At 55.5% G+C, this 107667-nt stretch carries 92 protein-coding genes and 1 pseudogene; 56 read left to right on the forward strand and 37 right to left on the reverse strand.

Translation table 11 applies throughout. The features are described 5' to 3' along the window. Positions 1-161: 161 nt before the first annotated feature. Positions 162-1454: an NAD(P)/FAD-dependent oxidoreductase gene (locus KUC_RS07870; RefSeq protein ID WP_007112636.1), complete on the forward strand. Its 1293-nt coding sequence runs from the start codon at positions 162-164 to the stop codon at positions 1452-1454. 85 nt (positions 1455-1539) lie between these two features. On the opposite strand, the gene KUC_RS07875 is transcribed toward KUC_RS07870, so the two are convergent. Continuing rightward, positions 1540-2922, reverse strand: a complete 1383-nt coding sequence (locus tag KUC_RS07875) for a glutamine synthetase family protein (protein WP_007112637.1) — start codon at positions 2920-2922, stop codon at positions 1540-1542. 278 nt (positions 2923-3200) lie between these two features. On the opposite strand from KUC_RS07875, the gene KUC_RS07880 reads away from it, so the two are divergent. The 5 genes from KUC_RS07880 to KUC_RS07900 all read left to right on the forward strand — a co-directional run bounded on the left by KUC_RS07880 (position 3201) and on the right by KUC_RS07900 (position 9277). Next, positions 3201-4007: a gamma-glutamyl-gamma-aminobutyrate hydrolase family protein gene (locus KUC_RS07880; RefSeq protein ID WP_040479893.1), complete on the forward strand. Its 807-nt coding sequence runs from the start codon at positions 3201-3203 to the stop codon at positions 4005-4007. A gap of 35 nt (positions 4008-4042) precedes the next feature. Next, on the forward strand, positions 4043-5419 hold the full coding sequence (locus tag KUC_RS07885; protein ID WP_007112639.1) for an aspartate aminotransferase family protein: 1377 nt from the start codon (positions 4043-4045) through the stop codon (positions 5417-5419). Then, positions 5419-6918: an aldehyde dehydrogenase gene (locus KUC_RS07890; protein WP_040480399.1), complete on the forward strand. Its 1500-nt coding sequence runs from the start codon at positions 5419-5421 to the stop codon at positions 6916-6918. The genes KUC_RS07885 and KUC_RS07890 overlap by 1 nt, the downstream gene beginning before the upstream one ends. A 214-nt stretch (positions 6919-7132) precedes the next feature. Continuing rightward, on the forward strand, positions 7133-8584 hold the full coding sequence (gene nhaC / locus KUC_RS07895; protein WP_040479896.1) for a Na+/H+ antiporter NhaC: 1452 nt from the start codon (positions 7133-7135) through the stop codon (positions 8582-8584). A 141-nt stretch (positions 8585-8725) separates the two neighbouring features. After that, positions 8726-9277: a cupin domain-containing protein gene (locus KUC_RS07900; RefSeq protein ID WP_007112642.1), complete on the forward strand. Its 552-nt coding sequence runs from the start codon at positions 8726-8728 to the stop codon at positions 9275-9277. Positions 9278-9365: 88 nt separating this feature from the next. On the opposite strand, the gene KUC_RS07905 is transcribed toward KUC_RS07900, so the two are convergent. From KUC_RS07905 to KUC_RS07915, 3 genes are all read right to left on the reverse strand, one after another. Continuing rightward, entirely contained in the window at positions 9366-10106 is a 741-nt protein-coding gene (locus tag KUC_RS07905; RefSeq protein WP_007112643.1) for a sulfite exporter TauE/SafE family protein, read from the reverse strand. 11 nt (positions 10107-10117) lie between these two features. Continuing rightward, complete coding sequence (locus tag KUC_RS07910) at positions 10118-10846, reverse strand: transglycosylase SLT domain-containing protein (RefSeq protein WP_007112644.1); 729 nt, start codon at positions 10844-10846, stop codon at positions 10118-10120. Positions 10847-10983: 137 nt separating this feature from the next. Next, positions 10984-12402 carry an aminotransferase-like domain-containing protein gene (locus KUC_RS07915; protein WP_007112645.1) on the reverse strand — a complete coding sequence of 473 codons (1419 nt, stop codon included), beginning with the start codon at positions 12400-12402 and terminating at the stop codon, positions 10984-10986. 279 nt (positions 12403-12681) lie between these two features. Here KUC_RS07915 and KUC_RS07920 point away from each other — a divergent pair, with 279 nt between their 5' ends. The 7 genes from KUC_RS07920 to KUC_RS07950 all read left to right on the forward strand — a co-directional run bounded on the left by KUC_RS07920 (position 12682) and on the right by KUC_RS07950 (position 19143). After that, positions 12682-14097, forward strand: coding sequence for an APC family permease (locus KUC_RS07920; RefSeq protein WP_007112646.1), 1416 nt, complete (start codon positions 12682-12684; stop codon positions 14095-14097). Positions 14098-14126: 29 nt separating this feature from the next. Next, positions 14127-15578, forward strand: a complete 1452-nt coding sequence (locus tag KUC_RS07925) for an NAD-dependent succinate-semialdehyde dehydrogenase (protein WP_007112647.1) — start codon at positions 14127-14129, stop codon at positions 15576-15578. A gap of 11 nt (positions 15579-15589) precedes the next feature. Next, positions 15590-16861, forward strand: coding sequence for a 4-aminobutyrate--2-oxoglutarate transaminase (gene gabT, locus KUC_RS07930; RefSeq protein ID WP_040479900.1), 1272 nt, complete (start codon positions 15590-15592; stop codon positions 16859-16861). 365 nt (positions 16862-17226) lie between these two features. Then, entirely contained in the window at positions 17227-17622 is a 396-nt protein-coding gene (locus KUC_RS07935) for a hypothetical protein (protein ID WP_040479903.1), read from the forward strand. A gap of 165 nt (positions 17623-17787) precedes the next feature. Continuing rightward, entirely contained in the window at positions 17788-18060 is a 273-nt protein-coding gene (locus KUC_RS07940; protein WP_007112649.1) for a CopG family ribbon-helix-helix protein, read from the forward strand. Next, entirely contained in the window at positions 18057-18338 is a 282-nt protein-coding gene (locus tag KUC_RS07945; RefSeq protein WP_040479906.1) for a type II toxin-antitoxin system RelE/ParE family toxin, read from the forward strand. Before KUC_RS07940 ends, KUC_RS07945 begins: the two co-directional genes overlap by 4 nt. 391 nt (positions 18339-18729) lie before the next feature. Continuing rightward, positions 18730-19143, forward strand: a complete 414-nt coding sequence (locus KUC_RS07950) for a DUF4399 domain-containing protein (protein WP_083825757.1) — start codon at positions 18730-18732, stop codon at positions 19141-19143. 67 nt (positions 19144-19210) lie between these two features. Here the strand turns inward: KUC_RS07950 and KUC_RS07955 are convergent, their stop codons facing one another. Then, entirely contained in the window at positions 19211-20791 is a 1581-nt protein-coding gene (locus KUC_RS07955; RefSeq protein ID WP_007112653.1) for a cryptochrome/deoxyribodipyrimidine photo-lyase family protein, read from the reverse strand. 112 nt (positions 20792-20903) lie between these two features. On the opposite strand from KUC_RS07955, the gene hmuQ reads away from it, so the two are divergent. After that, positions 20904-21206: a heme-degrading protein HmuQ gene (gene hmuQ, locus KUC_RS07960; RefSeq protein ID WP_007112654.1), complete on the forward strand. Its 303-nt coding sequence runs from the start codon at positions 20904-20906 to the stop codon at positions 21204-21206. Positions 21207-21267: 61 nt separating this feature from the next. On the opposite strand, the gene KUC_RS07965 is transcribed toward hmuQ, so the two are convergent. Further along, a complete protein-coding gene (locus KUC_RS07965) occupies positions 21268-22194 on the reverse strand; it encodes a 1,4-dihydroxy-2-naphthoate polyprenyltransferase (RefSeq protein WP_007112655.1) in 927 nt (308 codons plus the stop codon). Positions 22195-22420: 226 nt separating this feature from the next. Here KUC_RS07965 and KUC_RS07970 point away from each other — a divergent pair, with 226 nt between their 5' ends. Genes KUC_RS07970 through menH form a run of 3 tightly spaced genes read left to right on the forward strand, consistent with a single transcriptional unit; the run spans position 22421 to position 26236 of the window. Then, a complete protein-coding gene (locus KUC_RS07970) occupies positions 22421-23746 on the forward strand; it encodes an isochorismate synthase (RefSeq protein WP_007112656.1) in 1326 nt (441 codons plus the stop codon). A gap of 5 nt (positions 23747-23751) precedes the next feature. Further along, complete coding sequence (gene menD / locus KUC_RS07975; protein WP_007112657.1) at positions 23752-25488, forward strand: 2-succinyl-5-enolpyruvyl-6-hydroxy-3-cyclohexene-1-carboxylic-acid synthase; 1737 nt, start codon at positions 23752-23754, stop codon at positions 25486-25488. Next, positions 25478-26236: a 2-succinyl-6-hydroxy-2,4-cyclohexadiene-1-carboxylate synthase gene (gene menH, locus KUC_RS07980; RefSeq protein ID WP_007112658.1), complete on the forward strand. Its 759-nt coding sequence runs from the start codon at positions 25478-25480 to the stop codon at positions 26234-26236. The genes menD and menH overlap by 11 nt, the downstream gene beginning before the upstream one ends. Before the next feature lie 8 nt (positions 26237-26244). On the opposite strand, the gene KUC_RS07985 is transcribed toward menH, so the two are convergent. After that, positions 26245-27714 (reverse strand): anion permease, encoded by a 1470-nt coding sequence (locus KUC_RS07985; RefSeq protein ID WP_007112659.1) that lies wholly within the window; start codon positions 27712-27714, stop codon positions 26245-26247. 265 nt (positions 27715-27979) lie between these two features. Between KUC_RS07985 and frdA the strand changes: the two genes are divergently transcribed. From frdA to menE, 7 genes are read left to right on the forward strand one after another with little or no spacing between them, the layout of a single operon-like run. Further along, positions 27980-29767 carry a fumarate reductase (quinol) flavoprotein subunit gene (frdA, locus tag KUC_RS07990; RefSeq protein ID WP_040479908.1) on the forward strand — a complete coding sequence of 596 codons (1788 nt, stop codon included), beginning with the start codon at positions 27980-27982 and terminating at the stop codon, positions 29765-29767. Then, complete coding sequence (locus tag KUC_RS07995; RefSeq protein WP_007112661.1) at positions 29764-30531, forward strand: succinate dehydrogenase/fumarate reductase iron-sulfur subunit; 768 nt, start codon at positions 29764-29766, stop codon at positions 30529-30531. The genes frdA and KUC_RS07995 overlap by 4 nt, the downstream gene beginning before the upstream one ends. A gap of 13 nt (positions 30532-30544) precedes the next feature. Then, positions 30545-30940: a succinate dehydrogenase/fumarate reductase transmembrane subunit gene (locus tag KUC_RS08000; RefSeq protein ID WP_007112662.1), complete on the forward strand. Its 396-nt coding sequence runs from the start codon at positions 30545-30547 to the stop codon at positions 30938-30940. A gap of 2 nt (positions 30941-30942) precedes the next feature. Beyond that, a complete protein-coding gene (frdD, locus tag KUC_RS08005; RefSeq protein WP_007112663.1) occupies positions 30943-31329 on the forward strand; it encodes a fumarate reductase subunit FrdD in 387 nt (128 codons plus the stop codon). Between the two features lie 50 nt (positions 31330-31379). Beyond that, on the forward strand, positions 31380-32240 hold the full coding sequence (gene menB, locus KUC_RS08010) for a 1,4-dihydroxy-2-naphthoyl-CoA synthase (protein ID WP_007112664.1): 861 nt from the start codon (positions 31380-31382) through the stop codon (positions 32238-32240). Continuing rightward, positions 32240-33190, forward strand: coding sequence for an o-succinylbenzoate synthase (menC, locus tag KUC_RS08015; RefSeq protein WP_007112665.1), 951 nt, complete (start codon positions 32240-32242; stop codon positions 33188-33190). The genes menB and menC overlap by 1 nt, the downstream gene beginning before the upstream one ends. Beyond that, positions 33187-34584 (forward strand): o-succinylbenzoate--CoA ligase, encoded by a 1398-nt coding sequence (menE, locus tag KUC_RS08020; RefSeq protein ID WP_007112666.1) that lies wholly within the window; start codon positions 33187-33189, stop codon positions 34582-34584. The genes menC and menE overlap by 4 nt, the downstream gene beginning before the upstream one ends. A gap of 30 nt (positions 34585-34614) precedes the next feature. Here menE and KUC_RS08025 read toward each other — a convergent pair whose 3' ends face one another. After that, positions 34615-35883, reverse strand: coding sequence for a Zn-dependent hydrolase (locus KUC_RS08025; RefSeq protein ID WP_007112667.1), 1269 nt, complete (start codon positions 35881-35883; stop codon positions 34615-34617). A 193-nt stretch (positions 35884-36076) separates the two neighbouring features. Here KUC_RS08025 and aptA point away from each other — a divergent pair, with 193 nt between their 5' ends. The 4 genes from aptA (at position 36077) to KUC_RS08045 (ending at position 40242) form a co-directional block, all read left to right on the forward strand. Beyond that, a complete protein-coding gene (gene aptA / locus KUC_RS08030; RefSeq protein ID WP_040479910.1) occupies positions 36077-37450 on the forward strand; it encodes an omega-aminotransferase AptA in 1374 nt (457 codons plus the stop codon). A gap of 61 nt (positions 37451-37511) precedes the next feature. Further along, complete coding sequence (locus tag KUC_RS08035; RefSeq protein ID WP_040479912.1) at positions 37512-39008, forward strand: CoA-acylating methylmalonate-semialdehyde dehydrogenase; 1497 nt, start codon at positions 37512-37514, stop codon at positions 39006-39008. A 114-nt stretch (positions 39009-39122) separates the two neighbouring features. Continuing rightward, entirely contained in the window at positions 39123-39743 is a 621-nt protein-coding gene (locus KUC_RS08040) for a TetR/AcrR family transcriptional regulator (RefSeq protein ID WP_040479915.1), read from the forward strand. 43 nt (positions 39744-39786) lie between these two features. Then, entirely contained in the window at positions 39787-40242 is a 456-nt protein-coding gene (locus KUC_RS08045; RefSeq protein WP_050804819.1) for a nucleotide triphosphate diphosphatase NUDT15, read from the forward strand. A gap of 6 nt (positions 40243-40248) precedes the next feature. Here KUC_RS08045 and KUC_RS08050 read toward each other — a convergent pair whose 3' ends face one another. Further along, positions 40249-40719, reverse strand: a complete 471-nt coding sequence (locus KUC_RS08050) for an Lrp/AsnC family transcriptional regulator (protein WP_007112672.1) — start codon at positions 40717-40719, stop codon at positions 40249-40251. Positions 40720-40851: 132 nt separating this feature from the next. Here KUC_RS08050 and KUC_RS08055 point away from each other — a divergent pair, with 132 nt between their 5' ends. The 4 genes from KUC_RS08055 (at position 40852) to KUC_RS08070 (ending at position 49797) form a co-directional block, all read left to right on the forward strand. After that, positions 40852-41808: a nucleoside recognition domain-containing protein gene (locus KUC_RS08055; protein ID WP_007112673.1), complete on the forward strand. Its 957-nt coding sequence runs from the start codon at positions 40852-40854 to the stop codon at positions 41806-41808. A 335-nt stretch (positions 41809-42143) separates the two neighbouring features. Next, positions 42144-42767: a hypothetical protein gene (locus KUC_RS08060; protein ID WP_007112674.1), complete on the forward strand. Its 624-nt coding sequence runs from the start codon at positions 42144-42146 to the stop codon at positions 42765-42767. A gap of 23 nt (positions 42768-42790) precedes the next feature. Next, positions 42791-44722, forward strand: coding sequence for a hypothetical protein (locus KUC_RS08065; RefSeq protein WP_040479917.1), 1932 nt, complete (start codon positions 42791-42793; stop codon positions 44720-44722). A 155-nt stretch (positions 44723-44877) separates the two neighbouring features. Continuing rightward, positions 44878-49797, forward strand: coding sequence for a DNA repair ATPase (locus KUC_RS08070; protein ID WP_040479919.1), 4920 nt, complete (start codon positions 44878-44880; stop codon positions 49795-49797). Positions 49798-49924: 127 nt separating this feature from the next. On the opposite strand, the gene KUC_RS08075 is transcribed toward KUC_RS08070, so the two are convergent. The 5 genes from KUC_RS08075 to KUC_RS08095 form a co-directional block, all read right to left on the reverse strand. Continuing rightward, positions 49925-50479, reverse strand: coding sequence for a zf-TFIIB domain-containing protein (locus KUC_RS08075; protein ID WP_040479921.1), 555 nt, complete (start codon positions 50477-50479; stop codon positions 49925-49927). Positions 50480-50558: 79 nt separating this feature from the next. Beyond that, positions 50559-52691 (reverse strand): TonB-dependent siderophore receptor, encoded by a 2133-nt coding sequence (locus KUC_RS08080; RefSeq protein WP_007112678.1) that lies wholly within the window; start codon positions 52689-52691, stop codon positions 50559-50561. A 47-nt stretch (positions 52692-52738) separates the two neighbouring features. After that, positions 52739-53869 (reverse strand): ABC transporter substrate-binding protein, encoded by a 1131-nt coding sequence (locus KUC_RS08085; protein ID WP_007112679.1) that lies wholly within the window; start codon positions 53867-53869, stop codon positions 52739-52741. 9 nt (positions 53870-53878) lie between these two features. Next, positions 53879-54676, reverse strand: a complete 798-nt coding sequence (locus KUC_RS08090; protein WP_007112680.1) for an ABC transporter ATP-binding protein — start codon at positions 54674-54676, stop codon at positions 53879-53881. Next, positions 54673-55731: a FecCD family ABC transporter permease gene (locus KUC_RS08095; RefSeq protein ID WP_007112681.1), complete on the reverse strand. Its 1059-nt coding sequence runs from the start codon at positions 55729-55731 to the stop codon at positions 54673-54675. Before KUC_RS08095 ends, KUC_RS08090 begins: the two co-directional genes overlap by 4 nt. Before the next feature lie 258 nt (positions 55732-55989). On the opposite strand from KUC_RS08095, the gene KUC_RS08100 reads away from it, so the two are divergent. Then, positions 55990-57042, forward strand: a complete 1053-nt coding sequence (locus KUC_RS08100; RefSeq protein ID WP_007112682.1) for a class I fructose-bisphosphate aldolase — start codon at positions 55990-55992, stop codon at positions 57040-57042. A 59-nt stretch (positions 57043-57101) separates the two neighbouring features. Here KUC_RS08100 and KUC_RS08105 read toward each other — a convergent pair whose 3' ends face one another. After that, the gene (locus tag KUC_RS08105; protein ID WP_007112683.1) at positions 57102-57974 is read right to left on the reverse strand and encodes a PhzF family phenazine biosynthesis protein; all 873 of its coding nucleotides are present in this window, start codon (positions 57972-57974) and stop codon (positions 57102-57104) included. Beyond that, positions 57961-58173 carry a DUF1127 domain-containing protein gene (locus KUC_RS08110; protein ID WP_007112684.1) on the reverse strand — a complete coding sequence of 71 codons (213 nt, stop codon included), beginning with the start codon at positions 58171-58173 and terminating at the stop codon, positions 57961-57963. The genes KUC_RS08105 and KUC_RS08110 overlap by 14 nt, the downstream gene beginning before the upstream one ends. A gap of 165 nt (positions 58174-58338) precedes the next feature. Between KUC_RS08110 and KUC_RS08115 the strand changes: the two genes are divergently transcribed. Further along, positions 58339-59778 (forward strand): aminotransferase-like domain-containing protein, encoded by a 1440-nt coding sequence (locus tag KUC_RS08115; protein WP_040479923.1) that lies wholly within the window; start codon positions 58339-58341, stop codon positions 59776-59778. Here KUC_RS08115 and KUC_RS19075 read toward each other — a convergent pair. Both KUC_RS19075 and KUC_RS08125 read right to left on the reverse strand, forming a co-directional pair. Continuing rightward, on the reverse strand, positions 59773-60483 hold the full coding sequence (locus tag KUC_RS19075; protein ID WP_007112686.1) for an anti-sigma factor: 711 nt from the start codon (positions 60481-60483) through the stop codon (positions 59773-59775). The two genes, KUC_RS08115 and KUC_RS19075, sit on opposite strands and share 6 nt — an antisense overlap. Further along, positions 60462-61025: a sigma-70 family RNA polymerase sigma factor gene (locus tag KUC_RS08125; RefSeq protein ID WP_007112687.1), complete on the reverse strand. Its 564-nt coding sequence runs from the start codon at positions 61023-61025 to the stop codon at positions 60462-60464. Before KUC_RS08125 ends, KUC_RS19075 begins: the two co-directional genes overlap by 22 nt. A 185-nt stretch (positions 61026-61210) precedes the next feature. Between KUC_RS08125 and KUC_RS08130 the strand changes: the two genes are divergently transcribed. Next, positions 61211-61762: a fasciclin domain-containing protein gene (locus KUC_RS08130; protein ID WP_007112689.1), complete on the forward strand. Its 552-nt coding sequence runs from the start codon at positions 61211-61213 to the stop codon at positions 61760-61762. A gap of 82 nt (positions 61763-61844) precedes the next feature. On the opposite strand, the gene KUC_RS08135 is transcribed toward KUC_RS08130, so the two are convergent. From KUC_RS08135 to pdxR, 3 genes are all read right to left on the reverse strand, one after another. After that, positions 61845-62453: a DNA-3-methyladenine glycosylase I gene (locus KUC_RS08135; protein WP_007112690.1), complete on the reverse strand. Its 609-nt coding sequence runs from the start codon at positions 62451-62453 to the stop codon at positions 61845-61847. A 25-nt stretch (positions 62454-62478) separates the two neighbouring features. Next, positions 62479-63204 carry a phosphatidylcholine synthase gene (gene pcsA / locus KUC_RS08140; protein ID WP_371827727.1) on the reverse strand — a complete coding sequence of 242 codons (726 nt, stop codon included), beginning with the start codon at positions 63202-63204 and terminating at the stop codon, positions 62479-62481. Positions 63205-63354: 150 nt separating this feature from the next. After that, positions 63355-64836 (reverse strand): MocR-like pyridoxine biosynthesis transcription factor PdxR, encoded by a 1482-nt coding sequence (pdxR, locus tag KUC_RS08145; RefSeq protein WP_007112692.1) that lies wholly within the window; start codon positions 64834-64836, stop codon positions 63355-63357. A gap of 92 nt (positions 64837-64928) precedes the next feature. Here pdxR and KUC_RS08150 point away from each other — a divergent pair, with 92 nt between their 5' ends. Next, complete coding sequence (locus tag KUC_RS08150; RefSeq protein ID WP_040479928.1) at positions 64929-65378, forward strand: GNAT family N-acetyltransferase; 450 nt, start codon at positions 64929-64931, stop codon at positions 65376-65378. 22 nt (positions 65379-65400) lie between these two features. On the opposite strand, the gene KUC_RS08155 is transcribed toward KUC_RS08150, so the two are convergent. From KUC_RS08155 to codB, 3 genes are all read right to left on the reverse strand, one after another. After that, on the reverse strand, positions 65401-65883 hold the full coding sequence (locus KUC_RS08155) for a YbaK/EbsC family protein (RefSeq protein ID WP_007112694.1): 483 nt from the start codon (positions 65881-65883) through the stop codon (positions 65401-65403). Between the two features lie 77 nt (positions 65884-65960). After that, on the reverse strand, positions 65961-67214 hold the full coding sequence (codA, locus tag KUC_RS08160) for a cytosine deaminase (RefSeq protein WP_007112695.1): 1254 nt from the start codon (positions 67212-67214) through the stop codon (positions 65961-65963). 16 nt (positions 67215-67230) lie between these two features. After that, positions 67231-68496 carry a cytosine permease gene (gene codB / locus KUC_RS08165; protein WP_007112696.1) on the reverse strand — a complete coding sequence of 422 codons (1266 nt, stop codon included), beginning with the start codon at positions 68494-68496 and terminating at the stop codon, positions 67231-67233. A gap of 323 nt (positions 68497-68819) precedes the next feature. Between codB and KUC_RS08170 the strand changes: the two genes are divergently transcribed. The 4 genes from KUC_RS08170 (at position 68820) to KUC_RS08185 (ending at position 74152) form a co-directional block, all read left to right on the forward strand. Further along, complete coding sequence (locus KUC_RS08170; protein WP_040479931.1) at positions 68820-70286, forward strand: diguanylate cyclase domain-containing protein; 1467 nt, start codon at positions 68820-68822, stop codon at positions 70284-70286. Continuing rightward, positions 70274-71197 (forward strand): amino acid ABC transporter substrate-binding protein, encoded by a 924-nt coding sequence (locus KUC_RS08175; protein ID WP_007112698.1) that lies wholly within the window; start codon positions 70274-70276, stop codon positions 71195-71197. The genes KUC_RS08170 and KUC_RS08175 overlap by 13 nt, the downstream gene beginning before the upstream one ends. A gap of 12 nt (positions 71198-71209) precedes the next feature. Then, complete coding sequence (locus tag KUC_RS08180; protein WP_141243409.1) at positions 71210-72094, forward strand: amino acid ABC transporter substrate-binding protein; 885 nt, start codon at positions 71210-71212, stop codon at positions 72092-72094. A 342-nt stretch (positions 72095-72436) separates the two neighbouring features. Then, positions 72437-74152, forward strand: a complete 1716-nt coding sequence (locus tag KUC_RS08185) for a methyl-accepting chemotaxis protein (protein WP_007112700.1) — start codon at positions 72437-72439, stop codon at positions 74150-74152. On the opposite strand, the gene KUC_RS08190 is transcribed toward KUC_RS08185, so the two are convergent. Further along, positions 74149-74772, reverse strand: a complete 624-nt coding sequence (locus tag KUC_RS08190) for a TetR family transcriptional regulator (RefSeq protein ID WP_007112701.1) — start codon at positions 74770-74772, stop codon at positions 74149-74151. The two genes, KUC_RS08185 and KUC_RS08190, sit on opposite strands and share 4 nt — an antisense overlap. Positions 74773-74995: 223 nt before the next feature. Between KUC_RS08190 and KUC_RS08195 the strand changes: the two genes are divergently transcribed. Together KUC_RS08195 and KUC_RS08200 are read left to right on the forward strand one after the other, a co-directional pair. Beyond that, positions 74996-76090 carry an efflux RND transporter periplasmic adaptor subunit gene (locus KUC_RS08195; RefSeq protein WP_141243408.1) on the forward strand — a complete coding sequence of 365 codons (1095 nt, stop codon included), beginning with the start codon at positions 74996-74998 and terminating at the stop codon, positions 76088-76090. Between the two features lies 1 nt (position 76091). Continuing rightward, entirely contained in the window at positions 76092-79136 is a 3045-nt protein-coding gene (locus KUC_RS08200) for an efflux RND transporter permease subunit (protein WP_007112703.1), read from the forward strand. Positions 79137-79441: 305 nt separating this feature from the next. Here KUC_RS08200 and KUC_RS08205 read toward each other — a convergent pair whose 3' ends face one another. Further along, on the reverse strand, positions 79442-79957 hold the full coding sequence (locus KUC_RS08205) for a hypothetical protein (RefSeq protein ID WP_040479934.1): 516 nt from the start codon (positions 79955-79957) through the stop codon (positions 79442-79444). Positions 79958-80440: 483 nt separating this feature from the next. On the opposite strand from KUC_RS08205, the gene KUC_RS08215 reads away from it, so the two are divergent. Then, a complete protein-coding gene (locus KUC_RS08215) occupies positions 80441-80680 on the forward strand; it encodes a hypothetical protein (protein ID WP_244264779.1) in 240 nt (79 codons plus the stop codon). Between the two features lie 55 nt (positions 80681-80735). On the opposite strand, the gene KUC_RS08220 is transcribed toward KUC_RS08215, so the two are convergent. The 5 genes from KUC_RS08220 to KUC_RS08240 form a co-directional block, all read right to left on the reverse strand. Then, on the reverse strand, positions 80736-81620 hold the full coding sequence (locus tag KUC_RS08220) for an ABC transporter substrate-binding protein (RefSeq protein ID WP_007112706.1): 885 nt from the start codon (positions 81618-81620) through the stop codon (positions 80736-80738). Positions 81621-81788: 168 nt separating this feature from the next. Next, a complete protein-coding gene (preA, locus tag KUC_RS08225) occupies positions 81789-83132 on the reverse strand; it encodes an NAD-dependent dihydropyrimidine dehydrogenase subunit PreA (protein ID WP_007112707.1) in 1344 nt (447 codons plus the stop codon). After that, the gene (locus tag KUC_RS08230; RefSeq protein WP_007112708.1) at positions 83129-84508 is read right to left on the reverse strand and encodes an NAD(P)-dependent oxidoreductase; all 1380 of its coding nucleotides are present in this window, start codon (positions 84506-84508) and stop codon (positions 83129-83131) included. The genes preA and KUC_RS08230 overlap by 4 nt, the downstream gene beginning before the upstream one ends. Before the next feature lie 34 nt (positions 84509-84542). After that, on the reverse strand, positions 84543-85982 hold the full coding sequence (gene hydA, locus KUC_RS08235; RefSeq protein WP_007112709.1) for a dihydropyrimidinase: 1440 nt from the start codon (positions 85980-85982) through the stop codon (positions 84543-84545). Positions 85983-86030: 48 nt separating this feature from the next. After that, positions 86031-86897: a nitrilase-related carbon-nitrogen hydrolase gene (locus KUC_RS08240; RefSeq protein ID WP_007112710.1), complete on the reverse strand. Its 867-nt coding sequence runs from the start codon at positions 86895-86897 to the stop codon at positions 86031-86033. A 584-nt stretch (positions 86898-87481) separates the two neighbouring features. Here KUC_RS08240 and KUC_RS08245 point away from each other — a divergent pair. Then, positions 87482-88999 (forward strand): NCS1 family nucleobase:cation symporter-1, encoded by a 1518-nt coding sequence (locus tag KUC_RS08245; protein WP_007112712.1) that lies wholly within the window; start codon positions 87482-87484, stop codon positions 88997-88999. Between the two features lie 36 nt (positions 89000-89035). Here the strand turns inward: KUC_RS08245 and KUC_RS08250 are convergent, their stop codons facing one another. Beyond that, on the reverse strand, positions 89036-89938 hold the full coding sequence (locus tag KUC_RS08250) for a LysR family transcriptional regulator (RefSeq protein ID WP_007112713.1): 903 nt from the start codon (positions 89936-89938) through the stop codon (positions 89036-89038). Positions 89939-90147: 209 nt separating this feature from the next. Here KUC_RS08250 and KUC_RS08255 point away from each other — a divergent pair, with 209 nt between their 5' ends. Beyond that, positions 90148-92856: a bifunctional diguanylate cyclase/phosphodiesterase gene (locus tag KUC_RS08255; protein WP_007112714.1), complete on the forward strand. Its 2709-nt coding sequence runs from the start codon at positions 90148-90150 to the stop codon at positions 92854-92856. On the opposite strand, the gene KUC_RS08260 is transcribed toward KUC_RS08255, so the two are convergent. Genes KUC_RS08260 through KUC_RS08280 form a run of 5 tightly spaced genes read right to left on the reverse strand, consistent with a single transcriptional unit; the run spans position 92853 to position 97697 of the window. Continuing rightward, positions 92853-93875 (reverse strand): CobW family GTP-binding protein, encoded by a 1023-nt coding sequence (locus KUC_RS08260; RefSeq protein ID WP_007112715.1) that lies wholly within the window; start codon positions 93873-93875, stop codon positions 92853-92855. The genes KUC_RS08255 and KUC_RS08260 overlap by 4 nt on opposite strands. 9 nt (positions 93876-93884) lie before the next feature. Next, positions 93885-94922, reverse strand: coding sequence for a GTP 3',8-cyclase MoaA (gene moaA, locus KUC_RS08265; protein WP_007112716.1), 1038 nt, complete (start codon positions 94920-94922; stop codon positions 93885-93887). Further along, positions 94919-96193, reverse strand: a complete 1275-nt coding sequence (moeA, locus tag KUC_RS08270) for a molybdopterin molybdotransferase MoeA (protein WP_007112717.1) — start codon at positions 96191-96193, stop codon at positions 94919-94921. Before moeA ends, moaA begins: the two co-directional genes overlap by 4 nt. Then, positions 96190-96813 carry a molybdenum cofactor guanylyltransferase MobA gene (gene mobA / locus KUC_RS08275; protein ID WP_007112718.1) on the reverse strand — a complete coding sequence of 208 codons (624 nt, stop codon included), beginning with the start codon at positions 96811-96813 and terminating at the stop codon, positions 96190-96192. Before mobA ends, moeA begins: the two co-directional genes overlap by 4 nt. Next, positions 96810-97697 (reverse strand): formate dehydrogenase accessory sulfurtransferase FdhD, encoded by an 888-nt coding sequence (locus KUC_RS08280; protein ID WP_007112719.1) that lies wholly within the window; start codon positions 97695-97697, stop codon positions 96810-96812. Before KUC_RS08280 ends, mobA begins: the two co-directional genes overlap by 4 nt. Positions 97698-97909: 212 nt before the next feature. On the opposite strand from KUC_RS08280, the gene KUC_RS08285 reads away from it, so the two are divergent. From KUC_RS08285 to KUC_RS20015, 11 genes and pseudogenes are all read left to right on the forward strand, one after another. After that, on the forward strand, positions 97910-98350 hold the full coding sequence (locus tag KUC_RS08285) for a DUF3305 domain-containing protein (RefSeq protein WP_040479944.1): 441 nt from the start codon (positions 97910-97912) through the stop codon (positions 98348-98350). Beyond that, positions 98347-98970: a DUF3306 domain-containing protein gene (locus tag KUC_RS08290; protein ID WP_007112721.1), complete on the forward strand. Its 624-nt coding sequence runs from the start codon at positions 98347-98349 to the stop codon at positions 98968-98970. The genes KUC_RS08285 and KUC_RS08290 overlap by 4 nt, the downstream gene beginning before the upstream one ends. A 199-nt stretch (positions 98971-99169) precedes the next feature. Then, positions 99170-100888 carry a 4Fe-4S dicluster domain-containing protein gene (locus KUC_RS08295; protein ID WP_007112722.1) on the forward strand — a complete coding sequence of 573 codons (1719 nt, stop codon included), beginning with the start codon at positions 99170-99172 and terminating at the stop codon, positions 100886-100888. 4 nt (positions 100889-100892) lie between these two features. Continuing rightward, positions 100893-101507, forward strand: coding sequence for a TorD/DmsD family molecular chaperone (locus KUC_RS08300; RefSeq protein ID WP_007112723.1), 615 nt, complete (start codon positions 100893-100895; stop codon positions 101505-101507). 106 nt (positions 101508-101613) lie between these two features. Further along, on the forward strand, positions 101614-101814 hold the full coding sequence (locus KUC_RS08305; protein ID WP_050804820.1) for a twin-arginine translocation signal domain-containing protein: 201 nt from the start codon (positions 101614-101616) through the stop codon (positions 101812-101814). A gap of 24 nt (positions 101815-101838) precedes the next feature. Beyond that, positions 101839-104691 carry a molybdopterin-dependent oxidoreductase gene (locus tag KUC_RS08310; RefSeq protein WP_007112725.1) on the forward strand — a complete coding sequence of 951 codons (2853 nt, stop codon included), beginning with the start codon at positions 101839-101841 and terminating at the stop codon, positions 104689-104691. A gap of 79 nt (positions 104692-104770) precedes the next feature. Continuing rightward, complete coding sequence (gene fdh3B, locus KUC_RS08315; protein ID WP_007112726.1) at positions 104771-105385, forward strand: formate dehydrogenase FDH3 subunit beta; 615 nt, start codon at positions 104771-104773, stop codon at positions 105383-105385. Positions 105386-105396: 11 nt separating this feature from the next. Then, positions 105397-106497, forward strand: coding sequence for a formate dehydrogenase subunit gamma (locus tag KUC_RS08320; RefSeq protein WP_007112727.1), 1101 nt, complete (start codon positions 105397-105399; stop codon positions 106495-106497). 106 nt (positions 106498-106603) lie between these two features. Further along, positions 106604-106936 (forward strand): DUF1244 domain-containing protein, encoded by a 333-nt coding sequence (locus KUC_RS08325; RefSeq protein ID WP_007112728.1) that lies wholly within the window; start codon positions 106604-106606, stop codon positions 106934-106936. Positions 106937-106941: 5 nt separating this feature from the next. Next, on the forward strand, positions 106942-107463 hold the full coding sequence (gene moaB, locus KUC_RS08330; protein WP_040479950.1) for a molybdenum cofactor biosynthesis protein B: 522 nt from the start codon (positions 106942-106944) through the stop codon (positions 107461-107463). Continuing rightward, positions 107456-107667 (forward strand): annotated as a pseudogene (locus KUC_RS20015) (molybdopterin molybdotransferase MoeA); the annotation flags it as partial. The gene moaB and the pseudogene KUC_RS20015, both read left to right, overlap by 8 nt.

The raw sequence follows: 107667 nt of genomic DNA on the forward strand, positions 1-107667 counted from the left end.
GGTTAAGTGTTGCTTTTTATCAACATGCGTTTTTGTCTGGCGTTCATAGTGAAACAGCCATTTGGTCATTGAAATTACGATAAAATATCGCCAACTTGCGAAGTTGTGGGGTGGTATATATGATCGGATGTTTAAAATAATTAACAACCGGAGGGTGGCGAATGCAACCTCAAGCGGCTTCTGGTCATGTGGCCTCTTACTACGCGGCGTCAGCCAATGCTGGGCCGCTAAGACCACCACTTAGCGGCGATATCGACTGTGATATTTGTGTGGTGGGGGCCGGGTTTACGGGTATCTCGGCGGCACTGCATTTGGCAGAGCGCGGCCATCGCGTGGTAGTGCTGGAGAGTGTGGCGATTGGCTTCGGGGCGTCTGGGCGCAACGGTGGGCAGATCGTCAATAGCTATAGCCGTGATATGGATGTCATTGAGCAGCAGAACGGTGCGGAAACCGCCCGTGCGCTGGGTGCCATGGCGTTTGAGGGTAACCAGATTATTCGCCAGCGTATTGCTCAATACGATATTCACTGCGATCTGAAAGAGGGCAACCTGTTTGCTGCCTGCAATAAGAAACAGTGGGAAGGCTTAAAGGAACACAAAGCACTGTGGGAGCGCTACGGCCATCGGGCGTTGGAGCTGCTGGAAGGCGACGAGGTGAAGCGAGAGATTGGCAGCGAACGCTACGTGGGTGCCCTGGTGGATCACTCGGGTGGTCATCTGCACCCCCTCAATCTGGTGCTGGGGCAGGCGGCAGCGTTGGAGTCGCTGGGCGGCAAGATTTATGAACACTCGCCCGTTACCCAGTTGGAACACGGAGAGCCGGTGACGTTACATACGCCCCAGGGGCGCGTGACGGCCCAGCGGGTGGTGATGGCAGGCAATGCCTACTTGCAAGGGTTGTTACCTAAGCTGGAAAACAAAGCCATGCCCTGCGGTACCCAGATCATCACCACAGAGCCATTGTCAGCAGCATTGGCGACGCAATTACTGCCTAACGATAGGGCCGTGGAGGACTGCAATTATCTGTTGGATTACTACCGCCTAACTGCTGATAACCGGTTGCTTTATGGCGGCGGGGTCAATTATGGCGGGCAGGCGTCTGCCAGTATTGAAGCAGCCATTCGGCCGAAAATGCTGATGACGTTTCCTGAGCTAAAAGATGTCCGAGTTGATTACGCCTGGAGCGGTAACTTCCTGCTGACACTTAATCGTTTGCCGCAGTTTGGGCGTATTAACAGCAATGTCTATTACGCTCAGGGGTACTCTGGTCACGGAGTAACCTGTTCGCACCTGGCAGGCAAATTAGTGGCAGAAACCATTAGCGGTGAAGAGGCGCGTTTTGAAGCTTTTGCGCAGATATCCCACTTGCCAATGCCTGGTGGGCGACTGTTTCGCGTGCCGCTTTCTGCGATGGGAGCGTGGTTCTACGCCATGCGTGATCGGCTGGCCATTTAGTTGGATAACTGCTTGGAAACGGGTTGGCGAATACATTCGCCAACCCGTTTTGCTGTCTTATCTAACTTTCCCCTTGCTTATCAACTCAGACATGCCGCAAATACCAATCGTACTCCATGGTGCTGACTTCACGCATTGCTTCAGCGCGCTCGGAATGGCGGTTGGCGACAAACACATGAATGAAATCTGCCCCCAGTAGTTCGCCGAATACGCGATTATTGCTGAGCAGATGCAGCGCCTCGGTCCAGCTATTGGTTAGCTCTGGTGGGACTTGCTCATAGGCGTTGCCAATGATCGGTTCGACGGGCTGACGCTGTTGAGTTAGTCCGTAGTAGATTGATGCCAGCACGGTGGCCAGTAGCAAGTATGGGTTGACGTCGGCGCCGGCCACTCGATGTTCAATGCGTCGAGCATCTTTCGAACCAGCCGGAATGCGTACCGCCACGGAACGGTTGTCGTACCCCCAAGTCGGCGCCATGGGCACGTAGAACCCTTCCTGAAAACGGCGGAACGAATTGAGATTAGGGGCCAGTAGCGCCATGGAGTACGGCATTAATTCCAGCAGCCCGCCCACGGCGTGTTGCAGTGCTTTGCTTTCCAGTGGGTCATCACTGTTTTCGGCAAAGATATTATTACCATTGTCATCCAGCAGGCTGATGTGAACATGGGTGCCGCTACCGGCTTCCTGGCCGTAAGGCTTGGCCATAAAGGTGGCTTCAAAACCGTGTTGCAATGCCACGCCCTTGATTAGCCGCTTAAGCAGTACGGCATAGTCGCAGGCCCGAAGGGCGTCATCAGTATGAATCAAATTAGCTTCAAACTGACCCGGTGCGCACTCCTTCAACACGGTATCCAGTGGCAGTCCCTGTGCCTGGGCGGCGCTTTGTAAATCATCAATAAAATCGGCGTACTCGTCTAACTCAAGCACTGAATAGAGCTGACTTTGAGTTGCCCGTTCGCCACTCGCGGGCGATTGCGGTGACTGGATCAAGTTGTCTTCACAGCGCTGCCGATCGACAAGATAAAACTCCAGTTCAAGCGCGACCACTGGGGTTAAGCCAAGATCAGAAAGCTGCCCAAGGATACGCCGCAAAATCTGGCGTGGATCGGCGAAAAAAGGCGTGCCGTCCATTTCTTCCATGGTCATCAATAGCTGGCCATTGTGGTTGTTACTCATCCAGGTGACTGGGTTGAGCGTACCGGGAATGGCTCGGCACACGCGGTCGCCGTCGCCGCTGGAGAGCCCTAGCCCGGTTTCTTCAACCGTGTTGCCATTGATATCTAATGCGAACAATGAGGCCGGTAAGTAGATGCCTTTTTCAAATACTTTTTCGAGATTGTCGATAGGAATGCGCTTGCCGCGGATAACGCCATTCAGGTCGCTGATCAATAGATCTATGCTGGTGATGTCCGGGTAACTATTTAAAAAAGCTGAAGTTTCACTGTCGATATTATGGGCGGAAGACATACGCTGACCCTTGTTTTTGTGCAATGTTGGAGGTAACTCAGTGGTAGTGTTTCACTAACATTATCCTTGCTCCGGTTGAGTAGAGTGTCAAATATTTAATAACAAAAAATCTGTTTTTTTATTATTTTGATTCAAGAAAAAATTTTATTTATATACTTATCAATACCTTGTTGATTATTTTTCCAAAAATAACGTTTTGGCATTGGAAAATAAAACAAGCCGCGCTATGTTGAAGTGACTGTTGAATAAAACATAACAACTGGCAAAGTGTATTGACTATGCAAGCAACTTATTCTCCCCGCCCATTAGTGGGTGTTATCGCTTGTTGCCGAGAGGTGGAAGGTCATTCCGCCCAGATGGTGACCGACAAATACCTACAGGCGCTCTACCGCTACGGCGTCACGCCGGTGATTCTTCCTGTGTTGGCCGTCGATATGCTGACACCTGAGCAGCGTGCCGCAGAGACCACCGCGTTACTAAGCCGTTTGGATGGTCTGATGTTAACCGGCAGCTATACCAACGTCTCCCCAGACCGCTATAGCGCTGAGCGCGCCCCGGAAAATACCCGTGACGACCTGTTGCGCGATGAAGAGGCGCTTTGCTGGGTGCATGAAGCGGTTCGCCATGCGTTGCCACTGTTTGGTATCTGCCGCGGTTTTCAGGAAATGAATGTGGCCTTTGGTGGCACGCTACATCAGGCCGTCCAAACGCTACCGGGGATGCTCGATCACCGTGAGCCGTCGGCTGACAATATGGCGGGCCACTATGCGCCTTCTCACAAGGTGAAAATTCGCCCTGGTGGCGCCTTGGCGGCGCTCTATAGCGGCGAACATAGCGAGGTGAACTCGCTTCACCAGCAGGGCATTGACCAGCTGGGGCCCGGTTTGGATGCAGAAGCCTGGGCGCCGGATGGTTTGATTGAAGCCATTTCCGTACGCGATGCGGCTGCCTTCGCGCTGGCTGTTCAATGGCACCCAGAGTGGCGTTCCAAAGACCATCCTTTTTATGACGCACTATTTGAGGGATTTGCAACGGCTTGCCGCCAACATCGTACTCAACGTGCCGCCCAGCTGGATGCCTGCTGAAAGCTTGTTGCAATGAATTGATTAGGAGCCGAACTATGCAGACCCAAGATTACCAAGCGCTGGATCGTCAACATCACCTTCACCCGTTCACCGATTTCAAATCATTAGGAGAAGAGGGCACTCGCGTTATTACCCACGCCGATGGGGTTTATATTTATGACAGTCAGGGTAACCAGATTCTTGATGGTATGGCAGGTCTGTGGTGTGTGAACCTTGGTTATGGGCGCCAGGAATTAGTAGATGCGGCCACCGAGCAGATGCAACAGCTGCCGTACTACAACAACTTCTTCAAGACCACCCATCCCCCCGCCGTGAAGTTGGCCGCTAAGTTAAGTGAGCTGGCACCTGAGCATATTAATCACGTGTTCTTTACCGGTTCCGGTTCTGAGTCTAACGATACCGTATTACGTATGGTGCGCCGCTACTGGGCACTCAAGGGCAAACCCGGCAAGCAATGGATTATCTCGCGGGAAAATGGCTATCACGGTTCTACCGTGGCAGGCATGAGCCTTGGTGGTATGGCGCCGATGCACGATCAGGGTGGCCCCTGTGTGCCGGGGATTGCGCATACTTGCCAGCCGTACTGGTTTGGCGAAGGTCGTGATATGAGTCAGGAGGCGTTTGGCAAGCAATGTGCCCAAGCCCTTGAAGACCAGATTCTGGCGCTAGGCGAAGACAACGTGGCGGCCTTTATTGCTGAGCCAGTGCAGGGCGCCGGTGGGGCGATTATTCCGCCAGATAGCTATTGGCCCGCGGTGCAAGAAGTGCTGGCCAAGTACGATATTTTGCTAATTGCCGATGAAGTGATTTGCGGTTTTGGCCGCCTGGGTGAGTGGTTTGGCAGTAATCATTATGGGCTCAAGCCTGATTTGATGCCGATCGCCAAGGGATTATCGTCGGGCTATCTGCCTATCGGTGCCGTGCTGGTGGGAGATCGCGTGGCCGATACGCTGATCGAAGACGGCGGCGAGTTCTTCCACGGTTTTACCTATTCCGGCCACCCAGTCTGTGCCGCTGTGGCGCTTAAAAACCTTGAGCTGCTGGAAAGTGAACGGGTGGTTGAAAAAGTCCGCGATGACCTGGGCCCCTATCTGGCTAAACGTTGGCAAGCGCTGGCTGAACACCCGCTGGTGGGCGAGGCTCGCTCGTTGGGATTGATCGGCGCTTTAGAGCTGGTAGCCAACAAGCGCACCGGCGAGCGTTTCGATAAAGCGCTTTCTGCCGGCAATGTGTGCCGAGATTTCTGCTTTGAAAATGGACTCGTGATGCGCTCCGTCGGCGACACGATGGTGATCTCGCCCCCGCTAATTATTACCCACAGTGAAATCGACGAGCTGGTGAGCAAAGCGCGTTTAGCACTAGATAAAACCGCTGAAGCTCTGGCGGTAACACACCCAATGGAGAGTGCATGATGGTAGCTGATACCCCCACAACCCTGGCTGAATGGCAGGCGCTAGCCGCAACGCTGGACTTTGAAACACGCGCTTTTGTAAACGGTGAATTTGTGCCCGCCATGGATGGCAGTACGTTAACCAGCATTAACCCTGCCACAGGTGAAACGTTGGCACAGGTAGCCAGCTGTGACGCGCCAGATGCCGAGAAAGCAATACAGGCGGCTCGCGCTGCCTTTGAAGAGGGGAGCTGGTCTCGCAGTGACCCGGGCAAGCGCAAACAGGTACTGCTGCGTCTGGCCGACTTGGTGGATGCCAACCGTCATGAGCTGGCACTGCTTGATACGTTAGATATGGGCAAGCCGATTTCCAGTGCGTTGGGCGATTTGTCAGGCACCATTGCCTGTTTGCGCTATCAGGCGGAGTGCATCGACAAGCTTTACGGCGAAGTTGCGCCAACGGGTGATGGTGCCTTGGGGCTGGTGCTGCACGAGCCGATAGGCGTCGTGGCCGCCATTGTGCCGTGGAATTTTCCGATGATGATGACGTCCTGGAAAATTGCTCCCGCGTTGGCGGCGGGTAACAGCGTTATTCTCAAACCCTCGGAAAAATCACCGCTTTCGGCATTGCGTCTCGCGCAGCTGGCGCAGGAAGCCGGTATCCCTAAAGGCGTTTTCCAGGTATTACCGGGCTACGGCCATACGGTGGGCAAAGCGCTGGCGCTTTCCATGCAGGTAGATTGCGTGGCCTTTACCGGTTCCACCGCCGTGGGTAAACAACTGATGCAGTACGCCGGGCAATCTAATCTAAAACGGGTGTTTATGGAGTGTGGTGGCAAAAGCCCCAACATCGTTTTCGCCGATTGCCAACACCTTGATGCAGTGGCCCGCAGTGCGGCGGAAGCGATTTTCCATAATCAGGGTGAAGTGTGCACGGCCGGTTCTCGCTTGTTGGTAGAGAACAGTATCCGTGAGGACTTTGTCGCCAGGGTAATAAAAGCTGCTGAACAAATGCAGCCTGGAAACCCCCTCGACCCCGACAGCTTTATGGGCGCCATGGTCGATGAAGCGCAGTTTAAGCGTGTGCTCGACTATATCCGCCAGGGTGTTAGCGAAGGCGCGACACTGAAACTGGGCGGCGAAGCCAGCAATTCCAAAGGCTATTTCCTGCCGCCCACTATATTTGATGACGTCACCCCAGAGATGACCATCGGTCGTGAAGAGATTTTCGGGCCGGTGCTGAGCGTGTTTGGTTTCGATACGGAAGAACAAGCTATTGGGCTTGCCAACGACAGCAATTACGGCCTGGCCGCTGGGGTCTGGAGCCAGGATATCGACCGCATCATGCGGGTCTCCCGGCGGCTACAGTCCGGTCAGGTGTATGTGAACAACTGGTCCGGCATCGATCAGACGGTGCCTTTTGGCGGCGTCAAGCAGTCGGGAAATGGGCGTGATAAATCGCTTCACGCGCAGGAAAAATACTGCGAAGTGAAGACGGTATGGGTGTCGTTGAATATTTGAAACCGCTAAGTGCTGAGCTTCGTCTGGGGGAATCGCCCTTTACTGATTAGATTCAGCAACGTAGGTGTCACGGCAAAAGCCGTGGCCCCTCGCAAAGCAGGCCTTGTGCCTGAAAAACCAATAAAAAAGCATAACAAGATCGGAGTCGCCATCACTGCAATGATTTCCTAACGGAAATAATACTACCAATAATCAAACATTAAGTGAGGACACTATGTCGACTGACCACTTTGATAAGGAAGACCACGAAACTCCGCGCCCTAGTCTGAAAGCGACGATGATACCGATTGTGTTTATGGCGGCGTCATTGGGATTTTTTATCGGATATTTCGAAACTGACCCGCATTTACCGCTATTTTTGAGCGCCATTGTGGCGACCGGTGTGGCCTTTGCGACGGGGAGCCGCTGGAAGCACCTCGAAGCAGGCATCATGCGCTCCATAGGCCTGACCACTCAGGCGATTGTGATTCTGCTCATCATTGGCACGATTATCGGCTACTGGATTGCCGGCGGTATTGTTCCCACCATGATCTATTACGGGCTGAGTATGTTGGCCCCTGACTATTTCCTGGTGGCCGCGTGTTTGATCTGTTGTGTGGTATCACTGGCGGGTGGTAATGCGTGGACCGCTGCGGGCACTATCGGTATTGCCCTGATGGGTGTCGGTGAAGGGCTCGGCCTGAACCCTGCGATTGTGGCTGGTGCGGTTATCTCTGGCGTTTATTTTGGCGATAAGATCTCGCCACTCTCTGAAACCACCAATATGGCGGCGGGTGTCGTCGGTGTGAATCTATTTGAGCATATTCGTTACATGCTCTATACCACGGTGCCTGCACTAGTGGTTGCCTTGGTGCTGTACACCATTATCGGCCTGAACATGACCACTTCAGGTGATGGTACGGCACAAGTGGACGCGTTGCAGTCTAGCTTGGACGAGCTATTTACCATCAGCCCCTGGCTGCTTTTGGTGCCTGCGGCGGTGATCGTCATGATGGTCAAAAAGGTGCCCGCGATTCCTGCCTTGGCTGTTGGCTCGCTGATGGGGTTTATCTGCACCATTGTGATTCAGGGCGTGCCGCTGGATGAAAGCTTCACCATTTTTGTGGAAGGCTATGCAGTAGATACGGGGAATGTCACGGTGGATGACCTGCTGACCAATGGCGGCGTCAATGCCATGATGTGGACCGTTTCGCTGATCATCATTGCTATGAGCTTTGGCGGTATTCTGGAGGCGGCCGGGTTCTTTCGCACTATTGTAGAAAGCCTGCTCAAGCTGGCTAAGACCACTGGCAGCCTTATTGCCACGACGGTGGCGACATCAATGACCGCCAATGTGGTGGGGTGCGACCAGTATCTAAGTATTATTCTGCCTGCGCGCATGTATGCCAATGAGTTCCAGCGCCGCTCGCTTAAACTGAGAAACCTATCTCGCACGGTAGAAGATGCTGGCACCATGACGTCGCCGCTGGTGCCTTGGAATACCTGTGGTGCCTTCATGTTTGCCACCCTTGGCGTCAGTGCCTTCAGCTATGCGCCCTACGCATTTCTGGCATTGCTAAGCCCATTGTTTGCCATCCTTTATGGTTTTACCGGTTTCCGGATTGCTTACGAAGATGAGCCTGTGCGTGATGAGTCGGCTGACAAGCTGGCCGCTTCAAGCGCTTGATTAACTAACTCTATTTGAAGTCGTCTTATTGAGCAGTTGCCCCACCACGGTGGGGCTTTTTTTGCGCTATGATATGCGCTGATTGACGACTAAGTCTCAATAAATGATATTTCCGGCAACCCAATGGGGAGTTAACCAGGCATGACAGATGACGTAGGTGAGCGGCTGCGCTCCTTGCGCAAGCTGCGAGGGGTTTCGCAGCGTGAGCTGGCAAAGCAGTGTGGGGTGACCCACTCCAGTTTGTCGCTGATTGAACAGGGAAAAGTGAGCCCGTCTGTCAGCTCTCTAAAGAAGATTCTCAACGCTTTTGCGATTAGCGTTGGGGATTTTTTTACGATGGATCTTGATAATCAGGAGCAAATTTTCTATTCACCTGACGAGCTGGTGGATATCGGTACAGGGGGCGTTACGTTAAAGCTGGTGGGGGCCAATCGGCCTAACCGAGGGCTGACGTTTATGATCGAACATTATCCGCCAGGAACCGATACCGGCAGTGAAATGATTGTCCATTTCGGTGAGGAAGCTGGCATCGTACTGGAAGGTGAAATAGAAGTGACGGTAGGCTCCTCGGTTCGGCGGCTAGGACCGGGAGAGTCATATTATTTCAAAACTAATGTACCGCACCGTTTTCATAATATTAGCGATCGCGACTGCAAGATCATTAGCTGCGCATCGCCCAGCAGGGCGTTTTAACATAATGGGTTTGGCTGTCACTGCCTACGTAAGTATTGGCTGCACTCGTTTTATCCGTTAACCAATAGCCGCTGGTGCTTATGCAGCCCTAGCGGGTGAGCAGGAAGATTCCTTGCAGAAAGTAGAAAATGCCAATGCCTGTGACGATCCAGCGCGTCCAGGCGCGGAAGTTAGCATCGGTGAGGCGCTGCAAAATGCGGTTGCCGGTGTGGGTGCCAAAGATCGCAAACGGCGCCGCTAGCAGCACAATGCCCCATTCGCCGGCGCTTAGCGCCATGGCTGCGCCGAGATAGAAGATGATTTTAATGCTGTGTGCCACTACCTGAATCATTGCCTTGGTCGCCACGACTTGGCGGCGATCCATGCGTGAGCGCACAAAGAAGATATCGATTAGCGGCCCGGAAACCCCTGCGGCAATCGTTAAACCTCCAGAGGCGATGCCACAGCACAGCGCGTGGCTGGCGCGGTTGGCATCCAGGTGAAACCAGCGCTTGGGCATCCATACCAGAATGGGCATTAGGCCAATTAAAATCGATACGCTGGCGGCATTGGGGCTGTAGTTGAACAGCAGAAGCAGGCCAGCGGCACTGAGCACGCCAAGCGTCATAAAAGCGACGATGGGCCAGACAATATAGCGCCGCGAGAGCCATGCTCGAGATCCATTCGCGGTGAGTTGTATAACGCCATGCACCGCCATCGCCGTGCCCGCCGGAAAGATCAACAGCAGAAACCACAGCAGTACCAAGCCGCCCGCCATACCAAATACGCCAGACAGCATGGAGGTAAAAAACACCACGCTAACCAGAGCTGCTCCCATCCATAGTGACATCGTCAGCGCCCTTAGCTACGACAGAATGGCCAGACCTGATAAAACTTGCGGCACTGAAACTCCGCTTCGCAAGCGTTGAGCTGGGCTTGGTAACGGTTAGCCCGGGCCGATACTTGTCTCCCCGCTCTCAATACCTGAGGTTTGCCGCGGTAAGTGCCCCGTTGGTAGCCGCCCGCGCCTTCATGATAAGCGTAATAGAGGTGCTCAGGATTGCTTAGCGATATGCCCGCCTGCTGCTGGGAGCGGCGGGTGGACCAGCCAATAAAATCGGTGGCGTGTTTCATATGGGTACGTCGGGAAAACAGGCTGCCCGCCTGGTCTTGGTACTCGCCCCAAACTGGATCTTGGGCCTGGGCGTAACCCTTAGCGGAGGAGGGGCGGGGGCCAGGGATAAAGCCTAAGTAACGCTTGCGATCAGGGCGGACATGGCTACGAAAGGAAGACTCCTGCTGAATAAACGACATCTGGGTGGCAATCGGTGTGCCCCACTTCTCCTCTGACTCCTGGGCGTAGTCGTACCAGCTTGGCTGCTCGCGAAAAATCTCGCAAATATTGCTTTGATCTTGCGGTGGGTTGGGGGCAAAGGTGGCGCAACCAGAGAGCAGTAGCACGAACGCCAGCGACGCCCATAGGCGCAGTTTAGTAACAGCCGCCGAGGGTTGAGACGAGCGAAAAGCAGTAAAACAATTCATAAAGCCATCCATATAACCATCCATAAAACCATCAACAGGGTGACGCATATAAAGTCCTTGTGGATAAGTCCTTGTGGATAAGTCCTTGTGTATAAACGCTTGTGAATAAGCTATTGAAAGCTTGTGGGTAAGGTGTTGAGAAGAACTCCCTTATCAAGAAATTGGTTGTGATTCACAAATACCACCTAGCGTAACAGTGCCTCTAAGCAGCGCCGCAGCCGCTGGGCTTCGCGCACTAACGTTTCACCCGAGAGCATGCCGACCCCCATCACAAGCCCCGAACGCGAGTCGCCCTTTGCGCATACCGGGCTTAATGCGCGAACAATTAAGTGTTCTTTTAATAGCGTTTGAGCAATCTGCACGTCATTGATGTGAGCTTCAAATTCGACACATAGGCTGATGGCGCTGCTTGGCGGCGAAACGCTGCGGACCTTCGGCAGCGAGCGTAGCTGATCGTGAAGCACCTGCTGGCGCCCTAAGTAGTCGCGCTGAATGCGTCGACACCAGGCATCTAAATCGCCATCAAAAATAAACTGTGCCAGCACGGCCTGATCAAGCATGCGCCCTTCGCGGAATAGTTCGCTACGTAGGCGGTTCATTGGCCCCGCTAAATGATGCGGAACGACTAAATAGCCTAAGCGCAGTCCTGGAAACATCATCTTGGAAAACGAGCCCACCAGCAAGTGGCGCTCCGAGTGTGGGTCGAAGAGCAGATTGGGATGGTCGTCGCGGTTAAATTCGTAATCATCTTCGACAATATAAGCAGGCGCTAAGGCATCGCATAAGCGCTGTTTATCCACCGCACTGGTAGGCACGCTGAGCGGGTAGTGGTGCGAGCCGGTCAGGTAGGCCAACTTTACAGGGCCAGGAGTGGGCGGAAGAATGTGCCCTTGACCTGGCAACCACGCTACCGGTTCGATTTCCAAACCTGCGGCGGTAAATACATTGCGCGCTCCCCAGTAGCACGGCGATTCCATGGCAACGGTGTCGCCCACATCGGCCAACGCCACAGCGCATAGCTCAATGCCGTTATGGGTACCGTCAGTGATGATGATCTGCTCCGTGTCGCAACTAATATTGCGCCAGCGCGACAAAAAATCACGTATCGCGCGCTTTAATGGCCCATAGCCACCAGTTGAGTAGGAGAGCAGCAGGGCGTTTTGCGGCACCGTCACGCTGGCGTAGAGCTGCCGCCATTTACGCATCGGGAACTGGGCGATATCAGGAATACCAGGCACGAAGGCACCGCTTTGTATTGCGCTAGCGCCAGGGCCATCCAGTACCCGCTGGGCGCGTGAAGAGAGCTGTGCATTGCCACGCTGGGTAAGGCTTGGCGTAACGGGCCGGCAAGTCCAGGTGCCTTGGCCATGGGCGGTTTTAAGCAGTGCCTCTTCGAGTAGCGTATGAATCGCCAGTGCCAGAGTTTGGCGGGCAACGCCGAGGGCATCCGCCAGCTGGCGATGCGAGGGCAGCCGCAGTCCAGAAGGCCACTGCTGGGTAATGGCCTGACGCATTGCTTGTTCAATACGCACCTGCTTACTCAACCGCTCCGGCTGGAGTGCATAAAGTTGTACAAGTTGGTGCACGACCTCTTTGCGATCCATCTAGATGCCTCCTTACCCTCGCTTAACCCACTAACGGCGGACCCTTAGACGAAAGCAGTATGAAAATATTGCACCCTTTCGGTGCGTTTAAAAAGTGGTCTAGTTGAACGCAAAAGTGGTGCATTCGCGTTTTCTCTCCTGCCTGCTAGCGTGTTGCTATCCTGTTTATCAAGCCCGTTTAAAACGCGTCTGCTTAAAGCGAGGCTGGTAAAACAGGATCAGAATACTGCGCCCCTGAGCGCCGATGACAACATCCAATAACTCGCAGGACAATTTCAAATGACAACACCCTCATCAGAACAGGAAGGGCTCGTTCGGGTACTCGCCCGTGGCGATGTATTAGCGCTGGCGTTCGGCGCGATGATCGGCTGGGGCTGGATTGTCCTCACCGGTACCGCGATTCAATCTGCCGGCAGTTTAGGCGCCATTATAGCGTTTATCGTCGGCGGCTTAGCGATTGTCTTGGTCGGACTCACTTATGCAGAGCTGGCCGCTGCGATGCCCAAAGTAGGCGGCGAGCACGTTTACAGCTATCGTGCGTTGGGCCATTGGCCTTCTTTTTTCTGCACCTGGGCGATTATTTTGGGCTATTTAAGCGTGGTGGCATTTGAAGCCGTCGCCCTGCCCACGGTTATCGAGCACCTGGCGCCGAACTACGCCGTTGGTAACCTTTGGACCATTGCCGGGTGGGAAGTTAAAGCCACCTGGGTAGCGGTAGGCGTAGGCGGCTCGCTGGCCATGATGATCATCAACTATTTCGGCGTGACCACTGCTGCGCTGCTGCAAAAGGTTGTCACCGGGTTGATTCTGCTGGTGGGGGTGATGTTTGTCACCGGTGCGCTGTTTGAAGGTGAAACCATCAATATGATGCCGCTGTTCACCCAGGCCGATACCGGCGTATTCGCAGGCATTGTGGCCGTGCTGGTCATGGTGCCGTTCCTGTTTGTGGGTTTTGACGTCATCCCTCAAGCCGCTGAAGAGATCAACCTGCCTTATAAAGCCATCGGCAAAGTGCTGATGATGTCCGTCATTCTGGCGGTAGTGTGGTACGCGTTGATTATTCTGGCCACCAGCCTTGCGCTGAATAGCGATGAGTTGTCGGCAAGTTCGCTTAGCGTGCCGGATGCCATGGGCAGCCTGTTTAACGCCGCTTGGGCCAGCAACTTAATGGTCATGGCGGGCATTGCGGGCATCATTACTAGCTGGAATGCCTTCTATATTGGCGGCTCCCGGGCGATTTACGCGCTCGCTAAAGCAGGCATGCTGCCAGCACCCTTTGCCAAACTGCACCCACGCTACAGAACTCCGACCAATGCCATCTTTATGATGGGCTTTCTCTCCTGCCTGGCGCCCTTCTTTGGCCGCCCAGCGCTGGTGTGGATCGTTAACGCCGGTGGCCTAGGCATCGTCTTGGCCTATCTGTTCGTGGCGATCTCCTTTGTGGTGCTGCGGGTGCGCGAGCCCGACATGCCGCGTCCGTTCAAGGTGAGCAACGGCAAGTTGTGCGGCACTCTGGCGATCATTCTCTCTTTCGGGATGGCGTGCCTCTACTTACCCGGTAGCCCGGCGGCGTTGAGCGGTGCTGAATGGACCATCTTTGCCGGTTGGGCCGTATTAGGCCTCGCGTTATATGTTCATGCACTGCGTACTTATGGCCGTGATTACAGCGACCGTCATATGAAAGTTGACCTCTAAGCTGTCCACCGAGATTTAAGGAGTCTTCTATGAGCTTTATCGAACAGTGGTTGCACGACGGCGTTCCCGCCCTGATTGGCGATGAATGGCGCACAGGAAAGCAGAGCTTTGCGGTCGATAACCCCGCCTCCGGCGACGTTATTGCCCGTGTGGCCGATCTAGGCGCCGACGATGCCCGTGACGCGGTGGCTGCCGCCTATAACGCCGGAGCCGCTTGGCGCGCCACGCCGGTAAAAAAGCGTTCGGCCCTGCTGCGCCGCTGGTTTGAACTGGTCATTGAGCACGCCGATGATCTGGCCCGCCTGATGACGTTGGAGCAAGGCAAACCGTTGGCAGAAGCCAAAGGCGAAGTGATCTACGGCGCCTCGTTTATCGAGTTCTTCGCCGAAGAAGCCAAACGCATGGCCGGTGAAACCCTACCTAGCCACGGTGCCGACAAGCGCCTGCTGGTACTGCGCGAGCCGGTCGGCGTTGTGGCGGCGATTACCCCCTGGAACTTCCCGCTGGCGATGATTACCCGCAAGTGTGCCCCGGCCCTGGCCGCGGGCTGCACCGTGGTGATCAAACCTGCCGAAGCGACGCCGTTAACGGCCCTGGCCGCTGCCTATCTGGCGCTTGAGGCTGGACTGCCCGCCGGTACGATTAACGTGATTACCGCCTCAAAACCGGCGGCGGTGGGTGAAGTGCTCACCACCGATTCACGGGTGCGCAAAGTCTCGTTCACCGGCTCAACCCCAGTGGGCAAACACTTGCTCGCCCAGTGCGCCAGCACGGTGAAGAAAACCGCCATGGAACTGGGCGGTAACGCACCGTTTATCGTCTTTGACGACGCCGATGTAGATGCCGCCGTCGACGGTGCCATTGCCTCCAAATTCCGCAACGCCGGGCAGACCTGCGTATGTACCAACCGTTTTCTGGTGCAGGACGGTATTTACGACACCTTCGTCGCCAAGCTGACCGAGCGTGTGAATGCGTTAAAAGTCGGTGATGGCCTGACGGACGGCAGCATCATCGGCCCGCTGATCAATCAGGCGGCAGTAGATAAAGTGCAACGCCACGTAGACGACGCGATGAACCAAGGCGCGCGGCTGCTCTGCGGCGGCAAGCCACACGCCGCAGGCGAGCGCTTCTTTACCCCCACGGTACTGGCCGATGTGACCACCAGTATGGCGGTTGCCGACGAAGAGACATTTGGCCCGGTAGCGCCGGTGTTCCGCTTCCATCGCGATGAAGAGGCCATCCAGATGGCCAACGATACGCCGTTTGGTCTGGCGGCTTACTTCTACGCCACGGATTATCGTCGCATTTGGCACACCATGGAGCAGTTGGAGTACGGCATGGTCGGCGTTAACGAAGGGCTGATCTCCACCGAACTGGCGCCGTTTGGCGGCGTAAAAGAGTCCGGGCTGGGCCGTGAAGGCTCCCACCACGGTCTCGATGAGTTTACCGAACTGAAATACGTCTGCGTTGGCGGCTTATAAAGAGAACGATGATGACTAACCAAGAACTGAACGAACTGAAAAACCGCTTTGTGGCCAACGGGGCCGCCACGCCGACGACCCAGTTTGCCGAACGCGCCGAAAACGCCGAGCTGTGGGACGCCGACGGAAACCGCTGGATCGACTTCGCGGGCGGTATCGGCGTGCTGAACCTGGGCCACCGCCACCCGAAAATTGTCGCCGCGGTAGAAGCGCAGCTCAAGAAAGTCATGCACACCAGCGCGGCGGTAATCTCCTACGCGCCCTACGTGCAGCTATGCCAAAAGCTTTGCGAACTCACCCCGGTGCGTGGCCCCGAGCGCAAGGCGATGCTGGTGAATACCGGTGCCGAAGCGCTGGAAAACGCCGTGAAAATTGCCCGTGCAGCGACTGGCCGCACCGGCATCATAACCTTCGACGGTGCCTTCCACGGCCGCACCATGATGACCTTGGCGATGACCGGCAAGGTGTTGCCCTACAAGAACGACTTCGGCCCGATGCCGGGCGATGTGTTCCGCGCACCGTTCCCCAACCCGCTGCACGGCATCAGCGAAGAAGCCTCGCTTGAAGCCATTCGCACGCTGTTCAAAACCGATATCGCCCCGCACCGTACGGCGGCCATCGTGATTGAGCCGGTACAGGGCGAAGGCGGTTTCTACATTGCCTCACCGGACTACCTGAAAGCGCTACGCGCACTGTGTGACGAGCACGGCATTTTGCTAATCGCTGACGAAGTGCAGTCCGGCTTCGCCCGCACCGGCAAGCTGTATGCCCTCGAACACAGCGGCATTGAGGCGGATATTCTCACCACGGCCAAGAGCCTGGCCAACGGCATGCCGCTCTCGGCCGTGGTAGGTTCTGCCAAAGTGATGGACGCCTCTGGCCCCAACTCGCTAGGCGGCACCTACAGCGGCAACCCGCTCTCTTGCGCCGCAGCGCTGGCGGTGATTGAGGTAATCGAAGAGGAAAATATCCTGGCCCGCAGCGAGCAGATGGGCAAAATGCTGGCCGAGCGTTTCGCGGTTTGGGAAGAACGCTTCCCAGCGGTAGCCCATGGCCGCCAGCTAGGCGCCATGGCGGCGTTTGAACTGCTCGATAGCGACGGCAAGCCAGATACGCAGATGACCGGTGCGCTATGCGCCAAAGCCCGCGAGAAAGGCCTGATCCTGCTCTCCTGCGGTTTCTACGGCAACAGCATCCGGATTTTGGTACCGCTAACGGTTTCTTCAGCGGTGCTGGAAGAGGGCTTGAGCATTATCGAACAGTCCCTGGAAGCGCTTAGCTAATCCCTTTCTAAGCATCATCTAACCCGCCATCGTCAAACAGCGAAAGCTGTGGGCGATTGGCGGGTTTTTTTATGGGTGTTGAAAGCCCAGACCAGAGATAATCAGCCGACCTAAGTGCCCTGTGCTAAGCTGGATTTGGAAGGGTGGATGAGAAAAATAGCAAGACAGGTCATCTCTCAGGGCGGAGGTATCGGGAAATGCAGCAGTAGCGCGAATTTTGGATATGCAGCCTAATAAAAATTAATAAAGATAAGAGTCAAAGGCTTGGGAGAGTGTGGCGGGCTGCATTTTTTGGACAATCATGTCGGCGCGTTTATCCAATCATAGGATGGGCTGTCTAATACCTGTTAGAAACGAGTTGAGCTATGAGTAAGCCCGATTATCTGTACCATGGTACTCGCAAAAAACTTGATCTGCTGAAGCCGACGCAGGGTGTTGGATATGGCATGGCGGATAACGAGCATGGTGTTTATGCTGTTTCAGAGCGAGATCTGGCAATCCCCTTCGCCATCTCATTTCGTCCCTTAGACGACGGGGCAATTTTCTCTGTTGAAACCTCGAAGCGCCCACCTCGTATCGTGTTAAAGAATACTGATGTCGATTGGGGTCGAGTGGGGTATGTGTACAAGGTTTGCTCTGAAACTTTTGAGCAAATTGATCCAGAGCAGTGGTTGTCCAAGGTTCCCGTTGAACCAGTGGAAACTGAAGAAATCAAGCCAGAGTCCTATCGGGACTGGATCGTATACAAGTCGGAGGGCTAGGGATCGCGCAAATAGTTTCTAACCATGCCAGTCACGGCGACGGTTACTACATTGCGGCTCCGCCTCCATTCCGTAACCGCGCGTGCTGCGGGCGTTAAATTTTTTGCCGCGCCCTCGTCGACTATGCTGTAATACATTGTAGTCTTCCAGTTTGAGGGTATTCCTATGAGTGTCACGACAGTTCGCCTTCAGGCGGAAGTTGAGCAGCATCTGGAAGCAATCGCCAGCAGGCTCCACCGGAGTAAAGGCTGGGTAATCAATCAGGCCTTGTTGGAATACGTAGAAAAGCAGCAGCTTGAGCAAGAGCGGTGGAAGCAAACGTTGGAAGCAATGGAGTCCGCTGCCCAAGGCAAAGTGGTTGATGCCAGAGAGGTTCATAGTTGGCTTAATAGTTGGGGAACCGAAAATGAGCAGGATGCGCCGAGGTCAGGTAAGTGAAACTGGTTTACACGGACGCAGCCATTGAAGATTTGAAGCGCCTTAGGGAGTTCATTGCCGTTCACAACCCGCCGGCGGCAACCAGGATCGCCACAGAACTAGTTGGCAAAATTGAATTGCTTCCAGACTTTCCCAAAATGGGCACACCGGTTGAAATGGCGCCGGTGCCTGATTCAGTTCGAGATTTGGTTTTCGGAAAGTACGTTATTCGATATTCGGTTCATGCCAGCGCCATCATTATTCTCCGGGTATGGCATGGCCTTGAAGGCGAACGATAGCAATTTAACCAGGCGCGGCACTCAGATGCCTTTGTCTACGCTTCTCTGCCTCAAAGTCACCGGTGCGCTCAGCATTACAACGTCACTTCTTACGCTTAATATCGCGGTAGACGTTTTCGTATGAGCCTAGGGCCATCAGTTCATATAGCCGAGTAGCGTCAGTTGCTTGTTCATCTTGAGCTTATGGACTCGCAGGAAGGCCTGGTTCCCTAAATTCATTTTTGCCCTGGCGCCACTTCGCGGGTGAGGTACCTTTCGGTCTTTCATTAGCATTTCACAATTAAGTGGCTAAACTTAATGGTGGCAGCCACATAGCCCAGGCGTAACAGCCGTCATGCAGGTATGAATGAGGTATGAACGGCTGATCGTGAATCCCCGAGGAGATGCCGAAATGAATATAGTGAAGCAAGTAGCGAACCGCTGGTTAGTGGTTCTGTTCCTAGTAATGCTGGCGACACCCGCCATTGCCAAAGAAGGGGTAAGTTTTGTGGCGCCAGAGGATGGCGCTGAGGTGTCGAACCCTATACAGGTAGAAATGGGGGTTTCGGGTATGCAAGTCGAGCCTGCTGGTACCATGGAGGAGGGCACAGGCCACCATCATCTGATCGTTGATGGCGGGTCGATTACCGAAGGCGAGGTTATTCCCACCGACGATACCCATATCCATTTCGGTGGCGGCCAGACCGGCTATGAGCTCACCCTTCCCCCAGGCGAGCATACGCTGACCCTGCAGTTCGCCGATGGCGCACACCGCTCCTATGGTGCTGACTGGTCGAGCACCATCACTGTTAACGTGGTTGAGTAACCGGTATTTAAAGCAAAACGCTCAGTCCCATCCTCGCACGATTCGTAGATGGGACTGTCGGCATTGACTATTCTGGATTCTGCCCGCCATCGTCAAACAGCGAAAGCTGCTGGCGATTGGCGGGTTTTGCTTTCTTAGCGCGCTGCTTAGAAGGTCGGCGCTGGCTTGCGAGTTTATCCACAATCGCTTGGCTGGCTTCTCTGGCGTCTGGGGTGCGGCGCAGCTCATAGAGCGTCTTTTTCCAGTGGCGCGCTTCGGCTTCAAAGTCGTGGGGCAGCGGGTAGTGTTCGCCGGGCTGGAAACCGAACCGCTTTTGCAGGCTTTCCGGCAGCGTCCAGGGTTTGGCGCGCCACTCTAACGGCAGTGGCGCTAGTTCTGGCACCCAGCGGGCGACAAATTCACCGTTCGGGTCGTTATCTTCCGCTTGCTTGATGGGGTTGTATACCCGCAGGGCGTTGGTGCCTGTGGCGCCTGCTTGCATCTGCACCTGGGGGTAGTGAATGCCCGGTTCATAATCGGTAAATAGCCGCGCTAGGTGCAGGGCGGGTTCACGCCAGTGCAGCCCAAGGTTGAACGTGGCGTAAGAAATCAGCATGGCGCGCATACGAAAGTTGATCCAGCCGGTGGCGATCAGGCTGCGCATACAGGCATCTACCAGCGGTACGCCGGTTTGCCCTTGCTTCCAGGCGATCAGGTTGGGGTTTTCCGGGTCGCGCTCCCGTAGGTCGCGCAGCGCTGGGTGCAGCGTTTGCGACTCTATGCTCGGCTCACTTTCGAGCTTTTGAATAAAGTGGCAGTGCCAGTAAAGCCGCGAGGTGAAGGCGCGCAGCGAGCGCGCCCAGGCAGTATCTTCATCATGCTTTCTGCGCTGGCGGCGCAGTGACTGCACGATTTCGCGCATGGCGAGCGTGCCCCAGGCCAAGTGGGGCGAAAGCCGCGAGCCAAACTCCCAGGCCAGCAACGGCTTGGAAAGCGAACCGCGATAACGCCGCCCGCGCTGGGCGACAAAGCTGCGCCACAGTGCGCGGCCTTCGCTGCGGCCGCCTAATTGGCGCTCGGGGCAGGGCGTGGTATCAAACCCTAGCGACAAGTCATGAAGGTGTTCGACGTCAACGTGGTTAAAGGCTTGCCAACCCTCAGCCGCCTGGGCGTTTTGTGGGGCAGTGGCGGTGGGAGCCGTCATTAACGTTTCCCACTGCTTTTCCCATGCGTTGCGGTCAGCCACTCTGGATTTTAAGCCACGCACTACGCCGTGCTGGCGAGCTTCATGCCATGGCGTGTCGTGCTGATGGCACCATGCCTTGACGTCGAGGTCCCGGGCAAAGCTCCAGGCGTTACCGGTCTCCTCGTGGGAGTGAAGGACAAGCTCGCCATAGTGGGCTTTCAGGGCGGTTAATAAGTCGACAATATGGCCTTGCCAAAGGCACAGCGGCAGGCCCAGTGTTTCGAGTGCGTTGGAAAGGTCGATCAGTGAGTCAGCGGCAAACTGCCAGTGGCGCAGAGCACTATCTGGCGCATGCCACTGGCCGGGCTCAATGGCAAAAATAGGCAGCACGGGGCCAGCCATGGCAGCGTTGGCGAGCGGCGCATGATCATGGATACGTAAATCGCGTTTGAACCAAACAACCTGAATGGGTGCCTTAGCCATTAACCGTGAAGCCTATTCGTCACCAAGCTATTCGTCATGAACCGATGACGTTACCATCAAGGTAGCGTTTGCGTAATCAACCCAGCAGGATCAGTTCAACAGGAGAGTAACAGTGTATATCGCCATGAACCGTTTTCGGATTGCCCCAGGCCGCGAAGAGGACTTTTTAGAGGTGTGGCGCAACCGCGATTCTCACCTGGATGAAGTGCCGGGCTTTAAGCAATTTAAGATGCTGCAGGGTGAAAGCCAGGAAGACCACAGTGTGTTTATCTCCCACAGCGTGTGGGAATCGGAAGAAGCCTTCCGCGACTGGACCAAGTCAGATGCGTTCCGCAAAGCCCACGCCAATGCCAAAGCGCCTGAAGGTATCTATCTTGGCCCGCCCAAGTTTGAAGGCTATGAGGTGGTGCTGTAAGGCTCGCGTTGCTATCGTTAGTCGACTGTCAGCGGGGTAGTGGCCCCGCTGTTTGCGTTAACTAAAACAGCGCCAAGCCAACAGATAGCAGCACGCTATAAAAAAGCGTCGAAATAGCGGTTTTCTTCAGCATACCGGTCAGAATCTCGCCATCACGGCTAAGGTTTAATGTTCTGGTTGCATCAGAAAGCGGCTTGGCCACCAGCAGGCAGCTCCACCCCAACAGCGGTACTGGTAGTGCAACCAAGTAGATCATTGTGAGTAACAGCGCCATACCCAGTAGCGCCCAGTGGTAGTGAATCGCGTTCTTGCGGCCCAACCTCACCGCCAGGGTGATCTTGCCGTTGCGCGCATCGCTTTCGATATCGCGCACGTTATTCACATTGAGTACGGCGGTTGCCAGCAGCCCACACGCCGCAGCGGGCAGAAATGGTAACCAGCTTAGTTGCTGCGTAAAAAGGTAGTAGGTGCCTAGAACGCCGAGCAGCCCGAAAAACACAAAGACTGAAATATCGCCCAATCCACGATACCCATAGGGCGTGCTCCCTAGCCCAACGGTATAGGTCACCGCTGCTAATAAAGAGGCAGCGCCTAGTAGTACAAAAGTGACAATATGCCTCCACTGGTTCCCAAAGGCGGTAACCAGTAATAACAGCCCTAATAGCGCTGCAACAGTGGCCGTTATCACCATCCCTCTGCGCATAGCCTGGGGGCTTAGTAACCCTGAAGATACTGCCCGCACCGGCCCAATGCGCGCCTGATCGTCGGCCCCAGAAGCGGCATCACCATAATCGTTGGCCAAGTTAGAGAGTACCTGGAGGGCAATCGCTGTCAGCAGGGCAAGCAAAAGTACTGCAGCATTAAAAGCATCCGCATTCGCCGCTAACCCACTACCCAGTAGAATAGAAGCGCATGCCAGTGGAAGTGTTCGGGGGCGAGCGGCTAGCAACCAGGCTTTGTAGTGGCGGCGCTTAGCGAGTCGTTCCATTATGTCGATATTCCTCGATTTTCGTTTAAATAGCTGCTCGCGTGGCAATTACCAAACATTCAGCAATGTATGATTAACTGGTAAAAAGTAGACCTAAGTCAAAACAAACAACGGAGCCTTATCCCACACTGCGTGCCCTCTATACCAGGAGTTTACGCGATGATTGGTGACTTATTTAGACAATGCAAATATGCGACGATAGTATTGCTTCCAAAATAGGCGAAATATGCAATCCACACACCCTATCGAAGCACTCAAGCATCAGCTTGATACACTTTGCGAAACCGCTAGCAAAGGGTTTATACGCCTAAGCACTCCCTGCCAAGTTGAAAGCTTAATGGGGTGGCTAAACGTGCAGAGCGTTTATCCCCGCCTCTATTGGAGGGCGCGTGATGCGGGTGCCATTGAGTATGCGGCACTGGGGGTTGTTAAGGCGTTCGATTCGCTAGGGGGGCTGCAGGCTGACCTTGCCGCGCTGGCTGATATTGGCGGCGAGCAGCCAGACTACTTCGGCGGTATGGCCTTCGACCCCGTTACGCCAGGGTGGCAGCACTTTCCTGGCTGCCATTTTTTGCTGCCGCGTATAGAGCTTAGGCGTCATCAAACTGGGGCGACGCTATCACTCAATCTGCGCTTCGATGACCGCTGCCCAGAAGCCGAGATAGCCCAGGCTCGTGCCTGTCTGGCTGCGCTGGAAGAGGAGCAACCGCTGCCTTGCCTATTGCCGCATGTTTATCAGCGTGAAGACCGCCCTTCGCAGAAAGAGTGGGCGGCATCGGTGGCGCAGGTCACTAATCCTGATCATCTGGGTCACACGCCCAAGGTAGTGCTCTCCCGAGAGACGTGCCTAACGACAAGGGAAACACCCAACCCTTGGGCGCTGCTGGCACGCTGGCAGGTAGGCGCCACCGACTGTTTTCACTTTGGCATCCAATTGACACCGCATGAAGCGTTTATCGGCTGCCCGCCGGAGCGGCTCTATAAGCGTGAAGGCAGGCATTTAATGACCGAAGCACTGGCTGGTACGACGCACCGTGTTCGAGATGCCCAGCAAGATCAAGCGCTTGCCGATGAGCTGCTTGCCGATAAGAAAAACAGTCTGGAAAACCAGTGCGTATATCAGCAGCTTTTGACCCAGCTTGAGCCGCATTCTTCTCAAGTCAACATGGGTGAGGCGCATATTGTTAAGCTGCGCTCTGTGCAGCATATCCGTCGTCTGATTCACGCCGAACTTCACAGTGACGTCACCGACCAGCAACTGCTTTCAGTGCTGCCGCCTACCCCGGCGGTAGGCGGTGTTCCCCGCGAGTCGGCGTTGGCATTTATTCGCCAGCATGAGCGCCATCGCCGCGGCTGGTATGCGGGCGTCTTTGGTAGTATCAGTCACGCCAATAGTGATCTGTCGGTGGCGATTCGTTGCGCCCATGTCGGCCCAGAAGCGATTCGTCTTTATGCCGGTGCAGGCATTGTGGCAGGCTCCCAGCCGGACGAGGAGTGGCGAGAGTTGGATACCAAAATCGCCGATATTATGTCGCTGTTAGGGATGGGATAACGTACATGGCAACACCTGTGTCGAGCGGTTTTGCGCGAGAGCATGCCACCTTTAATCATGTGTGGGCGGCGCTAATGCTGGAGGAGCTCTACCGCTTAGGCGTGCGCGACGTGGTGCTGGCGCCGGGTTCGCGTTCGTCGCCGTTGACCATGGTGGCCAGCGAGCATGCCGGTTTACGCTGCCACTGCCATTTTGACGAGCGTGGGCTGGGGTTTATGGCCCTTGGGATTGCCAGGGGCAGCCAGCGGCCGGTGGTGATTATCACTACCTCTGGCACCGCCGTGGCAAACCTCTATCCGGCGGTGGTAGAAGCCAGACTGCTTGGCGTGCCGCTGATTGTGCTCTCTGCCGATCGCCCCATTGAGCTGCTGGATAACGGTAGCAACCAGGCCATTGACCAGCGGGATATATTCTCCCGCCACACCATTGTTCACCACGATCTGCCGCCGCCCGATGCTGACATAAAAGCAGCGTTTCTACTTAGCACGATTGATCAAGCGGTTGATCAGCAGCAACGCACCCCTGGGCCCATGCATATTAACTGCCGTTACCGTGAGCCTCTTTACCCCGGCGCCAGCTTAGTGGACGCCAGCGACTATCTCGCCCCTCTAGGGCGCTGGCTGACGGCTTCAAAACCGTGGAGTGATTGGTCATCTAGCCCAGTAACTCCAGCGCTCCACAACGAGTGGGAAACGTTTGCCCAGCAGCGCGGCCTGATTGTGGTAGGCAGCATCGATGATCCGCAGCAGGCGCAGCAAGTGGTTGCGCTCGCCAAGCAGCTGGGCTGGCCACTGTTGGCGGATGTGCAGAGCCAGCTTCGTTTTGATCCCCACAACCTGATTCATTTTGATTTAGCGCTACATGACGCAGGTTTCAGCGCGGAACTGGCCAAAGCCGAGGTGCTGCTGCAGTTTGGCGGTCGACTAATTTCCAAGCGACTCACCCAGTTTATTGCCCAGCAGCCGTGGCAGGATGTCTGGTTGGTTGACCCGCTGCCCCAGCGGCTGGATCCCGACTACTGCGTTAAGCGCCGTTTGATAGGCTCACCTGCTGACTTTATCGCAGCGTTACCAACGCACTCTGAACAATCGCCTTGGCATCAGTTGGATAGCCTTCAGTGCCGCACTAGCCAACTTGTGGAAGAACGATGCACGACTTTCTCAGAGCTGGGTGTTTGTCACCAACTCGCGCGGTTGGCAGAAGGGCAGCTGTTTATCGGCAATAGCCTGCCCGCACGGCTAATGAATATGCTGGGTACGCATCGCCAAACGCCGCTGCAGGTATTCGCCAATCGCGGTGCCTCCGGTATTGATGGCCTGATCGCCACGGCCTATGGCCTTAGCTGCATATGCTCGCAACCCACGACGATTGTGCTGGGCGATACCAGCGCACTGCATGATCTCAACAGCTTGGCGCTGTTAAAGCAGGCCACCCAGCCGCTGGTGGTGGTGATCCTCAATAATGACGGCGGCAGTATTTTTCATATGCTGCCGGTGCCAAAAGAGGGTGAGCTGCTAGAGCGATACTACCGTCAGCCTCACGGCTTGAGTTTCGAACATGCGGCGAAGATGTTTGGGCTTGGCTATTCAGCGCCCGATTCACTTAATGCCTTCGCGGCGGCTTATACCCAGGCGTTAACGGCGGGCGTTACACTGATCGAGATTAACGTACCCCATCAGCAGGTCGCCGATGATCTCAAAGCGCTTGGCGCAGCGATTCGAGGGGAGCCGCGTGAGTCGTAAACCTCTGCAGCAGGCGCCAACCCTGGTACTGCTTCACGGCCTGCTGGGCGATCACCAGGACTGGGCGGAGGTCATCGCTGGCTTGGAGGGCATTAACTGCCTTGCGCTGGATTTACCCGGCCACGGTCAGAATCATCAGGTACAAGTAGGCTCTTTTGAAGCGTTTCATCACTGGCTTAGCGATACGCTGATAACCCACGATATTGACCGCTACTGCCTGCTGGGCTACTCCCTGGGCGGGCGTTTGGCGCTGTACCATGCCAGCCGTCAGCCACCGGGCCTGGAGGCGCTCTGGCTGGAGAGCGCTCATCCAGGGCTGCCAACCAGTGAGCGCTCCGCACGCATTGCCCATGATGAAAAGTGGGCCAGACGCTTTGAGCAGGAGCCGCTGGAAGAGGTGCTTACCGACTGGTACCAGCAGCCGGTATTTGCTGATCTCACCGAAGCGCAACGTCATCGGCAAATTCACCGTCGACTGGCTAATCACGGGCCAGCCGTCGCTGCGATGCTGCGGGCAACGTCGCTCGGTCATCAGCCCTCGCTATGGAGTTGGCTGGAAAACACCCGACTACCGGTCAGCTATTTTTCAGGCCAGCGAGATGCCAAGTTCCACACCTTAGCGGCCCACCTAACAACAATGGCCCCGAACCTGCGCCATATCACGCTGGAAGGGGGCCATAATCTTCATATTGAGCAACCAGAGGCGTTCTCACAGCAGCTTAACGCTTGGTTTAATACCGAAAGCTGACGGTTCAATCAGCTGATCAGCATCAACCAAGGCAAGCCGATCACCAGCCAAACCACCAAGAACAGCAGCCCGAAGATCGCTCCTAGCCGCCAAAACAGCGCGCTGGGCAGGTAACCGCTGCCGTAGTAGACCGGGCTTGGCCCAGTGCCGTAGGGAGTGAGGATACCCATAAAGCCGAGAGTGGGGAGCAGGAGCAGAATAAACATTTGCATATCCAGCCCGGCAATACCCGATGCCGCCGCCAGAATCACCGGCAGCAGGGCGGTCACGTGGGCCGTTACGCTGGCAAAGAAGTAGTGCAGCAGGTAGAAGATCACCACCAGCGCCACCATGGCCATCAACGGGTCGAAGTGGCTTATCTGCCCACCGACAACGTTGCCAAACCAGTTAACGAACCCTACCTGACTTAGCCCACCAGCCAGCGCCACCAGGGTGGCAAACCACACAAAGGTATTCCAGGCGGCCCGGTTATCGAGAATATCGCTCCAGGTCACAATGCCGGTTAACAGCATGCCGCAAATCACGACAAGGCCTACCAGCGATCCAGAGATGATGCTGCCAGCAAAAATCCATAGCAGCAGGGCGGTGACCACCATAATGACCAGCATTATTTCATGGCGTGTCAGCGCGCCCAGCTTGGTTAATTCCTGTCCTGCCCAGTCGGAAATTTCATCGCCCGCTTTCACTTCCGGCGCGCAGAGCCAATAGCTTAGCAGTGGTACCAGCAGAAGCAGCAGAATGCCCGCTGGCACGACCGCCATAAACCACTGCCCCCAATTGATATGAATGCCGGTGGTGCTTTCGGTTAGCGCGATCGCCAGTAGGTTAGGGGCCAGCGCGGTCAAAAACAGCGAGCTAGTCACGCAGGTTGAGGCCAGCGCTGTCCACATTAGAAAGCTGCCCATGCGCTTCATGCTGGGGTCGTTGGGGTGCGAATCGTAAAGCGGCGGAAGATTACGAATCACGGGGTAGATTGTGCCCGCACTGCGCGCCGTATTGGAGGGCGTAAACGGCGCCAGAATGCCATCGGCAATCATCACCGCGTAACCCAGGGTTAACGTGCGTTTCCCCATTGCCTTAACCAGCCAGAGGGAAATTCGCCGACCTAAGCCGGTTTTTTCATACCCCAGGGCAAACATAAAGGCGCCGAAAATCAGCCAGACGGTAGAGTTGGTAAAGCCCGACACCGCCCAAGAAAAGGCTTGGCTGGCGGGATTAAAGCCGTCAGCGGCTAGCTGTTCTGGGGAGAACAGCACCCACCTTGAAAGCAATGCCACCAAGGTAACGCCGATTAGGCCCACCACTGCGCCCGGTAGCGGTTCAAGGATCAAACCGACCACGCAGCCGAGAAAAATGGCTAAAAAATACCATGCGTGGGGTGCTAGCCCCAGGGGTGTGGGTATCAGCGCGACGATAATAGCGACTGCTAGCGGCGCTAACAGTTTCCATCGCGGTGAGGGTTGAGCATTAGTCATCATGCGGCACCTCTCTTGAGCCTGTTTTGGCTATTTTTATTTGCTTAGCAGATAAGTATCTGCCCGGCAGCGAGTGGCTTGAAGAGTAGGTGCTGCGGGGCGAGGGGAACAGCAATACCCACTCGATTCACTGCTTCCTTGATGCACGTCAATAGTCCTTTCGACTAATAAGCAAAGCCTGCCAAAGGCGTGGTAAGTTCGAGTAATGAAAGGGCACCGAAGAGTGCCGCCAGTACCACCTTTGACTTGGCTAATGGAAGGGGTTGTCATGCAGCAGCGAGATTTCGATATTGTCATTGTGGGTGGGGGTGGCGCAGGCTTACGCGCTGCTATTGGTGCTGCAGAGCACGCCAAAGAGCACAACACTCCGCAACGCATTGCGCTGCTGTCCAAGGTGTACCCCATGCGCTCGCATACCGTGGCGGCAGAAGGTGGGGCGGCTGCCGTGACCAGTGCCGAGGATACTCATCAGGCGCACTTTGACGACACGGTGTCAGGCGGTGATTGGTTGGTTGAACAGGGAGTAGTCGACTACTTTGTCCATCACGCTTATCAAGAGCTGGTGCAGATGGAGCGTTGGGGCTGCCCATGGAGCCGTAAAGACGATGGCCAAGTACAGGTGCGCCGCTTTGGTGGCATGAAAACCGCCCGCACGTGGTTCGCGGCCGACAAAACCGGCTTCCATATGCTCCACACGCTGTTTCAGACCTCACTAAAATACCCTGAAATCGAGCGCTTTGATGAGTTCTTTGTGCTCGATCTGGCGGTACACGAAGGTGCCGTGATTGGCGTGATTGCCCTGCAGATCGCCACCGGTGAACTGACCCTGCTGCGCGCTAAAGCAGTGATCCTCGCCACCGGCGGCGCAGGGCGCTTGTTCCGTTTTAATACCAATGCCGGCATTGTCACCGGTGACGGCATGGCGATGGCCTATCGTCACGGTGTAGCGCTGCGGGATATGGAGTTTGTCCAATACCACCCCACCGGCTTACCTGGCTCCGGAATTTTGATTACCGAAGCGTGCCGGGGCGAAGGTGGCATTTTGCTCAATAAAGATGGTTACCGATATTTGCAGGATTACGGCCTCGGTCCGGAAACTCCGCTTGGCAAGCCGGAAAACAAATATATGGAACTGGGGCCACGGGACAAACTCTCCCAAGCCTTTTGGCAGGAGCAGCAAGCGGGCCGCACTGGCAAGTTTGGTGACAGTGATGTGGTTTATCTCGACCTGCGCCACCTGGGAGAAAAGTATATTCTGGAGCGCCTGCCGTTTATCTGCGAGCTGGCCAAAGCCTATATCAATGTTGACCCGGTGAAAGAGCCCATTCCCATTCGCCCGGCGGTTCACTACACGATGGGTGGGATTGAAACCGACCCTCAGTGCGAAACCTCTATCACTGGGCTCTACGCCGCCGGGGAGTGCGCCTCGGTGGGGTTGCACGGCGCTAACCGCCTAGGCTCCAATTCGCTAACCGAGCTACTGGTCTTTGGCCGCTTAGCTGGTGAGCAAGCCAGTAAGCGCGCGGCGCAAACCGAGTGGGCCGATATGCACCTGCTAGAAGCCCAGGGCGACCGCCAGCAAGCCAAGCTGCTGCGACTATGCGATGGCAGCGGCAGTGAGGAAAGCTGGGTAGCGCTAAAGCACGCCATGGTGCAGGCCATGGAGAGCGGCTGCGGGATTTATCGCACCGAAGAGGGCATGCGCCATTCGCTTGAGACCATGCGTCAGCTGCGTGCGCGCTTTAACAAGGTTCGCGTTAACGATACCAGCAAGATTTTTAACACCGAGCTACTTGAGTGTCTGGAACTGGAGTGTGGCCTGGATATTGCCGAAGCCTCTTGTTTGGGGGCGCTTGAGCGCCGCGAATCCCGCGGTGCTCACCAGCGCCTGGATGAGGGCATGCAGAAACGCGACGATGTTAACTACCTCAAGCACAGTCAGGTGTTCTACCAAGGCGATGGCCATGCCGAGCTGCACTGGCAGGATGTCGATGTGCAATTCTCCGCCCCGGCGGAGCGGGCCTATGGCGATGCGGGCAAGGGGAGTAAGGCATGAGCACCGATCAGATCACTACCAAGCAGATCACTACCAAGCACATCAGCGTCAAACGCTACCTGCCGGACAGCTCGGCTGAACCCTACTGGCAGGCGTACGACCTGCCTGTGGATGACAGCACCTCACTGCTGGATGCCCTCAACCATATTAAGGAAGAGCTCGATAGTACCCTGAGCTACCGCTGGTCATGCCGGATGGCGATTTGCGGCTCCTGCGGGGTCATGGTCAATGGCATTCCCAAGCTCGGCTGCAAAACCTTCCTGCGCGATTATGAAGGTGAAATCCGTATCGAGCCGTTATCCCACTTCCCCGTGCAGCGGGATCTTGTGGTGGATATGGAGATATTCCTTGAGCATTTGGCCGCGGTTAAGCCCTACTTAATTGACGACAACCCGGTGAAACCGTACGACCCGCAGGCGCCGGAAACCTATCAACAGTCACCCGAACAGCTCGCCCGCTATAAGCAGTTCGCTAACTGCATTAATTGTGGCCTCTGCTACTCGGCCTGCCCGCAGTTTGGGCTGAACCCTGAATTCCTTGGCCCAGCGGCGCTAACGCTGGCCCACCGTTACAACCTGGATAGCCGCGATCACGGCAAAAAACAGCGTATGGCCGAACTTAACCGCCACGACGGCGTATGGAGCTGCACCTTTGTGGGTTTCTGCTCGAAGGTGTGCCCTAAACACGTTGACCCCGCCGCCGCCGTCAATCAGGGCAAGGTCGAAGCGGCCAAACACACACTCATTGCGCTGTTTAAAGGTTAGGGGGAGGAACATCATGGATAAATTATCAACACAACGCCTGCCGCTGCTGAAACGCAACTGGTGGCTGAAACACCGTTTTTTTAAGCTTTATATGCTGCGCGAAGCAACGGTGCTGCCACTGGTGTTTTTCACCCTCTGTTTACTGGCCGGTATGGTGGCGCTTCTTCAAGGGGCGGATAGCTGGCAGGGGTGGATCGCCTTTATGGGTTCACCCATTGTGCTGGCGCTGAACCTTCTAGCCCTGGCTGCGAGCCTGTTTCACGCCGCTACTTTCTTTGTGCTATTCCCCCGGGTGATGCCGATTCGTATCGCCGGGCATAGCCTGCCTGATCAGGCCATCGTCGCCGGGCAGTGGGCAGGCGTGGTGGCGGTTGCGCTGCTATTTTTCTGGCTACTGGGGAGGGTATAGGCATGAGCATTAGTAAACATGCTACACAGCATAAACAAGCCTTTGACGAACCGCTCTGGTGGGGGCTTTTCAGCGCGGGCGGCATCTGTTTTGCCGTCTTTCTGCCCGCAGTGATTCTGTTTATAGCCGTTCTACTGCCCCTTGGCCTACTGCCTGCCGAGGCGCTGAGCTATGAACGGGCATCAACGCTGCTGTTTAGCGTGCCGGGCTTCCTGTTTGTTGGGGCGGTGGTCTGTTTGCCGCTATTTCATGCCGCTCACCGTCTGCGTCATGGGATGTTTGATATAAGCGTGGGCAATGACGCACTTAACAAAAAACTGATGTACGGTGGGGCTGCGCTGTTAAGCATTGTGGCGCTGGGCATAGTGGTGACGGGTTTCCTTCGCTAAACGGCGTCTTGTTAGTACCTTACCCCTGACAGATAAAAAACGAGAGTGGCATGATCAACGGACTCACTGAAACAGAACTCTACGCGGCGATCGAGTGGCAGGATCACTCAAACGACTACCAGGATATTCTGTATCACACCTCCCGGGACGGCATTGCCCGCATCACCATCAATCGCCCCGAGGTGCGCAACGCCTTTCGTCCGCTAACCGTTAGCGAGATGGCTCAAGCGCTTAACCGCGCCCGCCACGACAGTGCCATTGGGGCGATTATTCTCACCGGTGCCGGCGATAAAGCCTTCTGTTCCGGCGGTGACCAGCGCATTCGCGGTGACTATGGCGGCTACCAAGATGAAGAGGGCACCCACCACCTCAACGTACTGGATTTCCAACGCGATATTCGCACCTGTCCTAAGCCGATTATCGCCATGGTGGCGGGTTATGCCATTGGCGGCGGCCATGTGCTGCACCTGATGTGTGATCTGACCATCGCCGCCGATAACGCGGTTTTCGGCCAAACAGGCCCCAAGGTAGGCTCCTTCGATGGCGGCTACGGCGCCTCCTATATGGCGCGCATTGTGGGCCAGAAAAAGGCTCGGGAGATCTGGTTCCTATGCCGCCAGTACAGCGCTGCGCAGGCGCTGGAAATGGGGCTAGTCAACCATGTGGTGCCGCTCGACGAACTGGAAAAAGAGAGCGTGCGCTGGTGCCGCGAGATGCTGCAGCACAGCCCCATGGCGCTGCGCTGCCTGAAAGCTTCGCTCAATGCCGACTGCGACGGCCAGGCCGGGCTTCAAGAGCTGGCGGGCAACGCCACTATGCTCTATTACATGACCGAAGAGGGCCAGGAGGGTCGAAACGCCTTTAACGAGAAGCGCCGCCCGGATTTTTCCCGCTATCCGCGCAATCCATAATGCAGCTGGCGCTCTACCGCTACTCCCTACCGTTTCGCCAGCCGCTGATGTTTAAAGGCAATCGGCTATCAAACAGGCAAGGGCTGCTGGTGTGCATCAACGGCCAGTGGGGCGAGATAGCCCCGCTGCCTGGCTTCTCGACGGAAACCCTCGCCGAAGCACAAGCTGAAAGTCTGGCCTGCCTTGCAACTATGCAGCGTGGTGAGAAAGCCAGGCCAAAGTTACCTTCAGTACAGTTTGGGTTCGACTGCGCCCAGCGCCAATGGCCTGCCAACCTTCCTGCGCCTTTACCGCCCTATCCACTGCTCCAAGGCGCGCCCAGGGAATTGATGCTCGGGCTTGATAATATCGTGACCGGTTGGGTGGCTTTGCCACCGTCTCGGCTCAAGCTCAAGGTGGCGCGCTACGCCATGGAAGAGGAACTGGCGCTGATTAACCAGCTCGCCATTCGGCTACCCACGACTAAGCTGATTCTGGATGCCAACGGCGGTTGGACTCGGGAAGAAGCCCAGCGTTTCTGCGCGCGACTCCCCCTTAAACAGATCGACTACCTTGAAGAGCCCTGCGCTGCCTTGGCCGACACCATCGCTGTAGCGGCGGCAACGGGTATACCCATCGCCTTGGATGAGACGCTATCCCGCCAGGAAGAGTGGCACTATCACCCGCAGCTTAAAGCCCTGGTGATCAAACCCACCTTGATCGGCTCGCTAAGTGCCTGCGAAGCACTCGTTAAACGGGCGCGAGCGGACAACCTACGCGTGGTAGTCTCCTCCAGCTTTGAATCCGATTTAGGTCTTGGTCTGGTTGCTCGGTTGGCCAGTGAGTGGGCGTCCGATGAGCCGCCGGGGTTGGATACCGGCCATTGGTTAGCTGAGCGAGTTACCACTGCCGCGGGCGAAGTGATGACAGAAAATTTGCACTGCCTCTCTAAAATGGAAAGTTCAGCGTGATAGACACCTGCCCCATTCACTACTGGGCCAAAGAGACCCCCGAGCATATTGCAATAGAGGCTGGCTCGATGCGCTTGAGCTACCGAACGCTCAATCGGCGGGTGGCGTCTTTAGCGCAGCAACTGGCTCGGAAAGGTTTTGTGCCCGGTGATCGCTTAGTGGTGCCCGCCAAAGGCTCGCTTGAGTCCTTGCTACTGGCTTGGGCTTGCCTGCGGGCAGGGGTTGTGTTCTGCCCGCTTAACCCTGCGTTTCCCGTTGCCCAGCAGCTCGGCTTAGCTAAACGTTTGCAGGCTGGCCGGGTTTGCCAAACGGAAAGCGAGCATCATTATCCTGCTGAACTAACGCCGATCAGCTTTGATTTTCTGGCGGAAGCTGATGCGGGGGAGCCACCGGTGCTGGATGGCAACCAGTTGTGCAACACGATTTTTACTTCTGGCTCCAGCGGCACGCCCAAGGCGGTGCTGCACCGAGTGGGCAATCATTTGGCCTCTGCACGCGGCTCGGCGGAGTTAATTCCCGTTGATCAAAAAAGTGGCTGGCTGCTGTCGCTGCCGCTGTTTCATATCGGTGGCTACGCGATTCCGTTTCGGGTCTTTCTTGCCGGTGGGCGGGTGATCCTCGACGAGGCGCCCCATACCTTGGCGGAGCGACTAGAGCAGCAGGCGATTAGCCACCTTTCTCTGGTACCTACTCAACTGTGGCGGCTGCTGCAGGCGGGCTTTACGCCCCAGCGCACCCGACTGCGTGAGCTACTGTTGGGCGGGGCGGCGATCCCCGCGCCGCTGGTGGCGCAGATGACATCGCTAGGGCTGACGCCGAAAGTTAGCTACGGGCTATCCGAGATGGCCAGCCAGGTCTGTACCGGTATACCCACTGCGCCGGGCGTGGTCGGCAAGCCACTGCCGGGCCGCGAAGTGAGGGTGGTCGATGGGGAAATCCAGCTGCGCGGCGAGACCCTGTTCTGTGGCTATTTAAACAATGGCAGTCTAGACCCAGCCCTCAACGCAGAAGGCTGGTTTCCCACCCGGGACAAGGGGCACTTCAACGCGGACGGGGCGCTGGTGGTGGAAGGGCGGCTCGATAACGGCTTTATCTCCGGCGGCGAAAATATTCAGCCGGAAAGTATTGAGCAGCGTTTAGTCGACCACCCCCGCATCGCCCAGGCGTTAGTCGTACCGGTGCCCCACCCGGAGTGGGGCGAGCGCCCGGTGGCGTTTATCGATTGGCACGGCGCGGCCGTATCGGAACCAGCGCTAACTGCCTGGGTGCGCGAAGCACTGCCCGGCTTTATGGTGCCCGATGCTTGGCTGGCCTGGCCACCTGGGGTGGGCTTCAAACCCTCCCGCAAGGAGTTTGCAGAGCTGGCGCGAGCTCATGTGAGTTGCGCCGTTTAGCTACGCTACCTATTAGTGATCTATTAGTACCTACTCTGCTAGGCCAGCAGCATCCAGCATGGCGTGTAGTAGCACGTTACAGCCAGCGTGAACGTGCTCCTGCGTGGCGCTCTCAATTTCGTTGTGGCTAATGCCATCCTTGCAGGGAATAAAGATCATCGCGGCGGGCGCCACGCGGCCGACAAACATCGCATCGTGGCCAGCGCCGCTGATGATATCTATATGCGAGAGATTGAGTTTCGCGGCTCCCTGACGTACGGCGTCAACACACGCTTTATTGAAGTGTTCAGGTGCAAAATCTGCGGTAGGAGTTAGCTCGTACTCTAAACCGTGACGTTGGCAGATTTCTTCAACGGCGGCGGTCACGGCCTGACCCATTGACTCCAGGGCTTCAGGCTCCCAGTGGCGCATATCCAGGGTCATTTTGACCTGGCCGGGAATCACGTTGCGCGAACCTGGGTGCAGGGTCATACAGCCCACCGTGCCACGCCCGTGGGGTTGATGATCAAAGGCAATCCTGTTGAGTGCTTGGGTGACTTCTGCTGCGCCCATCAAGGCATCGCGGCGCAGATTCATCGGGGTAGGACCTGCATGGGCTTCCAGCCCGGTCAGGGTTAAATCGAACCACTTCTGGCCCAAACCACCGATGACCACGCCGATGGTGGTGTCGGTGTCTTCGAGAATAGGGCCTTGCTCGATATGCGGTTCAAAGTAGGCTTTGATCTCGCTTGGTGAGACCGTATCGCTGCCGCGGTAGTGAATAGCATCTAACGCATCGCTTACCGTGACGCCATCGGCGTCGGTGCGCGCTAACATGGCGTCAAATTCCAACACACCACTAAATACCCCGGAACCCATCATGCAAGGAGGGAAGCGGCAGCCCTCTTCATTGGTCCAGGCGACGACTTCGATGGGGGATTGCATCGTAATGTTGTGCTGGTTAAGGGTGCGAATAACTTCCAAGCCTGAGAGCACACCGAAGCAGCCGTCGTACTTGCCGCCGGTTGGCTGGCTATCTAGGTGGCTGCCTGCCATGACAGTTTTGGCGTTGGGGTCGCTGCCTTCACGGCGGGCAAAAATATTGCCGATATTATCAATCCGAATCGTGCAGCCCTCGGCGCGGCACCACTGGATAAATAGATCACGCCCCTGGCGTTCTAAATCGGTAAGCGCCTGACGATTGACGCCGCCTTTAGGGGTGGCGCCTAGCTTGGCCATCTCCATCAGCGATTCCCAAAGTCGATCACTGTCAGTGCGTAAGTCAGCTACGGCGATTTTCGGTTCAGTAAGCGAGTTCATATGACTTCCTTTTATTGAGCACAGGCGAAGCTGGCGACTCCCCGGTTTGTTGTTTGGCTCATTGCTAGAGTAGAGATAAACAAGCCAGTGATACGTATAAATCCTCTAACGTGAACAAAAGAAGAGGGTAATTTTATAAACGTGTCCGGTGGCGCATGCTGATGCCATGCCACATACGATGGAGCTGGACACCATGTTTGGAATAAAAAGCAAAACAACCTCTGAAACCTCGCGTACCTCCTCAACAGATACGCCAGATAAGGCGGCACTTAATCAGCACTATTGGATGCCGTTTAGCGCCAACCGTGACTTCCACGCCAATCCGCGTGTGATTACCGGGGCGGAAGGGCGTTACTACATTGATGACCAGGGCCGTAAGCTGTTCGATTCGCTGTCAGGCCTGTGGACGTGTGGCGCGGGCCACAACCGCGAAGAGATCCAAAAGGCTGTGTCGGTACAGCTCGGCACGCTCGATTTTGCCCCCGGCTTTCAGCTTGCCCATCCGCTGGCGTTCAAACTGGCGGAAAAGGTTGCCAGCCTTACGCCTACTGGGCTTGATCATGTGTTTTTCACCAACTCCGGTTCAGAAGCCGCCGATACCTCGGTCAAGATGGCCAAGGCGTATTGGCGTCTAAAAGGTAAGCCGGAGAAGACCCGTATGATCGGCCGTGCCAAGGGCTATCACGGGGTGAATATTGGCGGTACCAGCCTGGGCGGTATCGGCGGGGAACCTAAACACTACGGCCAGTTAATGGATGTCACCCACCTACCGCATACCTTGCAGGCGGGCCATGCCTTCACCCGTGGCCAAGCGGAAACCGGTGCCGAGCTGGCAGATGCGCTGCTCGATCAAATCGCCCTACACGATGCCTCTACTATTGCGGCGGTGATTGTTGAGCCGATGTCCGGCTCGGCGGGGGTGATTGTGCCGCCAAAGGGCTATCTGGATCGGCTGCGAGAAATCTGCACCTCCCACGATATTCTGCTGATTTTTGACGAAGTGATCACCGCCTTTGGGCGCAGCGGCGCAACCACCGGTGCGGAAGCCTTTGGCGTCACGCCGGATATTATGAACGTGGCGAAACAGATCACTAACGGTGCCATCCCTATGGGCGCGGTGATTGCCTCCAGCGAGATCTTCGACACCTTTATGCACGCCGGTGGCCCCCAGCACGCCGTTGAATTTCCCCATGGCTACACCTACAGCGCCCACCCGGTGGCCTGTGCGGCAGGCTTGGCAGCTCTAGAAATGATGGAGCGTGAGAACTTCCCCGCCCAGGTAAGCGCCATTGCGCCTGCCTTTGAGCAGAAGTTGCACGCCCTGAAAGGCCGCAACCACGTTGTCGATATTCGCAACTACGGTTTAGCAGGCGCCATTCAGCTAACGCCCCGGGACGGCGATCCCATTATCCGCCCAAGAGATGCCCATATGGCGCTCTGGGAAGCGGGCCTTTATGTGCGCTATGGCGGCGACACCCTGCAGTTTGGCCCTCCGTTCGGCACCACCGAGGCCGAGCTAGAGCGGCTGTTCGACGCCGTTGCGACCACCTTGGATTCATTAGCCTAAGCTCCTTGAACTTAGCCTTTGTTGACGTAAATGACTGATCTAAACTTCCGAGAGTTTGAATATGAGTAATGTTTCCCACCTGATTAACGGTGAATTAGTGCAAAGCCAGCGCACGCTGGATGTTACCAACCCATCAACGGGCAAGGTGATTCGCCAAGTGGCTGACGCTGATGCCGCCGATGTAGAGCGTGCGATTGCCGCCGCCCAGGCGGCGTTCCCCGCTTGGCGCGATACGCCGCCTGCAAAGCGCGCCCAGGTGATGTACCGCTTTAAGCAGCTGTTGGAAGATAACGCTGATCGCTTAGTGCAATTAGTCAGCGAAGAGCATGGTAAAACGCCTGAAGACGCCATGGGCGAACTCAAGCGCGGCATTGAGAACGTTGAGTACGCCTGTGGCGTGCCGGAGCTGTTAAAAGGTGAGTACTCCCACAACGTAGGGCCGGGCATTGATGCCTGGTCTAACTTCCAGCCGTTGGGCGTGGTCGCGGGTATCACCCCGTTTAACTTCCCCGCTATGGTGCCGCTGTGGATGTACCCCATGGCCATCGCCTGTGGTAATACCTTCATATTGAAGCCTTCAGAGAAAGACCCTTCGGCGGCGATGGCGGTGGCGGAGTTGCTTCAAGAAGCCGGGCTGCCCAAAGGCGTTATGAATGTAGTTCACGGCGGGCGGGAGGCAGTGGAAACGCTGCTGGATGCCAAGGCTGTTAAAGCGATTTCGTTTGTTGGCTCTACGCCGGTAGCGGAAGCGATTTATTCGCGTGGCTCCGCCGCGGGCAAGCGCGTTCAGGCGTTGGGTGGGGCGAAGAATCACGCCGTGGTACTGCCGGATGCCGATTTGGAAAACGCCGCCAACACCTTAATGGGCGCAGCGTTTGGTAGCTGCGGCGAACGCTGCATGGCGATCTCGGTAGCGGTATGCGTGGGCGACGAGACCGCAGACCGCTTGGTTGAAACGATGCTGCCCAAAATCGCACAGTTAAAAGTTGGCCCTGGCACCAAAAAAGATCTGGATATGGGCCCGCTGGTGACCGCCGAGCACCGCGCTAAAGTGCTCAATTTTATCGAAGATGGTGTAAACGCCGGAGCAACGCTGGTCGCTGATGGTCGTGATCTACAGGTCGCTGGCTACGAGGAAGGCTACTTCGTGGGTGGCTGCCTGTTCGATAACGTCACCGCGGAAATGCGTATTTATCAGGAAGAGATCTTCGGGCCGGTACTTTGCGTGGTGCGGGTCGGTAGCCTGGACGACGCCATGCAACTGATTAACGGCCACGAATACGGCAACGGTACCTGCCTGTTCACTCGCGATGGCGAGGCCGCCCGCCGTTTTACCGATGGCGTTGAAGTAGGCATGGTGGGAGTCAATGTGCCGCTGCCAGTGCCGGTCGCCTACCACAGCTTCGGTGGCTGGAAGCGTTCGCTGTTCGGCGACCTTCACGCCTACGGCCCTGACTCAGTGCGCTTCTACACCCGCCGCAAAGCGGTTTCCCAGCGCTGGCCGTCAGTTAGCGAAGCGACCCGGGCGGAGTTCTCGTTTCCCGCCAATCAAAGTTGACGTGCTAGGGTAAATAGGACATCTTCTCAGCACCGTCGCCCTGCGGCGGTGCTTTTTTAATGCCTATTTAGTGCCTATTTAGTGCCTATTTTCGATGTAAGGAACGAGCGCAGCGTGGCAAGAACCCAGGACGAAATTCGCCAGACCAACGTTAAGAAGATTCTCTTAGCGGCGGAGCAGCTATTTGCCGAAAAAGGCTACGCCGGTGCCTCCATGGGGGAAATCGCCCAGTTGGCCGATATTCCTAAGTCCAATGTGCACTACTACTTCTCCACCAAAAAAGCGCTCTACCAAGATGTGTTATTGGAGCTGTTAGAGGTCTGGAAGCAGGACGCGCTGTGCTTTGAGCTCTACGATGACCCCCGCGTGGTGCTCTCCACCTACATTCGCGCCAAGATGAACCACTCCCGTAATCGCGCCCACGGCTCTAAGGTATGGGCGGCCGAGGTGATGCAAGGCGCCCCTATTCTGAAAGAGCGCCTACGCGACAACCTTTACGAATGGGCCAAACTCAAAGAGTCTAAAATTAGCGAATGGGTCGAGTCAGGTCAGATCAATCCCGTCGAGCCTTCTTACCTCCTTTATATGATCTGGGCCTCCACCCAGCACTACGCCGACTTCGACTACCAAATCTACCTGCTCAACGACGACCAGCCGCTGGACGACCTGCAGTTCGAGAAAGCCGTGCAGTCGGTTACTTCGGTGATTTTGCGCGGGATTGGGCTGACGGCTTAAGTTTTACCTAAGTGCTCTGACTGATCTGAAAATGGGGGTGATGATGGACAATATCGGACAGCCTGTTATCGGCGTTGGCGCTATTCTTGTCCGGCCTGATGGAGCAGTGCTGCTTGGCTACCGCGATAAGCCCGGCGAGTCGCCAAGCTGGTGTCTGCCGGGTGGCCATGTTGATGCGGGCGAGTCATTTAAGACGGCGGCTGTTCGCGAAATTGCTGAAGAGACGAGCATTTCCGAGCTGCAGCGTCCGCAGTTGCTGGCGATAACCCAGAACTTGAATAGTGCAGCCTCTGTAGTGACAGGTGCAGTACTCGCCAACGTGGAGCAGGACGCTGAAGCATTAGTGCTTGAGCCCGACGTATTTACGCAATGGCGCTGGTTCAGTCCAGGTGCGTTCCCCACGCCGTTATTCCCGGCAAGCCAGGCGGTACTTGCCCACTGGCAGGGCCATGAGTTGCCCACCGGCTGGCTGACGTACCCCATCGCCCTAGCAGAGTAAATCTCGCTATGTAGAGAGTAAACTTTCCATCGGTACCGACGTATCAAACTTATGCCGCTTACGCGACAGTAACGTACGGAACTTGCGCAGATTGTCATCGTTATACAGGACGCGGTCGCAGAAGCGGTCGTATTCATCTAAATCAGCCACCGTCACAATCAATACAAAATCACACTCGCCGGTCACCTGATAGCACTGCTTCACTTCAGGGGCGCTTAGCGCTGATGTTAAAAAGCGCTGATAGAGCGACTTGTTATCTCGCTCCATCGTCACCTCCACCACCATATGCAGGCACTGCCCAAGAGCGTTAGGGTTAAGCAGTGCCACCTCCCGTTCGATGATCCCCGCGTCGCGCAATCGCTTAACCCGCTTTAAACAGGCAGAGGGAGAGAGCCCTATCTCATCTGCGAGCGCTTGATTGGTTAGGCTGGCGTCACGCTGAAGCTGGTCAAGGATTCTTCGATCAATGGCGTCCATGAAATAAAATGCTCTTTCTATGCTCATAAAGAACGAATAGTGATTGTTAATGCGGCATTGAAAAGAAGATTCTGCATTGCCTCCTTTACCATAACGTTTATTCAGACGATGGCAATGGAGAGTTAGAGGCCTATGAGCATTTATCACCTATTGGATGGCTTATGTAGTGTTCTCAAAGACGCGCTGCGGGTATACGTGACGCTACTCAAAATCCTGATTCCGGCGTTGCTCATCGTCAAAGGGTTAGAGTGGTTGGGTGTTGTCGATTGGTTGGGAACGGTACTGGCCCCCTTAATGAGCGTACTTGGTCTACCCGAGCAGTTGGGCGTTGTATGGGCGGCGGCGCTCTTTACCAACTTGTACACCGCCATTGCGGTATTTTTTCAAGTTGCTGGTGATATGCCCTTGAGTGTCGAGCAAGTAACGGTGTTAGGGGCGTTAATGCTGGTAGGGCACTCGATCCCTGTGGAGGGAGCGGTTGCCAAGCGGGCGGGAGTGCCCTGGTGGGCCACGTTAGTCCTGCGTGTCGGTGGGGCTTTACTGTTTGCTTGGTTGTTACACTGTTTTTACTCAACGTTTGGTTTGCTGCAGACACCCGTTGAGCTGATATGGCAGCCAAGCCTTTCATCGGAACCAACGCTAATTGGTTGGTCAGTTGCTCAGCTTGAAACATTAGCGCTTATTTTTGTGATTATTTTAGCGCTGATCGTGCTGATAAAACTGCTGAAAAAATTTGGCCTGGAGCGATGGATTCATTTTGCTTTACAACCGCTACTCAAGCTATTGGGCATTGGCCGTTCGGCCGCTAACGTAACGGTGATTGGGTTCACGCTGGGGCTTAGCTACGGCGCAGGACTGTTGATCCGTGACGTGCAAAACGGTGTGCTTGGCAAGCGCGATAGCACGCTAGCGCTATGCTTTCTCGGCCTCTGCCATAGCGTTATAGAGGATACGCTATTGATCTTAATGCTCGGGGCTGACGTGGCGGGCGTCTTGTGGGGACGGCTGCTGTTTGCCGTTGTGGTTGTCGCGGTGATTGCCCGTTGGCCTGGGCTCATCGCTCGGTTAGATGAGCGAAAGCGACAGTAAACGCCCTAGCCAAGTTTTCTTTGTTTGCACACCGCTTCGACGTTGGTGATCAGTCCTAACTGCCAAAAAACTGGATTTTGTAAGACATTCGCTATTGGTTTTGTAAGAGATCTCTTAAAAACCGCTGACTGAATTGATTTTCTTAGTGGATGCTGTAGTTTTTCTTGGCTTTGCTAGTGTAGTCAGTCTTTGTAAGAGCAATAAGATAAATGGCGTCGAGTTAAGACTGCTTTTTATAAAAGCGCCCTTTCTCAGAAAAATGAAAAGGGGTAGTTACGCATGGCGTCATTCAGTAGTGATGGCGTTTGTATTTAGCCTCATTGGGTTTCAGGCGTATGCCTCTATTTATTTCTATTATCACTACCTTTCCTACCGTCATTTTTACGATTTTGCTAAGTGTTGCCGTTATTTACTGGCTAATTTCGTTATCCGGTTTAGTTGATAGCGATGCCGTAGAGGGCGATGGTGGCGCGTTGGATTTTGGGGGCTTACTGGCAACGCTAGGCTTGCACGGCGTTCCCCTACCGTTAGTGATTACGCTGTTGGCATTGATCGGCTGGCTGTTTAGCTACTTCGCTACGCTGCTCCTGGGAACGTACCTTAACCCAGGCTTGTTACTGTGGCTGTTTAATGGCGTTGTGCTGGTTCTAGGTTTTGTAGTTGCCACTATCGTAACTTCCTTACTAATTCGTCCTTTGCGGCCCCTCTTCCATCCCGCTCAACACCTGCCAATTGAGCAGCGACTGACAGGTAAGCAATGCACCGTTCGCTCGGCAGCGGTGAACAAAGAGAAAGGCCGCGCCGATGCACATATCGATGGTGACCATCTTATTTTACAAGTGCGAAGCGACTCAGCGTTGGTGCGGGGTGAGCGAGCCATCATCATTCAATACTTGGTAAATGAAGATGCGTACTGGGTGGTATCTGAGAAAGATTTTGAAGCCGGCTTAGCCGATTAATTGCCTTGGTGCAGGAGATGAAGATGGATTTGTCGTGGATCATGCCACTACTGGTTAGTGTCTGTGTACTTGTTATTGCACTGCTTGTAATACTGTCACTGTTTAAAGCCTTTTATCGGAAGATCGACCAAGGGCAGGCATTGATCGTCAATGACCTTTCCACAACTCCCAAGGTTTACTTTACCGGCGCTATGGTGCTGCCCGTTGTTCACCGTTCGGAAACCATGAAGATCTCGGTGATCACCCTGGAGCTGAACCGTACTGGGAAAGAGGGGTTGATCTGCCGTGACAACCTTCGTGCTGACATCAGCGTGGCGTTTTACCTGCGTGTCAATGCCACCGCCGATGATGTCTTGCGCGTTGCTAAATCCGTTGGTGTTGGCCGTGCGTCAGATCGTGATGCCGTTAACGAGTTGTTTAACGCCAAGTTCAGCGAAGCATTGAAGACCGTCGGTAAAAAGATGGACTTCATGCAACTCTTCGAAGAGCGTCAGCAGTTCCGCGATGCCATCGTTGAGACGATTGGCCAAGACCTGAATGGCTATATTCTCGAAGACGTTGCGATTGATTATTTAGAGCAAACGCCGAAAAGCTCGCTGGATCCGAACAATATTCTGGATTCAGAAGGCATCAAATGTATTACCGAGATTACCGCTCGGCACAACGTTGAAACCAACCGCCTAGAGCGCGACCAAGAACTAGAAATTCAGCGTAAGAATGTCTCCGCTCGTGAAGCCGCGTTAGAGCTGGAGCGCACTCAGGCCGATGCCGAAGCGCGCCAGCGTCGTGAAATCGAAAGCCTGCAATCGCGTGAACAGTCCGAAGCTGAACAAGTGCTTCAGCAAGAGCGTGCGAAAAGCGAAGCCGCGCGGATTAAAACCGACGAAGAACTGGCGATTGCCGATGAGAACAAGCAGCGCCAGATCGAAATGGCCACCAAGGCCCGCGAGCGTGCAGTACAGATCGAAGAGGTGCGGATTCGTCAGGCCAAAGAGCTTGAGGACGTTACCCGTGAGCGCGCGGTAGAAATTGAACGAATCGGCATGGAAAAAGCGCTAGAAGAGGAGCGCAAAGAGATTGCCGAAATTACCAGTCAGCGTATTGCGGTTGAACGCAGCGTGGCGGAAGAAGAAGAGAACATTAACGATGTGCGTAACCGTGCTGAAGCAGAGCGCCAGAAGGTCACTCGCCTGACCGCCGCTCAAGCCGAAGCCGAAGAGCGCAAACTGAAAGAAGTACGCGCGGCAGAAGCGGTGTTTGAGCGCTCCAAACTGGAAGCGGAAGAAACGGTTATTCGCGCGCAAGCCGAGCTGGACGCGGCAGAGAAGAAATCCGCCGCAGAAGAGAAGCAGGCGCGCGGTCATCAAGCCCTTGCCGCGGCAGATGGCTTAGCCGAAGCACAGGTACTGGAAGCCCGTGCTCACGCCCAGCGTAGCGAAGGCTTTGCCCAGGCCGAGGTTAAAACGGCCAATGCGAAAGCCGACGAAGATGCTGGACTGGCGGAAGTACGTATTCTTGAACAGCGCCTTGAAGCCGAGGCGATGGGCGAGGAGAAACTGGGTGCCGCGAAAGCACAGGCACGTGAAGCAATGGCCAAAGCCGAAGCCAATGGCTTGGTCGAGAAGCTGCGCGCTTACGACAATATGTCCGAAGAGGCTCGCCACTTCGAAGAGTTCCGCATGAACCTGGAAGTCCACGAGAAAGAAGTCATGGCGCAAATCGAAGCCCAGCGCATCGGTATGCTCGAAAATGGCAAAGTCATGGCTGCCGCGATGCACAATGCCAAGTTTGAACTGATTGGCGGCGATAGCGATGTGTTTGAAAAACTCACCGCCGGGCTAGGCTACGGTAAAGCAGTACAAGGCGTGCTCGATAAGTCGCCCGCGCTGCAAGCCACGCTGGCAGGCTTGGCGAGCCGTGCTATGAACCCAGGCAAGTCTTCCGAGTCTGCCTAAAGGCTGGGCGGCTCTCGAAGGGGAGAGCCGCCTCACCCTTACCGGTAGTCTCGTACTAAGCAGCCGGTGACTTTTCGTACAAGCCCTAAGACCGCAACTGTTACCCCATTGCGGTCTTTGCTATTTCTAGTGAGCACTTTTTCAGGATGAACACTATGTCGAAGGAGCACTCTTCGGTTGAAAATATCGTCAGAGAAAGCACCGCATTCGAGACGATTCAGCGGCGGTTGAGAACCCAGGGCGGCGAGCTGGGCGCTTCGATCGGAGAGCTGAACGCAGCCCGCGCTGACGTTTTCGGAAGTAGTAGCATGGCGCTGCTGGGGAGAGCCCGGGTACGCACCGAAAATAACGCCATTGCCCGCGATATGGTGCGTATTGGTGAGCAAATCTTGTTTGGCTTCAATGTTCAATTAGGGTTGCGTAAAGAGCTTGAGGCGAGCGATATCTTTGCGCTCTACTACCTCAAAGACGACGAAGAGGGGCTGGAGTTAAGCGAAGCGCCGATGGCGGATAGCTTCCTCACCGAGAGCCGCTTTGTTCAAGATTTCAAAGAACTCCAAAAATACTATAGCCATGCCACGCTGGTTCAACTGGTCACCCTTAACAACAAACTGCTGATCGCTTTTCAAATAGGGGAAAAGCTTAGCGACCTACGCGTCTTCCGCTGGGAGTTGGCCGCCGGGGGGGAGGTGAGCCGCTATATCGATAACCGCGGTGAGCGCGACCTGGCCTTTCCGGATCGCTTCGCTTTCGCGTGGCAAACAGCGGGCCGGGACATGCAGGAGCAGGGCCGTGCGCCCCACCTGAATATTCTCGATACTGTTTTTGTCGATAACCTGCGCGGCAACATTACCTTTAAGATTGAGAACAACACCAGCAGCGGCGAGGGTGTATTTGCCGACCCGGTGGAGTCAGACTCCCAATCGCTGGATGATGCCAGCTTTGAGTATGCTGATCTCGGCGCGGTGGTGCTGATCCGCATTTTGCCCTTCAATGAGAAACAGTGGCGCTACTATGTTTTTAATCGTGCAGAGCAGCATGTTAAACGCGTTGATGCCATGGCGGGCTCGGTGGTTGAACTGCCGGAAAATCATGGCCTGATATTTCCTTCGGGCTACTACTTGAACTCTGGAGAGTTGACCACCTACGAAGTGCCCGAGGAGGACCTGCGTTTCAAGCGCATGGTGCGCTCGCCAAACGGCGAAGATGTTCTGTATATCTTCTACGCGCCACAAACCGGGCAGGTGGTGCTTTATCGCTACAACTTGATCCGCAAGCAGGTCGATACCCCCATGGTGGGGCATGGAGCGGCGATACTTGAAAACGGCCATCTGGCGATTTTTTATGCCGAAGATGAGCCGACGCTGGTTCACCCCATCCAGGTATGGGCAACGCCCTTTATGTCGGAGCGCTTCCATGCCCAGGATGAGGTGCGTAACGACACGCCACTAGGCCGAATCGGCAATCCTGATCTGGTGCGTGGCATTGCCGAGCTTAATAGTATCGTGCAACTTGCTAACGAGAAGCAGGCGTCCGAGCGGCACTTTAACGCCATTATTCGTCGGGTCGACCGCACGCTGAATCAATTCCACTGGATTGGCGAAGCTGACTTTCAAGCCATTCACGCCGCGCTTGAACAGCTAAAGCACACCGCTGAACTGATGCTTGATGAGTATGAGAAAGTTCAGGCGATTCGTGCTCAGACTGCTCAGGCGCTAGACGAGGTTGAGAAACAGCAGGCGGCGCTGCTGCGGGAGCTCAAGCCCAGTAGTTGGAAAACCCCCGATCTATTCGTCACCTACCTGAAACATCTACGCGACCATCGTGGCCGGCTCATGGCGCTGCGCGAGCGCCGCTACCTGGATGAAGAGCGTTTGCAAGCGTTAGAGCAAGCGCTGGATAAAGCGGAGCAGTCGCTGACCCAGCAGACCTTCAGCTTTCTTGCCCAGCCTGAAGCCTTGGACGGTTACCGGGAAACCCTGGCGGCGTTAAAAGAGCAGGTAGGCGAGGCGGAAAATCGCCAGCAGCTGGCGGAGTGCGTAGGGCGTTACCGCGAATTGACCTCGGGCCTGGATATGATCCAAGGGCTGCTGTCGTCGATGTCCGGCGGTGATGCTATCGAGCAGACGCGGATCACCGAGAATATCTCCAGCATCTACGCCTCGATTAATCAGCAGCGCTCCGAAGCAGAGATCCGTTTAAGAGAGCAGGGCAGTGCAGAGGCCCAGGCGCAGTTCGCGGCCCAGATTCGCCTGTTTGAGCAGAGCCTGGCCAACGGTGTCGGCGCGCTGCGGGAGCCCGACGACTGCGATCAGCTAATGACCCGGATACTCGACCAACTCCAGGAGTTGGAGAGTCAGTTCGGTGAGTTTGATGAATTTTTGACCACCATTCTTGAGCAGCGTGAAAGCGCCCACGAAAGCATCGAAGCACGCCGCCAGCAGCTGCAGGACGAGCGTCAACGCCGCGTTTCTACTCTGACCGACGCCAGTCAGCGAATCCTGGCCAATGTGGAGCGCCGCACAGAGCGCTTTGAAACCCTGGAAGAGCTGCATAGCTTCTTCGCGGCGGATGCCATGGTGGGCAAAGTGCGTAGCATGGTCGACGAGCTACGCGAGATGGGCGGCAATCTTGAGGCGGACGATATCGCCGGGCGCCTGCGCTCCTCTCAAGACGCCGCCATGCGTAGCGTGCGCGACCGTTCCGATATCTATGAATCCGGTGGCGATGTTATTCGCTTAGGGCCGCGCCACCGCTTCAGCGTCAACCAGCAGCATCTCGATTTAACCCTGGTGCCGCGCCAGGAGCGCATCATGCTGCACCTGACGGGCACCCAGTATTACGAGCCGCTGGAAGACGAGCGGCTGACCGAACTGCAAGACTACTGGGGGATGCTGCTGCCTTCCGAAAGCCCCGCTGTTTATCGCGCCGAGTACCTTGCCTACCGCTTTATGGGCGAGCTGGCGCAGCCCGGTGCCAAGCCACTTAATGTGGAAGATTTCAGCGAGCTGCAGCGTCAGATAGCCAATTTTGCCTCGCCGCGTTATCGCGAAAGCTACGAAAAAGGTATCCACGACCACGACGCTGCGCTCATCGTACGCACCCTGTGGCCAGCTCGCCAAAGTGCCGGTTTGCTAGGCTTTGGGCCACTGCCCCGGGGGCTGGCGATGTTGTTCTGGGCCGCCCGTATTCATGATGAAGAGGCGACCCGTAACCTGCGTGCCCGTTGTCTCTCGGCGGGCATTCTGTGCCGCATTATGAATAACGAGGATCTGCTCAACGCCTTGATCCAGGAAGTACAGCCGCAGCTTGGCGCTTTTGTATCAGCCCAACAGATCAACTGCTCGGTGAGTGAGATAAGCAGTGCCACTGACTTTCTGGTGCGCCAGCTGGCGGAAGAGGGCGAGCGTTTTCCGGTCACTCAGTACGCTGCTAGCTTGGTAGAGAGCTTTACCACTTCCATGCAGCAGCAGGGCCACTACGCACATTTCCAAGAGGCCTTGGCGGTGGTGGCGGGCAACCCTGGCGCACGCTGGGTGATCACTTCCCATTGGCTGCAGGCCCACGCGGGGCAAGCCAAGCAAGAGGCATTGCTGCACTACCTGCCTGAAGCGATAGCCATGCTCAACACGGCGGATCGGTTAGCCACCGCGCCCCATAATGTCGAGCTAGCCTTCACCATTACCGGCTTGCTGGGCCAGCACGGGCGGCTTGAGCAGCAGGAGCTCACGCTTCAGCTGGACGACTTTCAGGAGCGGCTGCGCCACCATGAGCAGGTCGTGATACGCGACTGGACGGCACTGCAAGAGCGCCGCCAACTGATTTTACGCGAGCAGCGTGAACGCTTGAGGCTCGAAGAGTATCTGCCCAAACCGCTGAACTCCTTTGTGCGCAACAAGCTGATTACCGAAAGCTACCTGCCCATTATTGGCGATAACCTGGCTAAGCAGATGGGCACGGTAGGCGACACGCGGCGAACGGATAATAGCGGTTTGCTGATGATGATCTCGCCCCCCGGCTACGGTAAAACCACCCTGATGGAGTATGTGGCGAACCGCCTGGGGCTGATCTTTATGAAGATTAACTGCCCCAGCCTTGGCCATGATGTGACCTCGCTAGACCCAGAAGCGGCTACCCACTCCACCGCCCGGGCCGAGCTGATTAAGCTGAACTTGGCGTTTGAGATGGGCAACAACGTGATGCTCTATCTGGATGATATTCAGCATACTCACCCGGAGTTTTTGCAGAAGTTTATCTCGCTATGTGACGGCAGCCGGCGGGTAGACGGTATCTGGAACGGACGTACCAAGACCTACGATATGCGCGGTAAGCGCTTCTGTATCGCCATGGCGGGTAACCCCTACACCGAAAGCGGCGACGTGTTTAAAGTGCCCGACATGCTGGCCAACCGCGCCGATGTTTATAACCTGGGCGATGTGTTGAGTGGCATGGAGGAGGTCTTTGCGCTCTCCTATATCGAGAACGCCATGAGCGCCAATACGGTGCTTGCCTCTTTGGCAACGCGGGGCATGGACGACTTCTACCGCTTTGTGGATATCGCCATGGGCCGGGAGGTGCCGAGCACTGACTTTGAGCACGACTATAGCGCCGCAGAGCGCGAAGAGATCGTTGCGGTGCTGAAGAACATGTTTAAAGCCCGTGAAGTGGTGCTGCGCGTTAATCAGCAGTATATCGCCTCCAGCGCCCAGGCCGATGAGTACCGCACCGAACCCTCTTTCCGGTTGCAGGGTAGCTACCGCAATATGAATCGCTTGGCGGAGAAAATGTCGCCGATCCTCAGCGACGACGAGCTTGAAGCGATCATTGATGACCACTACGTCGGCGAAGCGCAGCTATTAACCCAGGGCGCCGAAGAGAATCTGCTCAAGCTGAAAGAGCTTCGGGGCACCTTGAGCGAAGCGGAAAAGCAGCGCTGGGATGATATCAAGCGTGAGTTCCAACGTCGGCAATTAACCGGGGGCAATGAAGAGACCGGTGCATTGGTGGTTCGCCAGTTAAGCTTAATTGCGGAAGGCGTTGGGCAGTGGGGGAAGGGAATATCCGGTGAGAGTTAAGGCTGACTGTATTGCCGCCCCCTGGTTAATCATTTGTTATCCATAATGATGCTGGGTCGATAAAAAATCAGCCGCTGTTAATCAGCGGCTGACTAATCATTTATCTAAAAGCACCCACCTAAAGCACTTAATGAATAGCGGAGAAAGGATTTTCTGCCATTAAGAAAGCACGTAAGTCAGCTTTTTGAGCGTGGTTGTGTAGCCACTCACGAACGTCGCAGGCTTTTTGATAATCGGACTCGCCAAATTTGCTGCGATAAAGATTTTCAAAGGTGTCACTGGTTTTTTCCTGGCGTATCCGCTTTTGCCAGGGATCTGTCAGTATGCTGTTCAGGTTGCCGGCGAGTCCTTCCGCAATCAGCATTTCCCACTCGCCTTTATTCAACCAAACGCCCCCGACGCGGGCGCTGTAGTCGATTCTGTGGGCATTGTCTTTAGTAATGCGAAACTTACTCATAATGCCGCCGGTCATCGGGCAAATAAGCGCGCCTACTGTGTCTTCAGCTTCAATGCTCTCGACACAAATGTCATCAAATACGTGTTCGGGGTGACGCTCTTTCCAGCTAATGTAATCTTCAATCAAGATCCAATTGCCGCCGCAATTGTCGCAAGTATGACTGCGGAAAAGAGCATCCATAAAGCTCGGGACTAAGTTCCCTTGTTGGCATGCGGTACACTTCATCGGCGCGTTCCTGCTGTTAAGTCCATGATATCTTTCTCATGTATGAAAGTTGTCACGCCGAGAAATTGACACTTAAAACTTAAAACTTAACCGACGCCTGCAAGCTAACTTCCAGCGGGTCGCCGACCACTACTCGCGTGCTGCCACCGCTTGAGGGGTAGTACGTGGTATCAAACAGGTTCTTGGCGTTGAGCTGCAGGTGCAGGTTGTCGCCTAACCAGGGGGTGTTCCAGCCGATAAAGGCATCGGCGACGGTGTAGGCGTCTAGCTGGAAGCTGTTGTCAGCGTCGCCTTCGCGCTCGCCCACATAGCGTACCCCGCCACCCAGGCGCCAGTTGCCCAGCCCAGGCGCGGTGGTTAGGTCGTGCGCCAAGTAGAGGCTGGCGGTATGGCGTGCGGCGTTAGTTAGCGCGTTGCCCTGGGTGCCTTCGGTATCTTTGAGTACTTCGGTATCGGTGTAGGCGTAAGCCCCTAGCAGTGAAAGCTGATCGGTCAACTGGCCGGAAACAGTCAGTTCGACTCCCTGGGAGCCCGCTTCGCCTACCGTGCGGGTCACGCCGTTGTCAGAGACGGCAACATTCTCTTTGCGGATATCGAACAGTGCAACGGCCAACGAGAGTTGGTCATTCCAGAGGTGTTTGACGCCGATTTCGCTGCCCATGCTGTGTTCGGGATCCAGTGTTTTGCCGGTATCGCTGTCGGCGCCATTGGGCACAAAGGCTTCGCTGTAGCTGGCATAAACCGACGTATCCGGAGTCAGGCGATGCAGCAAACTGATCGAAGGCAGAAAAATATCGTCGCTGATATCGGTGGCGGTCACAAAGGGCTGGCCGCGGCCGCCAAACTGCTCGTAGTGGGTGTAACGCCCGCCTAGCCCCAGCGTCCAGCGGTCGTTGAAGTGCCAGCGGTCATTGAGATAAACGCCAGTGGTATTGATTTCATCCAAGCGGTTGCTGCGCGAAGTGTTAAGGCTATCGCTATCCAGATTCAGGCCACCGTAGCTCATGTCGTAAATATTTTGATCCGTCACCGCCGTGCCGCGATACACCTCGGCTAGATAATCCCGCTGGCGCTCATGATCCACACCGATCGTGAGGTCGTGGCGCATCCCTGCGAGGGTGGCGGTGCCGGTAGTATCCCAGGCGGTATATTGCACGCGGCGGTCAAAACCGTAGTTAGCATCGGCACGGCGGGTTAGCGCTCCGGTGTCTTCATTTACGCGCAGTACCCGCGGTTGACCATCGCTGTACTGGCGGCGGTTCCAGCCGTAGGTCAATCTTGTCGACCAGTCGTCATTGATATCCTGCTCCCACCAGGCGGTGACCGCTTCGTCGTGACCGAATACCCGTGACCAGGGTTCGTCGAAACGGCGACCGTTGGGCACCTTGGCGGGTTCTCCGTCGATCATCACCGTGCCGCGATCCAGATCCAAGTCGTAGTCGCGATACTCATAGGAGATCTGCGCGCGGCTGTCGCTGCCTTCCCAGCGCAGCGAAGGGGCAACGATCGTGCGTCGATTACTTCCGAAGGCGCGGAAAGAGTCTTCATCTTCATGATGGACGATAAACCGGAACGCCAGGCCAGTATCGGCAAGCGGGCCGGTGACATCCACGCTGGCATTGCCGCCTCCCAGGGAGGTGGCTTCAGCGCTGATCTCGCGTTGCCACTGGTACTCCGGGCGTTTGGTGACTAGGTTGATTACCCCGCCGGGATCCTGCTGGCCTTGGAAGAGCGATGCCGGGCCCTTGAGCACTTCGACATGATCCACAGTCGCCATGGAGAAAGTGCCGCGTGGTTGGCGAATGCCGTCGATCAACGTCGAACCATCGCTGTTGCTGCCGAAACCGCGTTTGATAAAGCCGTCTTCGGTGCCACCCATATTGTTGCCTTCGGTCACTCCTGCGACCATCACCATCGCTTCGTTCAAGCTGTCGATATTATGATCGGCCATCACCTGGGCGGTGACGGTTTCCACCGTGCGGGCTTCTTCCAGAAACGACACCGGCTGTTTGCTGGCCAAACTGGAACGCTGGGCACGATAGCTCTGCGGGGCTACATCAGTAAGGCGATCCGAGGTGACGATCAGTGTTTCTGAAACTGTTTCTGAAACTGTTTCTGAAGCGGGCTCGTTGGCTTGTTGCGCGTAGGCATAGGGCAGCGGGTTCAGCAGTAGCAGCGGCGAAAACAGCGCAATGGTTCGGGAGCGGAGCATGGAGGGTATAGATCCTTTTTATCGTCAGTGGGTTGAGGGAGTAAGCGTTATTGAGCGTTGAGTGCGCCCCAGAAGTGCCCCTCGCGACTTAGCGCTGGCGGGGTGGGCAGCAAGGCGTCGAAGGTAGCGGCCGGGTCGAGATCATAGAAGCGTTCGGGGTAGAGCCATTGGGCAATGCGTTCCAGTGCGACAATGGCAAAGGGGCCTTGATGAAAGCCGTGCCACAGGGAATAGAATTGCCCCTCCTGAACGGCGTTAAGATGCGCCCAACCGGGCAGCGATTGGCTAAGGTGATGCAAGTCCTGGTCAATATCGTCGGCGCTGACACCGAGGCCAGCCCGCAAGCCATCCCCCGCTGACCACTGCCCTGCGGTGTTGAGGATGACGTCGGGTGGGTGGCTGAGCACCCACTCATTACTTAGCGTTGCCGATGCGCCGGGGGTTAACGCATCGGCGATATTATCGCCACCGGCCCGGGCCACTAAGTCGGCTAGCCCGTTGCGTAGATTGGTGCGGCAGCAGTCAACTTTGACCCCGGGTGCCACATTGATCAGCACAGTGGGTGGGTCTGTGGGCAGGTCTGCCAAGCGCTGGTCGATAAGTGCTAGGCGCTGCTCAATCAGGGCGATCATCGCGCTGGCCCGGGGCGTTGCGTTTAATGCCTGGCCTAACAGGGCAAGGCTTGTGGGCGTGTTCTCCAGCGGGTGACGGTTAAAGTCGATAAACAGGTAGGTAATACCCAGCTCGTCTAGCAGCCGTGCCAGTGGGGAGCCTTCGATGCTGCTAGCGCGGGAGAGATCGAACAGCACCAGATCCGGGGCCAGATTCAGCAGTGCTTCGCTATCCAACTGAGGTGTTGGCGCGCTGGAAAGCGCTGGCAGTCGATCCAGTGCGGGCCACTGGGAGGCAAAGCGTTGCGCCATGGCGGGGTCAAACACGGCCAGCGGATAAGCCCAGCCTGCTAAGTGCGGTGTCGGGTCATCCAGTAGCGTTGCAAGCGCATACAGCTGGCGCGGCTGGGTTAGAAATAGCCGAGTCGGCGGCGCTGAAAGCGTCACCTGGCGGCCTGCTAAATCGGTGACTTGTTTAGGGAAGCCCTCTGCAGATTCACCTGCCAGGCATGCGGCAGCGCTTAACAAACTCATCCAACACAGCAAACTAATAGCCAAGCGGCGCATGTCGGTATCCTAGAGGGTATTCGCAGAGAGGTGGCTGATGCGATCGCTTAGTACCACTGGCCGCCCTAGCGAGCATCGCTCTACTCGCGCCTCCACACCGTAAGCGGCGCGCAGGACGTCGGGGGTAATCGCGTCGTGTGGGTCGCCGGCGGCCAGCAGACCGCCGTTACCAAACAGCAGCACCTGGTCGCAGAAGCGTAGGGCGAGGTTGATATCGTGAATCGCCATCAGGCAGACCGCCTGACGCTCCGCTATCACTGCGCGCACGGTATCGATCAGCGCTAGCTGCCAGCGCAAATCCAGTGCGCTGGTGGGTTCATCCAGCAGTAATAGCGCGGGCTGGCGGGCAATTGCCTGGGCGAGGCCCACCATCTGGCGCTGGCCGCCGGAGAGTTCGCTTAACGGGCGCAGGGCGAGCGGACGAATGGCCAGGGCATCGAAAACCCGCTCGATTAATGCGTCTATCTGTGGTCGGCTGAGGTCGGGGCGTACGGCACGGCAGGCGCTAAGTACCGCTTCATAAGCGACTAATGTGGTGGCCTGAGGAAGCGTTTGCGGCAAATAGCCCACATGGCGCATCCGCGCTGCACCGCTAAGGGTGGCGAGATCAATATCGTTAAGCTGCATACGCCCGCTGGCAGGCTGTAAGCCCGCGATGGCCTTTAACAGGGTCGATTTGCCCACCGCATTAGGCCCCAGCACCGCGACCAGCGAACCGGGTGGCAGTGTGGGCAGGTTTAGCTGCTCAAACACGCGCCGTTTGCGATAGCCGGTAGAGAAATCGCTGAGCGTAAAGCCTGCTTTCATCGCGTTCGCCCCTGCATCATGATCAGGGCCATAAAGAAGGGGATGCCCACCAACGAGGTTACTAGCCCCACGGGCAGTACCAACCCATCGACCAGCGTTTTACTGGCTATAGAGGCAAGCGACAGCACCAGCGCCCCCGCCAGAGCGCTGCCCGGTAGGTAGAAGCGGTGATCTTCACCCAGCGCCAGCCGGGCCATATGTGGGCCGACTAAGCCGATAAAGCCAATGGTGCCTACAAACGCCACTGCGGCGGCAGCGAGCAGGCTGACTCTAAGCAACGAGATAAGCCGCAACCGCTCAACCGCAATACCGAAGCTGCGCGCATGTTCATCACCCGAGCGCAGAGCCGTCATTGCCCAGGCGCTGCGTAGCGAAAAGGGCAGGCAAACGGCCAGCACTGCTGCGACGATGGCCACCGTCTCCCAAGAAGCACGGGACAGGCTGCCCATCGTCCAAAACACTAGTTGCTGTAATGCATCGGGGCTGGCGATGAGCTGCAAAAGCGCGACCAGCGCATTGAGTACAAACACCAGCGCGATACCAAACAGCACGATAATCTCGCGGCTGGCGCCGTAGAGGCGCGACAGCGCATTGATGGTCAAAATCGACGCCGCCGCAAACACAAACGCCATTAAGGCGGTGGCGTAGTGGGCACTTAAACCAAACAGGGTGAGGTTAAAAACAATCACCAGCGATGCGCCCAGGGTGGCCGCCGCACCCACGCCCAGGGTAAAGGGGCTGGCCAAGGGGTTATTCAGCACCGTTTGCATTTCGGCACCGGCCAGGCCCAGCGTGGCGCCTACCAGCACCGCCATGAGCGCCGCAGGCATGCGGATCTCCCAGACAATGGCCTGCTGAATGGGCCCTTGGGACTGCGCATCAAAAATCAGCGTGATCAATTTATTAAGCGATATAGGCGCTGGGCCGGTGGCAATATCGGCAAGCAGTGACAACACCAGCGCGATTGCTAAGCCTGCGACGATCAGTAGGCGAGTAACAATAAAGCGCCGATAGGTGGATGCCAACGGAGCAGCAAGCGGCGAAGAGGCGGGCATTGTGAAGGTGTTTCCAGGTGAGAACGCAAAGTTAACAGATTTAGTCTTATTTGCGACTAAAACTCATTCGTGATCATATTTTCATCCTTTAGTCGTAGCCTTGTCAACCGCAGGGAAACCTAGCGCCGTCTGATTGCCGTACTGGTTCCCCTATGTTCTATTGAAGGTCTTAGGGCTTTATTTAAGAGCTAGGCTTTATTGAAGAAGTATCTGGCCTACACTTACCTTTTGTTACAGATAAGTATAAAGGAGTTCATCATGACCGATATAACCGCTCTGCTAGGCAGTGACGCCGAGAGTTTGCTTAACCACACTTGTCAGGGTGTTCGTCGTGAGGACTTGCATCTGCCGGGCCCGGATTTTATCGACCGTGTTATGGCCGATAGTGATCGCAGCCCAGCGGTATTACGCAATATGCAGAGCTTCTTTAACCATGGACGCTTAGCGGGCACCGGTTACCTTAGCCTGCTGCCGGTGGATCAGGGAATTGAGCACTCGGCGGGCGCCTCTTTCGCGCCTAACCCACGCTACTTCGACCCGGCCAATATCGTTGAGCTGGCTCTTGAAGGGGGCTGCAACGGCGTCGCATCGACGCTTGGGGTTCTCTCTTCCGTGGCGCGGCGCTATGCCCACAAAATCCCGATGATGCTCAAGCTTAACCATAACGAGACCCTGAGCTACCCAGCGATATACGACCAGACGTTATTTGCCGATGTGGAGCAGGCCCACGATATGGGCTGTGTGGCGGTTGGGGCGACGATTTACTTTGGCTCCCACGAGAGCCGTCGGCAAATCATGGAGATCAGCGAGGCCTTTGAGCGCGCTCACCAGTTGGGCATGGTCACCGTGCTGTGGGCCTACCTGCGCAACCCGGCCTTCAAGCAGGGCGGCACCGATTACCATGCCGCCGCTGATCTCACCAGCCAAGCCAACCACATGGCTGCAACCCTTAAAGCGGATATCGTCAAACAGAAACTGCCTGAGAATAACGGCGGCTACAAAGCGGTCGGTTTCGGGCATACCCACGATAACGTCTATAGCAAGCTGACGACTGATCACCCCATTGACCTTGCTCGCTATCAGGTCGCTAACTGCTTTATGGGCCGTGCTGGTTTGATCAACTCCGGCGGTGGCTCCAAAGGGCACTCCGATCTTGGCGAAGCGGTGCGCACGGCGGTGATCAATAAACGTGCTGGCGGCATGGGCTTGATCTCGGGGCGTAAGGCCTTCCAGAAGCCGATGCAGGAAGGCGTTGACCTACTGCATGCGATTCAGGACGTCTATCTTTCCAAAGACGTGACGGTTGCCTAACCGCATGGTGTAGCGACAAACGTGATTGGTTAGCAGGAAGGGCGTTGAGCATCTAGCGTTTATAGATGTGCTTCAAAAACGCCCTTGCCCACCACCACAGCGTTACCGCTAACCTTCACATAACCGGACTCGATATCGCCATTGGCGGCGGTGTAAATAATACTGGGCCGCCCCATCTCAACGCCCTGATGAATCCTGCACTGCAAGGTGTCTGGCTGCAGTGACGCTAGGTAGCCGGTCAACGCTGCGGCGGCGCTACCCGTGGCGGGGTCTTCGCAAATACTGGCGTGCATACAAAACATGCGGCTGCGCACAACTGTCTCTGCCTCGCCGTGTTGTTCAATCACATACAGGTAAACCTGCTCGGCACTGCTAGGCACAACAGCATTCGCCCAGGTGGCTGTAGAGATGTTTACGCTCTCTAACGCTGCCACGTCAGTCAGCTCAATTAAATGATAGGGCAGTCCGAAGGAGGCAATGACCGGATCGCCCCTTACCTGGTGAATGTCCAGTCCCAACAGCTCAACGGCAGTGATGCGATCAATCGTGCTGTCTTTCAACATCGCAGGCTGGGCGGTGGTAAACGTTGCCCTTGCTTGGTTATAACTAACGGCTAGCTCGCCGATAGGGGGTTGTAACACAACGCCTTGCGCGCGGTTTGCTAGGCTCAGCTCCGCGAGCAAATGCGCGGTACCTACTGTGGGATGGCCTGCAAAAGGCAGCTCGCGCGTTGGTGTGAAAATCCGCATCGGATAGTGATTCGGGCCAGTGGCAGCGCTGACAAACACTGTTTCAGCTAAATTCAATTCATTGGCCAGCGCTTGCATGGTGCTGGTCTCAAGCTCTCCCGCGTCTAAAAAAACGGCCAATGGGTTGCCGGTAAACGGCTGGTTGGTAAAGACGTCGAGCAGGTAATACTCAGCGGTTTTCATGGTGACCCCTTTTAAAAGATGCGTGTTTCCAAAATGCTTTATGACCCTCTTTTTGCGCCTGCTCTCGGGTAATACCAACATCTTCTAGCAGCCGGTCATCCAGCGCTAGTAGCTGACGACGGCTACGGCGATAGTGGCGATAAGAGTGAAACTGGCAGCGCAACTGATAGCGAAGCTGAGTAAGACTGAAGCGTGGCATGGCGGCTCTCCTTGAGCGTTATGTGCCTAATTAGGTTACTCAGCACTGCGTTTTCAATACAGGCATAGAAATTTTTATTTTTAAGATACAGATTGGGTGTTTTATACCTCTGTATGGGCTATAAATAGCTATCTGTATTGTTTTAGGCTGAAAGGGGTAAAGGCCGTGACGCGCTATGAAGAGGTAGCCACTATATTGCGGGAGCGTATCGAGCATGGCATCTACCGTGTGGGCGATCGCATGCCCTCTATTCGTGCAGTCTGTCAGGAGCTGGACGTCAGCATTTCAACGGCCCAGGAGGCCTACCGCCAACTGATGGATGTGGCATTGATCGAGTCGCGTCCCAAGTCTGGCTACTTTGTGCTGCCAAGCCGGGTGCCCTCAGTGCTGCCCTCGGTCTCAAGGCCTGCCCAGCGCCCGCTGGATATTTCCCAGTGGGATCAGGTGCTGGAGCTCGTCGCTACTCAACGCGATGACGACCGGCTTCTGCTGGGGCGTGGGGTGCCCAATCTCGAGTATGAAACGTTGCGGCCACTGTCGAAAATCCTCGCTGGCCTACATCGCAGCACTGATCTTAACGGATTCAACTACGACAAGCTGAGCGGAAGCCCCGAGTTACGTCAGCAGGTAGCCCGACTGGCGATTAATTCTGGCTGTTTGCTTCACCCGGACGACATCATGGTGACCACCGGCTGTCAGGAGGCGCTGGCCATTGCGCTGCGAACGCTCACTCAGCCCGGCGATGTGGTAGCCGTGGACTCGCCTAGCTTTTATGGCACTATGCAGATTCTCAAGGCCAACGGCTTAAAAGCGCTGGAAATCCCCACCGACCCGCAAACGGGCATCAGTCTGGAAGCCCTTGAGCTGGCGTTGGAGCAGTGGCCGATCCGCGCCATACAGGTCACGCCGACCTACAACAACCCGCTGGGCTACACCATGCCTGAAGCACGCAAGCGGGCGCTGTTTCAGCTCGCCCAGCGTTTTGATGTGGCGATTATCGAAGACGATATCTACGGCGATTTGTCATTCTCTCTGCCCAGGCCACGCACCGTGAAATCATTCGATGATGACGGGCGCGTGATGCTGTGCAGCGGTTTTTCGAAAACGGTGGGGCCAGGGTTGCGGGTGGGCTGGCTGGCGCCAGGCCGTTATCGTGATCAGGCGCTGCATATGAAATACGTCTCCACTGGCGCCTCGGCCACGCTGCCGCAGCTGGCGGTGGCGGAGTTCGTCGCTAAAGGCCACTACGAGCGCCATCTGCGCTACGCCACCCGCCAGTATCAGCGCCAGCGCGATATCATGATCAGTTGGGTGCAGCGCTACTTCCCCAAAGGTGCGGGTATTAGCTACCCTCAAGGCAGCTTTTTGCTCTGGGTAGAGTTGCCCGCCGCGGTGGATTGCGTGCGCCTAAACCAACGCTTGGCACAGCGTGCGATCCATGTGGCACCGGGTTCGCTGTTTTCCGCCTCGGGCAAGTACCGCCAGTGTCTGCGCCTGAACTATGCGTTTACGTTAACGCCTGCCATTGAAGCGGCTTTGCGGACAGTGGGGGAACTTGCCTGCGAGATGGTGGAAGAGGCGCAGGCGCATGAGGCTGTCTTATAAAGTTAGAGTGCTGCCCACCACCGGCGTCAAACGGCCATGGTCGATAATTGGGCCGGTTGGCTGGCCTCCTGGAGCGCCTCCCTGGGGTTCCACACTGACGGCTAAATCGGCGCTGAATAATTGCGCGCGCAGCTCATCGCTGGGTTCCAGGCGTCGACTGCCTTGCTCAGGCAATAGGCCCAGCGAAATGGGCGTGCCATCGGCGATCAACCACAGCTCACCGGTCTGTTCGCTGTCGACCTGTGTCGGTTGAACCGCTTGCACGATCAGCTCTCCCTCTTGAGTCGCGCTAATGATCCAGCCTGGCGTGCGTGATTCGTCCTGAACAACGAAGACCGCCTCTCCCTGTGATGGTAGGGTCAGTTCAGCTTGTTGCCAAAGCAGGCCCAGCGCTACCGCAATGACCCCAAAACTGGCCGCCATGGCCTGCCATGCGCCCAGGCGTTGCCACCAGCGCAGAGGCGAGGCCCAGGTTGCCTGGGTAATGCGCTGCCAGACCTCCTTGGGCGGTGTCTTAGGATCCAACTGTTCGTTGAATAAGTGCAGATATTCTCGCCAATCTTCCACGTCATTACGCAGGTCATGGCTGACTGCCAGCAGCGCTTCAAAGCGTGCTTTCTGATCGCTATCCAATACGCCCAGTACGTACTCACCAGCCGCCAGGTGACGATCGTCAGGGTTGCTTAAATCCCATTGGTTAGACATGTTTTTAACCTCTCGAGTCCACGGCGGATCCAGCTTTTGACGCTGCCCAGCGGTTGGGACAGAGAGTTAGCAAGCTCGCTGTGCGTCATGCCCTGAAAATAGGCCATTTCCATTAACTGGCGCTGATGAAGACTGAGTGAATCAAGGCAGTCGTTTAGTTTAGCGTTTTGCTGATGACTGATGCTGTCATCTTCAGGGTCGTCGGTCCCTAATAGGGTGGCTAACAAAGGTTCATCGGTGGTGGTGTCCTGGGGTTTCTGGCGGCGCAGCCAGTCGATGCCAATATTGCGGGCGAGTGTGGAAAGCCAGGTCATCGGCTTGGCTCGCGTGGCGTCGTATTGATCGGCGGCATGCCAGATTCTGATAAAAACATGTTGCAGGCAATCCTGTGCGGCACCCTCATCTTTCACTATACGCAGCAACTGAGCATATAGATGCGAACTGGAGACACGATAGAGACGCTCGAATGCACTGCGGTCGCCCTGGGCGCAGCCGTTTAGTTGCTCAATAAGATATTCGTGGCGTTGTGTGGCATCTAGCATTCAGGCATCTCTGCACAGTAAACCGAACCGCCAGTCTTGGTGAGTCAGCCGTTGAAGGCAATAGGCGAGGCGTCAGCGAGGAATAAAATATTTTGAGATAGTTGCATCCACTGACGCCCTGGCGCCGTAAGTGTTAGTGAGCTTGCATTGCTGAGCTCTTTTAATGACAACCAGGAGATGCCCCAATGAAACTCAAACTACTTACCGCTGGCGTTTGTGCCGCTGCTTTATTTACCGGCGTTGCCGTGGCCGATCATGGTCCTACCACGGTAGGCGGCGCCAACATGCTTCCTGAGCGGAATATTATCGAAAACGCGGTTAATTCAGGCGATCATGAAACGCTCGTCGCCGCCGTTCAAGCGGCTGAACTGGTTGATGTGCTGCAAGGGGAAGGCCCTTTTACCGTATTCGCGCCGACGGATGATGCGTTCGCGAAACTTCCTGATGGCACCGTTGAGACGCTGCTGCAACCAGAGAATCAGGAGCAACTTCAAACGGTTCTTACCTACCACGTTGTACCTGGCAATATGAACCGGGACGCATTGTGGGAAGAAATCATGGAAAATGATGGCGACGTGGCTTTTAAAACCGTTCAAGGTGAGTACCTTACCGTCGCGCGCAACGGCAATAACCTGATGGTTATGGATGCCCAGGGCAATAGTGCCAATATCACGGTCGTGGATGTGGCGCAGTCGAACGGCGTGATCCACGTGATCGACAGTGTGTTAATGCCTTAAGGGTACAACTCATAACGGGTAATGACCGTTATTCGTTCGAGGTTACATTTGCCCACCGCCTAGCTTGCTAGGCGGTGGGTTTTTATCGATCAGAAGGCCGCACAAACCCCTCTCGGGCGCGAGCGGCTTGTTTGCGAATGACGCATTCTTGCGCGTGATCATTAAGCAGCCCCATGGCCTGCATAAAGGCAAACGCAGTGGTGGGGCCGAAAAATTTCCAGCCGCGCTTTTTCAGTTCTTTAGCCAGAGCTATGGATTCAGGTGAGGTGGTCTGGGTTTGGGGCGCCGCTAACTCGGTTGGCTCATAGCGCCAGAAGAACGCGGCCAGCGAGCCTTCTTGCTCGACCATTTCCTTGGCGCGCTGGGCGTTGTTAATCGTCGCTTCGATCTTACCGCGGTGGCGAATAATCCCCGCGTCTTGAAGTAAACGCTGCACATCGTCTTGGCCAAAACGAGCGACTTGGTGGAAATCGAAGTGGTGAAAGGCGGCGCGAAAATTCTCGCGTTTGTTGAGAATCGTGCGCCAGCTCAAGCCCGACTGAAAGCTCTCCAGGCACAGCTTCTCGAACAGCCGCTGATCGTCGTCGACCGGGAAACCCCTCTCGTTATCATGGTAGGGCAGAAATTCCGGCGCGCCGCCACACCACTGGCAACGAGGATGACCGTCGGGGGCGATAAAGTCGTGGGTCATCGGCTACTCGCTTCTTAAACAAGCCCTAATCAAACCATTCCTGGGCGGTACGCCATAGGCACATGCCGATAAAATAAACCGATGTAATGCCCCATCCCCACATTGCCCAGGCGGCATGTACGGGGCTGGAGAGCACCAGTGATGTGGCGCATACGCACCAGACCAGCGTGACGGCGATATTGAGCGGCATAAACAAGCGCACCCTAAAGGGGTGCAGAAACTTCATCCGGGTCACGGTGAGGATGGCCAGTAGCACGATAGTGGCAAAGGTGACGAAGGGTGGTAAGTCGAGAATATAGAAATAGGCGGCGGCGATGTTCCAGGCGGCAGGAAAGCCAACAAAGTAATTATCCTGGCTTTTCATATCGACATTGCAGAAACAGAACATCGATGACAGCAGAATGATAAACACGGATAACAGCCCTAAATAGGGCGGTAATTCAATGAAGTAATAAATAAATAGGGCGGGAATAAAGGCCCAGGTCAGGTAATCGATCACCATATCAAGCGTTGAGCCATCGAAGTGGGGCAGTATGGCTTTCACTTCATATTTGCGCGCCAGGGTGCCATCAATACCATCGATCATCATGGCGGCGCCTAGCCAGAGCAGGCAGGCAACTGGGTTATCGTCGACCAGTGCGAGCAACGCCATTGTACCCAGCAGCACACCACTGGCGGTAAATATATGCACGCTCCATGCTTTACATCGTGAGGCGCGGGATTCTGTGTGCGAAGAAAGAGATTGAACCACGTTGACCCCATTGGGAACGTGTTGTCCCCTTTGCGTTTGGTTAATAGATAAGCCTGTAAAGAAAGATACACTACTACAAGAATGCTTCCAGAGAATACGCCAAGTACATCCTTTCATGGCGTGATGGGTCTTGGCTTATCGAGGTAATGGTTATGTGTCATCTTTTATTGCCAAATAAGCGTCGCTTAGCCACTTACCTGCCTTCATCAGCTCGCCTTCCGTTGAGCCTGCATAGCCGAGCACTAAACCAGGATGTTCGTTTGCAGAGAGGTAATAGCGAGAAAGTGGCGAAAGGGTAATGTCGGCTTTGTCGGCGCGTTCTACGAGCAGGTCTTCTTGCGCACGGGTATCGAGCCTGGCCAACAGATGCATACCGGCATGACCATCAGAAAGCTCAAGCCCTTTGGCTACCGCCGGTGCTAATGCTGTTCGTAAACACGCCTGTCGCTGGCGATAGGCAGACCGCATGCGGGCGATGTGGCGGGTAAAGTGTCCATTGGCAATAAATTCAGCAAGCGCTGATTGCACGGGGTAGTTACCTTCGCGGTGCAATCGCGCATGGGCGCGTCTAAAGTCTTTGGCGAGCGTGTCGGGGAGTACCAAATAGCCTAAACGCAAGCCCGGATAGAGCACTTTACTGAAGGTGCCCACATAAATAACCGATGCCTGCTCCGAAAGCCCCTGTAGCGAAGGCGTCGGCGGTGTATCGTAGCGAAACTCACTGTCGTAATCGTCTTCAATGACCCAACTGCCGGTTCGGGAAGCGTGCTCAAGTAATGCCAGCCGTCTAGGGACTGGCATGGTAACGCCACTGGGGTATTGGTGAGAGGGTGTCACGTAAATAAGCCGAGGCGCTGGCGCACTCGCTGGTGCGAGTGAAGGGTTTAGCCCTTCTTGATCGACGGGGACGGGCGTTATCGTTAAGCCCGACGCCAAAAAGCAGGCCTGGGCGCCGCCGTAACCAGGTTCTTCCATCCAAACAGAATCACCATGATCGGTGAGTAGTTGAGTGATCAGTTCAAACGCCTGCTGGGCGCCTTGGGTAATCACGATCTGCCCCGGCTGGCAGCGCACCGCGCGGGAAAGGCGAAGATAATCACAAAGGGCTGCTTTCAGTTCAGGTAGCCCGCCATTGGTTTGATAATCCATCCATGCTATCTGGGCGTGATAATAGTGGCGCCGCAACAGGCGTTGCCACTGCTCGCGGGGAAACAGGTCGAGGGCCGGGACACCCGGCACAAAGGCGCGATGTCTAGGGCTTAGCGTTCCCCCCAGTGCTAACAGCTTATTGCCCCGCGTTGAGTAGCGAACCGGCAAAGGCGGTGGAAGCTCGGCCTTGGTTAACAGCGAAGGTAGATCGGCCACATAGAGCCCCGCCCCCTGGCGGGAAATCAGCAATCCTTCCGCCAGTAGCCGATCCATGGCGGCCAGCACCGTATTGCGGCTAACACCCAAAGCGCGGGCCAAGTAGCGGGAAGAAGGCAGCGCATCGCCAGCCGTCAATTCACCATGTTGAATCCACTCCTTAAGCGAGCGGTAGAGCTGCTGAACCAGAGTGGCTGATTCATGTTCAGCTAGCCTTAACGCTAGCGCCTCTGTAATCCAGTCGCTAGCGGCGTCGCGTAGATTCACTGGTACCCTCAATTTAGCGATAAGTGGCTCTTTATCGTAGACCACTATAACGGCAAGCTGTATTTAACCACTACCCAGATGGAGCAGTCGTTATGACTAACATCCGTTCGGCAGTACTTAATGACTTAGAACCTCTCAGTGCATTGCTCGATGGCTATCGTCAGTTTTATGCCCAGCCGAGTGATATTCAGGCGGCGCGTGATTTCCTCCGCCAGCGCATGGGGCTTGGGGACTCTTTTATTTTGGTTAGCGAGAACAGTGAAGGAGCGCTCACCGGTTTTGTGCAGCTTTACCCAGGGGTTTCCACGGTGGGATTAAATGCGCGCTGGACGCTGAATGATCTCTTTGTGTTACCCGACTGTCGTGAAAAAGGCACAGGACGAGCGTTAATGGAAGCCGCTTCTCAGCTAGCCCACGATCACGGCGTAGCGCGCTTGATACTCATGACGCAGGTAGAAAACGAGCGTGCCCAACACCTTTATGAGTCACTGGGCTGGCAGCGCAATACCGCGTTTTATGGTTATGTATTAGACGTGAATTAAACGCTGCCTCAGTAAAAGGCGCCTAATTGACACTCTCCGGCTCCGGCAACTTACACACATCCACCCACTTGGCATTGACCAGCTCGGCCAGGCGCTTGGGGCTTAGGCGCACGGCGCTATTAGGTGATCCCGCTGCAGGGAGGACTTCGTCATAGGCGTGGAGCGATTCATCGCAGTACACCGGCAAGTCAGTGGCGAGGCCAAAAGGGCAGACGCCGCCGACCGGGTGGCTGGTCAGCTCCATGACCGTCTCGGCGTCGAGCATTTTGGCCTTACCGCCGAAGGTGTCGCGAATTTTGCGGTTATCGATTCGCGCATTGCCACTGGCAACGATCAGCAGTGGTTTTTCGCCCATCCGAAACGCCAGGGTTTTGGCAATCTGACCAGGTGCTACACCATGGGCTTCAGCGGCCAGTTGTACCGTGGCGGTGCTGGTTTCAAGCTCTTCGATGTTGATATCTGGCGCATGCTCGGCAAAGAACTGGCGAACGGTCTCTATGCCCATTGTGGTTTTCCCCGGTTGTTAACATTCGTCGCTAACATTAGATGCTTAAATGCCTAATCTAACGTTTCTGTGGCGCATTAGCCAAGCCACGGCGGTGTGACTATTTTGGCGGGCTCGCGCTGCATGATGATCTCGCCATGGCGAACTGACAGCAGCACCTCGCCCTGGTTGCGCAGCACGCTGTAGTCATCCTCGCCTTCCAGCAGGTTAAAGCTGGCGGGTTTGCCGATCTCAATGCCGTAACGCGCTTCGATATTCATTGTGCGGGCGCTGTTATCAGTGATCAGCGAAAGCGCCTGGCTGAAGTCCTGATAGCCCATCATTTGGCAAATATGCAGGCCAAAATCCAGCGTTCGCAGTAGCTTGCCGTTACCCAGTGAGTACCAGGGGTCAAAGATGGAGTCCTCGGCAAAGCAGACGTTAATACCCGCTGCATTTAGCTCCTTCACACGGGTCACGCCGCGCCGTTTTGGATAGGTATCAAAACGCCCCTGCAGATGAATACTTTCGGTGGGGCAGGAAACAAAGTTAATGCCCGAGCGTTTGAGCATCAGAAACAGCTTGGAGCAGTAGGCGTTGTCATAGGAGTGCATGGCCGTGGTGTGGCTGGCGGTAACGCGACCGCCCAGGTCGTTAAACAGCGCCTCGCAGGCGAGCACTTCGAGAAAGCGTGAGTTGGGGTCGTCAATCTCGTCGCAGTGGACATCCACTAAACGGTCATACTTGATCGCCAGCTCGATCACCCGTTTCATGGAAGCGACACCCAGCTCACGGGTGTATTCGAAGTGGGGAATGCCGCCAACCACATCGGCGCCAATTTCCAGCGCCTCTTCCAGCAGCTTGTCGCCGCCGGGGTAGGAGAGCAGCCCATCCTGCGGGAAGGCCACCACCTGGATATCGATTTTATCTTTCAGCTCGTCGCGTAAGGCGCACAGGGTTCTGATGCCAATCAGGCTGGGGTCGCTGGTGTCGGCGTGGGTGCGCACAAACTGAACGCCGTTGCCGATCAGCAGGTTGAGGGTTTTTAAAGCGCGCTCGCGAATATCCGCTTCGGTGAGCATAGGTTTGCGCTCGCCCCAGCGCTCAATGCCTTCAAATAGGGTGCCGCTCTGGTTCCAGCTCGGTTCGCCCGCTGTCAGCGCGGCATCCAAATGAATATGCGGCTCGATAAACGGCGCGCAAACAAGCTTGGCGCGCGCATCAATTTGGCCTTCACTCGCGGTTAGTGGGGCGTCCTGGGCGGTAATCGCCGTGAATACGCCGTTCTCGATCTCAATTCGATAAAGCTCGGGGCGCTGGCGTAGCCTGGCGTTGATAATCTGCATGCTCATATACAAAACGGCTCACTTATTGTTTGGCAGTGGAGGGAAGGCTATCACCCAGCGTAGCGTGCTTTAGGCGCAGCAGCACGGCGTAGCTTCCCGCTGCCACTGCAACACCCACCAGTGGGGGGAGTAATGGAGAGAAGTAGGCAGCTCCCGCACCGATCGCATAGGCGGCTAACCCCCGACGATTGAAATCGGGTAGCGCAGCGGACGAAAGCGACGGGTAGCGGCCTTTATGCTTGAGCCAAAAGTCTGCCATGATCACGCCGCCCATGGGGGGGATAAAGGTACCCAGCAGCACTAGGAAGGGAATCAGCAGGTTATACATCCCGCCCACCGCCAGTACGGTACCAATCGCCGCACCGCCTACCGTGACCAAACGGCGTTTTTCGGTACGCAGCAAATTACAGCCCGCCACGGCGAAGTTGTAGATAGTGTTGTCCTGGGTGGTCCAGATGTTCAAGAACAGCATCAGCACGGCGATAGTGACAAAGCCTTGAGCGATCAAGACGTCTACAATATCGGCCTGCTGGTAAATCATGGTCCCCAGGGCACCGGTCAACACCATCAGGCCATTACCTACAAAGAAGGCCGCCATGGTGGCAATGACAGCAATCTTGGGAGTTTTGGCGAAGCGGCTCCAGTTAGTCGCTTGAGTGCCGCCGCTGATAAAGGTGCCAATGATGACGGTAATCGCGGCTGCCACGCTCATGCTCTCCGTGGGCGTCTGCTGGCTTAACCCGGCGAAACCGCGCACATCCACCAGGCCGGTGAACAGGCTGATCAGGATAAACAGCATCATGGCGGGCACGGCAAAGCGCGAAAGCCAGTCCATGCCGCGGTAGCCGATCATGGCGGTGATGCAGAAACCAAACCCAAACAGCACCATTAAGGGGATTTCCAGCCATTCAGGCATCCCGGTGGTGCGTATTAATACTAAGGCAATCGTCGCGGTGCCCCAGGCGTACCAACCAATCTGGGTAAAACCGAGAATAAAGTCGGAGAGTTTGCTGCCCTTCTCACCAAAGCAGAAGCGTCCCATCAGCACCGAATTGAGCCCGCTTTGACAAGCAATATAGGCGAGGGCTGCCGCATAGATCCCCAGCAGCAGGTTGCCAATCAGAATGATCCATAGCAGTTGCCCAATCGGAAAGGCTTGGCCTAACGTGCCACCCGCCCACATGGTGGCGGTGAAGAAGGTAAAGCCGAGCAATACGGCAGAGGTAGAAAACAGGCCCTTGCGGGCACTGAGGGGCACTTCACTGAGGGGGTAGTCGGAGTGTCGCATGGTGATCTCCTAGTCAAAGGAAACAGGTCGCCAAAAAGCGTCTATCAATAAATACATCTAGCAATAAATGCATCTATCAACAAAAGCTATATCAATAAGTTAGCAATATTTATGCCAATAAATCGGGGCGTAGAGAATAAAAGCGCTGATTATTTTTAAGCCCTACTCAGTCTTTTTAGTGGTACTTTTAAAATAACTTCTAATAAATTTTAGTTATTGGCCGAAAGGTATTATAGGTGGCCACTATCTCGTTAAAGAGAAGAGTACTCATAGAGATTGCTTTACGCTCCCGTTGATCTAGCAAATAAGGAACTCCTAAGCGTATGCAGCAACCCCCACGGGCGAACTCATCAGCGACAGTGACCAAGCTGCCCTGGCACCAAACACTGGTAGGCAAGGTGGTGGTGTTTATGCTGTTGGGGGTCATGTTTGCCTATTTAATGGGCGCTTTATCAGGGTTTTTAATGGTCGAGCGTGGTGCGCGAGAACAGTGGCGGCGTGAAGCGCAGGTCAATGCACAGATCGTTAGTGCTACGATCCGGCGTATTTATACCTCTGTCGCCGTCAGTGCTGACGAAACGGGGCAGATTACCCGTATTATCTCCCAGCGACCGATTGGCGATGAGGAGTCGGTGCTTGAAACGGGATTTAGTCCCGTCGATGTCCTGGCACTGGCCAGTGCCCAAACACGTAACAATGTGTGGCTGTTTGGAGCAACGCCGGAAGGCTCGCTAAAGGTAGTGGCCGACGCACTTAACGCCTCACCGGACTCCGAGGCGGCATTGACAGTGAGTACTTGGCAATCAACCGCCGAGGCCACTGATTTTTACGTTGGGTTTGCCCTGGTTGGGAGTCAACAACACTTTATTAGCTCATTGCCTATTGTGACGCCTGACGGCAAGTTATTGGGCGTGGTTGTTTCAACCATAGGACAGCGAGACGTTCTTTATCAGATGCGTAATGATCTGATTGGTAAAGCATTAATGGCACTATTAGCGGTGTTGGTAGCAACCGCACTGATGCTGAGTATATTGATGCGTCACCTCTTCAGGCCGGTACCGACATTGATTCGGTCGCTGGCAGCCATAGCCAAAAACCAGACACAAAGCCCCACGCCGTATACCGCTCGTAACGATGAAATCGGCCGGATGGCAAAGGCCATTGATGCCTTGCGTAAGAAGGTCATTGAGCGTGAACACCTGCTTGATATAAAAGACGAAGCCCTGCGTTTTCAGCACCTTGCTCACCATGATGAGCTTACTAAGCTGCCTAACCGTATACAGCTTAATGACGCTTTAAAAGCGGCAGAGCTCTCCCTGCTACAAGGCGACGTGTTTAACGTCATGTTGTTTGATCTGGATTACTTTAAGGACGTGAACGATAGCTTGGGGCATGCGGTGGGTGATGCGCTGTTGATAGACGTTAGCCAGCGGGTACAGGGGTTATTGAAAGACAATGATTTGGTGGCGCGTCTAGGCGGCGATGAATTTGCCATTATTCAGCGCGTTGCGGGCAGTGCGCCGGAAGAAGAGGCTAAGGCACTGGCGGATAACATTGTTGCCACGCTGGGTGCGCCGTTTCAGATTGAGGCACAAGAAATCACCATCAGCGTCAGTGTGGGTATAGCCAGAGCCCCCGTTGATGGTGACACCAGCTATGATCTGCTGCGTAATGCCGATATTGCGCTGTATGCGGCCAAGGCGAAAGGGCGCAACCGCTATATGCTGTTTGCCTCGGGGATGAAGATGATGGCGAATACTGACGAGAGGGGGCAATCATGCACTGGTTAGCAGTGTTTATAGTCGGCGTGTTTTGTTGGCATAGCTCCGCCGTGGGCGATCAATTTTCCACCTCGCCGGTGATGACGCGTATCGCAGCGAATGGCCAAATTAACGTTGGTCATCGTACCAGCGAAGCGCCTTTTTCCTACGTGGCGAACGATAAGCCGATGGGCTATGCGATTGATCTATGTTTAAACGTTATAGAGGGTCTTCGTGATGAGTTGGCGCTAGACGAGTTAACGATTAACTTTGTACCGGTAACGCCTGCGAATCGGTTTATCTTAGTACGCAATGGTGAGGTGGACATTGAGTGTGGTGTGACCACCAACACGCCCGAACGTCGCCGCCAAGCGGCCTTTTCTTACCCGCATTTTCTCACCGCCACACGCTATGTATCGCTTGCCGAGCAGAATATGCACAGTATTGTCGATCTGGCTGGCCGCAGCGTGGTGTCAACAACCGGCACCATCAATATTGAACAGCTCAATAAGCTCAATCGCAGTGAGGGTCTGAATATAGCGGTGATGTTGAGCCGTAACCATGACGAGGCCTTTGCCATGGTAGCGTCAGGCCAGGCATCGGCGTTTGTGATGGACGCTATTTTGCTGGCGGGTTTGGTGTCATCCGCGGCAGACCCAGGCATTTTCAATATCTCAGAAGCCACGCTGAGCGATGCTAAACCATATGGCTTAATGATGCCGCCGGATGACCCGGTGTTTGTTGAGCTGGTTAATCATAAGTTACGCCAACTTTATCGAAGCGACGCGATTCGCCCCCTTTACGCCAAGTGGTTTTTGCAGCCCATACCACCCGATGATCAGGTGTTGAATTTGCCGTTAACGCCAGAACTCGCTGCGATATTCGCCGATCCTGACAGTTATCTGGATGGTAGTCATCTGGATGATAGTTACCTGGAGTAGAGGAGGTGTGCAATGTACAAAACAATATTCATAGGATGTTGCGGCTTACTGGCAATGGCGCTTAGTGGCGTCACAGCGCAAGCAACGGCGCCGATTGATACGCTTGAACGAATAGAAAAAACGGCCACATTGCGCGTGGGCTACGGCGATACAGCGCCTTTTTCCTATCTAGATAATCAGGGGCAAGTGGTTGGCTATTCTATCGATATTTGTCGGCGTTTAGCTGAACAGTTGAAGGTAAATCTGGGGCTTTCGTCACTTGAAATAGCCTATGTGCCTCGTACACCCAGTAACCGGGTTCAGCTACTCAACCATGGCGATATTGATATTGAATGCAACGCCAGTACTAACACTGTCGAAAGGCGGCGCAGCGCGCTGTTTGCTCTGAGCCATTATTTTGTCAACGTGCGCTATGTGGCGCTGCGCGAGAGTGGTTTTAAGACGTTAGAAGATTTGGCCGGGCAGAGCGTTAGCGTGGCGCGAGGTACGGTCAATGTCGGGCAAGTCAATCAAGTGAACCGAGAGCAGCGCCTGCATTTGTCGGTAGTGCCTGTCGATACGTTGCAAGAAGCGTTTGATTTAGTCACGGATGGCCGCGTTGCGGCCTTTGCGATGGATGATATTCTACTTAGCGCAATGATTGCCGAATCAGATAGTCCCGATGCGTACGTCTTATCCACTGAGCCGTTAACAGAATCACAACCGCTGGGTTTTATGATGCGGCTCGGTGATGACGCATTTGCTGAGCAAGTCAATAAAGCCCTTCATACCATCTACACCAGCCCTGATATGGAATCGATTTATGACCGCTGGTTTCATCAGCCGCTGCCGGGTAAAGGCATTACGCTTAACGTGCCAATGAGTGAGGCATTGGCTGACCAACTTAGTAATCCATAAGGTAAATTACTTTTCAAACGGCTGTTTGCGGTTTTTTAAAATGGTTAAAGAAAACTAAAGTTAATTCAATAGAGGTCGATAGTTAAATTACTTGATGAATAATGCTAATCGCGTGACGTTCACTGCTGCATTTTCTGAGGAGAGGTTAAGGTGCCTCTGACGATTGCTGTGAATGTCTGTGCGTATATGAAATCAAAAGAGATTTATTCTCAAAGTGGATTCAACGCTTGCCAAGTGGTTCGATTCGTCATGCTCTCGTTCATTGCATTTATTGGCGCCACCTTAACTAAATGTCAACATTGCTAATGAAGTGTTAGCCAGAGTTTAGAGACGTCTCTTACCATGAACAGTGTTCTTCGTAATATCTCAGTCAAAATGAGCCTAACCTTAGTGTTAGCTATTTTTTCATTGTTAATAATCATCATTGCTGCTTTGGGCTACAAAGCAGGCAATGAAGGTGCTTCTGCACTATCAGGTGTAGACCAAGGTGCCGACCAAATGAGGGCGCTTAATCGCAGTCAAGTATCAGTGGCCAACGCCCAGCTTTTCTATATGAACAGCTTTGATGCAGCCAGCCGTGGCGATGTAAGCCTAGCGCGTGATTACCTTGCCGAAGCAGAACATTTCCGGGAGGAAGCACAAGAGCGTTTCTCAGAATTTGAATCGTTTAGTACTAAGCAGGCCCAGCCAGCGCTGGCAGAGGCGGTTATTACAAGCTATGACAATTTACGCCAGCAAGGGCTAATGCCCTTTGAAGAGGCCGTTCGCGAAGGCGATGATGCGCAGTTTAACGCGAGCAGACAAATAACCAGTGGCCTTAACCAAGACTTTATCGCCGCCAATACGGCTTATAACAGTGCGATGGCTGAACGTAATCACCAGTTAGTTGCTGATTATGAAAGCGACATGCAGGTTTTTGGGTACATTGAGCTGGCTGTGTTGTTGCTCGCCGCCTTGATCGTTGTATTTGTTCGTATCGCCATGGTAGGCGCTATTGTGACGCCGCTGAAGGAGGCATTAACACACTTTGAACGCATCGCTAAACATGACTTTTCGAGCCACATTAGTGATCGTGGACGCAATGAGATTGGCAAATTATTCAGCGCTATGAAGGATATGCAGATCGGTTTATCCAAGACCGCCTCTGACGTAGGCGATAGTTGTGGTTCAATCTATATAGGCGCCCGCGAAATCGCTAGTGGTAATGCGGATCTATCATCGCGTACCGAGCAGCAGGCGGCTTCATTGCAAGAAACTGCATCCAGCATGGAGGAGTTAACGGCTACCGTAAAACAGAATGCCGATAACGCCCGCCAAGCGAGTCAGTTGGCAAACGAAGCTTCAAGCACTGCAGGTCATGGTGGGGAAGTGGTTGAACAAGTCATTACTACCATGCATGGTATTTCTGATAGCTCTAGAAAAGTTACCGATATTATTACGGTTATCGACTCTATTGCCTTTCAAACCAATATCTTGGCGCTTAATGCCTCAGTAGAAGCCGCGCGCGCGGGCGAACAGGGCCGCGGCTTTGCGGTAGTGGCCAGCGAAGTGCGTAACCTGGCTAGCCGCAGTGCCGATGCAGCTAAAGAGATCAGGGTGTTGATCGCTGCCTCATCAGCCCAGGTGAAAGAGGGCTCGGTACTTGTTGAAAGCGCTGGTGCTACGATGCAGGATGTGATCAGTTCAGTACGCCGTGTGACCGATATCATGGATGAAATCTCCGCCGCTTCGCAGGAGCAGAGTTCGGGCATCGAGCAGGTCAACCAAGCGGTTGCTCAGATGGATGAAGTGACTCAGCAGAACGCGTCGTTGGTTCAAGAGATATCGTCAGCGGCAAGTTCATTGGAAGAACAGGCAGAGCGGCTTGAAGGTGTCTTTTCTACCTTCCGTTTAGCAGGTGGGGAGAGTCGTGAACAGCATTCTCCGCTAACCACGCCGTCGCATTCTTCGCCGCATTCGTCACAACATTCTTCACAACAACAGCCTGCGCTGGTCCGGCCAGCGCCTCGGGGAGCCCAAGCCAGTAGCGGTGCGGATCGCGAGTGGGAAGAATTTTAACGACTTGAAACAGTTAAAAGCCCGCGCATCAGCGTTTCGACAATGCTATCGCGGGCGTCGTCCAGCGAAAACTGGTGGGTGTCTTGCAGCCAATCAAAGCAGTTGCCAATTAAAAAACTGTGGAACTGGCGGCGGGCATTTTCGGGCGTCAGGTCGGCGCGCAGCTGGCCTTGCTGTTGAACCTGTTCGAATAACTGTTCTACCCGCGCTTCGGCGTGCCCAGAGAGCCGCGTGATCATACTGATTCGCGGGTGATCGTCCTCAAGCTTTTCGCAGCGGTGCAGCACAATGGTGGCGGCCCGCTGCAGCGGTAAATCGTGACAAATTCCCGCTAGCGATCGTTGGGCAATCTCGCGTAAACAGGCCACGGGTGTTGTGCCAAGGCGCTGTACCGCTTCATCAACAATTTCATCCAGTGGAATACGTACCCGCTCAAGCAGCGCATCGAAGACCGCTGCCTTATCCGCAAAGTGCCAATAAATTGCCCCTCGGGTGACGCCTGCAGACTCGGCGATATGCGCCAGGGTGGTGCGAGCAACCCCGTGGGCGAGAAAAGTGGTTTCTGCTGCGTCGAGAATGGCTTCCCGAGTGCGTTCGGCATCGGCCTTGCGACGGGTCATGGCGGCTCCTGGGACAACAAGTCACATTATTCTGGCATTGATGAATGGCAAAGTCGCCTGCAGATGATTACTATACACATCTCGCTGACATTCATGAATGTCAGTTAGTAAGCATCAGTTAGTAAATACCAGTTAGTAAATACCAGTTAGTAAATACCAGTTAAAAGATGCTATCTCTCGCCCGATGACCATGCTGAGGGCAAACCTTGCCAAGGAGTTCGCCGTGCCCGTTACTTTTACTCGTTTATTGCCAGGGCTTTTGGTCTTGCTGTTTTTGGCGGGCTGCGATCCCTCCCAGGCGGAGTCGGAAAGCACATCACGCCCGGTCAAGCTGGTCACCCTGGAAGCGGGAAACGCCACGGCGCTGCGGCAGTTTCCAGCGCGTGTGGAGGCGACGACGCGCAGCAATTTGTCATTTCGTATGGCGGGCGAGCTACTGGAGCTTAATGTGAGCCCCGGCCAGCGGGTGAACGAGGGCGAGGTGATCGCCCGCATTGATGATCGTAATGTTCAAAGCGAGTTGGATAGCGCCCGCTCGCGTTTGGAGCTGGCCAAGGCAATGCTTGAACGCATGCGTTATACCCTGGAACGCGGCGCGGTCAGTCAATCCCAGTTTGATGAGTCGCAGAGTGAGTGGCGGGCTGCCCGAGCTACGTTTGAACAGGCTCAGGAGCAGGTCGAGCATACAAAGCTACGCGCCCCTTACGACGGTGTGATTGCCCAAGTGCCGGTGGATAACCGCCAGATTGTTCAGGTGCAGGAAACGGTGGCGGTGATTCAGCAACCCGGGCAGTTAGACGTGGTGTTTCATCTCCCCGAACAAATTGTGCAACGCATGCCGCGCAACGATGGCACACCCTTCGGTGATGCCCTGGCGTTCGAGGTGCGCTTTGGCAATAGCAATACCCCTTACCTTGCCCAGCTAGCCGCCTACACTACCCAAGCCAGCGCCCAGAGCCTGGCCTACGAAATCACGCTGACGCTGCCACAGCCTGACGATATCACCTTGCTGGATGGTATGAGCGCCAACGTACGCTTGGATTTAAGCGCGTTGCAAACCGAGAATGGCGCCCCGCTTTGGCGCCTGCCGCCTGACGCGGTGAGCTATGCCGGTGATGATCCCGACCAGGCTCAGGTATGGCGATTCGTCGAACCGGGAAATGTTGAAGTGGTACCGGTGGACGTGGGTCGATTAACCTCGAACGGCCTGGAGGTCAGTGGAGAACTGGCGGCGGGTGATCGCATTGTGGCTGCCGGCGCCCACCGTTTAACCGCGCAGACCAGGGTCACGCCGTGGGAAAAAGAGCAGGGACTTTAAAATGGTCGACTACTTTCTACGCCATCGAGCGGCCAGCTATTTAATGACCGTGGTGCTGCTGGCGGGCGGCGCGCTATCGTTTTTAGGCATGGGTCAACTAGAGTTCCCCGAATTTACCATTCGCAATGCGCTGATCACCACGCAGTACCCCGGTGCGACGCCTGAAGAGGTCGAGCAGGAAGTTACCTCGACACTCGAAGAGTCGATCCAGGAGATGCCATCAATCAAGCGGGTAAGCTCGGTGAGTTCTGATGGTCTTTCGCAGATCACCGTTGAACTCGAAAGTACGGTGCAGAACGAGGAGTTGGAGCAATTATGGGATTCGCTGCGCCGCAAAGTACAGGATGCCCAGGCCGCGCTCCCGCCAGGGGCGAGCCAATCCCGCGTTAACGACGACTTTGGCGATGTATTTGGTTTTATGGTCAACCTGACGGGTGATGGCTATAGCATGCCGGATCTGGCTGACCACGCTGATTTTCTCAAACGCGAACTCGCTCTGGTGAAGGGTGTCGCGAAAGTGTCGCTAAGCGGGGAGCATGAAGAGCGCATCTATATCGAAGTTGATCGCGAACGCCTGAGCGCGCTGAATATTCCGCTTACCCGGCTACAGCAGCTGCTGGATACCCAAAATGCGGTGGCAGATTCTGGGCATCTCAAACAGGATGGTCGTCGCTTCCGCATTACGCCGACAGGTAGTGCAGCGAATATTGACGATCTGCGTGCCCTGATTGTCAGCGAGGGCGACGGCGAGCTGGTGCGGCTGAGCGATATTGCCGATGTGAGCCGCGAGCTGACGGAGCAGCCCCAGCAGCTTTACCGCGATATGGGTAGGCCGGCTATCTCGCTGGGCGTCTCCTTTGAAAGCGGTGTGAACGTGGTTGAAGTGGGGGAACGGCTACAGCAGCGTCTGGCTGAACTGCAAAACCGCACGCCACTCGGCATGGAGCTAAACGTCGTTTACAACCAGCCCCAGGTGGTCGACGACGCGGTATCCGGTTTCCTGGTTAGCTTGATCCAGGCGGTGGCCATCGTGATCGTGGTGCTGATGCTGTTTATGGGGTGGCGCAGCGGGTTGTTAATGGGCTTTATCCTGCTGATCACCATTATCGGCACCTTCATGCTGATGCGCATTCACGGTTTGCAGCTGGAAAAAATCTCGCTGGGCGCGTTGATTATCGCCCTCGGCATGCTGGTGGATAACGCCATTGTGGTCACCGAAGGCATGTTGGTGGGGTTAAAGCGCGGTAATACTATTCGCGATTCGGCGCACCAGGTGATTCGCCAAAACGCCTGGCCCTTGCTGGCGGCCACGCTGATCGCGATTGCGGCCTTTGCGCCCATCGGTTTATCGCCCGATACCACCGGCGAGTTTATCGGCTCGCTATTTTTCGTGCTGCTTTACTCGCTGCTGTTGAGCTGGATCACGGCGCTGACGTTAACGCCGTTCTACTTCAAGCTGTTTTTCCGCAACATTGCCCCCGGCGATGGACAGGAAGACCCCTACAAAGGCGTGGTTTATCGTTTTGTAGGACGCGTCATTATCGCCGGGATTCGCTGGCGCTGGTTAACCTTGGCGCTGATGGTGGCAATATTGGCTGGCGCGGTGGTCGGCTTTGGTTCGGTCAAAAATGCTTTCTTCCCGGCCTCTAATACGCCGATCTTTTTTGTCGATTACCGCATGCCTGAAGGCACCGATATCCTCGAAACCCAGCGCCGTGTTAGCGAACTGGAAGAGAGTGTGAGGGCGATGGACGGCGTTCGCCACCTGACCACCACCGTGGGTGGTGGGGCGCAGCGCTTTACCCTGACCTATTCGCCGGAAGATCGTTACGCAAGCTATGCGCAGTTGATTGTCGAAACCGACGATAAAGCGACCCAGCACGACCGCATGGCCGACGTTGAGAAAGTGCTGGAGCGTGACCATAGCGATATCGACTATAAGATCGCTCCGCTAGAAGTTGGCCCAGCGCCAAAAGCCAAACTAGAGGCACGCTTTTACGGCAGCGATCCAGCGGTGCTACGCCAGTTGGGCGATCAGGTGGAGGCCATGTTCCGTGATACGCCGTACATGACCAGCGTGCGCACCAGTTGGCGTAACCGCGTGCAGGTGATTGAGCCCATCTTTCTTGAGGATACCGCGCGCAGGTTGGGTGTCTCCCGTGAAGACCTGGCCAGCACTCTTGCCCTGAGTACCAGTGGCAGTCAAGTGGGTGTGTATCGCGATGGCAGCGACTTGATACCGATAGTGGCGCGGGCAATTCCAGAGCAGCGTCACGATGTGGATAACCTTGGCTCACTCAATGTGTGGAGCGACGAGCAAAGCCGCTATATCACCGCCGACCAAGTGATCAGCGATATCACCACCCAGGTGGCCGATCCGCTGATTATGCGCCGCAATCGCGAGCGCATGCTGGCGGTGTACGGCGAGCCAGATCCGTTAAGCGGGATAACCGCCGCCAGCGTAATGACCGACATTCGTCCAAGGGTCGAGGCCTTGGATCTCCCGGCTGGCTATCGGTTGGAGTGGGGCGGTGAATACGAGACCTCTGGCGAAGCGCAAAGTGGGCTATTCGCTTCACTGCCACTGGGCATCGTGATGATGTTTATTCTCACTGTGGTGCTGTTCAATAACTTCCGCCAGCCGCTGGCCATTTGGTCACTGGTGCCATTAACCATTATTGGCGTAGTCGGCGCGCTGTTGCTCACTGGTATGCCGTTTTCATTTATGGCACTGCTAGGCACGCTAAGCCTGATCGGTATGGTGATCAAAAATGCTATCGTGCTGGTTGAGGAGGTCAACGTGCAGCTACCGCTGCATCAAGACCGCTACCATGCAGTGGTGCGGGCGGCGGTTAGTCGGGTTAGGCCGGTGTCGATGGCCGCGCTGACCACCATGCTGGGGATGATTCCGCTGATTGGCGACGCCTTCTTCGCCAGCATGGCGGTTGCGCTGATCGGTGGTCTAGGGGTCGCCACGCTGTTAACCCTAATTGTGCTGCCGGTGGTTTATTGCGTGCTTTACCAGATCAAGGTCCACGCCGACTAGCCGTGAGCGTTTAGTTCAGCGTAAACCAAACCATGGACTACCTTCGCAGGCTCGCACTGCACAAACCGTTCCTATATCGCCATGAAAAACACCCCAAAAGTTGGATGGGCGTCCAACTTTTGGGGTGCAGTTCACAAGCACGGGCTTTTTTTGCAACGCAGAACTACTTTGATATCTTTAACAATCTACCTTAAACTTTGATTTAAATTTCTTATAAATAAATTGAAACTAGTTATCATAATGCGAATATCTCATGATAGGTCTGATTGGTATCGCTCGGCCACCTTCAAAGCTTGATGGGCTCCTCAGCTATTAGAGACATTTTTTGTTTCACCGTGGGTATTACTTACAGCACTTAAGGCACTAATAAGTTCATCGAATGCACCTTTTTCTGGGAACATCATGTTGGTGAAACGAATTTTCCCTTTCGCATGCTGGACGGTAATAATTCGCGACGACTGAATTTTCTGGACACTGACGTTTTGAACTTCACTAAATGGAACTTCTACAATATTAGCCGAAAGGTTCGAAGCAGGAGCGCGAATGCGTCCAGCACCAATTTCCACATAACGCTCTCCAAGTGTTTTTGTCCAATATACTGCATAAGCTGTTGCCGCAGAAAAAGCAATACCAATCCAGCCCAATATATTTAAAATAAGTGCGGCGTCCACTTTCATCCGTACCATTAGTCTTCCGATACTATGACTGCGGACAGGCTGTTGGGCTATGTAAAGGATTAAGATGCTCATTGCGAGGAATATAGCAAAGCATATTAAAAACAAGCCCAACCGTGGTTTATATTTAAATTGTTTAATATTCATTTATTTTTCCTTACAATCCAAAAACAGTCACGTAAATCTGCTCATCGTCAGTTACTTCGACGGTATACGTGACCGGAAACTTTGTTGCTTGATTGAATGAGAGTTCTGCAGCGCAATTGAGCGCACCTGTTTTTTCATTTTCATCCGTTGTACGGATTGCATTCAACGACAAGTGAGTCGCATTAGCGTCCTCCTGTCCCCATACCTTTGTTAGTTCATCATTGGTGATCTCTAAGACTAGATCTGTCACTTGAGAGTCACTACACCCAGGCACATTGTTCGAGCAAGCAGAAATAAGGCCCAAAGTAGATAGCGCTAGTCCACAATATATTTTATTAATAAATCTCATTGATTTTTGTCTCTACAATCTAAGGCTTGTTGATATCTAAGTTAAGTTACAAAAGCTCTTATCGGCAAAGGGTAAATAAACTTAAGTACTTGAAGATTTATTTTTCTGAGCACGTCAACCAGGCCATTACCCAGATGGATGAAGTAACCCAGCAGAACGCAGCATTGGTTCAGCAGGCTTTGTCAGCGGCCAGTTCTCTGGAAGAGCAGGCGGCGCGGTTTGAAAGGGTTTTCCCTGCCTTTCGTTTAGCAGAAGGGGAGAGCCGCACACAGCATGCTCCCTTAATCTCGTCGAAGTCGCAGCCATCGGCGCTTATGCGCCCAGCGCTGAAGATGATTGGGAAGCCTTATGGGCCAACGATTCTCGTCGCTTAGGCTGCGTTACCCCCTCCGCCAATGTTGTAAGAGGGGGTAATAATGAAGTGAGCGCCTAGTTGCCTGGCGAGTTCAGCGCCGCAGAGACTTCTTCAATCTGCAGCGCTAGGCTATGAAGACCACCGCCAGAGAGATACCACAGCGTGGGTGTTAGCATGACAACACGCGCTTTCTCTACACCGGCGTCTGCAAGCGTTTGCGTTAAGGCATCAGCGTCGGCGGGTTCATCGCCAATCGCAGCGCTGCGATCAACCACTAGCACGACCTCTGGGTCAATTTCGCTAATTGCTTCAGGTGACAGCGGGGTAAAGGTGCGTGTACCGCGGGTTTCCGTTATTACGCTCTCTGGCATCTCAACGGCTGCTAAGCCCAGCACGTCGTGCACCACTGGGTGTTGATTCAGCATCAGGTTTCCACCGTTATGGGTCACAACCAGCGTGCGAGGAGCGTTGCTTAGCGCTTCGCGCTGGGTCTCTATCTCGGCGTGCAGCATTGCAAGTGCCTCTTCTGCTTCGCTTTCCGCTTCTAAACGATTAGCCAGTTCGCGCACGTTGGTATCAAAAGCCGCTAAATAGTCGTCACCCTGCAGGCTGGTGTTGAGCAGCGGGGCGATCTCGCCAAGTTCTTTTTCCCATTCGCCCTGGCGGCCGGTGTAGAGAATCAGGCTGGGCTCGCTTGCGCTGATGGCGTCCATATCCGGCGAGCGTAGGCCACCAATATCGGTGACATCATCGGTGGCATACTGCGCCAGATAGTCGGGCAGGCTGGCTTTCGGTACGCCTACTACCTGCTCGTTTAAACCGAGCGCATCTAGCGTATCCAGACTGCCTAAATCGAAGGTGGCGATACGCTGGTCGGCGTTGGCGGTAGCCGCCATTGATAACACCAGCATCGCGGCGAGCGGTATAGCAATGGCTGAGGTGAAACGCGAAGACGTCATAGGGTTTCCTTTTATGAGAAAATATTTTATATGCGATATTTTCTCATATTCTCAAGGAAAGCGTGACGTGTTGCCACTGAATAGAAGGAACAGTATGTTGCAGAAAACGCGACCGCCCTCGAAGAATGAGGGCGGCGGATAGTGTTGTGAGCAAATTAATAGATAGGTTTAAGAGGCGACCCGGAAAGGATTGCGCGGGTCGTTATCCCAGGCCAGGAAGGGTTGTCCGGTTTCCTGGGGCACCATGGTGATGCAGTTCTCCACCGGGCAAGTGATCTGGCACAGGTTGCAGCCCACGCACTCCTCTTCAATCACCTCATAACGGCGTGTGCCATCTTGTTCGGTGAGTTTGGCAATCGACTGGTGGGAGGTGTCCTCGCAGGCTATATAGCAGCGGCCGCACTCGATGCATAGATCCTGATCGATCTGGGCGATGGTTTTGAAGTTGATATCCAGATGTTTCCAATCGGTGGTTTGCGGGATCGCCTTACGCGAGAATGCCTCAATCGAGTCGTAACCTTTTTCCGCCATCCAGCGGGAAAGACCGTCCTTCATCTCTTCCACAATGCGGAAGCCGTTGAGCATTGCTGCGGTACATACCTGTACGCTGCCCGCGCCGAGGGCGATAAATTCTGCTGCGTCCCGCCAGCAGGAAATGCCGCCGATGCCGGAAATCGGCAGCGTTGGCGTCGCTGGGTCGCGGGCAATTTCCGCCACCATGTTCATGGCAATAGGCTTAACGGCACTGCCGCAGTAGCCGCCGTGGGTGCTCTGGTGGCCCACCGTGGGTTTGGCGACCATATTGTCCAGGTCGATGCTGGTGATCGAGTTGATGGTGTTAATTAGCGAGACCGCGTCGGCACCGCCGCGGAGCGCTGCCTGGGCACCCACGCGAATATCGGTGATGTTGGGCGTGAGTTTGACGATCACTGGCTTTGAGTAGTGCTTCTTGCACCAGTAGGTGACTTTTTCGATCAGGTCGGGGTTTTGGCCCACCGCCGCACCCATGCCGCGCTCTGGCATGCCGTGGGGGCAGCCCAGGTTTAGCTCGATGCCGTCCGCGCCGGTAGCTTCCACTAGCGGCAGAATATACGCCCAGGCCTCTTCATTGCAGGGCACCATGATGGAGACGATTAGCGCGCGGTCAGGCCAATCCTTCTTCACCTGGGTGATCTCTTTAAGGTTGATCTCCAGCGAACGGTCGGTAATCAGCTCGATATTGTTAAAGCCAATCACTTCACGGTTTTTGCCGTAGTGGGCGGAATACCGGGAAGAAACGTTCACCGCTGGCGGCTCTTCGCCGAGGGTTTTCCATACCACGCCGCCCCAGCCCGCTTCATAGGCGCGCACCACGTTATAGGCTTTATCGGTGGGTGGTGCAGAGGCCAGCCAGAACGGGTTGGGGGCTTTGATACCGGCGAAATTCACCGACAGATCAACGCCATTGACCACGCTGTCGCCGCTATTTTTCTTGCCTGGAAAAGAGAGGGGGGTAGAAGGTGATGTTTTCATGCGGCCTCCTGCTTGGCGGCGAGCGCTTGGTGAATGGCGTGAGCCGCCAACTTGCCGTGCTGCACGGCCTGCACGGTGAGGTCCTGGCCGGGTTTTACACAGTCACCGCCAGCGTAAACGTTGGGCAGCGAGGTGTGCAGCATGTCATCCACCTGAATACGCTCGCCGTCGCGTGCAAGCTCAGCGGCCGTGGCGTCGCTGAGGCTTGCGCTGTCAAAGCCCTGACCAATCGCCTTGAAGATGGCGTCGGCGGCAATCTCGAAGGTTTCGCCGGTAGCGGTTAACTGCCCCGCTTGTTCCCGTGTTTTGGCAAAGCGCATACCGGCCACCCGGCCTTGGCTGTCCAGCAGAATATCGTCGGGCTGTGCCCAGGTGATCATACGCACGCCGTTGGCCTTGGCGATCTCCTGTTCGTGGTCAGTGGCGGACATGGCTTCAACGCCCCTGCGATAGACCAACGTTACTTCGCTCGCCCCCAAGCGGGCCATTTGGGTGGCCATATCGATGGCGGTATTGCCCGCGCCAATCACGATGCAGCGCTTGGCCACGGCGAGGCTGCCCAGGTCGTCGGTCTGGCGCAGGGTTTTGATGTAATCCACAGCGGGCATAAGACCTGGCGCATCTTCGCCCGTTAGCCCCAACGCGCGGCTGGCACCCAGGCCCAAGCCTAGGAATACACTGTCGTATTGCTTGTGTAGCGTGGCGAGTTCGAGGTTATCACCTAAGCGCTGCCCGTACTGAATGTCGATGCCGCCGATGTCGAGCAGAAACTCGACTTCCTTACGGGCGAAGTCATCGGTCATCTTGTAGCGGGCAATGCCGTATTCGTTGAGTCCGCCGGGCTTTTGCTCGGCTTCAAAAATGCTCACCTGATGGCCGAGCATCGCCAGTCGGTGCGCACAGGAGAGACCAGCGGGGCCTGCGCCGACCACGGCCACATGACGGCCGGTGGATGCGGCGCGTTTAAAGGGATGGCCTTCGAACTGCATATGGTCAGTGGCGTGACGCTGCAGCAAACCGATCAGAACCGGCTGGCATTCGGCGTCGTGGTTGCGCACGCAGCTGCGTTCGCAAAGAATTTCTGTTGGGCACACCCGGGCGCAGCTGCCGCCCAGTATGTTGGCTTCCAGGATGGTTTCCGCCGCGCCGTTGATGTTGTTTTCGCTGATCTGGCGAATGAAGCTGGGAATATCGATTTCCGAGGGGCAGGCCTCCACGCAGGGCGCATCGAAGCAGTAGAGACAGCGCTGACTTTCGATCATCGCTTGGCGATGGGTCAGCGGCGGGTGCAGATCGCTAAAGTTGCTTGCCAGCGTATCCGGGTCGTAGGTGCCGACCTCTTTTGCGCTGGGTAGATGGTTCAGTGGGCTAGTCACAGTAGAGCCTCCGCTGTTGTTATTGGCACAGCTGTTATCTTTTTACGGCCATTGGCGCATTCAGCTCGGCGCGTTTGGCCAACAGCTCGAAGACACCGGGGTAGGCAGGGCGCTCCAGATAGCGGCCTGCGCCGCGCTCGGCACGTAGGTCGCCGTCGCGCCATACCCATTTGCCGTGGCTGATGGTGTGTCGGGCGATACCGCGTACCGTCTTGCCTTCGAAGATATTGAAGTCAACGTTTTGGTGGTGGGTTTTGGCGGAAATCGTCCGCGTGCCGTTTGGGTCCCACACCACGATGTCGGCGTCGGCACCCACCTGGATGGCGCCCTTACGGGGGTAGAGGTTGAAGATCTTGGCGGTGTTGGTTGACGTCAGCGCGACAAACTCCTGGGGCGACAGCCTGCCGGTGTTGACGCCTTCATCCCACAGCACGGCCAGGCGGTCCTCGACCCCGGCGGTGCCGTTGGGAATCTTGGTGAAGTCATCCTTGCCTGCGGCCTTCTGATCGGCACAGAAACAGCAGTGGTCGGTGGCGGTGGTTTGCAGGTTGCCCGACTGCAGCCCGTGCCAGAGCGCTTCCTGGTGGCCCTTGGGCCGGAAGGGCGGGCTCATCACATGGGCAGCGGCACGGCCCCAGTCGGTATCCTGGTAGACGCTGTCGTCGATCAGCAGGTGGCCGGCCAGACATTCGCCGTAAACCGGGTGGCCCTGCTGGCGGGCGTAGGCGATCTCATCCACCGCATCCTTGGTGGATACGTGCACGAGGTAGATCGGCGCGCCTAAGGTGCTAGCAATGCGGATCGCCCGGCTGGCGGCTTCGCCTTCCACCTGAGGCGGGCGCGAAAGCGGGTGGGCTTCCGGCCCTGTCATGCCTTGGGCGAGCAGTTTCTGCTGCATGTGATAGACCAGCTCGCCATTTTCCGCGTGTACTGTGGGAATCGCCCCCAGCTCCAGGCAGCGCGAAAAGCTCTCCACCAGAATGTCATCGGTGGCCATGATGGCGCCCTTGTAGGCCATGAAATGCTTGAAGCTGTTCACCCCGTGCTCATGCACAAGCGTGCCCATTTCCTCCCGCACGCTGTCGTCCCACCAGGTGATCGCCACGTGGAAGGCAAAATCGGTGGCGGCTTTTTCCGCCCAGCCCTGCCAGGTTTCGAAGGCTTCCAATAGTGACTGACCTGGCTGGGGGATCACGAAGTCGATGATCGAAGTGGTGCCGCCCGCCAGGGCCGCGGCGGTGCCGGTGTAGAAATCTTCGCTGGCCACGGTGCCCATGAAGGGCAGCTGCATATGAGTATGCGGGTCAATGCCGCCAGGCATCACCAGTTGGTCGCTGGCATCAATGGTTTCGCAGCCTGAGGGGACGTCTAAATCGGTGCCGATGGCGTGGATTTTGCCGTCCACACACAGCACGTCGGCCCGGTAGGTGTCAGCGTGGGTGACGACGGTGCCACCCTTGATCAATACGCTCATGTTTCGCTCCTGTTATTTTTTGCAGGCAGACGGGACAAGCCAGCAGAATCATTCACCGTCGGTGAGGCGGGTATAGGTTTCTGGGCGACGGTCGCGGAAGAACTGCCAGTTGTTGCGCACCTCGCGCACCATGTCCAAATCGATCTCGTGGACCAGCAATTCGTCTTCTGTTTCGCTGGCCTGGGCCTCGATCTTGCCGCGGGGGTTGACGATATAGCTGGAGCCGTAGAAATCGCCGATGTTCCAAGGCGCCTCGGTACCAACGCGGTTGATGGCGGCGATAAAACAGCCGTTGGCGGCGGCGGCGGCTGGCTGCTCCAGCTCCCACAGGTACTGGGAAAGCCCAGCCACGGTGGCGGAGGGATTGAAGATCACTTCAGCGCCATTAAGTGCCAGTGCCCGCCAGCCTTCGGGGAAGTGACGGTCGTAGCAGATGTAAACGCCGATCTTGCCGTAGGCGGTGTCGAACACCGGCCAGTTGGATTGGCCCGGCTTGAAGAAGAATTTTTCCCAGAACCCAGCTACCTGCGGAATATGGGTTTTGTGGTACTTGCCCAGGTAGCTGCCGTCGGCGTCGAACACTGCCGCCGTGTTGTAGTACACGCCAGTTTCGGTCTCTTCGTACACCGGCACGATAATGACCATTCGGTGCTCGGCGGCCAGTTTCTGCATCATCTGGCAGGTAGGACCTTCCGGCACCCGCTCGGCGGCGGCGTACCATTTGCCGTCTTGGCTGGGGCAAAAATAGGGTTGGTTAAATACTTCCTGGAAACACAGTACCTGTACGCCTTGATCCGCCGCTTGTTGAATCATCGGTAGATGCGCTTCGTTCATCGCGTCGCGAATGGCCGCGGGCTCTAGGTCGGTGCTGGTTTTCAGGCCCATTTGAATCAGGCCGATTTTCATCTTCTGCATAAGACACTCCCTCTGGTGTTTGATTCTGATTGTTGATTTGAAGCGTGTTTAGGCGTTGAGAATTAATATTATAAAGCTGACTAATGCGACAGCTTTTGTTGAAAGTATCGCTGGCTTGGTGGTTTTAGCAAGTCTTAAAATGCGATTCATACAGTCGCTTTTAACTCTTTGAGTTTGCTTGTTTTTATTGTTATGAGCAGTGGCATTCCCTTTTTTGGTGAACCCTTGCACCTTTTTGAGTGATTTATTTTTTACTTTAAAATCATACTGTTATTATATTTATAATGCGTGGTTGCTGTATTTTTTTGTTTAATATTGGTGCAAATATTTTTTTTGACCTAGCTTTGTCTAATCGGTTTTTGTTTTAAGTGGAAAGGGTAAAAAGATAACGAGCTAACAATAATATTGTTGTCCATAAAGACAGCTTTTTAATCAAAGAGTTAGTTGTCCTGCTTTTGTTGGTAGGCACACTTATTGCTTGGCTTTTAAAAAGATGGTTTTTAAAAGAATGATTTTTAAGCGTCTTTTGAACAGCTCCACTGATCGTGGGAGTGATGGGCAACGCAATGCTGAGGAGATAAAAAATGACCGAAACAACCTCTCAGATGGTGGATCGAGGTGGGCTAATAGAGCTTGATGTAGGAGACGATGTACGCAGTAGCTCGCGCTTTAATGAGGATATTGCGCCTACCCAGGCCAGCGAGCGTACTTGGAGTAAATGGAACATTGCCGCGCTTTGGGTAGGTATGTCGATCTGTGTGCCCACCTATACCTTAGGCGGGGTATTAACTGCCTACTTCGGCTTGAGCGTCGGGGAGGCCCTTTTCGCGATTCTTTTAGCCAATGTCATCGTGCTGATTCCTCTTACTCTAAATGCCTTTCCCGGGACTAAGTTCGGTATCCCCTTCCCGGTGGTGCTGCGCTCATCGTTCGGTATTTTAGGCTCCAATGTGCCTTGCTTGGTGCGCGCCTTGGTAGGCTGCGGCTGGTTTGGTATTCAAACCATGTTTGGCGGGTTGGCGATTCATCTGCTGCTTGCTGAGCTGATTCCTGCTTGGGCAGCGCTGGGTGGTTTGGGCGAGGTGATCGGCTTTTTTGTCTTCGGCGCGATGAATCTTTACGTGGTCATTCGTGGGGCAGAATCTATCAAATGGTTGGAGACCCTAGCGGCGCCTCTGCTGTTAGCCGTTGGTATTGGGCTGATGATATGGGCGTGGCCCAACATGTCGATGACCGAGCTGCTGGCACAACCGCCGTCGCGCCCGGAAGGGGCATCGGTGTACGGCTATTTCTTCGCGGGCTTAACCGCCATGGTGGGCTTTTGGGCCACGCTGTCGCTGAATATTCCCGATTTCAGCCGCTTTGCCAAAAGCCAAAAAGATCAGATTGTTGGCCAAGTGATTGGGCTGCCGCTAACGATGTTTTTCTTTGCCGCGCTTGGTGTGGTGTTAACCGCTGCGTCTGAGTCGTTGGTGGGCCAAACCGTTGCCGACCCGGTGCGTTTGATCGGCTATATCGACAGCCCCTTCTGGGTGGTACTGGCGATGCTGTTGATCATTATCGCCACGATCTCCACCAATACGGCTTCTAACATCGTTTCGCCTACCAACGATTTTCAGAACATTGCCCCTAAATTAATTAACCAGACCCGCGGCGTGCTAATGACCGGTGCGGTAGGCGTGCTACTGATGGGCTACGATTTGCTGCAAAAAGCGGGTGTTATTCCGCCAGGGGTTTCCCTTGAGCAGATGTACTCTAACTGGCTGCTGGGTTACTCCAGTCTGCTGGGTCCAATCGCGGGGATTATGGCGGTGGATTACTTCTTAATTAAAAAGCAGCGCTTGGATGTGCCCAGCCTGTATATGGATAGCCATGCTTATCCTGCGGTGAATATTGCCGGTTTTATCGCCTTTGGCGTGCCGGTGGCGCTTACTTTGTTGTCGCTGTTAACTGGCACTATGGATTGGTTCTACGACTACGGCTGGTTCACCGGCTCTGCGCTGGGGGCAATTGTTTACTACTTGGCAAGCCAAGTGTTGGCGTCATCGCCCCAGGCGGGCCCAGCGCCGATAATGGCCAATAAGGCAACGGAGCAGCGTTAAACAGTTTAAACCCGGCATTGCTGCCGGGTTTTTACCTTAACTGCTTTTGATTAAGCGCAGAAACGCATCAACAACGCGGTTAGGACGTCGGTCATGGCGGGTAATCAGTACAAACGGAATGCGATAGTGCTGCGTGGCGGTATGCAGCGCCCGCATCTTGCCCGCTGATACCCACTGAGCGGCTACGTGTTCAGGCAGGAAACCGATAAAGCGCCCTGTAAGAATCAAAAATGCGGCGCCTTCGCGGTCGGATGCTGAAGCACGCAGGTTTAGCGCATCATGCGCCTGGCGCGCCTCAACCGGTAGCGGATAGCGGGGCGAAATAGCCGAGTGTTGGGCGATATCTGCACAACAGAGCGTGTCATCGTCTTCTGAAAACAGCGGATGACCAGCCGCGCAATAAAGATACGAGGGCTCATCATAAAGGTGCCGCGCTTCTAAACTGGTGGGCAGGTTCACAGCAGGCACTACGCCGACGTGCAGGTGGCCATCCATCACGCCTCGAATGACCGCATCAGAAGGCTCCATATGAATATGCAGTGTGACCTCATGCGCCGGCGCGCTAAGCTCAGCCAAGGCATTGGTCACGTGCATGGCGGGCAGTGTCACCAGATTGTCGGTGATGCCGATATTCAGTTCGCCTTTAATCGTTTGATGCAGGGCATTAACGTCGCTTTTGAAGGTTTCAAGCGCGGCCAGTAGTGTCAATCCTGCCTGATAAATCTCTTTGCCTTCTTCGGTTAAACTAAACCCGCCACGCCCCCGCTGGCAGAGCGAAAAGCCTAGCCGTCCCTCCAAGTCGTTCATGTGCTGGCTAATTGCAGAGCGGCTAATGCCCAGCGTGGTTTCCGCCGCGGTAAAGCCGCCGCACTCAACAACCGTCTTAAAAATACGGATTAGTCGTATCTCGTAGTCGCTCATTTGGCCCAGCGATGCCATAACAATTCCCTGGTAGGTAGGCTATCAATGCATAACGTTACTCTTTTCAACGTATTAACGGCGATAAAAACTGATATACATCACAAAAGCATCGCTGCACTATTCTATTGGATAAAGCCACGTGTCAGCGCGTGCTATGTATTGTATCTGGTTACTCTTTACACTGTATCAGGTGCCCCGATGGGTTGCCCGAATAAGGCCTCTGCGCGATGTCCGTTACTCCCATTAATGTAAATGATGATGTTTTAAAAGCTACCAAGACTTATCGTCAACAACGCCGTCATGTGGTTGCGTTATATCTGTTAGCACTGTTCGTCATGACGGTACTGTTTGGTTGGCTGCTGAGCGAACAGTACAAGCAAGAAATTGAGGCCGCTGAGTCGCGGATTACCGCCCGCGCTAATGTGGTCAATGAGTGGGCGAAAGGCGTGTTTGCACAAAGCGGTCAAGCCCTGTTTGGGCTTGCGGAATTGCTGGCGTTGCAAGGGATGCCTAATAGTGACAATGATCAGGCGCTTAAGCGCTCATTAGAAAACCTGACCCTATATATGCCAATGGTGGACGAAATCACTGTTTTGAGCGCCGAAGGCCGAGCACTGGCGAGCGGCCGCGGCAACCGAAAACCAGATGCTGATATCAGCGAGTCAGCGTTTTTTAATGCATTCAAGCAAGCCGGGCAGAAGGAGCTGATTACCCCGCTCTACTGGTCTGACATTGATCAACGCTACTATCTGTACCATGGCCGACGATTAGAGACCTCGACAGGCGAATTCGCAGGCGTGGCCATCTCTAGCATTGTGCCTGAAGTATTTGCCGACGCGCTTGAGCAGATGAGTGTTTACGACGGCGAGAGCATTGCGCTGGTCGACCCCGGTTTAAAATTTATTGCTCGATACCCGATACCGGAGGAGCCATTTTCGATCGGCAGTCAAATTGATAGTCCAGAAACGACTGAGTGGCTCGCCCGTGGTGAGTCTACTTGGTCTATCAACTTTGACTCACCTATTGATGGCCGTAAGCGGCTGTTCCGCATACTGAGAGTAGGCGAGTATCCCATGCTGGCGGTGGTAGGCATCGATCTTAACGAGCTGCTATCGGCGTGGCGCCAGCGTGCCTTGATCTTAACGCTGGTGATGGCCGTTATTGCCCTGCTGGGTGCCTGGGGGGCACGACACTACTTAAACCGTTTAGCGTTGGCACATCAATTGCGCCAGCGTATTGAAGAGCGTGAACAGGCGCGTGCAGAGGCTCAAATTGCCGCTGCCGCTTTTCAAACTCACTTAGGCATTCTTATTACCGATCCACGGGGCACCATTCTCAAGGTTAATGAAACCTTCAGCCGCATTACCGGCTATAGCGAAGCCGAGATAGTGGGTAATAACCCGCGTATGTTTAGCTCTGGCCTACAAAATGCAGCCTTTTATCGTCGTTTATGGAAACGAGTCATCAAAACAGGTAATTGGGAAGGCGAGATATGGAACCAGCGTAAGAGTGGTGAACTGTTTCCTGAATGGCTAACCATTAGCGCGGTGTACGACGTAGCGGGCACATTAACTCACTACGTGGCCACTATGAGCGATATCAGTGAGCGCAAAGCCGCAGAGCAAGAAATCCATCAACTTGCGTTTTATGACACCTTAACCGGATTGGCAAACCGGCGGCTGTTTATGGATCGTATAGATACCGCCCTCAAGGAGCTCCAGCGGCATCAGCGTTGCGGGGCACTGCTATTTATCGATATCGATAACTTTAAGCAAATCAATGACACCCTGGGTCACTATGCGGGAGACCAAGTGTTACAGCGCGTTGCTCGGCGGATGGGCCAGATGCTGCGCGATACCGATACCTTGGCACGGCTGGGGAGCGATGAGTTTGCGGTATTAATTGAGGGCGTTGATAGCAATCACGCCCAAACCAATCGGCTTGTGGAGCGTATCGCGCATAAGTTGCTGGCAGCCCTTAACGAGCCAATCGGCCTTGCCGAAGAGAGCATCATGGTAACGGGTAATATTGGTATTGCGATTATGGCGAGCAATGAGTACGGCGTTGATGACTATCTGCAGCAAGTGGATATGGCGCTTTTTCAGGCTAAGAGCAACGGCCGCCATGGTGTGTGCTTTTTTGATCCCTCAATGCAGGCTGCGCTTCTTGCTCATGTAAAATTAGAGGCGGATCTGATCCAAGCGCAGGCAAGTCAGCAGTGGCAGCTCTATTATCAGCCTCAGGTGGATCAACACGGCAGGATTACTGGCGTGGAAGCGCTACTGCGCTGGCATCACCCCGAGCGCGGCATGGTCTCTCCAGGCGATTTTATTCCACTGTTGGAAAGCAATGAGCTGATAAACGATGTGGGCGAATGGGTATTGGAAGATGCCTGCTATCAATTGGCTCGCTGGGCGCAGCACCCGAGGCTTAGCGAATTGACCATATCGGTGAATATCAGTCCGCTACAGTTTCGCGATGAGCAATTTCTGGCCCGTGTAGAGGGGGTGTTTGCGCGTACCCAGGCACCGCTTCAGCAGCTAAAATTGGAAGTGACCGAGTCGCTATTTGTGGAAGCGCGAGATGACGCTCGGGATAAAATGCTCGCTCTTAAAGCGCGCGGCGTACGCTTCTCCCTGGATGATTTTGGCACCGGCTACTCGTCACTGGCTTATTTAGCTCAACTACCGCTGGATCAGCTAAAAATCGACCAATCCTTTGTGCAGCAGGTGCTCGAAAGCCAAGCCAACGCGGCGATTGTCGAGAGTACCATTGCCCTGGCAGAGAGCCTCAATCTAGAGGTTATTGCGGAAGGAGTAGAGACCAAAGCGCAGCAAGCGTGGCTTCTGGCGCATGACTGTCATGCTTCTCAAGGCTATCTGTTTGGGCGACCGGTCACCGCAGAGGCCATTGAGCGATTGATTACGGGCGATTAACCTAGCATCAGTAAGCGAAGTCGGCCTTCGATATCGATATTGAGAGCGGGGCTCGTATCGGGAAGGATAACTTCCAGCCGGGAGTCTTGCCGCCACGCGCTGCTTTCAACGCTGAGCGTACCTTCGGCGCGGTTAAGGCGTTTCCAGCCGCTATCGGTATGTAACACGCCTTTAATGCGTGCCTCCCTGGGTAGCTCTCCAAAACATTTGGCCAAGCTATCCAGGTCGAAGCGCTCGCTTGGGTGCCAGCGAAACCCCGAACTGGTGTAGCCCAGCGAAGCGCCGGTTTCACGTTGTGGTTTGCCGGGTGGGGGCGGAAAATCAAAAAATGACCCTGCTAAGCTGGGCGTTGTCGCCAGCTGTTGATGGCTGGTGGGCACATTTATAGCGTTCGCTTCGGCGTTTCCGCTTTGGGTCAACAGTACTATCGGTAGTTCGCCTTGCGGGACTTCCTGCACCCATTTGCGCGGTGGCCAGCACTGCGCCACAAAAGCGTGGGCGGCGCTGAGCTGTTCGGGAGTGCTGTGGTCGAGCATGGTCAATGCCACGGCATCGGCCATATCAAGCTGATCGCGAAAAGTGTCGTGCTGCAGGGCGCGGGCGTCGTCCATGCGGCGTGGGTCGAGCGTGGCAATAATATCGCGCACTTCCACCACCTCTTGAAAGGCTTCGCCGCGCAGTAGATCCAGCAGGCCCGCCGGGTGGCCAAGGCCAGAGGGTTCAATGATTACCCGGTCGGGTTTGCTGCGTGCGAGTAAATTCACCAGCGCCGCTTGCAGCACAAAGGCGAGTTGGCAGCACAGGCAGCCGCCGGGCAGGCCTTTCACTACTACATCGTCACGGGCGTCAAACATCGCCTGATCGATACCGATTTGGCCAAACTCGTTGACCAGGATGGCCCACTTTTCATCCACAGGCTTCTGCTCAATTAGGCTGTGGATAAGCGTGGTTTTACCGCTGCCGAGAAAGCCGGTAATGATATGCACTGGTACTTTTATGTTTGCTGTTTCTGCTGCCACTGCCAACGCCTAGCCCCCCGTCATATTCATAAAGCGTACCACCTGCACATCGCCATCGGTGGTGAAGTGGTGGCGCTCCGGTTTTAGCGGCAGGGCGTTGATAATCGCCTCTTTCAGCGCCTGCATATTACCGGGGTGGCGGCGCAGCACGGCGCGCAAATCTACCGAGTGTTCGTTGCCTAAGCAGAGCAGCAAACGGCCTTCCACGGTCACCCGCACCCGATTGCAAGTATCGCAAAAGTTGTGGCTATGGGGGGAGATAAACCCAACCCGGCTATCGCTATCGGCCATTTTGAAGTAGCGCGATGGCCCCGGCGTGGTTTCGGTGGTGGGGATCAACGGGTAGCGCGTTTCGATCAATGCTTGAACATCGTCGCTGGAGTAGAAGGTTTCCGCCCGTGAGTGGTCGGACACATCGCCCAGCGGCATCTCTTCGATAAAGCTAATATCGAGGTTTTCCTGGCGCGCAAAGGTGACCAGGTCGATCACTTCGTCGTCGTTGCGTCCTTTTAAAATCACCGCGTTGAGCTTGATACGTTTAAAGCCAGCTTCCTGAGCGGCATGAATGCCGTCGATAACTTTGGCCAAATCACCGGTACGGGTGAGCTGCTTGAAGCGTTCCGCATCCAGCGAGTCCAGGCTAATATTCAGCCGCCGCAGGCCGCTGGCATAAAGCTGTTTGGCGTGCTTGCGCAGGCTGGCGCCGTTGGTCGTCATGGTGAAATCGTTAAGCCCAGGCATCGCACCGATCTCATCGACCAGCTGCTCAATACCACGGCGCACCAGCGGCTCCCCCCCCGGGAGGGGAATCTTCTCAACACCCAGTTCAGTAAAGGCACGGGCGACCATGGCGATCTCTTCCAGCGTGAGTACCTGGGCACGGGGCAGAAAGGTCATCTCCTCGCTCATGCAGTACACGCAGCGGAAATCACAGCGATCGGTGACCGAAATACGCACATAGCTAATGCGCCGACCAAAGTCGTCGATCAGTTGCTGGCCCGTCTTTAGCTGGCCAGATGGTTGTTGTGCGGGTCGTTGCTCGGTCATAGCCATCCCGTTAGTGGTTGTATGCTGACTACCTCGCCCGGTTGAGCTCCGTCCTGGTCGTTAGCCAGCTCAATCAAGCAATTTGCAGCCACCATCGAGGTTAAAATGCCCGAACCTTGGGCGCCGGTGCTGCGCACATGTAGCTGCCCTTGCTCATCAGTATGGTAGATACCGCGAATAAAATCAGTGCGCTTGAAGCGGCTTTTTAAGGCGGTGTCGGCAATCGCATTAAGGCTGTGGGGCGGCGATACCGGCTGCCCATGAAGCCGATTCAGTAGCGGCGTCACAAACTGTAGAAAGGTTACCATGACCGCCACCGGATTGCCGGGCAAGCCAACAAACGGAGTGCGTGTTGGGCCGAGCCAACCGCAGGCCATGGGGCGGCCAGGTCGCAGCGCTACCCGCCAAAAGGCCAGGCGGCCTAACTGTTCTAGGGCGTCGCGGGTAAAGTCAGCCTGACCGACGGAAACGCCGCCGCTAGTGATCACCAAGTCGCTCTGCTCTGCAGCGTCTTCAAGGGCCGTTTTAATAGCGTTTAAATCGTCTGGCAGGATGCCCAGGTCAATGACGTCGGCGCCGTGTTCGGCAAGCAAGCCCATAAGAGTGAAGCGATTGGCATCATAAATGCCTGCCTGGGGCAGCGGTTCGCCGGGTGCGGTTACCTCATTGCCAGTGGAAAAAATCGCTACCTTTGGGCGCTGACTCACGTTGATCTCGACATAACCCAGTGACGCCAAAAGCCCCAGCGAGGCGGCATCAAGCCGTGTTCCTGCTGGAAGGGCTGTGTCGCCGAGAGCAATATCCTCACCGGCCTGGCGGACATGTTGGCCGTGCTTGAGGAGCTCTGGAGACTCGATGGTCACATGCGCTGGCTTATCATCTTCTATCGTTTCGCGCAGCTGTTCACTCATCACCACTGTATCGGTGCCTGGCGGCAAGGGGGCGCCGGTGGTAATGCGCACGCAGTGTCCGGCGGGTACTAATTCGCTGCGATACTGCCCGGCCAACACCTCACCGGCCAGTGGCCAATGGGTTTGCTTGGCCCCAACACCTTCTCTAGCCAAGGCTAGCGCTACGCCATCCATGGCTGCATTGGTATTTTGTGGCACGTTAATGGGGGCCTGAACGGCTGACGCCAAACGGCGGCCATGCGCTTGGGCCAAAGGGATCTGCTCGCTGTCGAGCGGGCGCTCAATCAGGGTGGCGAGCGCCTGACGTGCTTCGTCGACGCTAAGCATCTGTTCGCCAAGATCAAAGCAGGAAAGCGTCATTTCACCTCCTTGCTTGGAGATCCCATGAGTACTTTTTCCAGGCGCAGCTTCTCCTCTTCGGTATTGAGATTGGCAAAGGCGTCGGGGCAGTCCGACATATCGACCTTGCACCAGTCGTGGCGGGCGTACCAGCGGTCAATTTTGCGCTCGCCCTGGGCAAGGGTGGTCGCCAGATCATCGGCCAGCGAGGTGCGCAGTAGTGCAACCACCGGGTGCAGCCGTTCACCGTCAAAGGCCACGGCGATGTCATGCTCGCCGTTCTCTGAGGCAATGCCTTCCACCATCCGCGCCACTAAGTCTGCTGGCAGCGCAGGGGTGTCACAAGGGGCGACGAGTAACCAAGGCGTTTTTGCCGCCCGTAGGCCGCTATAGATGCCCATCAGCGGGCCTTTAAAGCCATCTTCAGCATCAGCAATGACCCGATCAGCGAAAAAGCGGTAGGCGTCGGCATTGCGGTTAGCGTTAATCACTAGCTCGGCCACCTGGCCTTCAAGACGCTTGACCACATGGCCGACTAGCGGCAGGCCCGCGAAAGGTTCAAGCCCTTTGTCGCGCCCGCCCATTCGCCGCCCTTCGCCGCCCGCAAGAATCATGCCGGTGAGTTCGTGAGTGGGTATCATGAGCTTGCCTTTTTTGATGAGCGATATTGTTGCGATGAACGGGCGTGGGATGGGCGCGGTGGAATAGCGTCCAGAGCTAAACGTTTTTGGGTGTTGATCGCTTGAAAATGGCGCCCTTTGGCGCGGGCAACCAGCATGACACCGAAGCGTTCGGCCAATTCGACGCCTTTTTGGGTGACGCCCGAGCGCGATACCAGCACGCTAATACCCATTTGCGCCACTTTCAGCACCATCTCAGACGTCAGCCGCCCGGTGGTGTAGAAAATATCCGCATTGGCGCTATCGGCCTGTTGTAGCCATTGACGCCCCGCCAAGGTATCTACCGCGTTATGCCGTCCTACATCTTCAACAAAGTCGAGCACCGAGGTTTGTTGGCAAAGCGCACAGCCGTGAACGGCGCCAGCGCTGCGGTAGGTCTCATTGTAGGCGTTGAGGTTTTGCAGCAATTGATAGAGCGTGGATTGTGCCAGTTGGGTATCGGGCAGCGCCGTGAGTGCAGTTTGATCGAGCAGCTTACCAAAGACCGTGCCCTGGCCGCAGCCAGTGGTGACTGTGCGGGTGCTTAAGCGTGTTTCTAAATCTTCGGGCAGATGGCGAGTAATCACTACCGCCGCTTCTACTTCCCAATCGACTTGTACGGCTTCTAAATCAGCCGCGGCGTTCAGCAGCCCTTGATTGCGCAGATAGCCGACCACTAGTGCCTCCGGGTCATCGCCCAGAGTCATCAAAGTGACAATTTCACGCTTGTTGAGGTAGACCGTCAACGCTCTTTCAGCGGCGATCGCCTGCTGGCGTGCATCGCCATACTCGTCAACGATGCTGATCTCGGTGGTGGCCGGTAAGCGGGCTCGACTTATCTGAAGAGCGGGCTGAAGGGCGTGCATGGCTAATCCTCGCAAAACGGTTCTCGCAAAACGACAGGGTTGACGATGATGGCGCTGGGGAGGCTTACTTGTCTACCTGTTCAACGGCTACCTGTTCAACGGCTACCTGTTCAACGGCTACCCGTTCAAAGTCTAGGTGCTTTTCTCAAGTGCTTTTCTCAAGTGCTTTTCTCAAGTGCTTCATTAAGTCCTTCATTAAAGGGTTTAACGCGATGTCTGATAATTTACGTTCACTGAGCATCACGCTGGTCGCCGAACCGAAGCAGGTGAAAAGCTTTACGTTGACCCAGTGGCGTATTGCAGAGCTTACCCTTGGCGATCAAGGCCCTAACGTGCTTAACCTGCAACTGTCGATGACCGAGCGTGCTGCCTACCGTTTCAACCTAACGTCTACCACCCCGAGGCTATTTGTGCGGGCGGGCTTTACCGGGCAAACACCCAAGCCGGATGCAATCACCGCCAGCCAGGATGTTGCGGCTGGGTGGTTGGATGGCGAGCAGCAGGTGCTCGAAGCACCAATGCCCATGGCCCTTCAGGTCTGGATTGAGAGCTACTTAGCGCGTCATGGCGAAGCGCCGATGGAAATGCGCAAGAAAAAGCGTAAAGGGGCAGGGCGGGCTAAAGAAACTCCTACCAAGGAGCAGCCGCAATGAGCCGCCTAGAGCGCTGGTCGAGACTAAAACGCAACGTTCCCCAAGAGCAGGATGTGCAGCCAGTGTCACTGCCTGCTGAAGAGACTGTTGATGAACTGACAGTCGAGCGGAATGCTTCACCAATTGAAGTAGAGCCGCCACACCATAGCTCTGACGCAACGCAGACACCGCCAGAACCGGGCAGTCTCGACCACACCTTGCCTGACCCCGAAACGCTGGAAGCGGGCAGCGACTTCAGTACCTTTATGGCGCCAGGAGTCAGTGGAGCCCTGCGGCGGCGTGCTTTGAAACGGCTGTGGGCCACCGGTAATTACAACGTTCGAGATGGCCTGGATGACTACGATGTCGACTATAATAAGTTGTTAAAGCCCATGGGCTCCGAGCTCGCCAGCAAACTACGCCGTTGGACGCATAAAGTGGAAGAGGCGGTTGATAAGTCGTTAGACGAAGCTGAACCCGAGTCCCAAGAAGAGCAGGTAGCCGACGAACCGACAAATGAACAAGCGGTCGCGTTAGAGGAGGAGACCTTAACGCCTTGCGCTGACAGCGACAACATTGTTAAAGATGCGCCGCTAGACGACCAGTCTGATTATTTGTCGGGTACTAAGACGAAAACATGAGGTTGATGTTAAGTCTTTATAATTCAATGGATTAGTGTTGAAAGGGATCCCCAGCGTTGGCAGCGTTGACGGTAATCAGGTTGGCAAATGCCGTATTTCGCCATAGGCTGAACTTAGCTTCAACGCATTGTTATGCGACAATAGTTAAGCAATATAACTCAAAAATATAATAAGAATTATTCCCTGACCGTGAGAACGCATGAATCAACGAATCCAACTGGCGTCGATAGACGACCAGCGCAATGCCGAGGCTCGGGAGACGGTACGCCAGCGTATCTCTTGGCCCGCTAACCTAACGCCTGCAAATGTGACCTATCACAGCCGTGGTCATGCGCTGTTAATAGGTTCGGCCGACGACGTTTACCCAGCCGCTCGCGCGCTTCAAGGGCGCGGCTTGGCATCGCTTACGCTGCTAGTCACTGAGTCTGAAGCGAACAGTCCGGGAGACGATACCCTCGGCTCCAGCGAGCCGCTTGTTATCCAAGCGTTTACCCGCGACCAGCTCAGCCAACTGCGCATTAACGGTTATTTGGGAGCTTTTAGTGTCCAGCTTGATGACGGCGATTCACCGCTGGATCTCGCCCGTGCACTCATTGAACGCGATAGCTTTGACCTCATCCTAGATCTTGCCGCCACTACCCACACCCAGCGCTGGGAACTACCGCCGCCGGGTTATGTGGTAATGCAGTGGCAAAATGTTGAGCAGCGCAGCGACACTCTCGACGATTTTGTAGGGCTAGTGGGCGAGTTCGACAAGCCGCGCTATTTCCAGGTCAATAGCGACTTATGTGCCCACTCCACCAGCGGCAATATTGGCTGCACCCGCTGCTTGGACGTCTGCCCCGCGGATGCTATCTCCAGCATTCAGGGGCGAATTGAGTCACATATTGAGATTGATCCCTTTCTCTGCCAAGGCGTCGGCAGTTGTACCAGCGCCTGCCCCACCGGGGCTATCGAATTTCGCTTGCCGGAAACACGCCGCCAACAGGATACCCTCTCCGCTTGGCTAGCAGCCTATCGCGAAGCGGGTGGCCAAGCGCCGGTGCTGCGCTTTATTACCCATGATTCCCAAGATGCTGAGCGCGCAGCGGGTGAAGTCCCCGCAGGCCATATCATCGACGCACCGCTAGAAGAGCTGGGCGCGGCGGGCCACGACCAGTGGCTAACTGCTCTGGCCGCCGGTGCCGCCGAAGTGCGTATCCAGCTGCATCCCGAAATGCCCGCACGATTGAGCGCTTTTTTGCTCGATCAGGTTGCCCAAGCCCATGCGTTGCTGGACGCCTTGGGCCATGACCGCGCTCGCGTAAAACTGATCGAGATAGCCGATGGCACCGCCCGCGATGCGCTACCGGCACTAACGCCGTTGACAGAGACTTCACTTAGCCTGCCCGAGCCAGAAAAACGCGCACGCTTGAACCGTGTGCTGGCGCGGCTGGCCGAATTAGGCAACCCCAGCGACGAGCGAGCTGCAGTGCCGGTAGGCGCTGCCTACGGCGCCATTCAAGTCGATAGAGATGCCTGCACGCTATGCCACGCCTGTGTCAGCAACTGCCCGACTCCGGCATTAAAATCAGGCGGCAACACGCCCGCGCTGAGCTTCCTTGAAGCAGACTGTGTGCAGTGCGGCTTGTGTGAGCAGGCTTGCCCAGAGAATGCGATCACTCTGATACCCGGCTTCCTGGCTTCCAATGCCCGCGAGACGCGCCAGATCTGCCACGAAGAGGCGGCCTTTGAGTGCATTAGCTGTGGTAAGCCGTTTGCCACTGTCAGCACGGTAGCGACGATTAAACAGAAACTTGCCAACCACCCCTACTTTGCCGGTGAGGCAATGATCCGCCTGGAAATGTGCGAAGACTGCCGAGTAAAAGATGTGTGGAAAACCATGATTCGCGACCCTGACGCGCAACTGAAGGTATAAGCCGATGACGGATGCACTGCCCACGCTTAAAGAAGCGGATGCGCTACGCGCCGATATCTACCGGCTGTTAGCCACACTGTTGCGTCAAGCGCCGGACACAGAGTTGCTGGATTGGCTGGCTGATTTGGCTATCGAGCAAGATGGCAGCCGCCTGGCGGAATGCTGGCAAGCGCTGGCCATCGCTGCCCAGAATGCCAACGTAGAGCAACTGCAGCGAGCCCACTTTCGCCTCCTGGTTGGCGTGATTCAAGGTGAAGTGGTGCCCTACGCCTCCTGGTACCGCAACGGCGAGTTAATGGAAGCGGCGCTGGTGGCGCTGCGTCGTGATTTGAAAGTGCTTGGCTTTGTGCGCAGCGAGCATACCCGTGATCCAGAAGATCATCTGGCTGCGCTATGTGAAGTGATGGCGATGTTGATTGACGCCGAGAGCGCTGAGCAGGGCTATTTCTTTGACCAACATTTAGCACCCTGGGCGGCCAGCTGTTTTGCCGATCTAGGACAGGTAGACACCGCTTTCTATGCAGCGCTGGGGCAGTTAGGTAGCGCTTTTATGGGGAGTGAGCAGGCTCGCTTAAGCGTTGATCCGGGCCACACACCGGTGCGGATCGTGGAACCTTAGCGAAGGCTCCATAAAAACATTACATAAAAACATTAGTAAAGAGCCAAAAACAGTATAAGAAACTGCATAAAAGACCCTGGATAAGAGCATGCTAGAGGAGAATCTCATGCACAAATCACATAATTCTGAGCGCCGCCGGTTTATGAAAACCGTTGGGTTGGGAACCGCCGCTGCTGGCGCCGCGGCGGCAGTCGGTCATGTCACTCTGGCCCAGGCCGAGACTGCCCCAGTGAAAAACGAAAAACCATCAGTTAACTATCGTGAGACTGATCACGTCCGTGCTTATTACGCCTCGCTGCGTGACTGACGGCGGAATGCCAGGAGATTTGCCATGCGCTTAACTCGCAAAACAGACGCCCCCAAGGCCTCCGGGCTGGGTATTTCCCGTCGCCAGTTCCTCAAACGTAGCGGTGCAGCTACCGGCGGTGTGGCCGCCGTTGGCTTTATGGGTGCGCCCATGATGCAGCGTTCGGAAGCAGCTGACAAAACACCCGTGCTGGACTCGCCGGTCGAGACCAAACGTACTATTTGCTCACACTGTTCAGTGGGTTGTGGCGTTTACGCAGAAGTTCAAGAGGGTATTTGGACCAAGCAAGAACCCGCTTTCGATCACCCCATCAACCGTGGTGCGCACTGCGCCAAAGGTGCCTCGCTGCGCCAGCACGGTCACTCCACGCGACGTCTTAAGTACCCGATGAAGCTGGTGGCCGGTGAATGGGAACGCATGAGCTGGGATGACGCCATTAACGAAATTGGCGACAAACTGCTTGAACTACGCGAAGAGCACGGCCCAGACAGCGTTTACTGGCTGGGTTCGGCAAAGTTCAACAACGAGCAAGCGTATTTAATGCGCAAGCTTGCTTCGCTGTGGGGCACTAACAATACCGACCACCAGGCGCGTATCTGCCACTCCACCACCGTGGCGGGCGTGGCGAATACCTGGGGTTATGGCGCCATGACCAACTCGCTGAACGACATGCATAACAGCAAGGCGATTCTGTTCATTGGCTCCAACCCCAGTGAAGCGCACCCGGTGGCGATGCAGCATATCCTGATCGCCAAAGAGCGCAACAACTGCGACATTATCGTCGCCGACCCGCGCTTTACCCGCACTGCCGCCAAGGCCAACAAATACGTGCGACTACGTCCCGGTTCGGACGTTGCCTATATTTGGGGCTTGTTGTGGCACATTTTCGAAAACGGCTGGGAAGATAACGAGTACATCAATCAGCGCGTTTACGGTATGGATGAAGTGCGCGCTGAAGTCGCCAACTTTACGCCCAGCGTTGTAGAAGAAGTCACCGGCGTTCCCGAAGCCGAGATGTACGATGTCGCCAAACGCCTCTCTGACAACCGCCCTGGCTGTGTCGTTTGGTGTATGGGCGGCACCCAGCACACCACCGGCAACAACAACACCCGGGCTTACTGCATCCTTGAGTTGGCACTGGGCAACATCGGTAAAGCGGGCGGCGGCGCTAACATTCTGCGTGGCCACGATAACGTGCAGGGCGCGACCGACCTGGGGCTTGGCTGTGACTCGCTACCGGGCTACTACGGCTTATCCGAAGGCGCTTGGCAGCATTGGGCGCAGGTGTGGGATCTCGACTACGAGTGGATCAAAGGCCGCTACGACGACACCGAATATGCCGATGGTAAGCCCATGTACAGTGCCGGGATTACTGTGTCGCGCTGGGTCGACGGCGTGCTCGAAGAGGACGAGAACATCTCCCAGCGTACCGCGCTGAAAGCAATGTTCTACTGGGGGCATGCGGTTAACTCCCAAACCCGCGGCGTCGAAATGCAAAAAGCCATGCAGAAGCTTGAGATGATGGTCATCGTTGACCCTTATCCCACCGTTGCCTCGGTAATGCACGACCGTAGCGACGGTGTGTATCTGCTGCCAGCGGCGACCCAGTTCGAAACCACCGGCAGTGTCACCGCCACCAACCGTTCGATTCAGTGGCGTGACCGCGTGATTGAGCCGTTGTTCGAGTCCAAGCCTGACCACGAAATCATGTACCTGTTTGCTCGTAAGCTGGGCTTCGGTAATGAGCTGGTTAAGAACTATCAGATGAACGGTGACGAGCCGCTCATTGACGACATTCTGCGCGAAATCAACAGCGGTATGTGGACGGTAGGCTACACCGGGCAAAGCCCCGAACGCCTCAAGGAGCACCAGAAAAACTGGCACACCTTTAGCTTCGAAAACCTGCGTGCAGAGGGTGGCCCGGCAGATGGTGATTACTACGGCTTGCCGTGGCCCTGCTGGGGTACGCCAGAGTTTAAACACCCGGGCTCGCCCAATCTTTACGATACCAGCGTACCGGTGATGGAAGGGGGCATGGGCTTCCGTGCCCGTTTCGGTATCGAGCGAGATGGCGTTAACCTGCTGGCGGAAGGTTCAGCACCAGTGGGCGGGGATATCGACGACGGCTATCCAGAGTTCAATGACCAGTTGCTTAAAGATTTAGGCTGGTGGGACGACCTGACCGCCGAAGAGAAGCAGGCGGCGGAAGGTAAAAACTGGAAAACCGACCTCTCTGGCGGTATCCAGCGCGTCACCATTGAGCATGGTTGTGCGCCCTACGGCAACGCCAAGGCACGCGCCGTGGTCTGGACGTTCCCCGACCAGGTGCCGAAGCACCGCGAGCCGCTCTACACCACGCGCCGTGATTTGGTTGAACGCTTCCCTACCTGGGACGACTTCGACTCCATCATGCGCCTGCCGACCATGTACAAAACCATCCAGGATCGCGATAACAGCGGCGATTACCCCATCATTCTCACCTCTGGGCGTTTGGTTGAGTACGAAGGTGGTGGGGAAGAGACGCGTTCCATGTCGTGGCTGGCCGAGCTGCAGCAAGAGATGTTTGTTGAGATCAACCCGGCGAATGCCAACGACCTAAGCATCAAAGATGGTGACGATGTCTGGGTCGAAGGTGCAGAAGGCGGCCGTGTGAAAGTTAAAGCCCTGGTCACACCGCGTGTCGACCGTAACGTGGCGTTTATGCCGTTCCACTTTGGCGGCATGTTCCAGGGCGAAAGCCTGCGCGACCGTTATCCAGATGGATCGGATCCGTACATCATCGGTGAAGCGGCCAATACGGCCACCACCTATGGTTACGATCCGGTGACACTGATGCAAGAGACCAAGTGCACCATCTGCCGCATTGAGCGGGCATAAGCTTAAAAAAAGTCGCGACCGACCGACCTGACAGCACGACGGTGCGGGAGCCATCCCGCACCAGCATGAGGAGAACACCATGGCTCAAATGAAATTTATGTGTGACGCCGAACGCTGCATCGAATGCAACGGCTGCGTCACCGCGTGTAAAAATGCCAACGATGTCGAGTGGGGCATTCAGCGCCGCCGCGTGGTCACGCTCAACGACGGCGAAGCGAGTGAAATGTCCATTTCCGTCGCCTGTATGCACTGTGACGATGCCCCTTGCATGGCGGTGTGCCCCACCGACTGCTTCTACAAAACCGATGACGGCATCGTGCTACACGACAAAGACCTCTGCATCGGCTGCGGCTACTGCCTCTACGCCTGTCCGTTTGGCGCTCCGCAGTTTCCCCAGCAGGATGCGTTCGGTGAGCGCGGTAAGATGGACAAATGCACCTTCTGCGCGGGCGGCCCAGCCGAAAGCAAAGAAGAGGAGTACCAGAAATACGGCTCCAACCGCATTGCCGAAGGTAAACTGCCGCTATGTGCCGAGATGTGCTCCACCAAAGCGCTGCTGGCCGGTGATGCCCAAGACGTTGCCGATATCTTCCGCCAGCGCGTCGTCCATCGCGGCCACAAAGATGGCGCCTGGTCGAATAACCCACAGGCCAGTGCCGACAACCTAGCCTATGATGCTGCCCATAAAGGGTAAGGAGGCGTGTCATGAACCTGTTGACTGCACAGGCACCCGGTGGGGTGCCGCGCTCAGGTAAAGGGCTCGCCCTGGGCATTTTGCGCTTTATGTTGGTGGCGCTTGCTCTAGTGCTAAGCCTCGGCTTTACGCAAGTGGCTGTTGCGCAGGCGGATCCTGACCGCGAAATGACCACTGCCGCCCCCGGCATTACCGCTGACCAGTGGCGTCAGGTGCGCAGTGGAGAAACCGGGCCTAACTACCGTGATTCACGTGCTGATAGTAACTACAGCTTGATCAATGCAAGCGGTGAAACCTGGCGGCAGATTCGCAACCGCTGGGTGTCGCCGTTTGGTTTGATTGCGGTCTTTGGCATGGCGGCGCTGATCGCGCTGTTCTACTTCATCGTTGGGCGTAAGGAGCTTGAGGCGCCGCGTACAGGTCGCCTGTTATTGCGTTGGACGCTAATGAAACGCGCGCTGCACTGGACGGTAGCGACGCTGTTTATCATTTTAGCGATAACGGGGATGACGCTGCTATTCGGCAAGTTTGTGTTCCGCCCGCTGTTTGGCGATGGGGTTTGGGCTTGGATGATTGCGGCAACGAAAGTGCTGCATAACTACCTGGGGCCAATCTTCGGCATTCTGCTGGTGATTCTGCTGGTCAGTGTGATCAAAGAGAATATTCCCAAAAAACATGATCTTGTTTGGTTCAAAAAAGGCGGCGGTATGATTGGCAAGCAGCATGTAGATGCAGGCTTTGCCAACGGTGGCGAAAAAGCCTGGTACTGGCTGTTAGCAACAGTGGGCATTTTAGTAGTCGCAAGTGGCTTTGTGCTCGATTTCCCCAACTTTGACCAGAGCCGTGACACCATGCAGTGGGCCAATATTATCCACGCAGTGGGTGCATTGGGTCTTACGGCTGTTTCATTAGGGCATATCTATATCGGCACGCTGGGCACCGAAGGCGCGCTAGAGGGTATGACCACGGGCTACGTGGATGAGACCTGGGCCAAAGAGCACCACAATCTGTGGTACGAAGAGGTCAAAGACCAAACGCTATCGGAACAAGAGGTGGCGGCACGCAAGTCATCTGGCGGCAGCGCTGATCCGTCCGCGACGCGAACCAGTTGATACGTTCGTAATGGTAGCGAAGACACCGCCTTTTGGCGGTGTCTTTTGTTATGCTTCACCTTAAGTTATTCAATAACCAAAAGTCATATTTATTAGAGGAAAGGTTATGTCAGCGTTTGATCAGTTAGACCCAACCACGCGCACCGAGCTTGAGGCCGCTGCGTTTCGGCGCTTGCTACAACATCTGGACGATAACAAAGATGTCCAGAATATCGACCTGATGATTCTGGCGGACTTTTGCCGCAACTGCTTATCGAAATGGCTGGTGAGCGCCGCTGAAGCGCGTGATGAAAGCCTCAACTACGACGAGGCCCGTGAGTATGTATACGGTATGCCTTACAGCGAGTGGAAGGAGCTTTACCAACCGGAAGCCACGCCAGAGCAAATGGCGGCTTGGGAAGCGCACCACGCCAAAAAGAAAGCGGCCAAACAGGGGTGATGTCGATGAGTGAGCCAATGGTGTCCCTCAATATAGCTGTCCTCACGGTCTCCGATACGCGCACTGAAGAGACGGATCGCAGCGGCCAAGCATTAGTCGAGCGCTTGACCAGCGCTGAGCACACACTCGCTGAAAAGCGCATTGTGCCTGACGATGTCTACCGCATTCGTGCGGTGGTCGCCAACTGGATCGCCGATACGGAAGTGCAAGTGGTGATCACCACCGGCGGCACCGGCTTTACTGGCCGCGACTCCACGCCGGAAGCTATTTCGGTACTATTGGATAAGCGTATCGAAGGCTTTGGCGAACGCTTTCGCCAGCTAAGCGGTGAAGAGATCGGCAGCTCCACCATTCAAAGCCGCTGCCTTGGCGGCCTAGCCAACGCCACGGTCGTGTTCTGCCTGCCAGGCTCAACAGGCGCCTGCCGAACAGGTTGGGACGGCATTCTGGCTGAACAGTTGGATAGCCGCCATAAGCCTTGTAACTTCGCCAATTTGGTCATCCCGGGTCGGGGGCAGCATGGCTGACTTGCAGCCGATATCAGCCGCGCTTGAAGCCTTACTGGCAGACGTAAGTGCACTAGGGGCAGAGAGCGTTTCACTAGAAGCCGCTGCCGGACGTGTGTTGGCTGAACCAGTTACAGCCCAGCTGGATGTGCCGCCATTCGATAATAGCGCGATGGACGGCTATGCCTTGCGCGCAGCTGATGCCGGCCAGTGGCTGCCGGGAAG

This window comes from Vreelandella boliviensis LC1 (assembly GCF_000236035.1).
Classification (GTDB): domain Bacteria; phylum Pseudomonadota; class Gammaproteobacteria; order Pseudomonadales; family Halomonadaceae; genus Vreelandella; species Vreelandella boliviensis.

Bases quoted from the DNA above. Each gene is read 5' to 3' on its own strand.
- KUC_RS07870 (WP_007112636.1), top strand. From the start codon at position 162: ATGCAACCTCAAGCGGCTTCTGGTCATGTGGCCTCTTACTACGCGGCG.
- KUC_RS07875 (WP_007112637.1), bottom strand. From the start codon at position 2,922: ATGTCTTCCGCCCATAATATCGACAGTGAAACTTCAGCTTTTTTAAAT.
- KUC_RS07880 (WP_040479893.1), top strand. From the start codon at position 3,201: ATGCAAGCAACTTATTCTCCCCGCCCATTAGTGGGTGTTATCGCTTGT.
- KUC_RS07885 (WP_007112639.1), top strand. From the start codon at position 4,043: ATGCAGACCCAAGATTACCAAGCGCTGGATCGTCAACATCACCTTCAC.
- KUC_RS07890 (WP_040480399.1), top strand. From the start codon at position 5,419: ATGGTAGCTGATACCCCCACAACCCTGGCTGAATGGCAGGCGCTAGCC.
- nhaC (WP_040479896.1), top strand. From the start codon at position 7,133: ATGTCGACTGACCACTTTGATAAGGAAGACCACGAAACTCCGCGCCCT.
- KUC_RS07900 (WP_007112642.1), top strand. From the start codon at position 8,726: ATGACAGATGACGTAGGTGAGCGGCTGCGCTCCTTGCGCAAGCTGCGA.
- KUC_RS07905 (WP_007112643.1), bottom strand. From the start codon at position 10,106: ATGTCACTATGGATGGGAGCAGCTCTGGTTAGCGTGGTGTTTTTTACC.
- KUC_RS07910 (WP_007112644.1), bottom strand. From the start codon at position 10,846: ATGCGTCACCCTGTTGATGGTTTTATGGATGGTTATATGGATGGCTTT.
- KUC_RS07915 (WP_007112645.1), bottom strand. From the start codon at position 12,402: ATGGATCGCAAAGAGGTCGTGCACCAACTTGTACAACTTTATGCACTC.
- KUC_RS07920 (WP_007112646.1), top strand. From the start codon at position 12,682: ATGACAACACCCTCATCAGAACAGGAAGGGCTCGTTCGGGTACTCGCC.
- KUC_RS07925 (WP_007112647.1), top strand. From the start codon at position 14,127: ATGAGCTTTATCGAACAGTGGTTGCACGACGGCGTTCCCGCCCTGATT.
- gabT (WP_040479900.1), top strand. From the start codon at position 15,590: ATGACTAACCAAGAACTGAACGAACTGAAAAACCGCTTTGTGGCCAAC.
- KUC_RS07935 (WP_040479903.1), top strand. From the start codon at position 17,227: ATGAGTAAGCCCGATTATCTGTACCATGGTACTCGCAAAAAACTTGAT.
- KUC_RS07940 (WP_007112649.1), top strand. From the start codon at position 17,788: ATGAGTGTCACGACAGTTCGCCTTCAGGCGGAAGTTGAGCAGCATCTG.
- KUC_RS07950 (WP_083825757.1), top strand. From the start codon at position 18,730: ATGAATATAGTGAAGCAAGTAGCGAACCGCTGGTTAGTGGTTCTGTTC.
- KUC_RS07955 (WP_007112653.1), bottom strand. From the start codon at position 20,791: ATGGCTAAGGCACCCATTCAGGTTGTTTGGTTCAAACGCGATTTACGT.
- KUC_RS07965 (WP_007112655.1), bottom strand. From the start codon at position 22,194: ATGGAACGACTCGCTAAGCGCCGCCACTACAAAGCCTGGTTGCTAGCC.
- KUC_RS07970 (WP_007112656.1), top strand. From the start codon at position 22,421: ATGCAATCCACACACCCTATCGAAGCACTCAAGCATCAGCTTGATACA.
- menD (WP_007112657.1), top strand. From the start codon at position 23,752: ATGGCAACACCTGTGTCGAGCGGTTTTGCGCGAGAGCATGCCACCTTT.
- KUC_RS07985 (WP_007112659.1), bottom strand. From the start codon at position 27,714: ATGATGACTAATGCTCAACCCTCACCGCGATGGAAACTGTTAGCGCCG.
- frdA (WP_040479908.1), top strand. From the start codon at position 27,980: ATGCAGCAGCGAGATTTCGATATTGTCATTGTGGGTGGGGGTGGCGCA.
- KUC_RS07995 (WP_007112661.1), top strand. From the start codon at position 29,764: ATGAGCACCGATCAGATCACTACCAAGCAGATCACTACCAAGCACATC.
- KUC_RS08000 (WP_007112662.1), top strand. From the start codon at position 30,545: ATGGATAAATTATCAACACAACGCCTGCCGCTGCTGAAACGCAACTGG.
- frdD (WP_007112663.1), top strand. From the start codon at position 30,943: ATGAGCATTAGTAAACATGCTACACAGCATAAACAAGCCTTTGACGAA.
- menB (WP_007112664.1), top strand. From the start codon at position 31,380: ATGATCAACGGACTCACTGAAACAGAACTCTACGCGGCGATCGAGTGG.
- menC (WP_007112665.1), top strand. From the start codon at position 32,240: ATGCAGCTGGCGCTCTACCGCTACTCCCTACCGTTTCGCCAGCCGCTG.
- KUC_RS08025 (WP_007112667.1), bottom strand. From the start codon at position 35,883: ATGAACTCGCTTACTGAACCGAAAATCGCCGTAGCTGACTTACGCACT.
- aptA (WP_040479910.1), top strand. From the start codon at position 36,077: ATGTTTGGAATAAAAAGCAAAACAACCTCTGAAACCTCGCGTACCTCC.
- KUC_RS08035 (WP_040479912.1), top strand. From the start codon at position 37,512: ATGAGTAATGTTTCCCACCTGATTAACGGTGAATTAGTGCAAAGCCAG.
- KUC_RS08045 (WP_050804819.1), top strand. From the start codon at position 39,787: ATGGACAATATCGGACAGCCTGTTATCGGCGTTGGCGCTATTCTTGTC.
- KUC_RS08050 (WP_007112672.1), bottom strand. From the start codon at position 40,719: ATGGACGCCATTGATCGAAGAATCCTTGACCAGCTTCAGCGTGACGCC.
- KUC_RS08055 (WP_007112673.1), top strand. From the start codon at position 40,852: ATGAGCATTTATCACCTATTGGATGGCTTATGTAGTGTTCTCAAAGAC.
- KUC_RS08060 (WP_007112674.1), top strand. From the start codon at position 42,144: ATGCCTCTATTTATTTCTATTATCACTACCTTTCCTACCGTCATTTTT.
- KUC_RS08065 (WP_040479917.1), top strand. From the start codon at position 42,791: ATGGATTTGTCGTGGATCATGCCACTACTGGTTAGTGTCTGTGTACTT.
- KUC_RS08070 (WP_040479919.1), top strand. From the start codon at position 44,878: ATGTCGAAGGAGCACTCTTCGGTTGAAAATATCGTCAGAGAAAGCACC.
- KUC_RS08075 (WP_040479921.1), bottom strand. From the start codon at position 50,479: ATGAAGTGTACCGCATGCCAACAAGGGAACTTAGTCCCGAGCTTTATG.
- KUC_RS08080 (WP_007112678.1), bottom strand. From the start codon at position 52,691: ATGCTCCGCTCCCGAACCATTGCGCTGTTTTCGCCGCTGCTACTGCTG.
- KUC_RS08085 (WP_007112679.1), bottom strand. From the start codon at position 53,869: ATGCGCCGCTTGGCTATTAGTTTGCTGTGTTGGATGAGTTTGTTAAGC.
- KUC_RS08090 (WP_007112680.1), bottom strand. From the start codon at position 54,676: ATGAAAGCAGGCTTTACGCTCAGCGATTTCTCTACCGGCTATCGCAAA.
- KUC_RS08095 (WP_007112681.1), bottom strand. From the start codon at position 55,731: ATGCCCGCCTCTTCGCCGCTTGCTGCTCCGTTGGCATCCACCTATCGG.
- KUC_RS08100 (WP_007112682.1), top strand. From the start codon at position 55,990: ATGACCGATATAACCGCTCTGCTAGGCAGTGACGCCGAGAGTTTGCTT.
- KUC_RS08105 (WP_007112683.1), bottom strand. From the start codon at position 57,974: ATGAAAACCGCTGAGTATTACCTGCTCGACGTCTTTACCAACCAGCCG.
- KUC_RS08110 (WP_007112684.1), bottom strand. From the start codon at position 58,173: ATGCCACGCTTCAGTCTTACTCAGCTTCGCTATCAGTTGCGCTGCCAG.
- KUC_RS19075 (WP_007112686.1), bottom strand. From the start codon at position 60,483: ATGTCTAACCAATGGGATTTAAGCAACCCTGACGATCGTCACCTGGCG.
- KUC_RS08125 (WP_007112687.1), bottom strand. From the start codon at position 61,025: ATGCTAGATGCCACACAACGCCACGAATATCTTATTGAGCAACTAAAC.
- KUC_RS08130 (WP_007112689.1), top strand. From the start codon at position 61,211: ATGAAACTCAAACTACTTACCGCTGGCGTTTGTGCCGCTGCTTTATTT.
- KUC_RS08135 (WP_007112690.1), bottom strand. From the start codon at position 62,453: ATGACCCACGACTTTATCGCCCCCGACGGTCATCCTCGTTGCCAGTGG.
- KUC_RS08150 (WP_040479928.1), top strand. From the start codon at position 64,929: ATGACTAACATCCGTTCGGCAGTACTTAATGACTTAGAACCTCTCAGT.
- KUC_RS08155 (WP_007112694.1), bottom strand. From the start codon at position 65,883: ATGGGCATAGAGACCGTTCGCCAGTTCTTTGCCGAGCATGCGCCAGAT.
- codA (WP_007112695.1), bottom strand. From the start codon at position 67,214: ATGAGCATGCAGATTATCAACGCCAGGCTACGCCAGCGCCCCGAGCTT.
- codB (WP_007112696.1), bottom strand. From the start codon at position 68,496: ATGCGACACTCCGACTACCCCCTCAGTGAAGTGCCCCTCAGTGCCCGC.
- KUC_RS08170 (WP_040479931.1), top strand. From the start codon at position 68,820: ATGCAGCAACCCCCACGGGCGAACTCATCAGCGACAGTGACCAAGCTG.
- KUC_RS08175 (WP_007112698.1), top strand. From the start codon at position 70,274: ATGCACTGGTTAGCAGTGTTTATAGTCGGCGTGTTTTGTTGGCATAGC.
- KUC_RS08180 (WP_141243409.1), top strand. From the start codon at position 71,210: ATGTACAAAACAATATTCATAGGATGTTGCGGCTTACTGGCAATGGCG.
- KUC_RS08185 (WP_007112700.1), top strand. From the start codon at position 72,437: ATGAACAGTGTTCTTCGTAATATCTCAGTCAAAATGAGCCTAACCTTA.
- KUC_RS08190 (WP_007112701.1), bottom strand. From the start codon at position 74,772: ATGACCCGTCGCAAGGCCGATGCCGAACGCACTCGGGAAGCCATTCTC.
- KUC_RS08200 (WP_007112703.1), top strand. From the start codon at position 76,092: ATGGTCGACTACTTTCTACGCCATCGAGCGGCCAGCTATTTAATGACC.
- KUC_RS08205 (WP_040479934.1), bottom strand. From the start codon at position 79,957: ATGAATATTAAACAATTTAAATATAAACCACGGTTGGGCTTGTTTTTA.
- KUC_RS08215 (WP_244264779.1), top strand. From the start codon at position 80,441: ATGGATGAAGTAACCCAGCAGAACGCAGCATTGGTTCAGCAGGCTTTG.
- KUC_RS08220 (WP_007112706.1), bottom strand. From the start codon at position 81,620: ATGACGTCTTCGCGTTTCACCTCAGCCATTGCTATACCGCTCGCCGCG.
- preA (WP_007112707.1), bottom strand. From the start codon at position 83,132: ATGAAAACATCACCTTCTACCCCCCTCTCTTTTCCAGGCAAGAAAAAT.
- hydA (WP_007112709.1), bottom strand. From the start codon at position 85,982: ATGAGCGTATTGATCAAGGGTGGCACCGTCGTCACCCACGCTGACACC.
- KUC_RS08240 (WP_007112710.1), bottom strand. From the start codon at position 86,897: ATGCAGAAGATGAAAATCGGCCTGATTCAAATGGGCCTGAAAACCAGC.
- KUC_RS08245 (WP_007112712.1), top strand. From the start codon at position 87,482: ATGACCGAAACAACCTCTCAGATGGTGGATCGAGGTGGGCTAATAGAG.
- KUC_RS08250 (WP_007112713.1), bottom strand. From the start codon at position 89,938: ATGGCATCGCTGGGCCAAATGAGCGACTACGAGATACGACTAATCCGT.
- KUC_RS08255 (WP_007112714.1), top strand. From the start codon at position 90,148: ATGTCCGTTACTCCCATTAATGTAAATGATGATGTTTTAAAAGCTACC.
- moaA (WP_007112716.1), bottom strand. From the start codon at position 94,922: ATGACCGAGCAACGACCCGCACAACAACCATCTGGCCAGCTAAAGACG.
- moeA (WP_007112717.1), bottom strand. From the start codon at position 96,193: ATGACGCTTTCCTGCTTTGATCTTGGCGAACAGATGCTTAGCGTCGAC.
- mobA (WP_007112718.1), bottom strand. From the start codon at position 96,813: ATGATACCCACTCACGAACTCACCGGCATGATTCTTGCGGGCGGCGAA.
- KUC_RS08280 (WP_007112719.1), bottom strand. From the start codon at position 97,697: ATGCACGCCCTTCAGCCCGCTCTTCAGATAAGTCGAGCCCGCTTACCG.
- KUC_RS08285 (WP_040479944.1), top strand. From the start codon at position 97,910: ATGTCTGATAATTTACGTTCACTGAGCATCACGCTGGTCGCCGAACCG.
- KUC_RS08290 (WP_007112721.1), top strand. From the start codon at position 98,347: ATGAGCCGCCTAGAGCGCTGGTCGAGACTAAAACGCAACGTTCCCCAA.
- KUC_RS08295 (WP_007112722.1), top strand. From the start codon at position 99,170: ATGAATCAACGAATCCAACTGGCGTCGATAGACGACCAGCGCAATGCC.
- KUC_RS08300 (WP_007112723.1), top strand. From the start codon at position 100,893: ATGACGGATGCACTGCCCACGCTTAAAGAAGCGGATGCGCTACGCGCC.
- KUC_RS08305 (WP_050804820.1), top strand. From the start codon at position 101,614: ATGCACAAATCACATAATTCTGAGCGCCGCCGGTTTATGAAAACCGTT.
- KUC_RS08310 (WP_007112725.1), top strand. From the start codon at position 101,839: ATGCGCTTAACTCGCAAAACAGACGCCCCCAAGGCCTCCGGGCTGGGT.
- fdh3B (WP_007112726.1), top strand. From the start codon at position 104,771: ATGGCTCAAATGAAATTTATGTGTGACGCCGAACGCTGCATCGAATGC.
- KUC_RS08320 (WP_007112727.1), top strand. From the start codon at position 105,397: ATGAACCTGTTGACTGCACAGGCACCCGGTGGGGTGCCGCGCTCAGGT.
- KUC_RS08325 (WP_007112728.1), top strand. From the start codon at position 106,604: ATGTCAGCGTTTGATCAGTTAGACCCAACCACGCGCACCGAGCTTGAG.
- moaB (WP_040479950.1), top strand. From the start codon at position 106,942: ATGAGTGAGCCAATGGTGTCCCTCAATATAGCTGTCCTCACGGTCTCC.